The sequence below is a fragment of the Roseibium sp. QJM3NY_11 genome (assembly GCF_056173175.1).
The window spans coordinates 1,585,303-1,698,069 of the sequence record NZ_CM149660.1 but is presented as its reverse complement, the minus strand read 5'-3'; the positions used below and the strand labels follow the sequence as shown (position 1 = coordinate 1,698,069).

At 62.9% G+C, this 112,767-nt stretch carries 106 protein-coding genes (1 of these 106 only partly in view); 54 read left to right on the top strand and 52 right to left on the bottom strand.

The features are described from left to right. The first annotated feature begins 363 nt into the window (after positions 1 to 363). From AC0VX3_RS07740 to AC0VX3_RS07700, 9 genes are all read left to right on the top strand, one after another. Positions 364 to 1,044 (top strand): HAD family hydrolase, encoded by a 681-nt coding sequence (locus tag AC0VX3_RS07740; protein ID WP_342892729.1) that lies wholly within the window; start codon positions 364 to 366, stop codon positions 1,042 to 1,044. A gap of 140 nt (positions 1,045 to 1,184) precedes the next feature. Next, complete coding sequence (locus AC0VX3_RS07735; protein ID WP_475524216.1) at positions 1,185 to 2,795, top strand: EAL domain-containing protein; 1,611 nt, start codon at positions 1,185 to 1,187, stop codon at positions 2,793 to 2,795. A 122-nt stretch (positions 2,796 to 2,917) separates the two neighbouring features. Then, positions 2,918 to 3,874 (top strand): sugar-binding transcriptional regulator, encoded by a 957-nt coding sequence (locus AC0VX3_RS07730; protein WP_475524215.1) that lies wholly within the window; start codon positions 2,918 to 2,920, stop codon positions 3,872 to 3,874. 165 nt (positions 3,875 to 4,039) lie between these two features. Next, the gene (locus tag AC0VX3_RS07725) at positions 4,040 to 5,341 is read left to right on the top strand and encodes an ABC transporter substrate-binding protein (RefSeq protein ID WP_348150323.1); all 1,302 of its coding nucleotides are present in this window, start codon (positions 4,040 to 4,042) and stop codon (positions 5,339 to 5,341) included. Between the two features lie 119 nt (positions 5,342 to 5,460). Continuing rightward, entirely contained in the window at positions 5,461 to 6,327 is an 867-nt protein-coding gene (locus AC0VX3_RS07720) for a carbohydrate ABC transporter permease (protein WP_342892732.1), read from the top strand. A gap of 13 nt (positions 6,328 to 6,340) precedes the next feature. After that, positions 6,341 to 7,171 (top strand): carbohydrate ABC transporter permease, encoded by an 831-nt coding sequence (locus tag AC0VX3_RS07715; protein ID WP_342892733.1) that lies wholly within the window; start codon positions 6,341 to 6,343, stop codon positions 7,169 to 7,171. A gap of 14 nt (positions 7,172 to 7,185) precedes the next feature. After that, positions 7,186 to 8,190 (top strand): ABC transporter ATP-binding protein, encoded by a 1,005-nt coding sequence (locus AC0VX3_RS07710; protein WP_342892734.1) that lies wholly within the window; start codon positions 7,186 to 7,188, stop codon positions 8,188 to 8,190. Continuing rightward, complete coding sequence (locus tag AC0VX3_RS07705; protein WP_475524214.1) at positions 8,187 to 8,960, top strand: L-iditol 2-dehydrogenase; 774 nt, start codon at positions 8,187 to 8,189, stop codon at positions 8,958 to 8,960. Before AC0VX3_RS07710 ends, AC0VX3_RS07705 begins: the two co-directional genes overlap by 4 nt. A 3-nt stretch (positions 8,961 to 8,963) precedes the next feature. Next, on the top strand, positions 8,964 to 10,448 hold the full coding sequence (locus AC0VX3_RS07700) for a mannitol dehydrogenase family protein (protein WP_475524213.1): 1,485 nt from the start codon (positions 8,964 to 8,966) through the stop codon (positions 10,446 to 10,448). A gap of 50 nt (positions 10,449 to 10,498) precedes the next feature. On the opposite strand, the gene AC0VX3_RS07695 is transcribed toward AC0VX3_RS07700, so the two are convergent. After that, complete coding sequence (locus tag AC0VX3_RS07695) at positions 10,499 to 11,377, bottom strand: LysR family transcriptional regulator (RefSeq protein ID WP_342892737.1); 879 nt, start codon at positions 11,375 to 11,377, stop codon at positions 10,499 to 10,501. A gap of 114 nt (positions 11,378 to 11,491) precedes the next feature. Here AC0VX3_RS07695 and AC0VX3_RS07690 point away from each other — a divergent pair, with 114 nt between their 5' ends. The 7 genes from AC0VX3_RS07690 (at position 11,492) to AC0VX3_RS07660 (ending at position 17,999) form a co-directional block, all read left to right on the top strand. After that, complete coding sequence (locus AC0VX3_RS07690) at positions 11,492 to 12,319, top strand: putative hydro-lyase (RefSeq protein WP_475524212.1); 828 nt, start codon at positions 11,492 to 11,494, stop codon at positions 12,317 to 12,319. A 35-nt stretch (positions 12,320 to 12,354) separates the two neighbouring features. Further along, the gene (locus AC0VX3_RS07685) at positions 12,355 to 13,401 is read left to right on the top strand and encodes a TRAP transporter substrate-binding protein (protein ID WP_475524211.1); all 1,047 of its coding nucleotides are present in this window, start codon (positions 12,355 to 12,357) and stop codon (positions 13,399 to 13,401) included. Between the two features lie 11 nt (positions 13,402 to 13,412). Next, positions 13,413 to 13,946 (top strand): TRAP transporter small permease subunit, encoded by a 534-nt coding sequence (locus tag AC0VX3_RS07680; RefSeq protein WP_342892740.1) that lies wholly within the window; start codon positions 13,413 to 13,415, stop codon positions 13,944 to 13,946. Continuing rightward, positions 13,943 to 15,223 carry a TRAP transporter large permease gene (locus AC0VX3_RS07675; protein ID WP_475524210.1) on the top strand — a complete coding sequence of 427 codons (1,281 nt, stop codon included), beginning with the start codon at positions 13,943 to 13,945 and terminating at the stop codon, positions 15,221 to 15,223. Before AC0VX3_RS07680 ends, AC0VX3_RS07675 begins: the two co-directional genes overlap by 4 nt. 12 nt (positions 15,224 to 15,235) lie before the next feature. Next, positions 15,236 to 15,889 (top strand): DUF2848 domain-containing protein, encoded by a 654-nt coding sequence (locus tag AC0VX3_RS07670; RefSeq protein WP_475524209.1) that lies wholly within the window; start codon positions 15,236 to 15,238, stop codon positions 15,887 to 15,889. 86 nt (positions 15,890 to 15,975) lie between these two features. Next, positions 15,976 to 17,277, top strand: a complete 1,302-nt coding sequence (locus AC0VX3_RS07665) for an amidase family protein (protein WP_475524208.1) — start codon at positions 15,976 to 15,978, stop codon at positions 17,275 to 17,277. Between the two features lie 182 nt (positions 17,278 to 17,459). Continuing rightward, positions 17,460 to 17,999: a TlpA family protein disulfide reductase gene (locus AC0VX3_RS07660; protein ID WP_475524207.1), complete on the top strand. Its 540-nt coding sequence runs from the start codon at positions 17,460 to 17,462 to the stop codon at positions 17,997 to 17,999. Between the two features lie 60 nt (positions 18,000 to 18,059). Here the strand turns inward: AC0VX3_RS07660 and AC0VX3_RS07655 are convergent, their stop codons facing one another. From AC0VX3_RS07655 to AC0VX3_RS07640, 4 genes are read right to left on the bottom strand one after another with little or no spacing between them, the layout of a single operon-like run. Next, complete coding sequence (locus tag AC0VX3_RS07655; protein ID WP_475524206.1) at positions 18,060 to 18,887, bottom strand: heme ABC transporter ATP-binding protein; 828 nt, start codon at positions 18,885 to 18,887, stop codon at positions 18,060 to 18,062. An 11-nt stretch (positions 18,888 to 18,898) separates the two neighbouring features. After that, on the bottom strand, positions 18,899 to 20,032 hold the full coding sequence (locus AC0VX3_RS07650; RefSeq protein WP_348150354.1) for a FecCD family ABC transporter permease: 1,134 nt from the start codon (positions 20,030 to 20,032) through the stop codon (positions 18,899 to 18,901). Between the two features lie 7 nt (positions 20,033 to 20,039). Then, positions 20,040 to 20,936 (bottom strand): heme/hemin ABC transporter substrate-binding protein, encoded by an 897-nt coding sequence (locus AC0VX3_RS07645; RefSeq protein ID WP_475524205.1) that lies wholly within the window; start codon positions 20,934 to 20,936, stop codon positions 20,040 to 20,042. Beyond that, complete coding sequence (locus tag AC0VX3_RS07640) at positions 20,933 to 22,021, bottom strand: hemin-degrading factor (RefSeq protein ID WP_475524204.1); 1,089 nt, start codon at positions 22,019 to 22,021, stop codon at positions 20,933 to 20,935. Before AC0VX3_RS07640 ends, AC0VX3_RS07645 begins: the two co-directional genes overlap by 4 nt. Before the next feature lie 251 nt (positions 22,022 to 22,272). Between AC0VX3_RS07640 and AC0VX3_RS07635 the strand changes: the two genes are divergently transcribed. The 6 genes from AC0VX3_RS07635 to AC0VX3_RS07610 are packed head-to-tail and all read left to right on the top strand — an operon-like array spanning position 22,273 to position 27,515. Beyond that, the gene (locus tag AC0VX3_RS07635) at positions 22,273 to 24,381 is read left to right on the top strand and encodes a TonB-dependent receptor domain-containing protein (RefSeq protein WP_475524203.1); all 2,109 of its coding nucleotides are present in this window, start codon (positions 22,273 to 22,275) and stop codon (positions 24,379 to 24,381) included. Positions 24,382 to 24,438: 57 nt separating this feature from the next. Next, a complete protein-coding gene (locus AC0VX3_RS07630; RefSeq protein ID WP_475524202.1) occupies positions 24,439 to 24,876 on the top strand; it encodes a hypothetical protein in 438 nt (145 codons plus the stop codon). A 9-nt stretch (positions 24,877 to 24,885) separates the two neighbouring features. Continuing rightward, complete coding sequence (locus AC0VX3_RS07625; RefSeq protein WP_475524201.1) at positions 24,886 to 25,572, top strand: MotA/TolQ/ExbB proton channel family protein; 687 nt, start codon at positions 24,886 to 24,888, stop codon at positions 25,570 to 25,572. Continuing rightward, positions 25,562 to 25,948: an ExbD/TolR family protein gene (locus AC0VX3_RS07620; protein WP_475524200.1), complete on the top strand. Its 387-nt coding sequence runs from the start codon at positions 25,562 to 25,564 to the stop codon at positions 25,946 to 25,948. The genes AC0VX3_RS07625 and AC0VX3_RS07620 overlap by 11 nt, the downstream gene beginning before the upstream one ends. Then, positions 25,945 to 26,343: an ExbD/TolR family protein gene (locus AC0VX3_RS07615; protein ID WP_475524199.1), complete on the top strand. Its 399-nt coding sequence runs from the start codon at positions 25,945 to 25,947 to the stop codon at positions 26,341 to 26,343. The genes AC0VX3_RS07620 and AC0VX3_RS07615 overlap by 4 nt, the downstream gene beginning before the upstream one ends. Before the next feature lie 2 nt (positions 26,344 to 26,345). Further along, entirely contained in the window at positions 26,346 to 27,515 is a 1,170-nt protein-coding gene (locus tag AC0VX3_RS07610) for a TonB family protein (protein ID WP_475524198.1), read from the top strand. Between the two features lie 30 nt (positions 27,516 to 27,545). Here the strand turns inward: AC0VX3_RS07610 and AC0VX3_RS07605 are convergent, their stop codons facing one another. Genes AC0VX3_RS07605 through AC0VX3_RS07595 form a run of 3 tightly spaced genes read right to left on the bottom strand, consistent with a single transcriptional unit; the run spans position 27,546 to position 30,689 of the window. Beyond that, positions 27,546 to 28,613: an ABC transporter substrate-binding protein gene (locus AC0VX3_RS07605; RefSeq protein WP_475524197.1), complete on the bottom strand. Its 1,068-nt coding sequence runs from the start codon at positions 28,611 to 28,613 to the stop codon at positions 27,546 to 27,548. Beyond that, entirely contained in the window at positions 28,610 to 30,025 is a 1,416-nt protein-coding gene (locus AC0VX3_RS07600) for a sensor histidine kinase N-terminal domain-containing protein (RefSeq protein WP_475524196.1), read from the bottom strand. Before AC0VX3_RS07600 ends, AC0VX3_RS07605 begins: the two co-directional genes overlap by 4 nt. Beyond that, on the bottom strand, positions 30,018 to 30,689 hold the full coding sequence (locus tag AC0VX3_RS07595; protein ID WP_342892757.1) for a response regulator transcription factor: 672 nt from the start codon (positions 30,687 to 30,689) through the stop codon (positions 30,018 to 30,020). Before AC0VX3_RS07595 ends, AC0VX3_RS07600 begins: the two co-directional genes overlap by 8 nt. Positions 30,690 to 30,881: 192 nt before the next feature. On the opposite strand from AC0VX3_RS07595, the gene AC0VX3_RS07590 reads away from it, so the two are divergent. The 3 genes from AC0VX3_RS07590 to AC0VX3_RS07580 all read left to right on the top strand — a co-directional run bounded on the left by AC0VX3_RS07590 (position 30,882) and on the right by AC0VX3_RS07580 (position 34,129). Beyond that, positions 30,882 to 31,871: a Bug family tripartite tricarboxylate transporter substrate binding protein gene (locus AC0VX3_RS07590; protein WP_475524195.1), complete on the top strand. Its 990-nt coding sequence runs from the start codon at positions 30,882 to 30,884 to the stop codon at positions 31,869 to 31,871. Between the two features lie 272 nt (positions 31,872 to 32,143). Beyond that, positions 32,144 to 32,575, top strand: a complete 432-nt coding sequence (locus AC0VX3_RS07585; RefSeq protein ID WP_475524194.1) for a tripartite tricarboxylate transporter TctB family protein — start codon at positions 32,144 to 32,146, stop codon at positions 32,573 to 32,575. 12 nt (positions 32,576 to 32,587) lie between these two features. Beyond that, a complete protein-coding gene (locus AC0VX3_RS07580) occupies positions 32,588 to 34,129 on the top strand; it encodes a tripartite tricarboxylate transporter permease (protein WP_475524193.1) in 1,542 nt (513 codons plus the stop codon). Positions 34,130 to 34,637: 508 nt separating this feature from the next. Here AC0VX3_RS07580 and AC0VX3_RS07575 read toward each other — a convergent pair. After that, positions 34,638 to 35,732 carry a cyclic nucleotide-binding domain-containing protein gene (locus AC0VX3_RS07575; RefSeq protein ID WP_475524192.1) on the bottom strand — a complete coding sequence of 365 codons (1,095 nt, stop codon included), beginning with the start codon at positions 35,730 to 35,732 and terminating at the stop codon, positions 34,638 to 34,640. Between the two features lie 283 nt (positions 35,733 to 36,015). Here AC0VX3_RS07575 and AC0VX3_RS07570 point away from each other — a divergent pair, with 283 nt between their 5' ends. Next, entirely contained in the window at positions 36,016 to 37,548 is a 1,533-nt protein-coding gene (locus tag AC0VX3_RS07570) for a B12-binding domain-containing radical SAM protein (protein ID WP_475524191.1), read from the top strand. Positions 37,549 to 37,557: 9 nt separating this feature from the next. On the opposite strand, the gene AC0VX3_RS07565 is transcribed toward AC0VX3_RS07570, so the two are convergent. The 4 genes from AC0VX3_RS07565 to AC0VX3_RS07550 form a co-directional block, all read right to left on the bottom strand. Then, positions 37,558 to 38,589 carry a glycosyltransferase family 4 protein gene (locus AC0VX3_RS07565; protein ID WP_475524190.1) on the bottom strand — a complete coding sequence of 344 codons (1,032 nt, stop codon included), beginning with the start codon at positions 38,587 to 38,589 and terminating at the stop codon, positions 37,558 to 37,560. Beyond that, a complete protein-coding gene (locus AC0VX3_RS07560; RefSeq protein WP_475524189.1) occupies positions 38,586 to 39,305 on the bottom strand; it encodes a UDP-2,3-diacylglucosamine diphosphatase in 720 nt (239 codons plus the stop codon). Before AC0VX3_RS07560 ends, AC0VX3_RS07565 begins: the two co-directional genes overlap by 4 nt. A 502-nt stretch (positions 39,306 to 39,807) precedes the next feature. After that, complete coding sequence (locus AC0VX3_RS07555; protein WP_475524188.1) at positions 39,808 to 40,509, bottom strand: GntR family transcriptional regulator; 702 nt, start codon at positions 40,507 to 40,509, stop codon at positions 39,808 to 39,810. Between the two features lie 29 nt (positions 40,510 to 40,538). Then, positions 40,539 to 41,918, bottom strand: a complete 1,380-nt coding sequence (locus AC0VX3_RS07550; protein WP_475524187.1) for a formimidoylglutamate deiminase — start codon at positions 41,916 to 41,918, stop codon at positions 40,539 to 40,541. Between the two features lie 74 nt (positions 41,919 to 41,992). On the opposite strand from AC0VX3_RS07550, the gene hutI reads away from it, so the two are divergent. From hutI to AC0VX3_RS07500, 10 genes are all read left to right on the top strand, one after another. Continuing rightward, positions 41,993 to 43,204: an imidazolonepropionase gene (hutI, locus tag AC0VX3_RS07545; RefSeq protein ID WP_475524186.1), complete on the top strand. Its 1,212-nt coding sequence runs from the start codon at positions 41,993 to 41,995 to the stop codon at positions 43,202 to 43,204. Beyond that, on the top strand, positions 43,201 to 44,757 hold the full coding sequence (hutH, locus tag AC0VX3_RS07540) for a histidine ammonia-lyase (RefSeq protein WP_475524185.1): 1,557 nt from the start codon (positions 43,201 to 43,203) through the stop codon (positions 44,755 to 44,757). Before hutI ends, hutH begins: the two co-directional genes overlap by 4 nt. Continuing rightward, the gene (hutG, locus tag AC0VX3_RS07535; RefSeq protein WP_475524184.1) at positions 44,744 to 45,571 is read left to right on the top strand and encodes an N-formylglutamate deformylase; all 828 of its coding nucleotides are present in this window, start codon (positions 44,744 to 44,746) and stop codon (positions 45,569 to 45,571) included. The genes hutH and hutG overlap by 14 nt, the downstream gene beginning before the upstream one ends. Beyond that, the gene (hutU, locus tag AC0VX3_RS07530) at positions 45,564 to 47,237 is read left to right on the top strand and encodes a urocanate hydratase (protein ID WP_475524183.1); all 1,674 of its coding nucleotides are present in this window, start codon (positions 45,564 to 45,566) and stop codon (positions 47,235 to 47,237) included. The genes hutG and hutU overlap by 8 nt, the downstream gene beginning before the upstream one ends. Positions 47,238 to 47,287: 50 nt before the next feature. Then, positions 47,288 to 48,385 (top strand): TRAP transporter substrate-binding protein, encoded by a 1,098-nt coding sequence (locus tag AC0VX3_RS07525; RefSeq protein WP_348151344.1) that lies wholly within the window; start codon positions 47,288 to 47,290, stop codon positions 48,383 to 48,385. 449 nt (positions 48,386 to 48,834) lie between these two features. Continuing rightward, positions 48,835 to 49,338, top strand: a complete 504-nt coding sequence (locus AC0VX3_RS07520) for a TRAP transporter small permease subunit (protein ID WP_475524182.1) — start codon at positions 48,835 to 48,837, stop codon at positions 49,336 to 49,338. Beyond that, on the top strand, positions 49,335 to 50,885 hold the full coding sequence (locus AC0VX3_RS07515) for a TRAP transporter large permease (RefSeq protein ID WP_475524181.1): 1,551 nt from the start codon (positions 49,335 to 49,337) through the stop codon (positions 50,883 to 50,885). The genes AC0VX3_RS07520 and AC0VX3_RS07515 overlap by 4 nt, the downstream gene beginning before the upstream one ends. 137 nt (positions 50,886 to 51,022) lie before the next feature. Then, positions 51,023 to 51,730 (top strand): ABC transporter permease, encoded by a 708-nt coding sequence (locus tag AC0VX3_RS07510; protein WP_342892770.1) that lies wholly within the window; start codon positions 51,023 to 51,025, stop codon positions 51,728 to 51,730. Next, complete coding sequence (locus AC0VX3_RS07505) at positions 51,723 to 52,553, top strand: ATP-binding cassette domain-containing protein (protein WP_475524180.1); 831 nt, start codon at positions 51,723 to 51,725, stop codon at positions 52,551 to 52,553. Before AC0VX3_RS07510 ends, AC0VX3_RS07505 begins: the two co-directional genes overlap by 8 nt. Continuing rightward, complete coding sequence (locus AC0VX3_RS07500; protein WP_475524179.1) at positions 52,550 to 53,386, top strand: ABC transporter substrate-binding protein; 837 nt, start codon at positions 52,550 to 52,552, stop codon at positions 53,384 to 53,386. Before AC0VX3_RS07505 ends, AC0VX3_RS07500 begins: the two co-directional genes overlap by 4 nt. Before the next feature lie 440 nt (positions 53,387 to 53,826). On the opposite strand, the gene AC0VX3_RS07495 is transcribed toward AC0VX3_RS07500, so the two are convergent. The 9 genes from AC0VX3_RS07495 to AC0VX3_RS07455 form a co-directional block, all read right to left on the bottom strand. Next, the gene (locus AC0VX3_RS07495) at positions 53,827 to 53,955 is read right to left on the bottom strand and encodes a hypothetical protein (RefSeq protein WP_475524178.1); all 129 of its coding nucleotides are present in this window, start codon (positions 53,953 to 53,955) and stop codon (positions 53,827 to 53,829) included. Further along, the gene (locus AC0VX3_RS07490; RefSeq protein ID WP_475524177.1) at positions 53,952 to 55,352 is read right to left on the bottom strand and encodes a c-type cytochrome; all 1,401 of its coding nucleotides are present in this window, start codon (positions 55,350 to 55,352) and stop codon (positions 53,952 to 53,954) included. Before AC0VX3_RS07490 ends, AC0VX3_RS07495 begins: the two co-directional genes overlap by 4 nt. A 12-nt stretch (positions 55,353 to 55,364) precedes the next feature. Further along, complete coding sequence (locus AC0VX3_RS07485) at positions 55,365 to 56,552, bottom strand: formate dehydrogenase subunit gamma (protein WP_475524176.1); 1,188 nt, start codon at positions 56,550 to 56,552, stop codon at positions 55,365 to 55,367. 159 nt (positions 56,553 to 56,711) lie between these two features. Next, positions 56,712 to 57,305, bottom strand: a complete 594-nt coding sequence (fdh3B, locus tag AC0VX3_RS07480; RefSeq protein ID WP_148582751.1) for a formate dehydrogenase FDH3 subunit beta — start codon at positions 57,303 to 57,305, stop codon at positions 56,712 to 56,714. A 12-nt stretch (positions 57,306 to 57,317) separates the two neighbouring features. Further along, complete coding sequence (locus tag AC0VX3_RS07475; RefSeq protein WP_348152222.1) at positions 57,318 to 60,209, bottom strand: formate dehydrogenase subunit alpha; 2,892 nt, start codon at positions 60,207 to 60,209, stop codon at positions 57,318 to 57,320. Between the two features lie 111 nt (positions 60,210 to 60,320). Next, positions 60,321 to 60,521 (bottom strand): twin-arginine translocation pathway signal protein, encoded by a 201-nt coding sequence (locus AC0VX3_RS07470; RefSeq protein WP_342892776.1) that lies wholly within the window; start codon positions 60,519 to 60,521, stop codon positions 60,321 to 60,323. 55 nt (positions 60,522 to 60,576) lie between these two features. Then, on the bottom strand, positions 60,577 to 61,185 hold the full coding sequence (locus tag AC0VX3_RS07465) for a TorD/DmsD family molecular chaperone (RefSeq protein WP_348151366.1): 609 nt from the start codon (positions 61,183 to 61,185) through the stop codon (positions 60,577 to 60,579). An 82-nt stretch (positions 61,186 to 61,267) separates the two neighbouring features. Then, on the bottom strand, positions 61,268 to 62,026 hold the full coding sequence (locus tag AC0VX3_RS07460) for a DUF3306 domain-containing protein (protein WP_342892778.1): 759 nt from the start codon (positions 62,024 to 62,026) through the stop codon (positions 61,268 to 61,270). A gap of 37 nt (positions 62,027 to 62,063) precedes the next feature. Continuing rightward, the gene (locus AC0VX3_RS07455; RefSeq protein WP_342892779.1) at positions 62,064 to 62,609 is read right to left on the bottom strand and encodes a DUF3305 domain-containing protein; all 546 of its coding nucleotides are present in this window, start codon (positions 62,607 to 62,609) and stop codon (positions 62,064 to 62,066) included. A gap of 227 nt (positions 62,610 to 62,836) precedes the next feature. On the opposite strand from AC0VX3_RS07455, the gene AC0VX3_RS07450 reads away from it, so the two are divergent. Further along, the gene (locus AC0VX3_RS07450; RefSeq protein WP_475524175.1) at positions 62,837 to 64,801 is read left to right on the top strand and encodes a 4Fe-4S binding protein; all 1,965 of its coding nucleotides are present in this window, start codon (positions 62,837 to 62,839) and stop codon (positions 64,799 to 64,801) included. 17 nt (positions 64,802 to 64,818) lie between these two features. Here the strand turns inward: AC0VX3_RS07450 and AC0VX3_RS07445 are convergent, their stop codons facing one another. Then, the gene (locus tag AC0VX3_RS07445) at positions 64,819 to 65,595 is read right to left on the bottom strand and encodes a hypothetical protein (protein ID WP_475524174.1); all 777 of its coding nucleotides are present in this window, start codon (positions 65,593 to 65,595) and stop codon (positions 64,819 to 64,821) included. Between the two features lie 93 nt (positions 65,596 to 65,688). Here AC0VX3_RS07445 and AC0VX3_RS07440 point away from each other — a divergent pair, with 93 nt between their 5' ends. The 6 genes from AC0VX3_RS07440 (at position 65,689) to AC0VX3_RS07415 (ending at position 70,336) form a co-directional block, all read left to right on the top strand. After that, on the top strand, positions 65,689 to 65,877 hold the full coding sequence (locus AC0VX3_RS07440; protein ID WP_475524173.1) for a DUF6494 family protein: 189 nt from the start codon (positions 65,689 to 65,691) through the stop codon (positions 65,875 to 65,877). Positions 65,878 to 65,884: 7 nt separating this feature from the next. After that, positions 65,885 to 66,976: an Mrp/NBP35 family ATP-binding protein gene (locus AC0VX3_RS07435; protein ID WP_475524172.1), complete on the top strand. Its 1,092-nt coding sequence runs from the start codon at positions 65,885 to 65,887 to the stop codon at positions 66,974 to 66,976. Then, positions 66,973 to 67,674, top strand: a complete 702-nt coding sequence (locus AC0VX3_RS07430; RefSeq protein ID WP_475524171.1) for a biotin/lipoate--protein ligase family protein — start codon at positions 66,973 to 66,975, stop codon at positions 67,672 to 67,674. The genes AC0VX3_RS07435 and AC0VX3_RS07430 overlap by 4 nt, the downstream gene beginning before the upstream one ends. A gap of 4 nt (positions 67,675 to 67,678) precedes the next feature. Further along, positions 67,679 to 68,155, top strand: a complete 477-nt coding sequence (locus AC0VX3_RS07425; RefSeq protein ID WP_348151386.1) for a DUF6505 family protein — start codon at positions 67,679 to 67,681, stop codon at positions 68,153 to 68,155. A gap of 32 nt (positions 68,156 to 68,187) precedes the next feature. Then, a complete protein-coding gene (locus AC0VX3_RS07420; protein WP_475524170.1) occupies positions 68,188 to 68,670 on the top strand; it encodes a hypothetical protein in 483 nt (160 codons plus the stop codon). A 73-nt stretch (positions 68,671 to 68,743) separates the two neighbouring features. After that, the gene (locus AC0VX3_RS07415) at positions 68,744 to 70,336 is read left to right on the top strand and encodes a serine hydrolase domain-containing protein (RefSeq protein WP_475524169.1); all 1,593 of its coding nucleotides are present in this window, start codon (positions 68,744 to 68,746) and stop codon (positions 70,334 to 70,336) included. A gap of 122 nt (positions 70,337 to 70,458) precedes the next feature. Here AC0VX3_RS07415 and AC0VX3_RS07410 read toward each other — a convergent pair whose 3' ends face one another. Further along, positions 70,459 to 71,337 carry a PhzF family phenazine biosynthesis protein gene (locus AC0VX3_RS07410; protein ID WP_475524168.1) on the bottom strand — a complete coding sequence of 293 codons (879 nt, stop codon included), beginning with the start codon at positions 71,335 to 71,337 and terminating at the stop codon, positions 70,459 to 70,461. 225 nt (positions 71,338 to 71,562) lie between these two features. Between AC0VX3_RS07410 and AC0VX3_RS07405 the strand changes: the two genes are divergently transcribed. Beyond that, positions 71,563 to 72,075, top strand: coding sequence for a hypothetical protein (locus tag AC0VX3_RS07405; RefSeq protein ID WP_475524167.1), 513 nt, complete (start codon positions 71,563 to 71,565; stop codon positions 72,073 to 72,075). Between the two features lie 86 nt (positions 72,076 to 72,161). On the opposite strand, the gene AC0VX3_RS07400 is transcribed toward AC0VX3_RS07405, so the two are convergent. After that, positions 72,162 to 73,250 carry an alpha/beta hydrolase family protein gene (locus AC0VX3_RS07400; protein ID WP_475524166.1) on the bottom strand — a complete coding sequence of 363 codons (1,089 nt, stop codon included), beginning with the start codon at positions 73,248 to 73,250 and terminating at the stop codon, positions 72,162 to 72,164. Between the two features lie 135 nt (positions 73,251 to 73,385). Between AC0VX3_RS07400 and AC0VX3_RS07395 the strand changes: the two genes are divergently transcribed. After that, complete coding sequence (locus tag AC0VX3_RS07395; RefSeq protein ID WP_475524165.1) at positions 73,386 to 74,429, top strand: helix-turn-helix domain-containing protein; 1,044 nt, start codon at positions 73,386 to 73,388, stop codon at positions 74,427 to 74,429. A 77-nt stretch (positions 74,430 to 74,506) separates the two neighbouring features. Here AC0VX3_RS07395 and AC0VX3_RS07390 read toward each other — a convergent pair whose 3' ends face one another. The 7 genes from AC0VX3_RS07390 to AC0VX3_RS07360 all read right to left on the bottom strand — a co-directional run bounded on the left by AC0VX3_RS07390 (position 74,507) and on the right by AC0VX3_RS07360 (position 82,924). Next, a complete protein-coding gene (locus AC0VX3_RS07390; protein WP_475524164.1) occupies positions 74,507 to 75,670 on the bottom strand; it encodes an iron-containing alcohol dehydrogenase in 1,164 nt (387 codons plus the stop codon). Between the two features lie 307 nt (positions 75,671 to 75,977). Then, entirely contained in the window at positions 75,978 to 77,366 is a 1,389-nt protein-coding gene (locus AC0VX3_RS07385; protein ID WP_342892793.1) for an aldehyde dehydrogenase family protein, read from the bottom strand. Between the two features lie 220 nt (positions 77,367 to 77,586). Further along, complete coding sequence (locus AC0VX3_RS07380; protein ID WP_475524163.1) at positions 77,587 to 78,954, bottom strand: glutamine synthetase family protein; 1,368 nt, start codon at positions 78,952 to 78,954, stop codon at positions 77,587 to 77,589. An 86-nt stretch (positions 78,955 to 79,040) separates the two neighbouring features. Further along, on the bottom strand, positions 79,041 to 80,090 hold the full coding sequence (locus AC0VX3_RS07375) for a TRAP transporter substrate-binding protein (protein WP_475524162.1): 1,050 nt from the start codon (positions 80,088 to 80,090) through the stop codon (positions 79,041 to 79,043). Positions 80,091 to 80,209: 119 nt separating this feature from the next. Continuing rightward, on the bottom strand, positions 80,210 to 81,550 hold the full coding sequence (locus AC0VX3_RS07370) for a TRAP transporter large permease (RefSeq protein WP_475524161.1): 1,341 nt from the start codon (positions 81,548 to 81,550) through the stop codon (positions 80,210 to 80,212). Next, positions 81,550 to 82,146: a TRAP transporter small permease subunit gene (locus AC0VX3_RS07365; protein ID WP_342892797.1), complete on the bottom strand. Its 597-nt coding sequence runs from the start codon at positions 82,144 to 82,146 to the stop codon at positions 81,550 to 81,552. The genes AC0VX3_RS07370 and AC0VX3_RS07365 overlap by 1 nt, the downstream gene beginning before the upstream one ends. After that, positions 82,139 to 82,924 (bottom strand): N-formylglutamate amidohydrolase, encoded by a 786-nt coding sequence (locus AC0VX3_RS07360; RefSeq protein WP_342892798.1) that lies wholly within the window; start codon positions 82,922 to 82,924, stop codon positions 82,139 to 82,141. The genes AC0VX3_RS07365 and AC0VX3_RS07360 overlap by 8 nt, the downstream gene beginning before the upstream one ends. Positions 82,925 to 83,139: 215 nt before the next feature. Here AC0VX3_RS07360 and AC0VX3_RS07355 point away from each other — a divergent pair, with 215 nt between their 5' ends. The 8 genes from AC0VX3_RS07355 (at position 83,140) to AC0VX3_RS07320 (ending at position 90,925) form a co-directional block, all read left to right on the top strand. Continuing rightward, positions 83,140 to 84,009, top strand: a complete 870-nt coding sequence (locus tag AC0VX3_RS07355; protein WP_342892799.1) for a MurR/RpiR family transcriptional regulator — start codon at positions 83,140 to 83,142, stop codon at positions 84,007 to 84,009. 249 nt (positions 84,010 to 84,258) lie between these two features. After that, positions 84,259 to 84,762 carry an NUDIX domain-containing protein gene (locus AC0VX3_RS07350; RefSeq protein ID WP_475524160.1) on the top strand — a complete coding sequence of 168 codons (504 nt, stop codon included), beginning with the start codon at positions 84,259 to 84,261 and terminating at the stop codon, positions 84,760 to 84,762. A gap of 180 nt (positions 84,763 to 84,942) precedes the next feature. Continuing rightward, entirely contained in the window at positions 84,943 to 86,589 is a 1,647-nt protein-coding gene (locus tag AC0VX3_RS07345) for a phosphotransferase (RefSeq protein ID WP_475524159.1), read from the top strand. Next, entirely contained in the window at positions 86,582 to 87,484 is a 903-nt protein-coding gene (locus AC0VX3_RS07340; protein WP_475524158.1) for a GAK system ATP-grasp enzyme, read from the top strand. Before AC0VX3_RS07345 ends, AC0VX3_RS07340 begins: the two co-directional genes overlap by 8 nt. Next, positions 87,481 to 88,581 carry an HprK-related kinase B gene (locus AC0VX3_RS07335; RefSeq protein ID WP_475524157.1) on the top strand — a complete coding sequence of 367 codons (1,101 nt, stop codon included), beginning with the start codon at positions 87,481 to 87,483 and terminating at the stop codon, positions 88,579 to 88,581. The genes AC0VX3_RS07340 and AC0VX3_RS07335 overlap by 4 nt, the downstream gene beginning before the upstream one ends. Beyond that, positions 88,578 to 89,279, top strand: a complete 702-nt coding sequence (locus AC0VX3_RS07330) for a histidine phosphatase family protein (RefSeq protein ID WP_475524156.1) — start codon at positions 88,578 to 88,580, stop codon at positions 89,277 to 89,279. The genes AC0VX3_RS07335 and AC0VX3_RS07330 overlap by 4 nt, the downstream gene beginning before the upstream one ends. A 21-nt stretch (positions 89,280 to 89,300) precedes the next feature. Beyond that, entirely contained in the window at positions 89,301 to 90,653 is a 1,353-nt protein-coding gene (locus AC0VX3_RS07325) for a metallophosphoesterase family protein (protein WP_475524155.1), read from the top strand. Further along, positions 90,650 to 90,925 (top strand): amphi-Trp domain-containing protein, encoded by a 276-nt coding sequence (locus AC0VX3_RS07320; RefSeq protein WP_475524154.1) that lies wholly within the window; start codon positions 90,650 to 90,652, stop codon positions 90,923 to 90,925. The genes AC0VX3_RS07325 and AC0VX3_RS07320 overlap by 4 nt, the downstream gene beginning before the upstream one ends. Positions 90,926 to 90,937: 12 nt before the next feature. On the opposite strand, the gene hypE is transcribed toward AC0VX3_RS07320, so the two are convergent. The 20 genes from hypE to AC0VX3_RS07220 form a co-directional block, all read right to left on the bottom strand. Further along, entirely contained in the window at positions 90,938 to 91,975 is a 1,038-nt protein-coding gene (gene hypE / locus AC0VX3_RS07315; RefSeq protein WP_475524153.1) for a hydrogenase expression/formation protein HypE, read from the bottom strand. Continuing rightward, a complete protein-coding gene (gene hypD, locus AC0VX3_RS07310) occupies positions 91,972 to 93,099 on the bottom strand; it encodes a hydrogenase formation protein HypD (RefSeq protein WP_475524152.1) in 1,128 nt (375 codons plus the stop codon). Before hypD ends, hypE begins: the two co-directional genes overlap by 4 nt. Further along, positions 93,096 to 93,362 (bottom strand): HypC/HybG/HupF family hydrogenase formation chaperone, encoded by a 267-nt coding sequence (locus tag AC0VX3_RS07305; protein ID WP_475524151.1) that lies wholly within the window; start codon positions 93,360 to 93,362, stop codon positions 93,096 to 93,098. Before AC0VX3_RS07305 ends, hypD begins: the two co-directional genes overlap by 4 nt. Before the next feature lie 10 nt (positions 93,363 to 93,372). Further along, complete coding sequence (gene hypB / locus AC0VX3_RS07300; protein WP_475524150.1) at positions 93,373 to 94,200, bottom strand: hydrogenase nickel incorporation protein HypB; 828 nt, start codon at positions 94,198 to 94,200, stop codon at positions 93,373 to 93,375. Continuing rightward, positions 94,200 to 94,541, bottom strand: a complete 342-nt coding sequence (hypA, locus tag AC0VX3_RS07295; protein ID WP_475524149.1) for a hydrogenase maturation nickel metallochaperone HypA — start codon at positions 94,539 to 94,541, stop codon at positions 94,200 to 94,202. The genes hypB and hypA overlap by 1 nt, the downstream gene beginning before the upstream one ends. Next, a complete protein-coding gene (locus AC0VX3_RS07290; RefSeq protein WP_475524148.1) occupies positions 94,534 to 94,992 on the bottom strand; it encodes a hydrogenase maturation protease in 459 nt (152 codons plus the stop codon). Before AC0VX3_RS07290 ends, hypA begins: the two co-directional genes overlap by 8 nt. Positions 94,993 to 95,101: 109 nt before the next feature. Then, on the bottom strand, positions 95,102 to 96,544 hold the full coding sequence (locus tag AC0VX3_RS07285; RefSeq protein WP_475524147.1) for a Ni/Fe hydrogenase subunit alpha: 1,443 nt from the start codon (positions 96,542 to 96,544) through the stop codon (positions 95,102 to 95,104). 14 nt (positions 96,545 to 96,558) lie between these two features. Beyond that, positions 96,559 to 97,128 (bottom strand): NADH-quinone oxidoreductase subunit B family protein, encoded by a 570-nt coding sequence (locus tag AC0VX3_RS07280; protein ID WP_475524146.1) that lies wholly within the window; start codon positions 97,126 to 97,128, stop codon positions 96,559 to 96,561. Beyond that, the gene (locus AC0VX3_RS07275; RefSeq protein ID WP_342892815.1) at positions 97,125 to 97,853 is read right to left on the bottom strand and encodes a 2Fe-2S iron-sulfur cluster-binding protein; all 729 of its coding nucleotides are present in this window, start codon (positions 97,851 to 97,853) and stop codon (positions 97,125 to 97,127) included. The genes AC0VX3_RS07280 and AC0VX3_RS07275 overlap by 4 nt, the downstream gene beginning before the upstream one ends. Beyond that, positions 97,850 to 99,730: an NAD(P)H-dependent oxidoreductase subunit E gene (locus AC0VX3_RS07270; protein ID WP_475524145.1), complete on the bottom strand. Its 1,881-nt coding sequence runs from the start codon at positions 99,728 to 99,730 to the stop codon at positions 97,850 to 97,852. The genes AC0VX3_RS07275 and AC0VX3_RS07270 overlap by 4 nt, the downstream gene beginning before the upstream one ends. Positions 99,731 to 100,265: 535 nt before the next feature. Next, positions 100,266 to 100,553: a GIY-YIG nuclease family protein gene (locus AC0VX3_RS07265; RefSeq protein WP_475524144.1), complete on the bottom strand. Its 288-nt coding sequence runs from the start codon at positions 100,551 to 100,553 to the stop codon at positions 100,266 to 100,268. A gap of 273 nt (positions 100,554 to 100,826) precedes the next feature. Continuing rightward, complete coding sequence (hypF, locus tag AC0VX3_RS07260; protein WP_475524143.1) at positions 100,827 to 103,154, bottom strand: carbamoyltransferase HypF; 2,328 nt, start codon at positions 103,152 to 103,154, stop codon at positions 100,827 to 100,829. Between the two features lie 516 nt (positions 103,155 to 103,670). Further along, a complete protein-coding gene (locus AC0VX3_RS07255; RefSeq protein WP_475524142.1) occupies positions 103,671 to 104,828 on the bottom strand; it encodes a M56 family metallopeptidase in 1,158 nt (385 codons plus the stop codon). Then, positions 104,815 to 105,210 carry a BlaI/MecI/CopY family transcriptional regulator gene (locus AC0VX3_RS07250; RefSeq protein ID WP_342892819.1) on the bottom strand — a complete coding sequence of 132 codons (396 nt, stop codon included), beginning with the start codon at positions 105,208 to 105,210 and terminating at the stop codon, positions 104,815 to 104,817. Before AC0VX3_RS07250 ends, AC0VX3_RS07255 begins: the two co-directional genes overlap by 14 nt. A 169-nt stretch (positions 105,211 to 105,379) precedes the next feature. Then, the gene (locus AC0VX3_RS07245) at positions 105,380 to 105,658 is read right to left on the bottom strand and encodes a DUF2160 domain-containing protein (RefSeq protein ID WP_475524141.1); all 279 of its coding nucleotides are present in this window, start codon (positions 105,656 to 105,658) and stop codon (positions 105,380 to 105,382) included. After that, entirely contained in the window at positions 105,658 to 106,455 is a 798-nt protein-coding gene (locus AC0VX3_RS07240) for a carbohydrate ABC transporter permease (protein WP_342892821.1), read from the bottom strand. The genes AC0VX3_RS07245 and AC0VX3_RS07240 overlap by 1 nt, the downstream gene beginning before the upstream one ends. Positions 106,456 to 106,468: 13 nt before the next feature. After that, positions 106,469 to 107,335: a carbohydrate ABC transporter permease gene (locus AC0VX3_RS07235; RefSeq protein WP_475524140.1), complete on the bottom strand. Its 867-nt coding sequence runs from the start codon at positions 107,333 to 107,335 to the stop codon at positions 106,469 to 106,471. Then, positions 107,335 to 108,423, bottom strand: a complete 1,089-nt coding sequence (locus tag AC0VX3_RS07230) for an ABC transporter ATP-binding protein (protein ID WP_475524139.1) — start codon at positions 108,421 to 108,423, stop codon at positions 107,335 to 107,337. Before AC0VX3_RS07230 ends, AC0VX3_RS07235 begins: the two co-directional genes overlap by 1 nt. A 12-nt stretch (positions 108,424 to 108,435) precedes the next feature. Continuing rightward, complete coding sequence (locus AC0VX3_RS07225; protein WP_475524138.1) at positions 108,436 to 109,500, bottom strand: ABC transporter ATP-binding protein; 1,065 nt, start codon at positions 109,498 to 109,500, stop codon at positions 108,436 to 108,438. A gap of 219 nt (positions 109,501 to 109,719) precedes the next feature. Then, positions 109,720 to 111,459: an ABC transporter substrate-binding protein gene (locus tag AC0VX3_RS07220; protein WP_475524137.1), complete on the bottom strand. Its 1,740-nt coding sequence runs from the start codon at positions 111,457 to 111,459 to the stop codon at positions 109,720 to 109,722. 531 nt (positions 111,460 to 111,990) lie between these two features. Here AC0VX3_RS07220 and AC0VX3_RS07215 point away from each other — a divergent pair. Then, positions 111,991 to 112,767: the 5' portion of an NAD-dependent epimerase/dehydratase family protein gene (locus tag AC0VX3_RS07215; RefSeq protein WP_475524136.1), read on the top strand. The gene runs 279 nt beyond the window's last position; 777 of the gene's 1,056 nt are visible here — the first part of the coding sequence; the start codon lies at positions 111,991 to 111,993; its stop codon lies beyond the right edge, outside the window.

Below are 112,767 nucleotides of genomic sequence, written 5' to 3'. Positions count from 1 at the left end.
AGTTTTCCGCGGAACTGCTGCACTCTCACCAGAATTCTCCCAAGGATTTCAGACGATTGCTGGTACACTTGGCACCTGCATCAGACAGGCAGGCCTGTCCGCCAACACGAACACTCCAATAGGCTGATTCACCCGGACCGGCAAACCGGTGGATATCCGGACCTCAAGCCATGTCATCCAATCCACCCGGAACACCCGTCAAAGGCCACGACACCTTGTCTGTTCTTGTGGTCATGGTTTTTTTACAGTAAAGGGCACGACCGCAAGACACTCGGTGGGACGGCGCCGATCGTAGCCACTTGACCAGATGTCCGTGCCGCAAACCGGAAAAAGGCCCGATCAGGACCAGAAACGGAAACGCCAGTGCCCTCCGGAATAGACCTTGTCATTTTCGACTGCGACGGCGTGCTGATCGACAGCGAGGTCATCAGCGCACGCATGCTGGTCGCCGAACTCGCCCGGCGCGATGTCCACATCACCATGGATTATGTCGCGCACCATTTTCTGGGTCGCAGCTATCCGGTGGTGCTGCAGCAGATCCGCCTGGAATTCGGCGTCGACTTGCCGCCGGAATTCGAAATCGCCTACCGGGCAAACCTGTTGAAGGCCTTCGAAACCGAATTGAGACCGATCAGCGGCGTCCGCCGCGCGATCGAACAATTGCGGACCGACTATTGCCTCGCCACAAGCTCCAGCCCGCCCCGCCTTGCCAGGTCGCTTGAAATTACCGGCCTGACCGACCTGTTCGAAGGACGCGCCACGACAGCCTCCGAGGTCGAGCACGGCAAGCCTGCGCCGGACCTGTTCCTGCTCGTGGCCGAAAGACGCGGCGTGGCCCCGGACCGCTGCCTGGTGATCGAGGACAGCGAAAACGGCATCAAGGCGGGGCTGGCCGCCGGCATGCGGGTCTGGCGCTTCACCGGCGGCGCGCATCTCACTGCGCTTGCGGACGCGGAGAATGCGGCGGCAGGCGCCGCACGGACCTTCTCGTCCTTTGAAGATTTCTTCCGGATCGAGCCTGATTTGCAGTTGGCAGCGACCTGAAGACGCGCACCGGGCATGAGGCGATCCGCGTGTTTGCGGTACGGGCGCCCTGCGGGGAAATGACAACTGGATATTTTCTTACGCTACGTTAGCTTAAGTTGGATGCTCTAAATCCGGCCCGAACCGGAAGGTGTCCAAGGATGCGTCCCAAAACACAAAAACCTGCGTTTTTTCCCTTGGTCGTGGCGTTCACGGCATTCGGGATCGGCGCTATCGCAGCCTGGCTGATCGCAAGCCAACAGCTTCATACGGTTCTCACCGACCAGAAAGACTATGTTGTCAAAAGAATAAGCCTTGAATTCCAGCATCGCGACAAACTGTTCCGGGCCTTCGCCGGCACTGCGAGCCAGGAGTGCTCGGAAACTTTGCTGGCGGACTTTCGCCGCGCGCTTTTCGAACACGACGGCGTCCGCGACATTGCCGTCTTTGACGATGACACCGGCGAAATCAGATGCACGGCCCTCCTCGGAGAGTTGAGCCGGCCGGTGAAACTGTCACCCGAGACCGGCATGGCAACCCCGACGCCGGATATGTCCGTCTGGATAGATCCTGAAGGTCTCGATTATCCCGGCGTGAAGAAATTCATTCTTTTCCAGCACGGTCCGGTCGCCGTCATTGTCTATCCCACATGGCCAGGTGACCTGCCCCCCGGCCGCGCCTGGGAAGTGACCGCGACTGCACCGGACGGAAAGACCAAGGTCACGACCCTTGGACAGAGCGGGGTGTCCCTGGACTACCAGCGCACGCGCTGGAATCCTTTCACCGCGTTTCTCTACCTGCGTTCCTGCGAACTGGAAAGCGGCATCATCTGCCTTTACCTGCAGGCCGGGGTGGGCGAACTGATCGTCACCGAATGGCCGCTGCTGGTGACGGCCAATTTGTTCAACATTGCCTTGGCCGTCCTCGTTTTCCTTCAGATCCGAACCTACCTGATGAACCGCAATTCTGTCGCCAGCCGGGTCCGACGTGCAGTCCGCTCCGGTGGTTCTCAGTTCAGGTGTGTCTACCAGCCGATCATCGACTTGCGGTCCAGCCGGCTTTCCGGATGCGAGGTGCTCGCACGCTTCGAGGATGCGCACGGACTGCTGTCTCCCGCGGAGTTCATTCCGGAAATCGAACGCCAGCGCCTGACCTGGATCTTCACGGAAATCGTGCTCGCGCGCGCCCTGAAGGATCTGGAAAAGATCCTGGAAGCCCATCCGGAACTCGGCATTTCGGTGAATTTCTTTCCCGCCGACCTCGACGACGCCCATGTCGACAGGCTCTGCACAAGCAAGCCGCTTCGGCGTGCCGCCCTCCGCAAGCTTCGCCTGTGCTGTGAAATACTGGAAACAGGCATACTCGACCCGGATCGCATGCAGAAAGTCCATGGCTTCCTCGACCGGTGCGGTTTCCTGATCGCAATCGATGATTTCGGAACCGGCTACTCCAACATTGCCCAGGTCAGGAACGGCCACATCGACCTCATCAAGATCGATCGCTCCTTCGTTCAGGAGCTCGACAGGAAACTGCCCGCCATGCGGGGAAACCTTGTCGCCCCCATGATCGAGATCGCCCGTTCGATCAATGTCGATGTCGTCGCCGAAGGTATCGAAACGGAAGCCCAGTTGTCACAGATCATGGATCTGAAGGTGCGTTACGGCCAGGGATATTTCCTCTCGAAACCCCTTGAAATCGGCGACTTCCGGGAGTTCGTGCACGCGGACCTGAAAAACGCGCCCAGCACCGTCGTCAGGCTGAAAAAATCCTGACCCTGCAACCGCCCGGGAAAGAGAAATTTCGCTGGACGACTCGAGGCAAGCAACGCGAGCATTTGCATCTTTGACGGATTTCTTTCAGCTTGTGCCCCCATTGCGACGAGACTGAAGGCGACATGAAACAGAAGAACCCCGCAGAGGCCACACGTCTCGACGACGCCGCACGAGCCGGCTGGCTGTACTATGTGGCCGGAAACACGCAGGACGAAATCGCCCGCAAGCTCGGAGTCTCGCGGCAGTCGGCGCAGCGGCTCGTGTCGCTGGCCGTCAGCGAACGGCTCGTCAAGGTCCGGCTCGATCATCCCATCGCCCATTGCATGGAACTGAGCAGCCGGGTGAGCGACCGTTTCGGACTTCAATCCTGCGAAGTCGTGCCGAGCGATCCGGACGCGCCATCGTCGCCGATCGGCATTGCCCAGGCGGCCGCGGCCGAGATGGAGCGCCATTTCAGCTCCCGGCAGCCCCGGATCATAGCCTTCGGCACCGGACGGACCCTGCGCGCCTGCGTCGACCAGCTTCCCGCCATGGATTGTCCGCAACACCGGATCGTCTCGCTGCTGGGCAACATGATGTCGGACGGGTCCGCATCGGCCTACAACGTGATCATCCGGCTCGCGGACCGCGTCAATGCCCGCCATTATCCGATGCCCCTGCCCGTGTTCGCGCGCTCCCGCGAGGAATTGCACCTGCTGCACAATCAGGAAGCGGTTCACAATATTCTCGACCTGATCCGCCAGGCCGACGCAACCTTTGTCGGCATCGGCAACATGGGCCAGAGCGCTCCGCTTTCCATGGACGGCTTCGTCAGCCTCGACGAAATGAGGGCGCTGGAGAATGCCGGTGCGGTCGGCGAGATCACCAGTTGGGTCTATGACCGCAACGGGGACCTGATCGAGGGGCACACCAACGATCTGGTTGCAAGCGCCCCGCTCCTGCCGGCGGGCGACAAACCCGTCTACGGTGTGGCCGCCGGCAGCACCAAGGTACCAGGCATGCTGGGCGCCCTGAGAGGACGTTTGGTCAATTGCCTGATCACGAACGAGGCCACAGCTGAGCAATTGCTCAAGGAATGAGCTTTTTCCCACTTATTATAACATATTGATATTTATACTTATTTTGCACTGCAGCGATGAATGTTTGATCAGATTCATGATTCATCGCTTGACTCGAACACAGCTTCGTTGCGAATATTTGCTCGCAAGAATGGCAAATGCCCAATCTCGCTTGGGAGGATAAATATGACATTTCATACCCGTGCGCTCCTCGGCGCATGTGCGGTTGCAGCACTGTGTGTTCCAGCAACTGCAGACACGCTCACCATCGCGACCGTCAACAATGGCGACATGATCCGCATGCAGGGTCTGACCAAGGATTTCACCGACAAGACCGGCCACACCGTCGAGTGGGTCACGCTTGAGGAAAATGTCCTGCGCCAGCGTGTGACCCAGGACATCGCCGCCAAGGGCGGCCAGTTCGACATCATGACCATCGGCATGTACGAAACACCGATCTGGGGCAAGCAGGACTGGCTTGTCGCACTCGACGATCTGCCGGCAAGCTATGACACCGACGACATCCTGCCGGCCATGCGCGGCGGCCTGTCGGTCGATGGAACGCTCTATGCGGCGCCGTTCTACGGCGAAAGCTCCATGATCATGTATCGCACCGATCTGATGGAGAAGGCCGGGCTGGACATGCCCGACGCGCCGACCTGGGAATTCGTTGCCGACGCGGCTCGCAAGATGACCGACAAGGACAACGAGATCTACGGCATCTGCCTGCGCGGCAAGGCCGGCTGGGGCGAGAACATGGCGTTCCTGACCGCAACCGGCAATGCATTCGGCGCACGCTGGTTCGACGAGGACTGGAAACCCCAGTTCGACACGCCCCAGTGGAAGGAAACGCTCTCCTTCTACATCGACCTGATGAACGAAGCCGGCCCTCCGGGCGCTTCCACCAACGGCTTCAACGAAAACCTGTCGCTGTTCCAGCAGGGCAAATGCGGCATGTGGATCGACGCCACCGTGGCGGCCTCCTTCGTGACCAACCCGGATGACAGCACGGTCGCCGACAAGGTCGGCTTTGCCCTGGCACCGGACACGGGCCTCGGCAAGCGCGGCAACTGGCTCTGGGCATGGGCGCTCGCCATTCCGGCAGGCACCCAGAAGGAAGCCGCCGCCAAGCAGTTCATCGAGTGGGCGACGTCCAAGGAATACCTGGAACTCGTTGCCGCCAATGAAGGCTGGGCGAACGTTCCTCCCGGCACCCGGACCTCGCTTTACGAGAACCCGGAATACGCCAAGGTGCCGTTTGCGAAAATGACCCTGGACAGCATCAACTCCGCTGATCCGACCGATCCGACTGTCGACCCGGTGCCCTATATCGGCGTGCAGTTCGTCGCCATCCCGGAGTTTGCCGGCATTGCGACCCAGGTTGGCCAGGAATTCTCCGCGGCGCTCGCCGGCCAGCAGACGGTCGACGAAGCCCTCGCGAAGGCTCAGACCCTGACGGCCGAAGAAATGGAAGCCGCGGGTTACTAGGACTTCGCAACTTCAATTGAGGGGGCGGGACCCGTCCCGCCCCCTCTCTCTCTGTTCTTGAATTAAGACGTTTTCACCCATCAGTGACGGCAAGGCCCGTCGACAGATCAGGTGTGACCATGGCAACCCAGCATTCCCGTTCCGCCGCCCGCATCATGATGGCTCCCGCCGTCGTCCTGCTTCTTGGCTGGATGCTCATTCCACTGACGATGACCCTCTACTTCTCGTTCAAGAAATACCTGCCGCTGCGCGGTGGTGATCTTGGCTGGGTCGGGTTCGACAATTACGTCCGCTTTGTCTCCTCCAGCGCCTTCTGGCCGAGTGTCCAGACGACCCTCGTCATCGTCGGCGGCGTCCTCGTGATCACAGTCGTGCTCGGCGTCCTGCTCGCGGTCCTGCTGGACCAGCCGCTCTGGGGCCAGGGCATTGTCCGCATTCTCGTGATCGCGCCCTTCTTCGTGATGCCCACGGTCTCGGCGCTGGTGTGGAAGAACATGTTCATGGATCCCGTGAACGGTCTTTTCGCGCATCTTTGGAAATTCTTCGGTGCGCAGCCGGTGGAATGGCTCAGCGACGCCTCGCTGTTCTCGATCATTCTGATCGTGTCGTGGCAATGGCTGCCCTTCGCAACGCTGATCCTGCTGACGGCGATCCAGTCGCTCGACAGCGAGCAGCTCGAGGCCGCCGAAATGGACGGCGCCCCGCCGCTGTCCCGCTTCGCCTGGATCACCCTGCCGCATCTGTCCCGGGCCATCACGATCGTCGTGCTGATCCAGACGATCTTCCTGCTGGCGGTCTTCGCCGAAATCTTCGTGACCACACAGGGCTCGTTCGGCACACGGACGCTGACCTACCTGATCTTCCAGCGTGTCCTGGAAAGCCAGAATGTCGGTCTCGGTTCCGCGGGCGGTGTTTACGCCATCATTCTCGCCAACATTGTCGCGATCTTCCTGATGCGCATTGTCGGCAAAAATCTGGACTCGTGAGGAGGTAAAGACCATGGCCCGCGCAGTCACCAATCGCCGCAAGGCCGTCAACACGCTGATCGCGTGGAGCATCGGCCTGCTGATCTTCTTTCCCATACTCTGGACGATCCTGACCAGTTTCAAGACAGAGGCCCAGGCGATCAACGATCCGCCGCTGTTCCTGTTCTTCGACTGGACGCTCGAAAACTACTCCGTCGTCCAGGAACGCTCCGACTACATGCGCTTTCTCTGGAACTCGGTCATCATCGCCGGCGGATCGACGATCCTGGGCATCCTGATCGCGGTACCCGCCGCCTGGTCCATGGCGTTCGTGCCCTCCAAACGCACCAAGGACATCCTGCTGTGGATGCTGTCGACCAAGATGCTTCCGGCGGTCGGCGTTCTCTACCCGATCTATCTGCTGTTCATCCAGTTGGGTCTGCTCGACACCCGCGTCGGTCTCACACTGGTGCTGATGCTGATCAACCTGCCGATCATCGTCTGGATGCTCTACACCTACTTCAAGGAAATCCCGGGAGAAATTCTTGAAGCGGCCCGCATGGACGGCGCGTCCCTGAAGGAAGAGATCCTCTACATCCTCACGCCGATGGCGATACCCGGAATTGCGTCCACCTTGCTGCTCAACATCATCCTGGCCTGGAACGAAGCGTTCTGGACCTTGAACCTGACCGCGGCGAAAGCCGCCCCCCTCACCGCATTCATTGCCAGCTATTCCAGCCCGGAAGGTCTGTTCTACGCCAAGCTGAGCGCCGCCTCGACCATGGCGATCGCGCCCATCCTCATTCTCGGCTGGTTCAGCCAGAAACAGCTTGTGCGCGGCCTCACCTTCGGCGCGGTCAAATAGAGAGAGACAGAAAAATGGGTCAGATCACTCTCAACCAGATAACCAAGAGCTTCGGCGACGTTCAGGTGATCCCGCCGCTGGACCTTGAGATCAACGACGGTGAATTCGTGGTCTTTGTCGGCCCGTCGGGTTGCGGCAAGTCCACGCTCCTGCGCCTGATCGCGGGTCTGGAGGACGTCAGCAGCGGCGACATCACCATCGATGGCAGAAACGCCACCGAGGTGCCGCCGGCCAAACGCGGCCTTGCCATGGTGTTCCAGTCCTATGCGCTCTACCCGCACATGTCCGTGCGCAAGAACATCGCCTTTCCGCTGCGCATGGCGGGCCTCGACAAGGCGGCCCAGGACGCCAAGGTGGAAGCGGCGGCCAGCGTCCTCAACCTGACCGACTATCTCGACCGCCGGCCGGGTCAGCTTTCCGGCGGCCAGCGCCAGCGCGTCGCCATCGGCCGTGCCATCGTGCGTGAGCCCGCCGCCTTCCTGTTCGACGAACCGCTGTCGAACCTGGACGCGGCCCTGCGCGTCAACATGCGCCTGGAAATCTCCGAGCTGCACCAGACCCTCGAGACGACCATGATCTACGTGACCCACGATCAGGTCGAGGCCATGACCATGGCCGACAAGATCGTCGTGCTGCAGGCCGGTGTGATCGAACAGGTCGGCTCGCCTCTTGATCTCTATCACGCGCCCCGCAACAAGTTCGTCGCAGGTTTCATCGGCTCGCCCAAAATGAACTTCCTGATGGGGACCTATGCGGCCGACTACGGCGCCACCACGATCGGTGTCCGGCCGGAACACCTGACGGTCTCGTCGAGTGGCGGCAAATGGAGCGGCAAGGTCGGCGTTTCGGAGCATCTTGGGTCCGACACGTTCCTTTACGTCGACGTTGACGGTCTGGACGAGCCGATGACCGTGCGGTCTTCCGGCGAGGTCAATTTCCGCCATGGCGACACCGTTCACCTGACCCCGGACCCGGAAAAGATCCACCGGTTCGACGATCAGGACCTGAGGATCCCATGAAGCGTCTGGACGGAAAATCCGCGCTGATCACCGGTGCCGCCCGCGGCATCGGCAAGGCCTTCGCCGCGCGTTATGCCGCGGAAGGTGCCACGGTTGCCATCGCCGACATCAATCTTGCAGGCGCCGAGCAAGCGGCGGCCGAGATCGGATCGAACGCTTATGCCGTCGCGCTCGACGTGACCGACCAGGCGTCGATCGACGCGGCAATCGCCACCGTTGAACAGACCGCGGGCGGCCTCGACATCCTGATCAACAACGCCGCGCTGTTCGATCTGGCACCCACCGTCGAGATTTCGCGCGAGAGCTGGTCCAGGCTTTTCGACATCAATGTCGGCGGCACGCTGTTCATGCTGCAGGCGGCCGCGAAGTCCATGATCCGTCGTGGCCGGGGCGGCAGGATCATCAACATGGCCAGCCAGGCGGGCCGGCGCGGCGAAGCGCTGGTCGGCGTCTATTGCGCGACCAAGGCGGCCGTGATCAGCCTGACCCAGTCGGCCGGCCTCGACCTGATCCGGCACGGCATCAACGTGAATGCCATCTCTCCCGGCGTGGTTGACGGCGATCACTGGAACGGCGTCGACGCCCTGTTCGCCAGATACGAAGGCCTGCGGCCCGGTGAAAAGAAGGCGGCCGTCGGCGCGGCCGTTCCCTTCGGCCGCATGGGCACCGCCGATGACCTCACCGGCATGGCCGTTTTTCTGGCGTCCCCCGATGCCGACTATATCGTCGCGCAAACCTACAACGTCGATGGCGGCAACTGGACGAGCTGACCAATGACTCAAAAGCTGAAACTCACCGTGCTTCACAATCTACCTGACACTGTCAAGGCTCCGGCGTATGCGCGGACCGATCTCACGCCCGGCATCCTGCATATCGGCGTCGGCAACTTTCATCGGGCCCACCAGGCAATCTACCTCAGCAGGCTGTTCGATCGCGGAGAAGGCCTCGACTGGGCCATCGTCGGCGCCGGGCTCAAGCCCTATGACGAGACCATGCGTCAAAAGCTTGCCCCCCAGGACTGGCTGACGACCGTGGTCGAGCTCGATCCACAGGGGCTGAGCGCGCAGGTCTGCGGCGCGATGATCGATTTCATAGACGTTGATCCGGCGGCCGTGGTCGCCCGGCTGAGCGAAGCCGACATCCGCATCGTCTCGCTGACCATCACCGAGGGAGGGTACTTCGTCGATCCGAACACCGGCGGCTTCGACACCGCCCATCCGGAAATCCAGGCCGACCTTGCCAGGCCGGACGCGCCCGAAACCGTTTTTGGCGTTCTTGTTGCCGCGCTTTTGCGGCGCCGCGAACGTGGTGTCGCGCCGTTCACGGTGATGTCCTGCGACAACCTTCCCGAAAATGGCCACATGGCCAGACAGGCCGTCGCGGGCTTCGCCAGGGCCCTGTCCACCGAGACGGGCGCATGGGTCGCGGACCACGTCGCCTTTCCGAACGGCATGGTCGACTGCATCACCCCGGCAACCGGAGAGCGCGAGCGCGCACTGGTCAGGGACCGCTTCGGCCTCGAGGACGCGGCACCCGTCGTTTGCGAACCGTTCCGGCAATGGGTGCTGGAGGACAATTTCCCCGCCGGGCGCCCCGCGCTGGAAAAGGTTGGCGTCGAATTCGTCAAGGACGTCGCGCCCTACGAACTCATGAAACTGCGCATCCTGAACGGAGGCCACGCGGCCATTGCCTATACCGGCGCCCTGCTCGGACATCATTTCGTCCACGACGCCATGGCCGATCCGCTGATCCGGGCGTTCCTGAGGATGCTGGAGGAAGACGAAATCCTGCCGACCGTCCCGGAGATAGCGGGCGTCAGCTTTCCGGCCTATCTCGACACGGTGATGGAGCGTTTTTCCAATCCCGCGGTGGGAGACACCATTCCCCGCCTCTGTCTGGACGGATCGAACCGGCAGCCGAAATTCATCCTGCCGTCCATTCAGGACCGTCTGGACGCGGGCCTGCCCGTGACCGGCCTGGCATTCGAGACCGCATTGTGGTGCCGGTATTGCCTCGGCCAGGACGAGGCCGGCGGCACCCACGTGATCGAGGACGAAAACGCGGCTCTTCTGCAGGGCTGGGCAAGGGATGTCTATGAAGGTGGCACGGGCGCATTCGTGATGCCGGACCTGTTCGGCGGGCTCGGCACGAACGACGTTTTCCTGTCGGCCTTCCGCCACGCGGCCGAAAAGATCGCCGCCGAAGGTGTCGCCGGAGCGATGAACAGCTACCTGGACCGACGTTTCGAGGCAGCCTGAAGCCACCGTCCGGTGGACCATCATAACGTGCTGCGGGAAACACCCTTTCCTCACGCATTGATCGCTTCGTGATGCGCGACCGCGATCTGCTGGGCAACCCTGGCGGCGCGCGTGATCAGCTCATTGCGCGGTTCGCCGATATAGGTCGCCGTGAACCGCAGCGGCGTCGGCAGCCAGCCCGGATCGAAGGTGGCGATCCGTTCCTCCTCCACGAGCCGGCGCCCGAGTTCCTGCGGCAGAATGCCGACGGCGATCCCGGACGCCACCATTTCGAACCCTGTCGACAGGGAATTCGTCGGAAAGATCTGCGCCGCGATGCCATGACGGTCCCGAAGCTGCTGCATCAACTCCCGATAGGGACGGGAATTCCGGGTATAGGTAATGACCGGCGTCACGCTGAGATCCGGGTCGGGAAGGTCCACCGGACGGTACCAGGCGAGCTCGAAAGCCGGCAGATCCAGATTGTCGACATTGAATTCGGAGATCGGTCCCATCAGGATCGTCAGGTCCAGGGACCGGTCCAGCAGCATCTCCCTCAGATTGAGCGAGATATCGACCGAAACCTCGATCTTGAGGCGGGGAAAGTTGCGGTGCAGTTCTCGCAGGAACTCCGGCAGCCAGGTCTGCGCCACCGTCTCCGCCACACCCAGTCTCAGCAGGGAGCTGATGCTGTCTTCCGACATCACATCCCCCTTGATCCGTTCCAGGATGGCCATCACCTGATCGGCATGCTGCTTCAGCAGCACCCCTTTTCGGGTCAGCACGACACCGGTCGACACCCTGCTGAAGAGCGCGGTGCCAAGATAGGCCTCCAAACCGGAAATGCGTGCGGAAACAGCCGGTTGAGATATATGCATCTGTTCGGCGGCACGCCTGACGCCGCCCATTCGTGCAACTGCCAGGAACGTCCTGAGTTGTTCAAGCGTCATGAAAACAAACCTCTTTCAAGCGATCGAAATAATTGATCACTTTGGACAGAAATTGACGATTTGACTTGATATTAGATCCGCCCCAGCATTTTGCCACTCATATTCGAGGTGGACATGACGACAGCGCTTGCCGATTTTGCCCAATTGACAGAAATGACCCCGTCCGACGCGCGCCGGGCGATCCGGCTCGGCCGTTACAGCGGTCATACGGCGGGTCTTGCCGGCGGCAGGCTCCAGTGCAATCTGGCCATCGTCCCCGTCGAATACGCCGCCGATTTTCATGCCTTCTGCCGCAACAATCCCAATTCCTGTCCCCTGGCGGGTATCTCCGCTCCCGGCGAAGCGTCAATTGCGCGGCTCGGAGCCGATGTCGACATCCGCACCGATGCGGCCCGCTACAATGTCTACCGTTTCGGCAGACTGGAAAGACAGGTCACCGATCTTTCCGGCCTGTGGCAGGATGATCTCGTCGCCTTCGCGATCGGCTGCTCCTTCACCTTTGAAAATGCCCTGCGCCAGGCCGGCATCGCCATGCGCCACATCGACGAGAATGTCACGGTCCCGATGTACCGGACCACGCTCGAAACAGTGCCCAGCGGCCCGTTCGGCGGCGGCATGGTGGTCTCCATGCGACCGGTGCCCGAAGACCGGCTGCAGGACGTTCGACAGATCTGCGGCAACTACCCGCTCGCTCATGGCGCACCCGTTCATGCGGGGGACCCGCACGCCATCGGCATCTCCGATCTGAATGCTCCGGACTGGGGCGCGCCGGTCGAGGGCCGCAAGGGCGAAGTCCCCGTGTTCTGGGCCTGCGGTGTCACTCCGCAGGCCGCCATAATGACGGCGAAGCTGCCGCTGTCGATCACCCACGCCCCCGGTGCCATGCTCATCGCCGATGTCGACGAGCAGACGGACCCAATCTACCAACTTAACGATAACTAATTGAAATACATAATAAACAGAGGATGGAACTGAATATGAAAAGCTTGTTGAAACTGTCCACAGTCTCGATGATCGCACTCACAGCCGGCACGATTGCCCAGGCTGAAGAGCTTTCCGTCGTCGGAAGCTGGAGCGGCCTGCCGCTGCACAAGGAATATGAAGCTCCGTTCTGGACGGAAAAGCTTCCGGAAATCTCCGGCGGCGACCTGACCGCAACGCTCACCACCCACGACCAGATGGGCATCGGCGGCGGCGACGTGTTTCGCATGCTGTCCCAGGGCGTCTTTGATGTCGGCATGACCGTTGCCGACTACGCCGTGTCCGACAGCGTCGCGCTGGAAGCCCTGGACGTGCCGCTGATCGCACCTGACGCAGACACCGCGAAAAAGGCCGTCGATGCGGCAAGACCCATGGTCGACGACATCTACAAGGACATCTTCAACGCCAAGGTCCTCGGCATTGCCCCCTACCCGCCGCAAGTGGTTTTCTGCAATGCCGACATCGCCTCTCTGGATGACCTGAAGGGCAAGAAGGTTCGGGCCTCCGGACGCATGACCGCGAAGTTTCTCGAAGCGCTCGGCGCCGAAGGCGTCAATGTCGGCTTCGGCGAAGTCCCCGGTGCCCTGCAGCGCGGTGTCGTCGATTGCGCCATTACCGGTGCAGGCTCGGGCTACAATGCCGGCTGGTGGGAAGTCTCCACCCACCTGATGCCGATCCCGCTCGGCGGCTGGGACCCGGTCGTCACCGCGATCAATCTGGACAAGTGGAACGCACTCTCCGACGAGCAGAAGGCCACACTTGAAAAAGGCGTTCAGGAATACGTCGAGGCCCCCGCCTGGGAAAGCGCCCAGAACGCCCTGGAGAACGATATCGTCTGTTTGACCGGCAGCGGCGAATGTCCTTACGGTGACGCCAGAGATCTGGTGCTTGTCGAAGCCAGCGACGCGGATCTGGCGAAAGCCAGGGAAGTCCTGATCACCGAAGTTCTGCCGGACTGGGCGGAACGCGCGGGCGGCGACTGGGCCAAGCGCTGGAGCGATACGGTCGGTGAAGTCACCGGCGTCAAACTCGACACGAACTGAGGCCCCCTTCGATGATGTCCCTGGTATCCCTCATCCGGCGGTTGAACGACCGCCTCGCGATCGGTGTCGGCCTTGCGCTGATGGCCTGCGTCGCGTTCACCCTGGTGGAGATTGTCAGCCGCCGGCTGGGGGCTTCGCTCGGGGGCGTCGACGAGATCTCCGGCTACGTGATGGCCGTCACCACGAGCTGGGGCATAAGTTATGCCCTGACGGAGCAGGCGCATGTGCGCATCGACCTGCTCCGTCAGCGCCTCGTTCCCTTCGGGCGGGCGGTCTTCGACATCATTTCGCTCTTCTGCCTGGCGGCGACGGCCCTCGTGGTCGCCTGGCGTGGATGGGCCGTCGTGGAAAAAACGCTTTCCACCGGTGCGCGCGCCAACACGCCGCTTGAAACGCCGCTGCTGATCCCGCAGTCCCTGTGGTGGGCGGGCTGGGTCTGGTTCGCCGTTTCGGCCAGCCTCCTGCTGGTCTCCGTCCTGGTGAGATTCACGAAGGCCGACTACACGTCCGTTGACCGGATCGCCGGCGCGCGGGGGGAAGCATGATTGCCTTCACATCCTTCGGCCTGCTGGGGCTGCTGACCCTGTCGATTCCGGTCGGCATCGTCCTCTTCCTTCTGGCCTTCGGCATCGACACGTTCTTCAGCCCGTTTCCCCTGATGCGCGGGCTCGGTCAGGTGGTCTGGTCGTCCTCCAACAGCGCCACGCTCATTGCCATTCCACTGTTCGTGCTGCTGGGTGAAATCCTGGTGCGCAGCGGCGTCGCCCGGCGGACCTATGCCGCGCTGGAAAAATGGGTGGCCTGGATGCCGGGCGGCCTGATTCACGCCAACATCGCCACCTCGACCATGTTTTCCGCGACCTCCGGTTCGTCCGTCGCCACGGCGGCAACGGTCGCGACCGTTGCCATGCCGCAGGCGCAGGAACTCGGCTACAACCAGAAACTCTTCTCCGGCGCGATTGCCGCCGGCGGCACGCTCGGCATCATGATCCCGCCGTCGATCAACCTGATCGTCTACGGCTTCCTGACCGAAAGCTCGATCCCACGGCTCTTTCTTGCCGGGCTCATCCCGGGCCTGTTCCTGGCCGGCCTGTTCATGGCGATCACCGTCATACTGTGCGTCATCCGGCCCTCGCTCGGCGGTCCCCGGCGCTCGAGCACGGCAGCGGAAAAACTCTCCGGCCTTGCCGATCTTCTGCCCATTCTCGGCCTGTTTACCGCCATTGTCGGCACGATTTATGCCGGCTGGGCGACGCCGACGGAAGCAGCCGCCGTCGGCGTCGCCATCGCCCTCGTGATCGCCGCCCACCAGAAAGCGCTCAATCGGGAAATGCTGTTCGAAGCCCTTCGCGGGGCGGTAAAGACGTCCGCCATGATCATGCTCGTGGTCATCGGCGCCTATGTCCTCAATTTCGCCCTCACGGCCGCCGGCGTCAGCCGGGCGCTGCAGAACCTTCTGGGCGGACTGGGTCTCGGACCGCTCGAGACCCTGCTGGTGATCGTCCTGATCTACATCGTCCTCGGCTTCTTCATCGAAACCCTGTCGCTGATGGTCGCGACCATCCCGATCGTCGTGCCGATCATCGTCGAGCTCGGCTACGACAAGATCTGGTTCGGCATCCTGATGATCATCCTGGTGGAAATGGCGCTGATCACACCGCCGGTCGGCCTGAACCTCTACGTGGTTCAGGCGGCGCGAAAAACCGGAAGCTTCAGCGATGTCATGCTGGGCTGCATTCCCTATGCGCTGGCGATGCTGGCCATGGTCGGACTGCTGATCCTGCTGCCGCAACTGGCGCTCTTCCTGCCTTCAACACTCTGAGAAAGAACTCCCATGCAATTCAAAACCGCAACAGGAGTGCTTTCCTGCACTCCGGACCGGCTCATCGTAGCCGGCTGGACCGGCCGCGATCGGGCCGCGGTCGATCATCATATCGAGGAACTGGCGGCCATTGGCGTGCCCGCGCCGTCGTCCGTGCCGCTCTACTACCAGTGCGCGCCCGCGCTGCTGACACAGGAAGCCTCCATTCAGGTACTCGGTGACCAGTCCTCCGGCGAGGCGGAACCCTTTCTCCTGAAACAGGACGGCAGGATCTGGCTCGGGCTCGCCTCGGACCATACGGACCGGTCGCTGGAGACCTACTCGGTCGCATGGTCCAAACAGGCCTGCGCCAAACCCGTCGCCGACACGCTCTGGCTGTTCGAGGACGTCGCCGATCGCCTGGACAGTCTGACATTGCAATCCTGGATCCGCGAGAGCGACGGATGGGTGGCCTACCAGGAAGGCACGCTGGCCGCGATGCTGCCGCTGCAGAAGTTGATCGACAGTGCCGGTCTGCGGGACGGCACGGCCATGCTGTGCGGCACCCTTCCCGCCATCGGCGGGGTCCGGCCCTCCGCCGAAATCAGGATGAAACTGGAAGACCCGGGTTCAGGCCAGTCGATCTCTTTGAGCTACACCAGCACTTTTCTCGATATCGTTTCGTGATATCCATCGGGGCTGGCGCCCGGGCAGACCTGATGACGATGACAGGCCCGGGCCCTTTCCCTTGATGACTTTTTAAGGTCCTGTCCATGAGCACGCCGTTTCCCTGGTCCCCTGAAACCTTGCAGAACCGCCTTGATTCATTCTTTCAGGCGGCGACCGGCGACCCGGCAGCCGCGGATATTTTCATCAAGCTGCTCGAAGACGGCGCCCGGGCACAGGCAAGGCAGGCAGCAGGAGCAGGAGCAGGAGCAGGAGCAGGATCACCGCTGGCCGGCGCTCTCATCAGCGTCAAGGCACTGTTCGATGTTGCCGGTGAAGTCACCACGTCCGCCTCGAAGGTCTTGCGTGGTGACCTGCCAGCGGCGGCACACGCGCCCGCGATCGCCCGTCTCGATGCGGCCGGAGGCGTGTTCGTCGGATTGACCAACATGTCGGAATTCGCCTATTCCGGCCTCGGCCTCAACCCTCACCACGGCACCCCGCGAAATCCGGCCTGGCCCGGTTGCGCTCCCGGCGGCTCCACCAGCGGCGGCGCGGTTTCGGTCGCCCTCGGTCTTTGCGACGTGGCCATCGGCAGCGACACCGGCGGCTCGCTCCGCATTCCGGCGGCCTTCACCGGCATCACCGGGTTCAAGCCGACCCAGGCCTCCGTGCCCCTGACGGGCGGCAAACCGCTGTCGGACAGCCTCGACAGTTTCGGTCCGATGGCAAGATCCGTCGCCACCTGCGAACTCGCCTGGCAGGTCATGGCCGGCCGGCCGGCCGTGCCTTCGTCTCCCGCCGCGACCCGTCTGGTCATCCCGCGCAACTTCGGTTTCGACGAGATCGACGCCCAGGTCTCCAAAGGCTTCGAGGCGGTTGTCCGGCAGCTTCAGGATGCGGGTTTCGACGTGATCGAGAAGACCCTCGCCTCAATGGCCCTCTACCGGGACGTCCCGCCCTGGCACATGACATCGGTGGAATCGCGTGCCCATTACGAGGACCATTTCCAGGGGTCACCTGAAGACTTCGATCCCCGTGTCCATGCCCGCATGGCCCGCGCCGATGAAATAACCGCAATCGACTACCGCCAGACCCTCAACCGGCGTGCGGACTTCATCGCAGCGTTCCGCAAGGAACTGGGCGGCGACATGCTGCTGCTGCCGACCACCCCGATCCTGCCGCCGAACATCGACGATCTCGCCGATGACGACACCTTCAACCGCATGAACCTGCTGGCGCTGCGCAATCCGTCCCTGGCGAACATCGCCGACGCCTGCAGCCTCGCCCTGCCCTATTCTCACGACGGCAAGGTCCTGAGCGCAATGCTCGTTGCCACCGGCGGACAGGACGACGCCCTGCTTGCCTGCGGGAAGGCGGTTGAAAGCGCGCTTGCGGGGATTGATTGAATCGAGCTGCTGCCGGTTTGCACCGAAGGGCCCGCCTGAACCGGTCGACCTCCGTCTCGCGAATGTGAACCGGGTCCTCGTTGCAAAAGATCCGGTGCCGCTTACCTTTGCCACGAATGGAAGATGCGTTTCCAAAGCACTCCAAGGCACCCCAAGGCACCATCAAGCGCGGCAGTGACCATATGACGGGATTGACGAGACGGGACATTCTGGCCGGATCAGCCGCACTGGCACTGATGCCGTCGGCGGCAGTGGCATCAAGCCCTGACTTCCGGTCCCTCGGGCTTGCCCGACCGGCCTTCGAAATCGACCCCAAGCTCGACCTGACGGATCTTGAAGGGACGCGGCACAGGATCGGCGATTATCGCGGCAAGGTGCTGGCGGTGTCCTTCTGGGCGACCTGGTGTCCGCCCTGCCGCAGGGAAATGCCCGCTCTTGCACGGCTCGCCCGGGAGCTTGGCCGGGACGATTTCGCCGTTCTGGCGGTCAATGTCGGCGACCGGGAAGACAGGATCAGGGCGTTTCTCGACGAGATCGACGATGACGGCCTGACCGTCCTGATGGACACCGGCAAGACCATGCCCGGCATCTGGTACCTCAGGGGGCTTCCGGTCACCTACATCCTGAACGGTTCGGCCGAGGTGATCCTGGCCGCGGTCGGCGACCGGGTCTGGGATGCGCCGGAGATGGTGACGGCGCTGAAGGAACTGAACCGGCGCTGACATGCGGCGCAGCTCCGACGATGCGTCAGGCCCCTTGAGGCAACCAAGGTGGCAACCACGTCAGTCCGCCTCCACCGGAACGATCACGGGCCGTGCGCTGCCGCGCCGTTCCAGGATCTCCAGCGGGAAACCATAGGCCCGGGACAGAAGCTCCGGCTGCATCACCTCGTCGCGCGCGCCGAAAGCCAGCCGCGTGCCATCGCGCATCACCAGCGCCCGGTCCGCGAAGGCGGCGGTCAGGTTCAAATCGTGCATGACCGCGACAACGCCGCCGCCCCGCGCCGCATAATCGGCAGCAAGGCGCATGATCTGGTACTGATGCTTGATGTCGAGGCTGGAGACCGGCTCATCCAGAAACAGCCAGCGCGGCGGGCCGTCCGCGGGGACCGGGTCCCAGACCTGGCACAGGACCCGGGCCAGTTGAACCCGCTGCTGTTCGCCGCCGGACAGATCCTGATAGGTCCGGCCTTCAAAACCGGACAGGCCGACCCGGGCGAGGGCCTCGGCGATCCGCCGGGCGCGTTCCTGCCGGTTCCGGCGCCGGTCGATCAGACCGAGACCGACCACCTCGGATGCGGTCAGAGGAAAGGAGATCTGGCTGGCCTGCGGCAGCACCGCCCGCATGTCCGCCATGAATTCCGGAGCGAGACCGCCGACTTCCAGACCCGCAAGCGTGATCTGTCCGCAATAGGACATCTCGCCGGTCATGGCTTTCATCAGCGTTGTCTTGCCCGAGCCGCTCGGCCCGATGATCGCGAGCATTTCTCCGGTCGCAGCGTGAAACGACAGGTCTTTCACGATCGGGGTTTTTCCGGCGGACACGCTGACGCCGGAGACGGCAAGCCCGCTTGCCTGCGCCGCAGCAGTTACCTGGGTCTGGTGAAACATCTTTGCCTCCGTCACAGCCCGGTCAGGCCGCGTTTGCGCAGCAGGATCCAGAGGAAGAAAGGCGCTCCGGCAAAAGCCGTGATGATGCCGATCGGCATTTCGGCCGGCGCCACGATCGTCCGCGCCAGCGTGTCCGCCGCGATCAGCATGCAGGCGCCCAGAAGCGCGGAGGCCGGCAGCAGAAAGCGGTGGTCCGGACCGATGCTGAGCCGGAGCAGATGCGGCACCACGATGCCGACGAAGCCGATCCCGCCGCTGACGGCAACGGAGGCGCCGGTCGCGGCGGCAACCAGCAGGATGCTGATGTTCTTGAGCCGCTGGACCCGGACACCGAGATGGGCCGCAGCCGCCTCGCCGAGGGTCAGCGCATTCAGCCCCCGCGCCAGAAACGGCACGCTGGCCAGCATCACCAGAATGATCGGCGCCGCGGAAAGAAGCTTCTCCCCGTTCGCACCCGCGAGCGAACCCAGTCCCCAGAACTGCAGGTCCCGGAGCTCCTGGTCGTCGGCGACGTAAACCAGAAGGCCGGTCATCGCCCCCGTCAGCGCTCCCAGCGCGATACCGGCGAGGAGCAGCGTCGCGACCGAGGTGATGCCGCCGCGCGTGCCGATCCGGTAAAGCAGTAGCGTGGTGATCAGCCCGCCGAAAAACGCCGCGAACGGGATCGCATAGATGCCGAGGACGGCCATCACCGGCGCAAGGGCCGCATTGCCCAGAACAATGAACAGCGCCGCGCCCAGACCGGCACCGGCAGAGACCCCGACAATGCCCGGGTCTGCCAGCGGGTTGCGGAACAGGCCCTGCATCACCGCGCCGGACACCGCCAGCGCGGCACCGACCAGCCCGCCGAGAACGACACGTGGCAGGCGAATGTCCATCAGCACGACCCAGTCCCGGACGGAAACGCCATCCGGAACGCCTTCACCGGCGCCGAGCAGATGTCCTGGAACATGCGGCAGGATGCCCAGCACCGGGATGGCGATCGGTCCGGTCGCAAGGCTGGCGAGCATGACTGCCACCGTCACCACGACCAGGACAGCGATCACCGCCCGTGCGAGCGGTTCCCGGTTGCCGTCCCGCGCCTCGCGTCTGCCGAACCAGCTGCCGGAACGCGAAGCCCGCTCCGAAAGCGGCGTGTCACTCATGGCCCGGTCAGCTCCGGACACCGGAAAGCTCGACCGCCAGATCCCGGATGGCTGCTGCGGTGCGTGGACCGAAGCCGAGCAGATACTGGCCGCCCATCTTGACCAGCCTGTTGTTCAGGCCGGCGGGTGTCTGGCCGAGCGCGGGATGCTCAAACAGCGCTTCCGCGCTGGTCCCGTGATCTCCGGTCCTGTCCATCATCAGCACCACGTCCGGCGCGGCGCTGAGGATGGCCTCGTCGCTCAACTGCTTGTAGCCTGAGAAATCGGACACTGCGTTTTCCGCGCCCGCCAGTTTCAGGATGCCGTCGGCGGCCGTGTCGCTTCCCGACGCCAGAATGCGCCCGCCCTTGGTGGACAGGACGAACAGGACCCGGACGCCGGACGACTTGCCTTCCGCATCCTGCTGCGCAGCCGACAGATCGGCTTCCAGTTTTTCCGCGAGGGCCTCGGCCTTTTCAGGAACGCCCAGCACCGCGCCGACCTTGCGGACCTTGGCGACAATGCCTTCCGCCGTATAGGTTTCCGGGACATCGGCAACGGCCACGCCCGACTTTTTCAGCACGGCCACCGCTTCCGGTGGCCCGCTGCCCTCCAGCATGAGAACGAGGTCCGGGTCGACCGACAGGACACCTTCGGGCGACAGCGCGCGAATGTAACCGACATCGGGCAAGGCGTTTGCTTCCTCGGGGAAAATACTGGTCGTGTCCCGGGCGATGAGCCGGTCCTGTTCACCCAGCGCGAAAATCACTTCAGTGACGGAACCACCCACGGCGACCACCCGGGACGCCTGAGGCGGCCCGGCGTTGTCCGCAAGAGGCGCCCTGCCGGGCGTAAACACGGCTGCGACGGTCAAGGCCAGCGCGGCGGCGATACCGCAAATGCGGCTGGATGGCAACGCGTTCATTCTGCGGCTCCCAACTGAACGGACGGCTCGAGTTTCGGCAGTTTTTCCACCATGCCGCGCCAGTCGGAACGTTCCGAATTGCCCTCGCCGCGCACGCCGAAGAACTGGATGATCTGCTGGCCGTCGCTGTCGAAGGCTTCCACCGACGTGACATGGCCGACATCCGCCGGCTTGCGCACCGCCCAGACATGGCAGATCTGGTCGGTCCTCAGATGCAGATGGAACGTCGGGTCCATCACGTTGATCCACGGCCCCTTCTCCATGACGGTCTTGATCTCGCCGGAGTGGATCTGAATGCAGCCGCGGTTGCCGACAAAGCACATGATCGGAATGTCCTCGGACGTTGCCAGACGCAGCAACGTCGTCACGGAACTCCGGTCCAGGGACCATGCCCACGCATCGCCGGCCAATTCGTAGGCACTGACACGGTCAAGCTCCAGGTCTTTCAGCATCCCGTGAAACTGGTGCGGATCGGTCATGCGCTGCCAGCGGTCGCGCAACTCAGTCTCGGAACCTTCGGACGGCAGCTTGCGAGAAAACGGCTCGGCCTCACTGATGACGGGCAGCACGTCCGGGGTCTGATCGTCCAGAAGAAGCGCTTCCACCAGCCTGTCCCAGGCTGCCCGGTCGGTTTCCGGGCGGGCATGGATTTTCTGAACCGCGTCGCCGTGCGCGTCGAAGAACTGCAGCGAGCGGCGGACGTCCTTGCCGTCCTCCTTTTCGACTGCGAACCCATGCACCCAGACAGACGGGAACATGCGCGTGTCGATCTGGGCGCCCAGCATCAGGGCGGCCCTCTTTCCGTTCACGAACTTCTCGAACGGCCCGATCTTTTCATGCACGGCGCTTTCGTTGCGGGTCAGCGCCATCACCGTGCCAACGTCCTTCAACCCCGGAAACAGGACATCGAAGTCCGGCGCAATCCGGCGCGCGCCATGCCCGACCATACTGGCGACCAGCTCCGCTTCCGAGATATCGAGGATACGAGCGAGGTCCCGCTCCCGCATCTTCGGGTTCTGAGCCCGCGCCTGCCGGATTTCGGCAGCGCCCGGTCTGGTTACGGAGGAGATCGGATCGGCTTTCATGAGTCGTGCCCTTTTGGTGTTCATCCGCCCGCGCCGCCATCCATGCTCCCCGTTAACTCCATGAGATAACAAAGTTTTTTGAACGTTTCTAAAGTGGCAATTTCTTGCCGCGACAGCGAACTTATTCTTGACTCGTATACTCACCTTTCATTAGGACATCAATACCTGAGTCACTGGCTCATGTTATAAATGCTGTGGTGAGAGGCAGCGAAAAATAAGGACGCGAACAACGCGCACTCTTGGAGAATTTTATGGGGCTCACGAACATCGGCAACAGCCGCCTTATGGGTGGGGTTGCCCTCTGGATTTTGACGTTTAATCACGGGGCGGCCGCGCAGGACGTGCTGCCGGACGCAGCGGCGACCCCGCTGCAGCGGATCGTGGTCGGCGCGGGGATCGAAAAGGTCGCCATCGACACGCCCCAGGCTGTCACGGTGCTTGACCAGGAAGCCATCGACGATCTGCAGCCTCGCACGATTGGCGATATCTTCAGAGAAATTCCCGGCATCACGCCGATCGGCTCGAACTCGGTGCTGGGCGAAAGCCTCAACATTCGCGGTATCGGCGAAGCGCTGTCCGGGGACGAAACCCGGATCATCATCCAGGTCGACGGTGTCAACAAGTTCTTCGAACAGTACCGGATGGGATCGTTTTTCTCGGACCCGGAACTCTACAAACAGGTTGAGGTTCTGCGCGGCCCCGCCTCCTCGACCCTCTACGGATCGGGCGCCATGGGCGGTGTGGTCACCTTCACCACCAAGGACGCCAGCGACTTCCTCGATCCGGGCGACCTGATCGGCGGACGGCTCAAGACCTCCTGGGATTCCAACGGCAACGGCTGGCTGGGCAGTGCGATTGTCGCGGCGGAACCGGTCAAGAATCTGGAACTGCTCGGCGCACTCAACTACCGCCAGTCCCAGGACATGACCGACGGCCACGGCGACACGATTGACGACACCGACTTCTCGTCGATCAACGGTCTGGTCAAGGCGCGCTACACGTTCGGAGCAAACGAGGACCAGTCGGTCTTCGCAAGCTATCAGAACTGGTCGAGCGACGAGGACAACCAGAACTATGACCAGGTCGCCTGGGGCACGAGTTTCGGGGATGTCGACCGCACGGTCACCGACCAGACCGCCATCATCGGCTACGAGAATGCCTTCACCGGCAATGATCTGTTCGATGTGAAGGCACAGGTCAGTTGGTCTGACACACGGGTGGAACAGAACAACCAGGACGAGATCTGCCAGCAGTTCGCACCGCCCCCGGCGCCGCCGACCTGTTACTATCCGTTCGGCTACAATGCCGAATATTCCTACGAGACTTGGCAGGGCAAGGCCGACAACGTTTCGACCTTCCAGCTCAGCGATACGTGGATGGCCTATCTGACGACCGGTGTGGACGGACAGTTCCAGGAGCGCCGCAATCCACGCGACTTCGGCACTTATGTGCGCAGCGGCTCCGGGTCGCACCCGGAAGGCGACACCAAGAATGTCGGCACCTACGCCCAGGCGGAATTTGTCTGGAACGACCGCATCACCCTGATCCCGGGCATGCGCATCGACTATTCCAATGTGCATGTCGGCAGCTATGTCGACAGCACCGGCAGCACCGTCGATCTCAATGAGGACAAGACCAAGATCGGCTACTCGCCGAAACTGGCGGCCATGATCAAGATGTCCGACTGGTTTGGCGTGTTCGGCTCAGTCGCCCACACCGAGCGGCTGCCGTCCCTCGACGAGGTCTTTTCCAACTACACGGTCAACGCGATCGAAAAGGAACAGTCGAACAACTTCGAAGCCGGGATCACGATGTCGTTCGATGATCTGGTGAAGGACGGCGATGCCTTCCGCCTGAAGGGAACCGCCTTCCGCAACAACGTCACCAACTACTATGCCAGCTACTGGGATGGCACGTCGGTGGTTACGGAAGTCATTCCCAAGGCGCGCTACCAGGGACTGGAGCTTGAGGCGTCCTACTGGACATCCAGTGTCTACGGTTCGCTCGGAGCGTCCCTGATCCGGGGCGAGAATGCCAACACCGGCGGATACATGAACGCGGTTCCGGCCGACAACGCCTTCCTGAAGGTCGGATATGTGCACCGTCCCTGGAATCTGGATTTCGGCTGGAAAGGTGACTTTCACGCCGCCCAGGACCGGGTCGGCGACGACGAGGACAAGACCGCGGGCTATGTGCTGCATAACCTTTATGCATCGTGGAAGCCGACCGAAGGCCATTTCGCGGATAGCGAATTGCGTTTCAACGTCGACAACATCTTCGACAAGTCCTACCGCAGCCACCTCAGCAACGACGAAGGCGTCGGCCGCAGTTTCAAGCTGAGCTTCGCCAAGACGTTCTGACCACCAGGCCGCCGTCTGTCCCCGCGGGCGGCGGCCGTTTTCGAGGGAGAAACGCATATGAGAGTACCGGGATTCAATGCCGTTGCCACGCTTGCCTGCGCGGCCCTTTTTTCCCTCGCCGCCAGTTCGGCGATGGCGGAGACCGCCGCGCCAGGCATCTCGCTGGAACTCAACAAGGCGGAAGACACCGGTGGCGGCTGCCACCTTTCCTTTGTCATGAGCAACCTTACCGGCACGGCCCTCCCGGCCGCGGCCTACGAACTGGTTCTGTTCGACGACGCGGGCGTGATCAGCCAGATGTCGGTGTTCGATTTCGGGTCGCTGCCCGACGGCAAGACCGTCGTCCGCCAGTTCCAGCTTCCCGGCCTGCCCTGCACGAAGGCCGGCCGGCTTCTGATCAACGGTCCGGCGGGCTGCACCGAACCTGCATCCTCCGGCCATTGCACCGCCTCGCTCACCCTGTCCAGCCGGACAGGTCTTGACCTGACCCAATAGGAGCCGACCATGCTGTCCGAGATCCTTGCGCAAACCGCTTCCCTGCTCCAGGTCGGCGGCCCCGTCGTGACCGTCATCGCGGGTCTTTCCGTGATCGCCCTGGCCCTTGTCCTGGTGAAGGTCTTTGAATTTCTGTCCTGCGGCATCGGCACGGCGAAACGGGCCGGCGATGTCATCCGGCTTTGGCAGGCCGGTCGTCCCGGCGACGCCAGGCAGCGCATGCCCACGCCCAAGAGCGCCGCTGAAAAGGCCGTCGCCGTCACGCTTCAGCTGCTGGAAAGCCGTGTGCCCCGGCAAGACATCGAAGAGCGCGTGAGCGTCGAGGCCACGGGCAATCTGCACCATTTTTCCAAAGGCGTGCGTGCACTGGAGGCCATCGCCCAGATCGCCCCGCTGATCGGCTTGTTCGGAACGGTCCTGGGCATGATCGAGGCCTTCCAGGCCCTGCAATCCGCAGGCACCAACGTCGACCCCTCCGCCCTGGCGGGCGGCATCTGGGTCGCCCTGATGACCACCGCGGCGGGATTGGGCGTCGCCATGCCTGTCTCCCTGGTGGTCACCTGGCTCGAAGGCCGTCTGGAAGCGGAGCGGGTGGCGGTCGAGACGCTGACCTCGACCCTTCTCATGCAGCTGCCGGCCACCACCGAGGATGCCCCGCAACCGCTCGCGGGACAAAAGTTCGCCTATGCGCGTTGACCGTCCAGCCCGCAAGCAGAAGCCGATATCGCTGACGCCGCTGGTCGACGTCATCTTTCTATTGCTTCTGTTCTTCATGCTGTCCTCGACCTTCACCACTTTTGGTCAGCTCGATCTTGGTGCGCCCGCAGGCAGTGGCGGCACCGGCGCGGTTCCGAAAGCCATTCTGGTGCTCGAGGAAACCGGTCTTCGGCTGAACGGACGTGAAGTCGGCGAGGATCTGCTCATGAAGGAGGCGCAGTCCCTGCTGGACCGGGACGTCGACAGCCTCCTGCTTCTCGTGCGCGGCGCAACGACAACGCAGCAACTTGTTGCAATCATGAGCCGGCTGAAAAGTCTTCCGGACCTGAAGATCGTGGTGGCGAACGCACAATGATCCGCATGCCGAGAAAAGCCGAAAAGCGGCCGCTGGAATCGACGGTGTCCCTGATCAACATCGTCTTTCTGATGCTGATCTTCTTTCTTGTGGCAGGCCAGCTGGCGCCGCCGCAGGACCCGGAAGTAACGCTCTCGGAAGCACAGGCGCCGTCCCTGCCGCCGCCGGACGCGCTTTATGTGCGCAGCGACGGAAGCCTGTACTTCCGTGAACAGCCCGTCACGGCGGACGCCTATCTCGCCGAACGTCTCTTGCAGAACGACACCGGCGCCGACCGGATTGAACTGGCCGCGGACAAGGAGCTGGAGGCGGCGCAATTGCTTCGGCACGTCGCCGAGCTTTACCAGGCCGGCGCAAAACGCGTTGTCGTCGTTACCCGTACGATCTCCGAATGAACATGACCTCAAGACCCCTGATGATTGCCCTTGGCGTGTCGCTGGCCGTTCATCTGGCCGCGGTCGCGATGTCGCTTCAGCAGCGCCCGGAGTTGGAAGTCGAGGGCGCCGGCGAGGTCACCCATGCGGTCCTCGGACATTCGCCTTTCGACACCGTCCAGGCAGGCACCGTCGAGCAGACGGCCATCAGCGAACCGGTTGAGACCGAGCCCGTCGAAATCGAGCCGGTCGAAACCGCAAAGGCTGCCGAGGTCGTCCAACCTGACAAAAGCCTCCAGCCAGTGGATCCCCTCCCGCTTCCACAGGTCACACCACCTGTCCCGATTGAGACCATAAAACCCGTCCCCCAGGCAGCCGTACCTGCAGCGCTTGCCCTGTCCGCGACACCGGTCCGGACCTTCGCACTGCCTCAGGCCCAACGGCTGGACACCGTCACGCCGCCTGCGAGCGATGCGGTCCCGCCAGCGGAGCCCGACAGGACAATTGTCGAAGCCGTTCCCGCTCAGGCCCGCGAAGCGGTTGCCGCGACGGACGCCAGGCCCCTTGCCCCCGACCGGTCCGTACCCGAGACACCGGCGATCGCTGCAAAGCCCGTCGAGGCAAAACCGGTCGCGGCAGAGCCTGTCCGTCAGACCGTTGCCAGCCAGGCCCCGACCCGGGTGGTGCAGGCCGAAGCGGATCCGGTGCCGACGCCGCCGTCGAAGCCTCCGGCACCTCCCCGCAAGAAGGCCGAGAAAAAACCCGCGAAAAGCCCGTCCCGCACCGCGAAGAAACCGGATACCCGGAAAACGCCGGCACAGGTCAGCAGCCGTGGCGGCTCGGGCGGGTCGGCGGGCGTGACCGCGCAAAAGGGCGGATCGCAAAGAAAAGGCAAGAGCAAGTCGGCCGGCAATTCGGACGTCACCAACTACCCTGCCAAGGTCCATCGCAAGCTGGTGCGCGCCGTCCGCGCCCCCCGCGGCGGACGCAAGGCGCGCAGCCGGGCCGTGGTGCATTTCACCATCCGCAGGAACGGGGCCGTCGCCAACATCCGGCTGGCCCGCTCTTCCGGCTCCGGCCCGTTCGACCAGGCGGTCCTGAAGGCGGTTCAGCGCGCCGCGCCGTTCCCGCCGATCCCGGCTGCCGCGGGCAAGAGCAGCTGGTCCTTCACGCTGCCCGTGACGCTTCGTTAAGGCCCTTCCGGCCCGTTCCCGGAGCGTTGTTCAGGGACCTGGAAAAGTCGCACGCCAGCGGCGCAGGAAAGTTTCCCGGGTCAGCGCGTCGAGTGCCACCATCAGTGCCGGCGACAGGCCGATCGGGCGCAATGCCGTGGCACTCAGCGCCTCGCCCTCGTTGCCTTCTTCCGTCTCCAGGAGCGGACTGATCAGCAGCGTGTTCCTGAGCGCCAGCGTTCCCTCCGCCGACAGCAGGAAATCCAGAAATTGCGCAGCGGCCTGGGTATTGGCACCCTGCTTCGGGATCATCAGGGCCCGCGCCAGCACGAGGGTGTAATCGGAGGGCAGCACGATTCCGATCCGGCTGTCCCCGCGCTGGTACCCCTGGGCATAGGATCCCAGGACATTGTAGGCGATCAGGTATTTGCCTTCGGCAACGCCCCGGATGATGTCCACCGAACAGCAGGTCGAAACCGCCCCGGAGCGGCCGAAGGATTCCTGCAGGGCACCGAAGGTGGAGGCTTCCTGCGCATCGGCAAAGGCGAACAGGTAGCCGAGGCCGGACTGCTCGATGTCGTAGGTGGCCACCCGCCCGGCATAGGGGGTTCCGGCCGGCCTCAACAGGTCCAGCAGATCGAAGCGTGTTTGCGGGATATCCCGGTCCGGCACCAGGTCACGGTTATAGACCATCACCGCCGGCTCCCGGGTGATGCCCCACAGTTCATCGCGCCATCTGAGCGCGTCGGGCAGCCGTTCCGTCAGCCGCGAGGAATACGTCCAGGCGCAGGCCTCGTTGACCAGCTGCACCATCTGGTGCACGCCTGAACTGATGACGACATCGGCCCCCGCCACCCCTTCCCGGCAATTCCGGCGGCTCAGCCGGTAGAGTTCGTTCGAGCCCCATTGTTCGTAGCGCACCTGCAGTCCCGGACGGGTCGATACATACGTCTCGACGACCGGTCCGAAGACGGCGATATCCGTTGTCGAGCGCATGACCAGCACCTCGGCCGGAGTATCGGCGCCGAACAGCGCAACCATTTCCTGCCCTTGCGCACCCGGCGCGGACAGAACCAGGAGGGCGGCCGTCAGCACCGTTCTGAAACGCGTCAGGATCATGATGATCTTCCCGCGACAGCCCGGAAAACCAGCGATGCCTTGAACGTGCCGCCGGTGGTTTTGTCCAGCCTCAGCGAGCCGCCGAAAGACGAGGCCACAGAATGGGCAATGGCAAGGCCGAGACCGGAGCCCGCCTGCCTGGACAAGGTGCCCTTGTTGAACCGGGAGCCCAGGTCCGCGAGGGTTTCGTCATCCGGTCCCGCGCCGGCATCCTCCACCCACAGCGCTGCCCTGTCCCCGTCCTGACCGGCGCCGATCCGAACCGGTGCACACCCGTATTTGAGGGCGTTGTTGAGCAGGTTCTTCAGGGCCTCCTTCAGCGAGGGCGCGTCGGCCGGCACGATCACCGGCGTCTCGCCGATCTCAAGCTGAACATCGCAATCCGGGTTCAGCACCGCATGATCGCCTTCTTCCAGCACATCGAGGGCGATGTCGCGCAGATCCACCTGTTCCCTGCGCGCGCTGTCGCCGCGGTGAATGACCAGCGCCTGGCTCAGCATCTGATCGAGCAGGCGGCCAAGGCTTGCCGATCGGGACTGGATGCGCTCGACGATCCTTTCCTTGCGCGACAGGTCGGTTTCATCGGCAAACAGGTCCGCCTGGGCCCTGAGCGCCGCCACCGGCGTCCGGAGCTGGTGGGCCGTGTCTGAAATCAGGTGGCGCATGGAATTCATCTGCCGGTCGAGCCGCGCCATGAAGCCGTTGAGCGCGCTGATCATGACCTCGGTCTCCTTCGGCACCGCCGTGTCCAATGGGGTCAGGTCATGCGGATCGCGCGCCGACAGTCCGCCCGCGATGGTCTGGAGCGGGGTCATCACGGAGCGCACGACCACCACGGCCAGAAGAACCATGGCAAGACCGGATACGCCCAGCACGTAAAGCGCCTTGCGGGTGATGTCATAGGCCATGGCATTGCGGGCCCTCAGCGTCTGGCCGACGACCACCTTGATCGTGCCGTTGAGGGTGCGTTCGGCGAACCTGCGCGAGACCACCGCGAAGCGGGCGGGTTCGCCGAAGAAACTGCCGTCGAAGAAGCCCTCGCCCTGGCGCCCCGCCGCGCTGCGTCCGGCCCGCCCGGCCGGCAGCACAAGCTCGCTGTAACCGGTCAGCGTTTTACCGCCTGGTCCTATGATGCGGTAGCCGATACGGTCCTCCGGAGCGAGCGCGAGCAGTTCGAAGGCGGAGACCGGCAACTCGATTTCAGGCCGGCCATCCTGAACGCTGAGGGCCGAGGCGATGTCCGTTGCCGCACCGAGAAGCAACCGGTCATAGGCGGTTCTGGCGGCTTCCCGGCCATAGGCGAAAGCGGCGATCGACACGATCACGCCCCCCAGGACAAGCAGGATGGCGATCCCGAACGCGACCCGGGTCGTCAGCGACACGGTGGCCAGCCTGCGCAGAAGATCAGTCATCGGCCTCCAGCTTGTAACCAAGCCCTCTTTGCGTCTCGATCCGGACGGAACAACCGGTCAGCTTCTTGCGCAGGCGCGCGATATAGAGTTCCAGCGCATTCATGCCGACATCCGTGTCCTGAAAACTGAACACGCCCTCGAACAGCCGCTCCTTGCTGACCGTCTTGCCCCGGTTGCGGATCAGGATTTCCAGCAGCGAGAACTCTCGCCGGGTCAGGTTGACCGGACTGTCTTCCCTGCGCACGACCCGCGCCGGGGCGTTGAAGGTGAGGTTGCCGACGGTCAGTTCCTCGGCCTTGTCACTCAGCTCCCGCCGGTAGAGCGCCCGGATGCGCGCTTCCAGTTCGCGGTGATCGAAAGGTTTGACCAGATAGTCGTCCGCACCGGAATTGAGCGTCGAGACCCGGTCATCGACCGAAAACTCCGCCGTCAGCATCAGCACAGGGGTCCGGTCGCCCCGAGCCCGCAGGTCTTTCAAAAGATCGGTGCCCAGCCCGTCCGGAAGGTTGATGTCCAGAACGATCACATCGTAGCGCTGGACCTCCAGACAATCCCGGGCCGCTTCCAGCGTCTTGGCCGGATCGCAGGCAACGCCTGACCTTTCCAGCCGGATCATGATCGCTTCCGCCATGTCAAACGTGTCTTCAACAAGCAGCAAGCGCAAAGAATCTGTCCTCCCGTGCCAACCATTGCACCCGCCATTTGCAGCTTGCAAGCGCCTCGAGGCAGGTTGACAGGTTGGTGACAGGGTTTGCCGCTAGTCTTGCCTCACGTTCGTCGGGAGGACCCGCAACCGCGGCACGACGGATCACAAGGGCTGTTACAAAGCCTTGCTTTCATGTGGAGGAAACACATCATGACGTTCAATCCGACCCGCCTTCTTCTGGCGGCCGCTTTCCTTGGCGCGTCCGCATTCGGCGTCTCCGCCGCGGACTTCAAGCCGGAGAACCCGGAATGCATCGCACCGGCCAACCCGGGCGGCGGCTGGGACTTCACCTGCCGCCAGGTCGGCAAGTCGCTTCAGGACCAGAAACTGCTCGACACCACCATGCAGGTCGTCAATCTGGCCGGCGGCGGCGGCGGCGTTGCCTTTGCCGAAGTGGTCAACAAGCGCGCTGACGACAACGACCTGATCGTGGCAGCATCTTCCGCCACCGCGACCCGCCTTGCCCAGGGCGCCTATCCCGGCAACACCATGGACCAGGTGCGCTGGCTGGCCGCCATTGGCGCCGACTACGGCGTCATCGCCGTCGCAGCCGACAGCCCGGTCAACACGCTTCCCGAACTGCTCGACCAGATCAAGGCCGATCCCAGCTCCGTCTCCATCGCCGGCGGCTCCGCCGTGGGTGGCTGGGACCACCTGAAGGTCCTGATCGCGGCCAATGCCTACGGCATCGACGACGTGCGCTCCGTCAAGTACATCGCCTTTGACGGCGGCGGCGAGGCCGTCACCCAGCTTCTCGCCGGGTCCGTCCAGGCCTTCACCGGAGACATTTCCGAAGCAAAGGGATTTGTCGACAGCGGTGACGTCAAGGTGATCGCGGTGCTGTCGCCGGAGCGCCTGCCGGGTGAATTCTCCGAGTTCCCGACCGCCAAGGAACAGGGCATCGACGCCATCGGCGCGAACTGGCGTGGTTTCTACGCGCCGGGCAACATGTCCGACGACGCCTACGATGCCTGGGTCGGCATGATCTCCGAACTTTATGCCAGCGAAAAATGGAAAGGCGTCATGGCCGCCAACGGCCTGGCTCCGCTTGACCTTCAGGGAGAAGAGTTCCAGCAGTTCGTCGCCGGTTCGGTCCAGCAGATCCAGGACATCTCCAAAGAGATCGGCATCATAAAATAACATCGGCCCCATTGATCCCGACCCGGGGGCGCGGCTTCCGTGCCCCCGGCCTTGATGATCGAAACCCTGTCGTGATCGTCATCCCGTCCAGGCAATGCGCGAGCCGGAACCTGGGAGCCACGCTTATCTGCGCTCTTCCCCGGTCCCGAAATTTCGCGGCGCTCCCTTCTGGATGACGAATGAGCGTTTCGCGAAATCTTGATTCACCAGATTAGCATTTTCAGTTTCGCGCCCCTTTTTCGCCGGCAGCCGCCGCATTCAGGAAGGTACCCATGAGCGACCGCATTTTTGGGCTGGTCGGGCTTCTCCTCGCACTTGGATATGCCTGGGCCGCTGTCAACATCGAGGAAAGTTTCCTGTCCGACGCCGTCGGACCGAAAGCCTTTCCCCTGATCATCGCCACAATTCTCGCACTGTCGTCCCTGGTCATCATCATCCGCCCGGACAAGGCACCCGAGTGGCCGTCCTTCATGCGCTTCATGGAAGTGGGCGCCGCCGTAGCGGTAATGATCCTCTACGCGATACTCCTTCCCGAACTCGGGTTCGTGATCGCGACCGCGCTGGCGGCGGCCTATCTCACCTGGCGTCTCGGCACCCGGCCCCTGTCATCCGTCCTGTCGGGCTGCCTGACATCCCTCGGCATCTACGCGGTGTTCCACCTGGTTCTTGGCCTGTCCCTGGCCAAGGGGCCCCTCGGCTTTTAACGGAGCGTTCCCATGGAAACCCTGTCTTCTCTGGCCGACGGCTTCGTCATTGCCCTGACCTGGCAGAACCTGCTGCTGGCCCTGCTCGGCTGCTTTCTCGGCACCATGATGGGCGCCCTGCCCGGCCTTGGCCCGTCCAACGGCGTCGCCATCCTGATCCCGCTGGCCTTTACGCTTGGGCTCGGCGCAACCCCGTCGCTGATCCTGCTGACCTCGGTCTATTACGGCGCCATGTACGGCGGCCGGATCTCCTCGATCCTTCTGAACATTCCCGGCGACGAACCGGCGATGATGACCTGTCTCGACGGCTATCCGATGGCCAAGGCGGGGCGCGCGGGCGAGGCGCTGGCACTCTCCGGGATCGCCTCCTTCGTCGGCGCCTTTCTGGCCACCTGGGGCCTGATCCTGCTGGCACCGCAACTGGTCAAGATCGCGCTGCTGTTCGGCCCGGCCGAATATTTCGCCCTGTTCACCCTCGCCTTCGCCACCCTTGGCGGCGTCGCCGCGAGCAACCAGGCCAAGACCGCCTTTGCGGCGGCCCTCGGCATCGGTCTTGCCACCGTCGGTGTCGACACCCAGACCGGCGTGCCACGCTTCACCTTTGGCGAGGTCCATCTTTATGACGGCATCGACTTCCTGGTCGCGATTGTCGGTCTGTTCGCCCTCTCGGAAGTGTTCCTGTTCCTGGAACACCGGCACGGTTCGGCCGATGCCGACGCCAAAAAGGTCTCCGTCGGCCGCATGATGCCGAGCTTCGCGCTGCTGAAGTCCTGCACACCGACCATGCTGCGCACCAGTGTGCTCGGGTTCGTCGCCGGCGTTCTGCCGGGCGCCGGCGCCTCGCTCGGCTCGTTCATCTCCTATACGATGGAAAAGAAGCTGGTCGACAAGGACGGCACCTTCGGCACCGGCGATCCGCGTGGCGTCGCCGCGCCCGAAGCCGGCAACAACGCCGCCGCCGGCGGTGCCCTGGTGCCGATGCTCGCACTCGGGGTGCCCGGTTCGGGCACCACCGCAGTGCTGCTGGCCGTGCTGCTGGCCCTCAACATCACCCCCGGCCCGCTGCTCTTCACCCAGCAGCCGGACGTTGTCTGGGGCCTGATCGCGGCGCTGTTCATTGCCAACTTCATGCTGCTGCTCATGAACATCCCGATGATCGGTCTGTTCACAAGGGTGCTGCTGATCCCGCCGCGCCTCCTGATGCCGATCGTCGCCATGGTCAGCTTCGTCGGCATCTACGGCATTTCCGGCTCGTCCTTCGACCTGCTGGTGATGATCGGCTTCGGCGTCATGGGCTGGGTCTTGCGCAAGCTCGACGTGCCACTGGTGCCGGTCATTCTGGGCACGCTGCTCGGCAACAACATGGAAAACAACCTGCGCCGGGCGATCACCATCGACAACGGCGACTGGTGGACGCTCGTGGACAGTCCCCTGTCCATCGGCCTGTGGACCCTCGCCCTCATCGGCTTCCTCCTGCCCGTCGTCTTCGGCCGGGTGCTGAAGGCACGCATGCGCCGCATGAAGAAGAACGAGGAAGGATCACTGGTGGATTGAGCACCGTTGCTGGTAACTCCAAAATCGAAACGCCCTTTCCCGTTGGAGAGGGCGTTTTTGAGTCAACGTAGAGGCCTGGCCTTGGTTGAATTGAACGGGCCAGTGGCACGAAGTTTGGGATCCATGACTGCTTTGCGGTCTTTCCTGCCGTTCGACCCGGATTGCCTGGTCGGCGCTAACGGTCCATTTCTGGGGGGCATCACACTGCCAGGTGTCGCGGCGCAGAATCCAAATAGCGGACATCAGTATCTGTCGGAGAAATTCGATCATTGGAGAGGTGACTGCTTGGGAGTCTGAAGCCCTTGAAACTCGATGAGTCATCACGCTCTCGTTCGACTGATGATTTTGCTGTGACCCAGTGGCTTTTCCGTGCCTCTATATTAACGCCCAACAAATCCTGTCCGCGCTACTTGAAGTGCGATTTCTGCCGTGTCTGGCCTAACTCTTGTCCGCACCGTTGCAATTCGCGGAGCATTTGGAATTAGCGAGCACCTGTCTGACTGCACAACTAGATTGCTACCATCATTGCAGCAAGAACACCGAGCCAAAAGTGCAGGAGGATAACGCCTGCCAAGTTGTTCTGGCGCAGATAGATATACCCAAAAACAATACTCGCGAAAAATGTGATCACCACGGCATCAACACCGAAAGTCAGATGCAGGGACGCAAAAATCGTACTGGTGAGCAGAACGGAACGATGGCCTTTTGTGTCTGCCAGGAATTTCTGGAACAATCCCTGAAGCAAGCCACGGGAACCGATTTCCTGCATCACGGTATGAACGAAATATTGCACCAGGAACAAAGTATCGACTTTGACGCCAGCGGCGTCGGGGGCCTGATCGGCCTTGAAGAAAAGCAAGTAAATCAGCGCAGGAACGGACAACGCCAGACAGACGACAAACGACTCTCCAACCGACCGGAACAGCCCCTCGCGACGTAAACCGAGCTGACTTGGCGGGATTTTCATCGCCTTGATTATGATGAGGCAGGGGACCGCGAACAGCAGCACCGTCTGCCAGGAAAAGCCGGGATCGTAGACATCTTTCACGTAACGCTCGGCCACGAGATAAAAGAGAGATGTCGAAATGAGATACAGTGCGATGGTGAATACCAGAAAGTAACCAAACTGGTTCTGCAACGACTTGGTTGCAAGTTGCTCGCGAAGTGCAGACAGCATGTCATCGCTCAGACTGCGAGCACGCTTCACGACGACACTTGCAAGCGCCGCTTTCAATTCTCCGGTAACAGCTGCCCCGTCACTGAGAGCGTACAGCCCTTTCTCTGATATTTTCACAAGTGCGCAGGGTGTTTGGGCAAAAACCGATGCCGCACGTGGCGCTCCGTCCAAAAATGCCAGTTCACCAAGACATTCGCCGGCAGAAACTGTGCTCAGCGGTATGATTTCCCCTCCTGGACCTGTTCGAATCACACGTGCTTGCCCTTCCACAAGGAGAAACAAGTCGGACGTTTTCTCGCCTTCCTGAACAATCGGCTCGTCCTCGGCAAAACGGACAAACTCGGACACGGAAACGATACGCTGAAGTACGGCATCGTCCAAATGCGAGAACGCTTCGTGTTCCCTTAAATAATCGATCATTTCCATGGAAAATCTATCGGTGAAATGTTGGAAATCGTTTCAATTGCAGGTTTTTGTCTGATATTCGTCTAACGCTTAGACATTCATAAAGCACTACCAGCTAACAAATCGATTACATGACGTTAAACAAGTGAGTATTGGATTACAGTGCTTGAAGGCTGCGACTGATCGCACATGGTAGGTTGAATGACATCAGCGCCATGCCTTGTCGCCAGTTGAATAATACCAAGCAAGTGGACCGGTTCAAACATCACTGAAATACTGAAGACTGGCCAAGTTATTTGGAGGCATGATGCCAACTGGTCGAAAGCAACGTATTCTTATTGTAAATGCATATTTTGATCCTTGGAGGTCTGCATCACCGACGCGCTTGTTCGTTCCCCGCGCAATGGCCCCATATTATTTGGCAGGATATTTCGATCGTGATCATTGTGACGTCCGGGTCTGGGATGAGATGTATCATGGAGCGCTTCTAAAACGCTCTGTGTTCGAATGGCCGGATATCGTGGTTTTCACAGGGCTGACCGCCGCTTTTGACCGAGCGCGCCAGTTAGCTGCCTATTGTCGGCATTTTAGTCCCCGGGTTGTCTCCATTATTGGTGGGCCGATTGCTCGCGCTCTACCGGGGATCTGCAATGAGGTCTTTGATTACACATGTCAGGGGGATGTGGACGAGATCGGGGGGATAATCGAGAGCGTTTTGGGTCCCAGATACCGCGCCGACCACACGGCACCAAGGTTTGATCTGACGGCACCTGCTATGGGTGTTGGATATCTGGAGACGACAAAAAACTGCAATTTTGCCTGTTCTTTCTGCTCACTGTCCGGCGAGGGACGGGCGTATACCGCCCACTCCAAGGAATCGATCGAGAACCAGCTCGACGCTATGGGCAGAGCCATCGCTGTTATGGTGCTGGACAACAATTTTTACGGCAACAACCGGAACACCTTTGAGGCACGGCTCCGATTAATCGGCGACCGTTGGCGCCAGGGTCAATTTCGCGGGTGGGGCGCACTTGTAACAGGAGATTTCTTCAAACGGCGAGAAAATCTCAAGCTCATGGCTGAGAATGGCTGCAAGGGAATTTTTTCAGGCGTTGAAAATCTCGACCCAAAAGTCCTGAAGACCTTCAACAAGAAGCAGAGCCTCTCCTCGGACCCGAAATCACTGACCGAAGCTTGCGCCGAACACGGCATCTCTTTTGACTATGGCATGATTGTCGACTTTGGGCAGCAAACCACAACCGAGGTTGAAACCCAGATATCCGGTATCCTGTCAGACAGAACTATTCCCTTGCCCAGCCTTTTATCCCTAACGATTCCGATCGTCGGCACACCCTATTTTGACGAAGCAGCGCACGCTGGCCGATTGATGCCGAATGTACTTTTGAGCGACATGGATGGCCAGAAACTGGTCGAGTGGCCCAAGGAACCGTTGGACAAAGTTGTTCCTTTCTTGCGGGATTTGCTGCAGTTCCGCGGGCGTAAATTGGCACTCACGCGTCATTCATTCGGGCACGCATGGCATTGGCGTAAACACTACGAGTGGGAGCAAACTGTCCTGGCGGCGGCGCGGCCCCTGCACCGTTTCTACAGCAATCTGGGTTTCGGTAGTCCGCGGCAGATGTATCAAGCTTTCAAGGAGCCGACGTTGACGTACAACGCCGCCACTGACAAATTGCGAAGTGCATATCGGCCGGCATTCCGACTGCCTGCTCACTTCGCCAGGGACTTCGAACCACTCTCCGTTACTGACGCAAAAGGCATCTTGAGCGATCAATTTTTGGAGGCCCGGACTGGATCGACGTCGCTGGCCAGCTAGCACTGGTGGTTACCCCGAAGCCATGGCGTGGGCCTGATTTGCTGCTGTCATGTTTTCGACGAACCTATCGGTGCAGGCAGCCCAGCTTTGTTCGAGCGCCGCTGCGCGGCAAAGATCGCTCGGAATGTCGAGCGCTTCCAGACACGCTTTGCGCAAGTCGTTGGAAAGAACACCTGCGCTGCTGTCTCCAATGACATCAATTGGTCCCATGACCGGGTACGCGGCGACAGGAACACCGCAGGCGAGGGCTTCCAAGAGAACCAGCCCGAAGGTGTCGGTCTTGGAGGGAAAAACAAAGACGTCGGCACTGGAGTAATGCCGGGCCAGATCTTCACCGGTTTTTGTCCCGGTAAAATAGACATCTGGATACTTTTTGCGAAGACTATCCAGTTGTGGTCCCTCACCGATAACCACTTTGCTCCCGGGAAGGTCCAGATCGAGAAATGCCTTGATGTTTTTCTCCACCGACACACGTCCGACATTTATGAATATCGGACGTGGGAGTTCCGCTGGCAGCACGGAGCCGTCGTGCGGGTGGAATAAATCCGTATCAACGCCACGTGACCAACGCATCAGATTTTGGAACTTCCGTTGTCTCAAACTTTCTTCCAGTTCGGAAGTTGCCACCATGCAGCTGGTGCCGGAGTTATGAAAGCGTCTGAACCAGGCATAAAATGGGGCTTTTGGTAGTGGCATCCTCGCCGTGACATACTCCGGAAATCGCGTGTGATAGCTGGTTGAAAAAGGTCGCCCATCCTTCCGCGCCGCAGCGGCAGCCAGTAAGCCGAGCGGCCCTTCTGTCGCAATATGGATGTGCTCGCAGTCGTGCTCGCGGATAATATTCCGGACGGTACCCTTGGTTGTAAGGGCGAGTCGAATTTCCGGATATGTCGGACAAGGTAATGTCTTGAAGCCTTGCGGGCTGAGATACTCAACACGCACACCGCGCCGGATCAATTCACGCGCAGTGTGCTCTATGGTGCGAACGACGCCGTTGATTTGCGGACGCCAAGCATCCGTAACAAAAAGAACTGATTTCATGCAGCAACTACACGCTCTTTATCAAGGTCCGTTGACAGATCGAATTTGTCTGCCTCGTTCCAACGAATGATTTCAAGTGTGCCGTCAAACCGCTCGCCAATTGCTGTACAGCTCTCGACCCAGTCTCCTGTATTGAGATAATGGATGCCATTCATGTCACGGTCGGCCGCATGATGTATATGTCCGCAAATAACTCCGTGGAGCTGTCGTTGCTTGATGTCGGAGGCAACAGCTGCTTCAAACTGACCAATGATACTGACAAATTGTTTCACATGCTTTTTTGCAAAAGCCCCCAATGACCAGTACTTCATCCCAAAGGATCGGCGTGCAAGGTTCAGCCAAGTGTTCAGCGCCAAAGCCGTAACATAAAATCGGTCGCCGAGGAATGCGAGCCACTTCGCGTTCTGAATGACAACGTCGTACTGGTCACCGTGAATGACCAGATAGCGGCGGCCATCTGCGGTGACATACTGAGTGTCGTCGACGATTTCGATACAGCCAAATCGGTGGTTTGGAGACTGTCTTAAAAACTCATCGTGATTGCCCGGCAGATAGATGATTTTCGTGCCATTTCTTCCACGCGCCAGCAAAACGTCGAAAACCGCCTGATGGCTTTCTGGCCAGTATTTCTTTTTCCGAAGCCGCCACCCGTCAATGATGTCACCAACCAGATAGATCGTTTCCGCATTGTGGTGCTGCAGGAAATCAAGAAGCAAGTCAGCCTGGCATCCGCGTGTTCCTAGGTGAATATCAGACAGAAACAATGTCCTCAATTCCCTAGTCTGGCTGTCGCTGGGTGTTGTTTTCTGGCGAATGGCGTTAGCCCCTGAAACGGATTAAAAACAAAGTATTTTCCGGAATTCCACTGCGCGCAACCCAAGTTCAGAATTATGAATATGCCATTATCGCGCAAACAGGATTTTCCTTTTCCAAGGGACTTCCGGGGGAACAGGTTTGTTCTGATGGTCTGTTACAACTCTCGAGCAGATTTTCGGAGACCTCGAATTCTCAAGACAAGTGTTCGAAAACTGTGCGCATTGTGATCCCCCCTCCTTGAAGCGGACCAAAGTTAAGGGCAAGTCCACTTGCGGATTGTCCATTGCGTACACGTAGCGAAAGTCGGCTTTCAGCCAAATCGAGACACCGCTGCTTTCGGCCCCGTTCCGGACATCCCCTCCAAGCGCAGCCTTGATACGCCCCCCGCCACCATTCTCCGCTTCAAATCTCCGTACGCATCCTGTACCCCGGCGCGAAGATCAGGCGCACGTGGGTGATCGGTAGGTCGCCGGCCCAGGTGATACGTTCCATGGCAAACAGCGCGGCGCCGGTGGCAACGTCCAGCTTCTGCGACAGGGTCTTGTCCGCATTGACGGCGAAAAAGGAGATGTCGCCGTGGCTGTAGGGGGCGTTGTGGACCAGCCATTCGTTGGCGCTGACATCCTCGAAGGTTCTGTCCCGCGCCTCCGGAGCGGCCTCCAGGTTGATGTAGCGCTCCTCGTAGGCGTAGGGCCGCTCGTCGGAAAAATGCAGCGTCTTCAGGAACAGGACATCCGATCCGAGCGTCACCTGAAAGGCGCCGTGCAGCATCGGCGGCAGCGGGCGCAGGTCCCGCTCCAGCAGGCTGTGCCGGTAGCTGCGCCCGAGGGCCTCGACTTCCTCGCGCAGGATCGGGATGGTCAGCGTCGCCCGCTGCGGCGGATTGAGCGCAACCCGCGTTCCAGCCCTTCGCTTGCGCACCACGAGACCGCTGTCCGCCAGATCCCTGAGCGCCCGGTTGACCGTGGTCCGGGCGCAGCCGAATTCCTCGGCAAGATCCGCTTCGTAGGGGATCTGCGCGCCCGGCTGCCAGACGCGGTCGTGAATGCGCCTGAGAAGTTCGGCGCGGATGCCGGTCCAGGAATTTGTCTCCGTCAGCGTCACGTGTCGAACCGTCCAGTCTCGGTCATTGATCAGAGCCGGCCGCGCAGGGAAGCCATGGTGGTTCTGTAGCGGGCCCGGATGGCGTTGCCTTTTACATGGTTTCCGCGTGAAACAACATGCCGGCCGGCGGACCAAACGTCCGACACCATGCGGTCGTCGCCGGCGAAGATCCAGGCATCGAGGATTTCGTCCCCGTCCCGGCCCTCAAGGTCGATGGCGGTGCCGTCGAGCGCCACGAGGTCGGCATATCGCCCTTCCCGGATGGCGCCCGACAGGCGGCCCGCCGCCTGCGCGCCGCCCCGGGTGACGCCGTCGAAGAGAACCCGCCCGGTGGATTTTTCCCTGGTTGCGACCGAAGCCCGGCAGGTGTCGCGCAGGCGCTGGGAGTATTCCAGCGTCCTGAGTTCCTCCGAAAGTGCGATCCGGATGTTGGAATCCGAGCCGACCCCGAAGCGGCCGCCATGGCCCAGATAGGCGACACCGTCGAAGATGCCGTCGCCGAGGCTGGATTCGGTGATCGGGCACAGGCCCGCGACGGCACCGGTCTTCGCCAGCCCTTCGGTCTCCGCCGGTGTCATCTGGGTGCAATGGATCAGGCACCAGCTCTCGCCGACATCATGGTGGGCGAGCAGCCAGTCGACCGGGCGCTGCCCCGTTGCCGCCAGAACCTCCTCGACTTCCGGGATCTGCTCGGCCAGATGCATGTGCAGCGGCGCGCCGGCCGCCAGCGCGATGGCGCTTTCCAGGCCGTCCCCGTCAACGGCGCGCAATGAATGCGGGGCAACGCCGATCACCGTATCGCCGGGCAGAGACTTGACTGCCCGGGCCGCCTGCTCATGCAGTTTCGCAAAGCGGTCGATATCATTGCCGAAGCGGATCTGGCCCGCCGCGAGCGGGCGCCCGTCGCAGCCGCCGAACTGGTAGTGCACCGGCAGATGGGTCAGGCCGATGCCGGTCTCCGCCGCCGCCGCGACGATGCGTTCGGACATTTCGGCAAGATTGCCGTAAGGCGTTCCGTCCGGCTGGTGGTGCAGATAGTGGAATTCGCCGACGGCCGCATAGCCGGCCTCCAGCATTTCCATCTGGACGAAGGCGGCGATCGCCTCAACGTCCTCGGGAGTGAGCGCATCCAGAAAGCGGAACATGATCTGGCGCCAGGTCCAGAAACTGTCGCGCGGCTCGGATCCGCGCCGCTCGCTCATGCCGGCCATGGCCCGCTGAAAGGCGTGGCTGTGGAGATTGACCGGCGCCGGCAGCAGGATGCCTACCCGCTCGCCTTGTGCGGCGGCTCCCTTGTCAACCCGGGAGATCTTGCCGTCGGCTCTGAAGGTCACCGCGACATTGTCCGACCAGCCGTCCGGCAGCAGCGCCTTGTCCGCAAATACCGTTGCACCGGAAACCGTCGACATGCCGCTTTTTCCTCCGTTGACACCTTAATATGTGCATGCATATTATCTTATAACGCAATCTAATCAAGCCGGAGATGGCTGTGTCCCGACGCCTCCTCACCAACGCAAGACTGGCCACGCTGACCGCCAACGGAGCGGCCTATGGCCTGATTGACGATGGCGCGCTGGTGATCGACGGCGACCGGATCGCCTGGGCCGGCACGGCGAACGAACTGCCCGCGGGCTACGCCTCGCTCGCCTGCGAGGATCTGGGTGGCCGCCTCGTCACCCCCGGCCTGATCGATTGCCACACCCATGTTGTGTTTGGCGGCAACCGGGCCCGTGAATTCGAAATGCGCCTCGAGGGCGCCAGTTACGAAGAGGTCGCCCGCGCCGGCGGCGGCATCGTCTCCACGGTTAAGGTGACCCGCGCCGCGAGCGAGGACGAATTGCTCGCCTCCGCCCTTGCCCGCGTCGATGCCCTGATTGCCGAGGGCGTCACCACCATCGAGATCAAGTCCGGCTACGGCCTCGACCGGGACACCGAACTCCGGATGCTGCGCGTCGCCCGCAGGATCGGCCGGGAACGCCGCATACACGTGAAGACAACCTTCCTCGGCGCCCATGCGGTTCCCGCCGAGTACAAGGGCCGGTCCAGCGCCTATCTGGACGAGGTCTGCCTGCCGGCGCTGGAAGCCGCTCACGCGGAAGGCCTCGTCGATGCGGTCGACGGTTTCTGCGAGGGCATTGCATTTTCACGCGATGAGATCGCCCGGGTCTTCGACAAGGCCCGGGGCCTCGGCCTGCCGGTGAAGCTGCACGCAGAGCAGCTCTCCGATCTCGGCGGGACCGCCCTGGCCGCCTCCTTTGGCGCTCTCTCCGCGGACCATCTGGAATATCTGGACGAAGCGGGTGTGAAGGCGATGGCAAAAAGCGGTTCCGTCGCCGTTCTGCTGCCCGGCGCGTTCTACACCCTGCGCGAGACGCAATATCCGCCGCTGGAGCTTTTGCGCCAACATAAAGTCCCGGTCGCGCTGGCCACCGACTGCAATCCCGGCTCGTCGCCGCTCGCCTCCCTGCTGCTGACCATGAACATGGGCTGCACCCTGTTCCGCATGACGCCGGAAGAGGCGCTTGCCGGCGTCACCCGCGAAGCCGCCAGGGCACTCGGCCTTGGCGACCACGGCACGCTGGAAGCCGGAAAACGGGCGGATCTCGTCATCTGGAACGTCGACCATCCGGCGGAACTCTCCTACCGGATCGGGTTCAATTCCCTGGAAAAACGCATTTTCGGAGGCTCGGAATGAGCGCCCTCACCTTGAGCCCCGGCACCGCCACCCTGGCCGACCTGGAGCGGCTTTACCGGGAACAACTGCCCGTTCAGATCGACCGCGCCGCGAAAGACGCAATCGATCTCGCCGCCGAACGGGTGGCCGTTGCCGCCGGCGGCGATGAAGCGGTCTACGGCGTCAACACGGGCTTCGGCAAGCTCGCCAGCGTCAAGATCGAAGCCGGAGACACGGCCACGCTCCAGCGCAATCTGATCCTGTCCCATTGCTGCGGTGTCGGCGAGGCTCTCGATGCCACCACCACCCGCCTGATGATGGCGCTGAAACTGCTGTCACTCGGCCGCGGTGCCTCGGGTGTCCGCTTCGACGTGCTGAGGCTGATCGAGGACTGCCTTCTCAAAGGCGTCACACCGGTGATCCCGGCGCAGGGCTCGGTCGGCGCCTCCGGCGACCTGGCCCCGCTCGCCCATATGGCCGCCGTGCTGATCGGCGAAGGTGAGGCGGAAATCGCCGGTGTCCGCATGCCGGGTGGCACCGCGCTGGCCCAGGCGGGCCTGACCCCGGTCGTGCTGGGCCCCAAGGAAGGCCTTGGCCTTATCAACGGCACCCAGTTCTCCACCGCCTGCGCCCTCACCGCCCTGTTCGACGCGTGGCGGCTGGCGGAGGCGACTTTGGTCACCGCGAGCCTTTCCACCGACGCCATAATGGGCTCGACCGCGCCGCTGCTTGCCGAAATTCACGCGCTGCGCGGCCATCGCGGCCAGATCGAGGTCGCACGCGCCATGCGCGCGATCATGGACGGGTCGGAAATCCGCGAAAGCCACCGCGATGGCGACAGCCGTGTTCAGGACCCTTACTGCATCCGCTGTCAGCCGCAGGTGGCCGGCGCCTGTATCGATCTGCTGCGCATGGCCGGCCGCACCCTTGAGATCGAGGCCAACGCTGCCACCGACAATCCGCTGGTGCTGATCGATGCCGACCGGATCGTTTCAGGCGGCAATTTCCATGCAGAGCCAGTGGCCTTCGCCGCCGACCAGATCGCGCTCGCGGTGGCCGAACTCGGCGCCATCTCCCAGCGCCGCGTCGCGCTGATGGTCGACCCGACGCTGTCCTTCGACCTGCCGCCGTTTCTGGCCCGGAACCCGGGTCTGAATTCCGGCATGATGATCGCCGAGGTCACCACCGCCGCGCTGATGAGCGAGAACAAACATCTCGCCAATCCGTGTTCGACGGATTCCACCCCGACCAGCGCCAATCAGGAAGACCACGTTTCCATGGCCGCCCACGGCGCCCGCCGCCTCGCCCGGATGAACGCAAATCTCTCGCAGATCCTCGGGGTCGAACTGCTGTGTGCCGCCGAGGGCGTCGAGCATCGGGCCCCGCTGAAGACCAGCATCGCGTTGCAGAAAGCTCTCGCCAGACTGAGGACAGACGTGCCGCCACTGACCGAGGACCGCTACATGGCTCCCGATCTGGACACGGCGGCAGACCTGATCCGCACGCGCGTGCTGGTGGCGGCGGTCTCCGCGAACGACATGATCGCTCTGGGAGACGTCCATGCAACCGGTTGAAGTTTCAAGAGGGGACGGCCCGGTGGTTCTCGGCGTCCCGCACGCGGGCACTTTTGTTCCCGATGACATCAAGACCCGCCTCAATGAAACGGGCCGGAAGCTCGCCGACACCGACTGGCACGTCGACCGGCTCTACGCGGGCCTTCTGCCCGGCGCGACCATGGTGAAGGCCAACTTCCACCGTTATGTGATCGATGCCAACCGCGATCCGGAAGGCGTCTCGCTCTATCCCGGCCAGAACACCACGACCCTGTGCCCGACCACCGATTTCGACGGCCGCCCTCTCTATGAGGACGGACAGGAACCGGATCCCGCCAAGATCGACGCCCGCCGCGTTTCCTGGCATGCGCCTTATCACGCGGCGCTCGCCGCCGAGCTGGAGCGGGTGCGCGCCAAACACGGTATCGCCATCCTCTACGATTGCCACTCGATCCGGTCACAAGTGCCGTTCCTGTTCGAAGGCACCCTGCCCGACTTCAACACCGGCACCAACAACGGCGCCACCTGCGCACCGGAAATCGAGACTGCCGTCGTCGGCCGGACAGGTGCCGCGGAAGGTTACACGTCCGTCCTGAACGGCCGCTTCAAGGGCGGCTGGACCACCCGACACTACGGAAGGCCCGGCGAAGGTCTTCACGCCATCCAGATGGAGCTGGCGCAGAAGACCCACCTGGCATCGGAAGACGTGCCCTTCGCCTACGACCCGGCCAGCGCCGACCGGCTGCGCGTGCATCTGAAGAACATTCTGTGCGCACTGGAGAGCCTCGCGCCGTCTCTGGCAAACAAGACCATTCAGGGAGCGACCCATGACTGACCGCCGCCACAATGCGCGCGACGTGTTTCCACCCACCGGCACCGAGCTCAATACGAAGTCGTGGCTGACGGAAGCCCCCTTGCGCATGCTGATGAACAACCTGCATCCCGATGTCGCGGAAAACCCGCATGAGCTGGTGGTCTATGGCGGCATCGGCCGGGCGGCCCGGACCTGGGAGGATTTCGACCGCATCGTTGCCAGCCTGAAGAGCCTGGAAGACAACGAGACCCTGCTGGTCCAGTCCGGCAAGCCGGTCGGCGTGTTCCGCACCCACAAGGACGCCCCGCGCGTGCTGATCGCCAATTCCAATCTGGTACCCAATTGGGCCAACTGGGACCATTTTCACGAACTCGACAAGAAGGGCCTGGCCATGTACGGCCAGATGACCGCCGGTTCGTGGATCTATATCGGCACCCAGGGCATCGTTCAGGGCACCTATGAAACCTTCATGGAAGCCGGCCGACAGCATTACAACGGCAACCTGAAGGGCCGCTGGATACTGACCGGCGGTCTCGGCGGCATGGGCGGCGCCCAGCCTCTCGCCGCCGTGATGGCGGGCGCCTGCTGCCTCGCCGTCGAATGCGACGAAAAGAGCGCCGATTTCCGCCTGCGCACACGGTATGTCGACGAGAAGACCCATTCCCTCGACGAAGCGCTGGAGATGATCGGCCGCTGGACCAGGGCCGGCGAAGCCAAGTCCGTCGCCCTGATCGGCAACGCCGCCGATGTCTTCCCCGAACTGGTCAAACGCGGCGTGAAGCCGGACATCGTCACCGACCAGACCTCCGCCCACGATCCGCTCAACGGCTACCTGCCGCAGGGCTGGACCGTCGCCGAGTGGCGCGCGAGGGCCGAGACCGAGCCGAAAGCGGTCGAGAAGGCCGCCCGTGCCTCGATGAAGGTGCATGTGGCCGCCATGGTCGATTTCTGGAACGCCGGCGTGCCGACCCTCGACTACGGCAACAACATCCGCCAGATGGCGCTGGAAGAAGGCCTGGAAAATGCCTTCGCCTTTCCCGGCTTCGTGCCGGCCTATATCCGGCCGCTGTTCTGCCGCGGCATCGGCCCGTTCCGCTGGTGCGCGCTCTCCGGCGATCCGGAGGACATCTACAGGACCGATGCCAAGGTCAAGGAGCTGATCCCGGACGATCCGCATCTGCACACCTGGCTCGACATGGCGCGGGAGCGCATTTCCTTTCAAGGGTTGCCGGCGCGCATCTGCTGGGTCGGCCTCGGCCAGCGCCACCGGCTCGGCCTCGCCTTCAACGAGATGGTCCGCACCGGCGAATTGAAGGCCCCGGTCGTCATCGGCCGCGATCATCTGGACAGCGGCTCGGTCGCCTCGCCCAACCGCGAGACCGAAGCCATGCAGGACGGTTCCGACGCCGTGTCCGACTGGCCGCTGCTGAATGCCCTGCTGAACACCGCCTCCGGCGCGACCTGGGTGTCGCTGCATCATGGCGGCGGTGTCGGCATGGGCTTCTCCCAGCATTCCGGCATGGTGATCTGCTGTGATGGCACCGAAGACGCCGACCGGCGTATCGAACGGGTGCTTTGGAACGACCCGGCCACGGGCGTGATGCGTCACGCCGATGCCGGCTACGAGATCGCGCTTGACTGCGCGAAAGAACAGGGGCTCAACCTGCCGGGAATTCTGGGAAAATAAATCCACGGCGGGACGCTCCGGGCATAAACCTATGAACGAGGGGTAATACCATGAAAAGACGTGATTTTCTGAAAGCAGGCGCAACCGGCACGGCCGCTGTTGCCGCCTCCACGCTGGCGGCTCCGGCCATTGCCCAGGACGTGCGCCAGTGGCGCATGGTCACCGCCTGGCCGAAGAACCTGCCCGGCCCGGGCGTTGCCGCCCAGATGCTGGCAGACCGCATCACCGCGCTCTCCGGCGGCCGCATCGAGGTCAAGCTGTTCGCCGCCGGCGAGATCGTGCCGGGCAACGGCGTGTTCGACGCCGTCGGCCAGGGCACGGCCGAACTCTACCACGCGGTCCCGGCTTACTGGGGTTCCAAGTCCAAGGGCATCCTTCTGTTCGGCTCGCAGCCCTTCGGCCTGACGGCCCCCGAACAGGCCGGCTGGCTGATCCATGGCGGCGGCCAGGCGCTCTATGACGAGATCTACGGCCGCTTCAACCTGAAACCGTTCCTGTGCGGCAACTCCGGACCGCAATGGGCCGGCTGGTTCCGCAACGAGATCAACAGCGTCGACGATCTGAAGGGCCTGAAGTTCCGCTCCACCGGTCTGGCCTCCGAAATGTGCTCCAAGCTCGGCATGGCGGTTCAGGCCATGAGCGGCCCGGCCATGTTCCAGGCGCTGCAGTCCGGCGCCCTGGATGCGGGCGAGTTCATCGGCCCGTGGACGGACAGCGCGCTCGGCTACTACCAGATCGCCAAGAACTACTACTGGCCGGGTGTCGGCGAGCCGTCTTCGGCGGAAGAATGCGCCGTCAACCTGGAGGCCTACAACGACCTTCCCGACGACCTCAAGGAAGCCGTCCAGCGTGCCTGCGCCAGCCTCTACAACGATGTCCTGACCGAGTACAACACCCGGCACGCCCAGGCCCTGACCCAACTGGTCAACGATCATGGCGTGATGGTGCGCAAGCTCCCGGACGAGGTGATCCTGGCCATGGGCAACGCCGCCGGCGAAGTGATCGCGGATCTCAGAGCCAGCGACGATGAACTTGTCGTGCGCATCACCGAAAGCTTCCTGGCCTACCGCAAGCTGATGCGCGACTACATGCCCTACGCCGACAACGGCCAGATGAACGCCCGCGTCATGGATTACAGCTACGACTGACGGGCTGCGGTCTCACATCGGGGAAGCGACCAAATCTTCCCCGATGTGAAGTCACCTCATCACCACTGACCTCATCCTGAGGAGGACCGCCAGGTCCGTCTCGAAGGATCGGCACCTTGCTCGGGAACAAGCGGCCGCTCCTTCGGGACAGCGCTGGCGCGCTTCCTCGGGATGAGGTTGAGTGTGGGGCGATCCCTCTGAAATGACGGAAACAGTTGAGAGGTCCGGACAGACCGAAAGACCGCGAGGCTTCTGCACTTGTCATCCCCCCCACGGACGGGAACTCTGGTAACCACCGGTCTCGGAACGGGTATCCGAAAAGTCGCGGCGAACTGGATCCCGGATCTCCGCTACGCTCCGTCCAGGATGACAAACAAGGGCGGTCTTGATCCGAATTGCTCTCTCGCCGATCAGGATCGGGGCAACACAGACAAGCAGGACGAACTGCAATGGAAAAACTGGCGGGCGCGCTGGAGCGCGTCAATTCAGGCATCGGCAATTTGCTGTGCTGGGCGGCGCTCGCGATGCTGCTGTTGCAGTTCGCGATCGTGCTGCTGCGCTATGTCTTCGGCTACAGCTACATCTTCCTCGATGAAGGCGTGCTCTATTTCCACGCGGCGATCTTCATGCTCGGTGCCGGCTACACGTTCCTGGTCAATGCCCATGTCCGCGTCGACATCTTCTATGCCAGGGCCAGCGACCGCCTGCAGGCCCGGATCGACCTGTTCGGCCATCTGTTCCTGCTGACGCCGGCGCTGCTTCTGCTGATCTGGTTCTCCTGGCCCACGGTGCGCGGCAGCTGGGCGATCCTGGAAGGACCGATTTCCGTCGGCGGCATTCCCGCATCGTTCCTGCTGAAGAGCCTCATTCCGGCCTATTGCGTCCTGTTGCTGATCCAGGGCGCCGCCGCCTTCCTGCGCGACCTTGAAAAGCTGAAGAGGACCCGCGCATGAGCCTGCCCCTCGACCTGATCATGTTCGGCGCGCTGATCGTCTTCATCCTGCTCGGCTATCCGGTCGCCTTCACCATTGCCGGTGTCGCCACCGGCTTTGCCCTTCTCGGCTGGATGCTCGGCGACTTCAACATCCAGCTCATGGGTGCCATGGGCCAGCGCTTCTTTGGGGTTCTGACCAACCCGGTGCTGACGGCAATCCCCCTGTTCGTGCTGATGGGCATCATCCTGGAAAAGAGCCGCATCGCCGAGGACCTGCTGGAAACCATGGGGCGGTTGTTCGGCAAGATGAACGGCGGGCTCGGTGTGTCCGTCGTGCTGGTCGGTGCGCTGCTGGCCGCCTCGACCGGCATTGTCGGCGCGACCGTGGTCGCCATGGGGCTGATTGCGCTGCCGACCATGCTGCGCAACGGCTACGACCCGAAACTCGCCTCCGGACTGGTCTGCACCGCCGGCACGCTCGGCCAGATCATACCGCCCTCGACGCTTCTGATCATCCTTGCCGACGTCATGTCCAACGCCTTCCAGCAGGCGCAATACGCGCAAGGCAAGTTCACCATCGAGACCATCTCGGTGGGCCAGACCTTCGCCGCCGCCATGGTGCCGGGGCTGCTGCTGGTGGCGGTCTATTGCGTCTATATTCTCGTCCGCGCCCGCCTTTTCCCGGCCGACGCTCCAGCGATGAAGGAGCAGGTCAACCCACCTTCCGGCGCAGAGATCGCGGGTGCGATCGTCCCGCCGATCCTGCTGATCGTTGCCGTGCTCGGCTCGATCCTCGGCGGCATCGCTTCCCCCAACGAAGCCGCCTCCGTCGGCGCCATTGGAGCGATCCTGCTGGCAGGGCGCAGGCTCGGCGTCTCCACGAAGCTGATCGTGGCGGCAACCGCCGCCCTGCTCGTCCTGGCCGTTGCCGCCTCCCTGCTGCCGGTGCGCCTGCAGCGCTCGGACATCACGCCTGGCGGTTATCTGCTTGCGGCTGTCTACGCCGGCCTCGGCCTGTTCGCGATCGGCGTGGTCCTGCGCATCCTGGTGGCCGCATTCTCTGACGGCCTGCTCAAGGCGTCGCTGCTGTCGACGCTGACGGTCACCTCGATGATCTTCGCCACCATCCTGATGGCGAGTTTCTTCTCGCTGGTCTTTGTCGGTCTCGGCGGCGAGGACCGGGTCCACGCGATCCTCGGTGAAATGCCGGGCGGTGCCACGGGCGCGCTGATCTTCGCCATGCTGTTCGTGTTTCTGCTCGGCTTCTTTCTGGATTTTGTCGAGATCTCGGTGATCCTGCTGCCGGTCCTGATCCCGCCGCTGATCCTGATGGGCATCGACCCGGTCTGGCTGACGGTGCTGATCGCCATCAACCTGCAGACCTCGTTCCTGACCCCGCCCTTCGGCTTCTCGCTGTTCTACCTGCGCGGCGCCGCGCCGAAGGAAATCACCACGGGACAGATCTACCGCGGCGTGGTGCCCTTCATCGCACTTCAGATTGTTGCGGTCGCGATCCTGTGGCTGTTTCCGGTCATCGCAACGTGGCTGCCCCGCTGGCTGTATTAGAGCATCCCGTCTGTTCGAACCGGTTTTCGGCCACGCCTTTCGAAGGCGTGGTCTTTTTTTGCGCTTCCCCACGATTGCGAATTGGATTCTGGTGCATTTTACGTTATTTTTTCCCGTAAAAGGGAGAAGCAACAAGGATGGACAGTTTCTGGGGGGCTATTGGCGGAGCCTTCGGCCTGGTTTTCGCGCTTGATCCGGACCTGATGGAGATCATCGGACTGTCGATGCGCGTGACGCTGACCGCCGTCCTGTTCGCCTGCGTGATCGGCCTGCCATTGGGAGCCGCCGTCGGCACCTTCCGGTTTCCCGGACGCTCCGTTGTTGCCGTCAGTCTCAATGCGCTGATGGGCCTGCCTCCTGTGGTGGTCGGCCTGCTGGTCTATCTGCTGCTGTCAGCCTCGGGCCCGCTCGCCCCCCTGCGCCTGCTCTATACGCCGACCGCCATGATCATCGCCCAGATGGTCCTGGTAACACCGATCGTGGCGGCGCTTACACGGCAGGTGATAGAAGATCTGAACCTTGAATATTCCGAACAGTTCGCGTCCATGGGTGTTGGCCCCATCGACCGCATGGGCGCGATGCTATGGGATGCCCGCTACAGTCTGTTGACGGTCGCACTGGCCGGATTCGGGCGGGCGGTCGCGGAAGTCGGCGCGGTCATCATCGTCGGCGGAAACATCAATCACGTCACCCGCGTGATGACCACCACGATTGCGCTGGAAACCTCCAAGGGCAATCTCCAGCTGGCGCTGGCGCTTGGCGTCATTCTGCTGATGATCGCCTTTGCCGTGAATGCCGGCGTGATGGCGTTGCGCGCGTCCGCCGTGAGGGCCGCCTATGCGTGAGTTTGCGTTCACTCCGGCGCCCGGTCTGCCGTCCTTCGACAGGAACGCGGCGCGAGGCCCTCTTCTCGAAGTCCGTGACCTGACCTACTCCGCCGGTGGCGAACAGCTCCTGAAAGCCGTGAACCTGACCATCCGCCCGGGCTCCCGCACCCTGCTCATGGGTCCGAACGGCGCCGGAAAGAGCCTGCTTCTGCGCCTGATGCACGGCCTGCTGCAGCCCGATGACGGCGCCATCCTGTGGCAGGGCGCCCGGTTGTCTCCCGCGGCACGAAGCGCCCAGGCCATGGTCTTTCAAAGGCCTGTGCTGCTGCGCCGCTCCGTCCTGGCCAACCTCAGGTTCGCGCTGTCCGTACGCGGCCTGCGCGGCCGGGAGCGCAACGACAGGATCGCCTCGGCCCTTGAGGCCGCCGGCCTTGCCCATCTGGCCGGACGGCCCGCCCGGGTTCTGTCCGGCGGCGAACAGCAGCGGCTGTCCCTGGTGCGCGCCCTGGCCTGCGAACCCGACCTTCTCTTTCTGGACGAGCCCACCGCCAATCTCGACCCGGCCTCGACCGCGGCGATCGAAAAGCTCGTTCTGGAAGCCAACCGGCAGGGTGTCACCATCGTTCTGGTGACCCATGACGCCGGACAGGCGAAACGGCTCGGACAACATGTGGTCTTCCTGCAGGACGGCGAAGTTGCCGAGGCCGGGCCGGTCGGAGAAGTCCTCAACGCACCGCGCAGCGAACCCGTCCGCGCCTGGCGGGAAGGCCGTATCTATCTTGGCCCCAACACAAGATCCATGAACAGAAACACTGACGACTTTCCTGGGAGATCACAATGATCAAAAGAGTATTCCTGGCGCTTGCCGCCACACTGATTGCCGGCGCGCTCGCCGGCCCGGCCGCGTTCGCGGACGACAGGTTCATCGTCGTCCAGTCGACGACCTCGACCCAGAATTCCGGCCTGTTCGACGACCTGCTGCCGAAATTCCAGGACAAGACCGGCATTGAGGTCAGGGTCGTTGCCGTCGGCACCGGCCAGGCCATCAAGAATGCCGCCAATGGCGACGGCGACGTCCTGTTCGTGCATTCCAAGCCGTCGGAGGAAAAATTCGTTGCCGACGGCCTCGGGGTGTCCCGCGCGGACGTGATGTACAACGACTTCGTCATTGTCGGCCCGGCAGACGATCCCGCAGGCGTTGCCGGCTCCCGCGACGTGGTCTCTGCGATGCAGGCAATTGCAGGCTCCGGAGCCCCCTTCGCCTCGCGCGGCGACGACAGCGGCACCCACAAGGCCGAGCTGCGCCTGTGGGCAGCGGCGGGCGTCGATCCGGACGCGGCCTCCGGCGGCTGGTACCGCGAAACCGGGTCCGGCATGGGTGCGACCCTCAACACCGGCACGGGCATGGGCGCCTATGTCATGACCGATCGCGCCACCTGGATCGCCTTCGGCAACAAGGGCGACTACCAGATCGCGGTGGAAGGCGATGCCAGAATGTTCAACCAGTATGGTGTCATCCTGGTGAACCCGGACGCCCATCCGCATGTAAAGGCGGACATGGGTCAGGAATTCGTCGACTGGCTGCTGTCAAAGGACGGCCAGCAGGCGATCGCAGACTACAAGGTCGATGGCCAGCAGTTGTTCTTCCCCAATGCCAACAAGGGCTCGAGCTGAGCCGGCAGACCGCATCGCCCGCGGCTCCTGTCGGTCCGGCCCCGGGGACGTTGGTCCCCGTGTCCGGAGGCCCCGGCGCGCGCTGCGCCTGGGCGTGAGTGTCTGTCTCATCCAGCGTTGTGATGGGCCAGGCTTCCCGGAGTTCTGTTGGGACATGAGAGGCCATGCTGCTTGCGCCTGTCTCCCCCTTGCGGGGGAGATGTCCGCGAAGCGGACAGAGGGGGGGCAGCGCTGCCGTAAAGTGCTGAAACCCTGAGTGCGCCGAGAGGGGGGATACCCCCCTCTGTCTCCTGGCGGAGACATCTCCCCCGCAAGGGGGGAGAGAGACAACAAGCCGTCTTGCCGACGTTTCGACGGTGGTCCCGCTCACCCGCAGACGCGTGGGACAAGTCCTCCACTGACGGGATAGATTCAGGGACTGCCCACCCTGAACACCGCCCTCACTTCCCCAGTCTTACCGAGGAGCTGCTGGTCTGGTCGGCGCTGGAAAAGCCCATGTGCTTCAGCGCCTGGTTGGAACCTATGGCAATCACGATGATGGCTGCAAAGGCCAGAAGCATCGCTTTCATTGAGTCTCTCCTTTGGTCGCCTCTGTGGCGCTTGCCGTTTTCAGGTAGTCGATCAGATCGTCCCGGTCCCTCTGCGCGACGATCCGCTGCATCGGCATTTTGGAGCCCGGGATGTAATGGTCCGGCCCATCCAGGAACAGCCGGTCGATGGTCTCCGCCGACCAGACGATATCAGATCCCAGCAGGGTTTCGGAATAGGGATAAGCCGGCAGCGTGCCGGCGCGGCGGCCGAACACGTTGTGAAGCGTCGGGCCGGCCTTGCGACCGCCGTCCGCGCTCAGGGCATGGCAGATCGAGCATTTGCGCGCGAATTGCCGTTCCCCGTTGGACATGTCCTCGGGTCTTTTGAGAAACTGCGGTGTGTCGGTCGTCATCGGGTCGAAGCCTGCAAGATCCGTCAGGGGCCAGGAATAGACAATGTTCTCGATGCCGCCTGCATGCAGCACGGCGCCGTCCCTGGAAAAGGCCAGCGCCCAGATCGGCCCCTTCAGAGCGGCCCGGAAGTCCGTCTCGATCGACCAGGTCTGCGTGTTCAGCACGGTGATGTAGCCATGACCGTCGCCGGTCGCCAGCCGGGTGCCGTCCGGGCTGACGGCAAGGGCCAGGATCGGGCGGCGTTCGAACGCGAATTCGTGCAGGCGTGTGCCGGTTTCAATATCGACGATCCGGGTCACCCCGTCCTGGGACCCGTAGGCCAGCCAGGTTTCCGGGTCGCCCCGGCCTTCGCCGGCCCCGCCGCCGACGGTCAGGACGTTGATGCCGAACCCGTTGCGGTCGAGAATACGCAAGGCGGCTTTTTTCTCGAGATCCCAGAGCCTGACCGATCCGTCGACGGAGCCCGAATAGAGCCGCTTGCCGTCCCTTGAAAAGGCGGCCGCATTGACCCCAGCCGTGTGCCCGCTCAGGAACTCCGGCGCTCCGCCGTTCACGGGCCACAGCCCCAGCCGCGCGTCCCAGCTCGCGCTGGCGATCAGGTCCCGGCCCGGCGACACCGCAAGCCCCGCCACCTTGGCGGTATGTCCCTTGAGGCGCACTGCAGCACCGCCCGGCAGATCCCACAGGAGCAGATCATTGTCGTCCCCCGCCGACACGATCCGGTTTTCGTCCACGAACCGGACCACCTTGACCGCCGCCGCATGGCCTTCCAGCCAGCGCGGGCTGCGGCCGGTCCACAGACCGACCGAATTGTCGAAACTGGCCGTCGCCACCGCACCGCTGTCCAATGATACGTCGATGTCCATGACCGGTCCGCCATGACCCTTGAGGGTCTGGAAATCGGCGGCACCGGCCGGTGCCGAAAAACCGGTCATCACGGCCGTCAAGACGGCGACCAACCACCGGTTGGCGGCCCCGGTACCAGACTGGACATACTGGCCCGGTCTTGTTGAAAGGGACATCACCGGCGGATCCTATTCCGCCGGAACCGCGTCTTTGGTGTCCGCCTGCCGTTCGGCGGCCTCGGCAGCCTCGACCTCTTCGACCCACAGGCCATGGTGCTCCCTGGCCCATTGCAGCTCGACCTCGCCGGAATTCATGGCATCGAAAGCACCTTCCATGCCGACCGAGCCGATATAGATATGCGCCAGGATCATCGCCATCATCAGGAAGGCGACGATGGCATGCCAGAGCTGGGCGTATTGCATCTCTTCATGCGGGGCCATGGCGGTCGGCAGCGGCCCGAATCCGAACAGTTGCGGCAGTCCGAGCGCGTTCATTTTCTCGAAGGTCGCCGCGAACATCGGCATTTCGAACGGGAACAGCAACGACAGGCCGGACACGGACACCGAGACGCCGAGCACGAGTACGCCCCAGAAGATCATCTTCTGGCCGAAGTTGAATTTTCGGGCCGGCGGATGCACGCCCTTCTTCAGAAGACCGCCGCCGACGGCGATCCACTTCAGGTCCGTCCTGTTCGGAATGTTGTGCGCCACCCACATGACGAACACCATGATCAGGCCCAGCATGAACGCCCAGGCGACGTTGTTGTGGATCCACTTGGAGAAATGCGCCATCGGCGCGAAGGCGTCCCTGCCGATCAGCGGAATGATCGCGAAGCGGCCGAACAGGGTCAGCAGGCCGGTCAGGGCAAGAAGTACGAAGGACCCGGCCAGAAGCCAGTGACCGAACCGCTCGACCGCCTTGAAACGGGTGATCGTCCGGCCTGTTTTTTCACCGTCGATCCGGATGCGTCCGCGCAGGAGATAAAACAGCAGCAGCACCACCACAGTCGCGGCCAGAAGCCAGGCGCCGTAGGTCGCCAGCGGTCCCTTGCGCCAGGCCAGCCAGCGCATGCCACCATCCTGCATCAGGACGGTGGCCTCCTCGCCACCGGACGACACGGTGATATCGGCGGAACCGTAGCGCAGCGCACGCCACAGATCCGGATCTGAGGCGCCGCCCAGCGTGCCGAGCTGGGACGACATCGCGGCGGCCGAATTCGGGTCGCCCGTGTTGCCGCTTCGGAACGTGGAATCGACCTTCTCGCCCTTCTGGCGCTTCAGGATATCCTCAAGCGTCTGGGCACCACCTGTCGCGGATCTGTCCGGTGCCGGGTCCTGAGCAAAGCCCTGAGTCAGGAACGCAAGAAGAACAATCATTGCCAACGCCAAGCGTGTCATCGCCGAAACCTCTTTTGAATGTCGCCGGAGTCGCACGGGGCGGCATTTCTGCCGCCCCGTGCGCGCATGTATTACGATTGATCGAAGCCCCGTGCGTGCGGCCCGCTTGAATGGGCCGCTGCGCCAGCGCTCTTTTGATCAACCGCCCTTCTGACCATAGGCGGTGCCCCAGCCCCAGGCGCCCGAGCCGAAGCCGCGGGCCACCACGCGCTCGCGGTAGATGGCCGACACCACGTCGCCATCGCCTGCCAGCAGGGCCTTGGTGGAACACATTTCCGCGCACAGCGGCAGCTTGCCTTCGGCAATACGGTTGCGGCCGTATTTGGCAAACTCGGCGGTGGAGTTGTTCTCCTCCGGGCCACCTGCACAGAAGGTGCACTTGTCCATCTTGCCGCGCGATCCGAAATTGCCCGCCTGCGGGAATTGCGGTGCGCCGAAAGGACAGGCGTAGAAGCAGTAGCCGCAGCCGATGCACAGGTCCTTGGAATGCAGGACCACGCCTTCTTCCGACTGGTAGAAACAGTCGACCGGACACACCGCCATGCAGGGCGCGTCCGAGCAGTGCATGCAGGCGACCGAGATCGACCGTTCGCCGGGTTTGCCATCGTTGATGGTCACCACCCGGCGGCGGTTGATGCCCCACGGCACCTCGTGTTCGTTCTTGCAGGCCGTGACGCAGGCATTGCACTCAATGCAGCGTTCGGCGTCACAAAGGAACTTTGACCTTGCCATTGTATATCCTCCTTACGCTGCCGAGATCTTGCAGAGAGTGGCTTTGGTCTCCTGCATCTGGGTCACCGAATCGTAGCCGTAGGTCTGCGCCGTGTTGGTGCTTTCCCCCAGGACATACGGATCGGCGCCCTTGGGGTATTTCGACCGTTGATCCTCGCCCTGGTAATGGCCGCCGAAGTGGAACGGCATGAAGGCAACGCCCTCGCCGACACGTTCGGTCACCATGGCCATGACCTTGACCTTGCCGCCTTCCGGACCTTCGACCCAGACCTGAGCACCGTCACGCACCCCGAGATTGTTGGCATCCCTGGGATTAATCTCGACGAACATGTCCTGCTGAAGTTCCGCAAGCCACGGGTTCGACCGGGTTTCGTCACCACCGCCTTCATATTCGACCAGGCGCCCGGACGTCAGGATGATCGGATAGTCCTTCGAGAAGTCCTGCTTCTGGATCGAGGCATAAAGCGTCGGCAGACGGTAGAACTTCCGGTCCTCGTAGGTTGGATAATCCGCCACCAGGTCCCGCCGGTTGGTGTAGAGCGGCTCGCGGTGCAGCGGCACCGGATCCGGGAAGGTCCACACGACCGCACGGGCCTTGGCATTGCCGAAGGGCGCGCAGCCATGCTTGATGGCCACCCGCTGGATTCCGCCGGACAGGTCGGTCTTCCAGTTGGTCTTGGGTCCCGCAACCGCTTCGATGGCAGCGCGTTCCTCGTCCGTCAGGTCACCGTCCCATCCCAGATCCATCAGCATCTGCATGGTGAATTCGGGATAGCCGTCCTGAATTTCCGCGCCGGGATTGGAAACCCCTTCCGCGAGCAGGTTGTCGCCGTCCCGCTCCACGCCGAAACGGGCGCGGAAGCACAGGCCGCCTTCGGCCACCGGCAGGGACATGTCGTAGAGGTTGGGCGTTCCCGGATGTTTCATCTCCGGAGTGCCCCAGCACGGCCACGGCATGCCGTAGTACTCGCCGTCGTTCGGGCCGCCGACCGCCTGAAGCGTCGTCCGGTCGAACGTGTGCTGGTTGGTCATGTGCGACTTGATCCGCTCCGGAGACTGGCCCGTATAGCCGATGGTCCAGAGGCCGCGATTGAACTCGCGGGTGATGTCCTCGACATTCGGAGTTTCCGGATCTTCCATCTCGATGTTGCGGAAGAGACGGTCGCCAAAGCCGAACTTATTCGCGAACTTGGCGATGATCACATGATCCGGCAGGCTCTCGAACAGGGGCTCCACCACCTTGTCGCGCCACTGCAGCGAGCGGTTCGACGCGGTCACGGACCCACGGGTCTCGAACTGGGTACATGCCGGCAGCAGGTAGACACCGTCGGTGCGGTCATTGAGAACGGCGGAAACCGTCGGATACGGGTCGATGACGACCAGCGTGTCCAGTTTTTCCATTGCCGTCTTCATTTCCGTCATGCGGGTCTGGGAGTTCGGGGCATGGCCCCAGAGCACCATGGCCCGCACCTTGTCCGGGTTGTCGGTGTTGGCCGGATCTTCCAGCACACCGTCAATCCAGCGGCTGACCGGGATACCGGTCAGGTTCATGAGGTTCTTGTCCTTGCCGTCCGCACCCTTGACGGTCTGGAACTGGCCTTTCAGCCAGTCGAAATCCTCTTCCCAGACGCGCGACCAGTGGCCCCAGGCACCGGCCGAAAGACCGTAGTAGCCCGGCAGCGTATGACTGAGGACACCGAGATCCGTCGCGCCCTGAACGTTGTCGTGGCCGCGGAAGATGTTGGTGCCGCCGCCGGCGGTGCCCATGTTGCCCAGCGCCAGCTGCAGGATGCAGTAGGCGCGGGTGTTGTTGTTGCCGTTGGTGTGCTGGGTACCGCCCATGCACCAGATCACAGTGCCCGGCCGGTTGTTGGCAAGCTGCCGCGCGACGCGCTTGAGCTGGCTGGCCGGCGTTCCGGTAACCCGCTCGACCTCGTCGGGCGTCCACTTGGCGACTTCCTCGCGGATCTGGTCCATGCCCCACACGCGGGTGCGGATGAACTCCTTGTCCTCCCAGCCGTTCTCGAAGATGTGCCACAGGATGCCCCAGACCAGGGCAACGTCCGAACCCGGACGGAAGCGCACATATTCGTCGGCATGGGCCGCCGTGCGGGTGAAGCGCGGATCGCAGACGATCAGTGGCGCGTTGTTCTGTTCCTTGGCGCGCAGCACATGCAGCAGAGAAACCGGATGGGCCTCCGCAGGATTGCCGCCGATGATGAAGATCGCCTTGGAATTATGGATGTCGTTGTAGCTGTTGGTCATGGCGCCGTAGCCCCATGTGTTGGCTACGCCGGCAACCGTCGTGGAGTGGCAGATGCGGGCCTGGTGGTCGACGTTGTTCGTCCCCCAGTAAGCCGCAAACTTGCGGAACAGGTAGGCCTGTTCGTTGCTGTGCTTGGCGGAGCCTAGCCAGTAGACGCTGTCCGGTCCGCTCTCTTCGCGGATCGTCATCATCTGGTCGCCGATCTCGTTGATCGCCTGGTCCCAGCTGATGCGCTTCCACTCGCCGCCTTCCTTTTTCATCGGATATTTAAGGCGGCGCTCGCCATGGGCGTGCTCGCGCACCGAAGCGCCCTTGGCGCAATGGGCCCCGAGGTTGAATGGGCTGTCCCATCCCGGCTCCTGGCCGACCCAGACCCCGTTGGAGACTTCCGCGATCACGGTGCAGCCGACGGAACAGTGGGTACAGACGGATTTCACCAGGTCGACGGCGTTTCCGGCCGCCTGGGCCTGGGCCCTGGTCACGGACCCGCCTGTCGCGGTGATGGCGGCCAGGCCGCCTGCGGCGAGGCCGGAACCCTTGAGGAAGGTCCGGCGGTCTACCGATTTGTGTGCAGCGTCTCTAAGGATACTTGCACCCTGGGGGCGTCGCGCAACCCCATTGGTCTTTTTCCTAAGCATCATTCCCTACCTTGCTGGTATCGAAATCGATACGGCTGGGTTGGATTTGTTCAGTGAACCGGCCAGCGGGCGTCACGCAACCATAGGCCGGGGGCTGTTTCAGGGTCCGGTCTAGAACCGGGCGCTGTCGAAATAGGCGCGGGTATGCGCCGTGTCCTGCATCTTGTCCGAAGACAGGTCAGGGGCAGCAGCTTCAGCGGTTCCGCCGGCGGCTGTTGCGGCCACGGCGACAGGCGCCGAAAGGGCGGCCAGCTTCAGGAAGTCCCGGCGGCCAGTGCCTTTGTCAGGCTCCGCCTGTTCGGGTCGTTTCATGGATGCATCCTCCTCTCAATGTGGCGGTCCTGCCGCCAGAACGTCTGACGTCAAACTATGCGGGCAGCATGGCGAAGGCCTCGGCCTCGATCTCCATGAAGTGCCGCCCGAGCGTACCGACCGCTCCGTAGAAAACGGAACTCTTGCTGGCTTCCAGATCCGTGAAGAAGTGAATCGCCCAGGGGTCGACATGAGCCTCGAAAAAGTCCCTTTGCCCGGACACCGGTGTCACCGAGCCGAAGCGGCCGGTGATCATGCCGCCCATCATCTCCATCAGTGACGCGATGTTGTCTTCGGGCTCGCGCTTGCCTTCCGCGCGGCCAATGCCGCGGCGGGCCATGTCGGCCCGCAGGTTCGCAAGCGGTTTTTCGTTGAGAAATCCCGTGAGGTAATGGCTGGCGTAGGGCAGCAGTTCGCCGCGGCCGAGTCCGATGAAGAGCCCGTTGAATTCCCGCTCCGCCGTCTCGGGTGCGGTCACCGTCGCAATTTTCGCCAGGACATTCAGCGCATTGCCGAGAGGCGTGTCGTCGCCCTTGAGCTGAGCGACCTGTTCGAGAAGCGTGCGGTCTGCCGGCCCCGCGAGAAGCACACCCAGAAAGTCATAGAAATCCGCCCGGGCACGATCTTCCGGATCGATCACATATTCCTTGACCACTGCGGTCATCCGCGAATTTCCTCTCTCACGTACGGTCCAGGTCGCCCGACCTGCCTGCCGTCTGCGCTTCGATTATTCTTGACTTTTAGCCTCAAGAATAGTCAAACCTCATACGACGCCTTGCATTTCGAGGTTCTTCCTGCATTTCTTCTGGTGAAGAACCTTGCACGACATCTGGACGCACGCCTTCGGGATCAGATTGAACGACCTCGACACCTTGCGTCAATTGAAAAGATGTTTTTCCATTTTGACAATAATCATTGTGCAATGCGTCATTTTCTTCGCCGTGCAACTCGACATCCCTCTCCGCAGAGACCACACCTTCGCGGGGAAGAGCGCCCTCTTCATCGACTTCGCCAGAGTCGGCGTCCCGGCCGGAAGACGAAGGCGCGGAGCGGGACGCCATCTGCGCCTCGAATGCCCTCTTCTTTTCCTCCGCTTCTGCAGCCGCGGCGACCTTGTCGAACATGCCCTTGCCGACCTGATAGACCGTTTGCATGTTGGGAATGACGGTCGCCGCATCCGTGAAGTCGTCGGCGTAATCGACCAGCCCGTCCAGATTGGCAAGAACCGGATTGAGCGTCCAGAGCCTGCGCAGTGCCCGCCGGCGCAGCGCCTCCGGCACCGCCGTCCTCATGAATCCGGAAAAGTCGTCCTGTGCGCTGAGCGTGTCCGGGTCGGGCAGACCGAGTTCCTCGAGGATTTCCGGTTCCGGTTTCTGTTCCAGCTCCGCGTGCTGTTCCGCCAGCACCCGCTCGGCCTTTTCGGCCTGCTCGGCTTCCTCGGCGGCGCGAACGGCGGTCTTCCGTCTCGTCCAGAAATCCGGTCCGCCGCCATTGCTCCCGCTCATTGCCCATTGCTCCCGCTCATTGCCCATGCACTTCCGCTCATTGCAACGTGTCCTTCAACTTGCGTCCGGGTGCCCGGTAGACATCGCTCAACTGGCGGATCCGCGGATCGCCGACGCCGTCCTCCTCCAGATCGATCCTGGTCTTGTCGCGCTTGCGCTTGATGAAGATCTCGTCCTCATGGTGCAGTTCGACGAAGTCGCGCACCCAGGCGATCAGGCCCGGTGGCATCGGGATCTTCTCGACCTGCACTTCACTGGAATCCGCGTAATCCTGGCCTTCGTAGGCCGATGCGGTGACCAGCATGACCTCAAGCGGCATTTCACGCTCGACTTCGTCCGCCGGCCGCATCACGACATAGACGGAGGGCACCTTGTCGGACAGGGCCGTCAGATAGGCCTCGGTATCCGCCCGGTGCAGTTCCAGCCCCACCGTCGCGGCGTGATACTCGACCGCCTCGCCTTCCTCGCGCAGCATGACCCAATTCGCGGGCCCGGCCCCGGGCAGAACCGACACTGGCCGCCAGGACCATTTCTGCCATTTCGTGACGCCGGGCAACCGCCTGACAACAACACCGACAGGCATTGACCGCGTGCGTTCCTTGTTCACAGGCGCATTCCTCTCCCTGCCGGCTAAACCGGCTTTTCAACACGTTACACCAATGCTGTCGCACAACGCATAAATTTCAAGCCCGGCTGAAGTCGCGCTTGACGGGCCGGACGAGACACCTTTGTTATGGGGACCGGATTGTGTGATACGCCGAATTCGAATCGGGGCGCACTGTCCGGTGCGGGGGAGAGGACGCGCGAGCCATGCCAGACACAAAGCTGCTGCTTTGCGACTGCCTGAAAAGTCAGTCGCTGAACGTGGAAGCCATTGAGAAAACAACCGGAATTCCTTGCTCCAAGGTCTACACGGAGCTGTGCCGGAAGGAAGCGGCGAGCGCTGCGGAAGCACTCGAAGCCGGCCCCGTGGTGATTGCGTGCCAGCAGGAACGGGACGCCTTTCAGGAACTCGCGGAAGAGCTCGGCGTCGCCGACCCCATCTTTGTCAACGTCCGCGACCGCGCGGGATGGACGGCTGATTCGGTCTCCACCGCCCCCAAGATGGCGGCCCTGATCGCCGACGCCCTTTTGCCGGAACCCGGCGCCCGGGTTGTCGACGTGATCTCGGCCGGCACCTGTCTCATTCTCGGTGATCCGGAAACCGCCCTCGACGCGGCAGCGATGCTTTGCGACAGCCTGAGCGTGACCGTCCTGATGGCGCCCGATGCCGAGCCGCCCGTATCGGACGACAGGCGATATGACGTGGTCCGCGGCCGGATCAGGTCCGCCACCGGCGCCCTTGGCAGGTTCAAACTGTCCTTCGACGCCCTGCAGGAGCGTCTTCCCGGCGGCCGGGGCGCATTCGCCTGGACCGAGCCGCGCAATGGCGCAAGGACCGACTGCGACATCCTTCTGGATCTGCGCCGCGAACCGGCGCTGCTTCCAGCCGCCGACAAGCGTGAGGGTTATCTGCGCGCCGACCCCGGCAACAGCCAGGCCCGGACCCGGGTCATTCTTCAAGCCTCGCAGATGGTCGGCACGTTCGAAAAACCGATCCACATCCGGCTGGACGAACAGCTCTGTGCCCATTCGCGGGCGCGCAAGACCGGCTGCACCCGCTGCCTCGACCTGTGCCCCACGGGCGCGATCACGCCTGCGGGCGATCATGTTGCCGTCGACACGATGGTCTGCGCCGGCTGCGGCAGTTGCTCGGCGGCCTGCCCGTCCGGCGCCATTTCCTATGACGCACCGCCGGTATCGCACACATTCAATCGTCTGCAGACACTGGCAGCGACGTGGCGCAAGCTCAGCGAAACACCGCCGCGCCTTCTGGTGCACGGGCCGGGCCACGGCGCGGAGATGATCCGGCTCGGCGCGCGCTTCGGCCGCGGCCTGCCCGCCAACGTCATCCCGATGGAAATGACCGGGCTGGCCGGCTTCGGCCATGCCGAGGCGCTCGGGGCTCTGGGCTGCGGGTTTGCCTCGGTGACGATACTCGTCTCGCCGGAAACGGAACAGGACGGCCTGCCGTTCCAGGCAGAACTGACCAATGCCATTTCCGGCGGCACCCGGATCGAACTCATCGAACCGTCCGACCCGGACCAGCTCGAGGAGGCCCTTTACGCAAAGGCTCCGTCGGCGCCTTTGGAACAGCCGATCCTGCCCCTCGGCTCGCGCCGTCAGATCGCGCGGCTCGCCGCGAAGGCGCTCGCTCCGGACGCGGCCGTCATCAACCTGCCCGCCGGCGCGCCCTATGGGTCCGTGTCCCTGGACAAGGACGCCTGCACCCTGTGCCTGTCCTGCGTGTCGCTCTGCCCTTCCGGCGCGCTGAAGGAGAACCCGGACAGTCCGCAACTGCGGTTCCAGGAAGATGCCTGCCTGCAATGCGGCATCTGCACGACGATCTGCCCGGAAAACGCGCTCTCGCTGGATCCGCGCCTCAATCTGGGCGACGACGCCTTGCGGCCCCGTGTACTCAAGGAAGAAGAACCGTTTCACTGCGTCGAATGCGCCAAGCCCTTCGGCGTGCGCTCAACGGTCGAGCGGCTGACGGAAAAGCTTGCCGGCCGGCATTCCATGTTCCAGGATAACAAGGCCGTCCGCCTGATCCAGATGTGCGACGACTGCCGGGTGAATGCGGTCTATCATTCCGAAAACAATCCCTTCGCCGGAGGCGAACGTCCGCGCGTGCGCACCACGGACGACTACATCAGCAAGCGGCGCGACCATTGAACCGGACATTCAAGCGATCACTGGTACTGGATGGGGGCACCGAGATCCGCCGGCGGGATCCTGGAAACATACGCCAGAATGGCCTCGAGCTCTTCCAGTGTCAGCTCCAGCGGTACCATGGGCGGCGGCCGGGTGATGTCGAACGGTTCGGTGACACCGTCGATCATGGTGAAGGACGGATGCGGGTTGAGCGCGAAAAACGCCTCGAAGCGGTATTGCCAGTCGGAAAAGGCGCGCATGACGGCAAAGGAAGGCGAGGAGCCGATGGTCGACATCCGCGTAGCCTCGTTGACCATGTGGCAGCGCCCGCAATGCAGCACCGACAGCTTTTCGCCTTCGACCGCGTCACCGGACAGAACCACGGCCTCCGGCGCCTGCTGCCGGGCGGCCGCCGCGCTGAAAAGCGCCTTGCCGCCGGGCCGGTAAGCGGAGATCGTGTTGCGGCCGACCTTGCCGGTGATCCAGTCCTCGAACCGCGCCAGATGGGCATTGTCCGCGTCCAGGATCTCGAACGTCCATGTCTGGTCGAGGCCGGAAAAGACCGCACGGCCGGTGCCACCCGCAACAAACCGCGCATCGGCCGCCGCGTCCTCCCCGACCAGTTCTATCCGGACCTGGGTTTTCAGCGAGAATCGTGGCAACAGATGTTTCATGAACCCGCTCGCGACCAGGGTTTGCGGCGCGCTCAGGCGGAACGACTTGCCCGCGGCCCCGGCAGGCGCCAGCCCGAAGGCAGCCGCAATCAGGCCCGGCACCAGGCTCAGCAGGCAGATAACAACCAGACGGCAGCCCACGCGCTCCTCCCTCACGTTGCTGGCATATGCCGCGAGGGTAGGTGCCGAAGGCCCCAAACGTCAATGCACCGGCAATTGCCACAGGAGGATAAGATGAGCGATGATTTCAACATGTCCATGCGCAAGTTCCTGAAACAGGTGGGTGTCACCTCGCAGCAGGCCATCGAGAACGCGGTGCGCGAGGCTGCACCGACAGACGGCAGGACCTTCGAGGTCAAAGCCGTCGTCACCATCGAGGAACTCGGGCTGGAACATGTCGTGACCGGCAAGATCGAAGGGTAGGCAGGACGTGTCGCTGACGCGCGAGAGTGTACTGGAAACACTGAAATCCGTCGTCGATCCGGCGACCGACGAATCCGTCGTGGCATCCGGCATGATGCGGGCGCTGCAGGTGAATGACGGCGCCATCCGTTTCGTGCTGGAGATCGACGGTGCCCGCGCAACCGAAATGGAGGCGCTGGCCGCGGAGGCCGAGGAAAGGCTGAAGGCGCTGGAGGGCTGCGACAGCGTTCAGGTGGTCCTGACCGCCCATGCCGAGCAGCCGGCGCCGCAGGCAAAGCCCGCCGAGCCGCAACCCATCAAGCCCCGACCCGCCCCGCCCGGCACCTCCGGCCCGCAAAAGGTGCCCGGGATTGACCGGGTCCTGGCCATTGCCTCGGGCAAGGGCGGCGTCGGCAAGTCGACGGTGGCCGCCAATCTCGCCTGCGCGCTTGCCGCCGAGGGCCGCAAGGTCGGTCTGCTGGACGCGGATGTCTACGGCCCCTCCCAGCCGAAGATGCTCGGTGTCAGCGGCCGCCCGACCTCCCCGGACGGGCAGATGATCCTGCCGCTGCGCAATCACGGCGTCACCGTCATTTCCATCGGCCTGATGACCTCCGGCGACGAGGCCGTGGTCTGGCGCGGGCCGATGCTGATGGGCGCGCTGCAACAGATGATGGCCCAGGTGCAATGGGGCAAGCTGGATGTGCTCATCGTCGATCTGCCGCCCGGCACCGGCGACGTGCAGATGACGCTCGGCCAGAAGTTTATCGTCGACGGGGCGATCATCGTCTCCACGCCCCAGGACGTGGCGCTGCTGGACGCGCGCAAGGGCATCAGCATGTTCCAGCAGATGCAGGTGCCGATCATCGGCATGATCGAGAACATGTCGACCCATGTCTGCTCCAACTGCGGCCACGAGGAACATGTGTTCGGCCATGGCGGCGTGGCAGAGGAAGCGGAAAAACTGGGTGTCCCCCTGCTGGCGGAGGTGCCGCTGCATCTGAACATCCGTCTTTCGGGCGACAGCGGCACGCCGATCGCGATCCAGTCCCCCGACGCGCCGGAGGCCAGTGTCTTCCGCCAGATTGCCCGGGACCTGGTGGCGGGAGGCAACGCATGAGCGCGCTCCAGTTCCCGCCGCTGTTCACGGGAGAACCGCTGAAAGGCCCGGCCGACCCGTTCGACCGGGCTATTGCCCTCGCCATCTCGGGCACCGACGCGGGCACTGTCGTCTATAATCTGTCCGGTCCGCAACTGAAGGCCAGCGTCATCTTCGCCCCCGAAAAACCTCTGGAAGAGGCCATGGCCGCCCTGCCCGTCTGCGGCCTTGGTCTTCAGGCGGCGCTCGGGGCGCTCGCCCCGCCGGAAGTCGCCGTCCATCTGGATTGGGACGGCGGCATCAGGGTCAACGGCGCGGCCTGCGGCAGATTGCGCGCGAAGGCTTCCACCGCGATACCGCAAGTGGAACCGGACTGGCTGGTCATCGGGCTCGAACTGGACATGGAGAGCTCGAAGGACAATCCCGGCGCCGATCCGGACCGGACCTTCCTGTCGGAGGAAGGCTGCGCGGACATCTCGGCGGGGCAGCTTCTGGAAGCCTGGGTGCGACACAGCCTTTACTGGATCAACCGCTGGCTCGACGAGGGACCGAGGCCCGTCCACGACACCTGGCGCGCGCTGGCGCGTGACATGGGCGAACCGATCGGGATCGACGGCACCAGGGGCACCTTTGTCGGTGTCGACGAGAACTTCGGCATGCTGCTGAGACAGAACGACAACACCACCTTGATCCCGCTCTCGACCCGCCTGGAGGCATGATCGCATGAAACTCGCCCGCGCCATTCACCTGGACGACAGCGACCGCAATGTTTTCTTTTCACCAGCCCGCACCGGCGAATGGTGCCTCTCCGGCGGCTTCGAGTTCTCCGACTGGACCGACGCCGATCTGACCGGCAAGGCCCGGCAGGCCTTCGCCAACGGCTGGCTGGGTCTGGAAACCTTCGGCCGGGTGACCTTCGTGGCCGTGACGCCGATCGAGCAGGCGGAATTTTCAAGCCTGGCCGGCGCTCTGGCGCAGCATTTCGTCGACATCTACGGCGCCCCCTCTGTCGAGGCCGCACGGAGTGTGGCCGAGGAAGAACTGCGCTACATGGCCGAGCTTTGCGAAGAGCATCCGGAGAACACTTTGATCGCGGTTCAGCGGGATCTGAGCGAGGATGGCGTCAGGGAGAGTTTCAGGACAATCGCGGCACCGGAAGCCGAACTGGACATGGTCGCCGTGCATGGGGATATGGATTAGGCTGTCGGCAAGTGATTCCGGGAACGCGCGAAATGGTGAGACGGCTGCTCATATCATGGTTTTTGGGCCTGCTGTCCGCGGGCATGGTCTTCCTGCCGATGAGGCAGTTCCTGGCAACCTCCCCTGAATATTTCACGCTTTCCAGGCTGGTCGATGAGCCCGGCGTCTTTCTCGAAGTAATTGTCGGTTCGCTGATGCTGGCTTTCACCGTCGGACTTGTGATCAGCCTGCCCCTGTTGCTGATCGCGGCCGGCATCGCCTTTGTTTTCAATGGCTGGATCACGCGCTTCCCGTTGGTCTTCGCTGGTCTCGCCCCGCTCGTCGCCGCCGTCATCGTGGCCATGACCGACACTTTCCTGGGTGACAACCTGTGGGCAAGAACCCATCCTTTCTGGGAAAAATTCCAGGTGATCTTCTTGTCCTGGGACACCTGGATCTTCACCCTGCCGGTCGCTGTCGCGGCATCTTACTATTGCATCAGGGCTTCCCGCAGCCCCCTGACAGCCGAAAAATGAACGTGAATTCCGCCGACTTCCGTGCTGAAACCGATGTCGCCGGAACGATAAGCTGAAAAGGAACACGGAGCACATGACCTTTAAGACTTACGCCGGAGACGCCGGTGTCCTGTCCCGCCGGCTTTTTCTGGGCGTGGCCACCGCGGCCCTGGGCGCATATCCCCTCACCGCCTTTGCCCAGGACCTGTCGCCCGCCGAAACGCCGGGCGTCCCTGTGCCTCCTGGGCAGATCGACATGGCTGTCGGCGAGCTCGACCGGATCGTCACGGAGCTCATGATCCGCAGCAAGATCCCGGGTGCTGCGGTCGCGGTGGTCCATGAGGGACGCACGGTCTACGCCAAGGGGTTCGGGGAGCGGAAGATCGGCTTGCCGGAGCCCGTGACCCCGGACACGGTGTTCCAGCTCGCCTCCCTGTCGAAGCCGGTCGGGGCAAGCGTGGTTGCGCGGCAGGTGACGCTGGAGCGGGTCTCCTGGGAGAGCCGGATGAAGGATCTCCTGCCCTGGTTCGAGCTTGCCGATCCCGCACGCAGCAAGGTGCTGACCGTGGCCGACCTCTACAGCCACCGCTCGGGACTCCCCGCGCACGCCGGCGACGACCTCGAGGACCTCGGCTTCAACCGCCAGACCATTCTGGAACGGCTGCGTCTGCTGCCGCTGTCGCCTTTCCGCATAACCCATGCCTACACCAATTTCGGCATGACCGCCGCGGCCGAAGCGGTCGCCCGGTCGGCCGGGACCGACTGGGCAAGCCTTTCCGAAGAGGCGATCTACCGTCCCCTCGGCATGGCTTCGACCAGTTCCCGCTTCAAGGATTACATGGCCGCCGCCAACAGGGCGGTGCCGCATGCACGTTCAGGTGACGGCTTCTCGCCGCTGTTCCAGCGCGAACCGGACGCCCAGTCTCCCGCCGGCGGCGTCAGCTCCACTGTCAACGATCTCGCCATCTGGATGAAGATGATCCTGGCGGACGGCCACCATGAGGGCAGCGAATGGCTTTCCCCGGCCGCGCTGCTGCCGGCTGTCAGCCCGCAGAGTGTCTCCAGTCCGCCGCGAAACCTGGACTCCCGCCCAGGCTTTTACGGCTACGGCTTCAACGTCGGCACCGACCCCTCCGGGCGGACCAGGCTCAGCCATTCCGGCGCCTTTGTGCTGGGGGCCGGCACCTGCTTCACGCTCATTCCCTCGCTTGATCTCGGTATCGTGGTCCTGACCAATGCCGCCCCGGTCGGCGCAGCCGAATCCATCGCCGCCAGCTTTACCGATCTTGCCCAGTTCGGCCACGAGACCCGGGACTGGTATGCCGGTTACAGCAGGATCTTTGCCGGGTTCTTCGAAAAGCGTGGCCGCACCGTCGGCATGACCCCGCCGGAAAACGCCGCTCCGCCGCCCGCCGCAAACCGGGCCGTCGGCGTTTACACGCACCCCTATTTCGGCCGTATCGAGATCGGTACAAGTCCGCGCGGGCTGACCCTCGCAGCCGGGCCGAAACCGATGGAGTTTCCTCTCCTGCCCTTCGACGGCCCGGTGATGGTGTTCGATTTCGTCACGGAAAACGCTCCCTCCGGCTCCCGCTCGACGATAACCTTCGGCGGACCGGCCGGCCCTGCCGAAACCGTGGAGATTGAACTCTTCGGCGAAGAACCGGCGACTTTCACCCGGGGTTAGAAACGATCCGTGTTCACAACGGCCAAGCGGCCTGTCGTCAAGACAGGCCTCTTCCCGGGGTGCCGCTTCCGCGGCCCCTAAAGGAGTGGGCGGCGCACCCGGGACCCGCAACCATGTGCCGGTTAGACAACAACCTCCCCGGTCATCCGCAAAGCCGCGTAACCGCCGACCGATACGCCGGTGATTTCACCCTCAAGCGTATTCAGAACCGTCCGCACGATGCTGAGCCGGCCCAGTTCGGCCCCCTGTTCGGCAACCAGCACCGCCTGGCCACCCGCACCGGGCAGAAGACTGTGCGACCGGAAGAGTGTGCAGGCGAGTGCGGCGCTGGTGGTGTCCCCGGCTGTTTCCCCGAAACCGGCGGCACCTCTCCGGAAAGCACGCAGGCGGATCTTCATCTTGCCAAGCCCGGAAAAGGCGGGCCACCACACGCCGATCCCGTCGACGGACCGCGCCCGGCAATAGCCGTCCAGGGCCGAGGTCTCCGGATGGATCGCCGCAAGGGCCTCCGGATCGGCCAGTCGCACGAAGATCAGCCGATGCCCCAATGATGCGGCCGACACCTTCACGACGGCGCTTGCCGTCACTCCCAGAAGCGATGCCAGCTCCGCGCTGCCCGGCGCGCTCGTGGAGAAGTCCGGCAGCGGCTGGCGGAGGGCGATGGACCCTTCCGGCGCCACGTCCACCGCGATCTCCCCCGACACCGTTTCCAGTACAAAGGCTCCAGGTCCGATCCGGCCATCATCCCTGAGGGCGCTGAACACGGCCACGGCGCCGTGGCCGCACATGTCGATTTCCGAGAACGGAGACTGGAATTTTGTCTGGACCCTGTCACCAGCCACCTGGCGCACGAACCCGGTCACCGGCGCGCCCAGATCGGCGGCAATCCGCCGGCGTGCCGCCGGCCAGAGCGGCGTGTCCTCGAACACCACGGCGCCCATGGCGCCACCGGTCTCGTCGGCGGCAAACGCCGCATAGAGGCGAACAGGTAAAGTCTCCATTATGGAACTCACAGACAGATTCATTGCCGCGCATCCGAGCACGCAACAGAATGTGGGGCAACATCGGGGCTGTATTTTCCCGGGGACCGTGGACGCCGCACAACAGGTAAAATCGCCCTCACAAACTCGTCAGGAAAACGGGGATCCATTTTATTTTAAAGTGATCGCGGTCGAACCCAAATATCGGCTGTTGCCAGTATCACTCCCTCGACAGGAGACATCCTCATGAATACGCCCCCTTCCGCAGCCCCATCGGCGCACAGCGTGCCGACCCTCAATTTCAACACCCTCGGCCTGATGTTCGTTTCGGGCTTCTTTGCCACCATCGCCTTCGACCTCTGGGGCCAGGTGCTCAGCCCCGCTCTCGGGTTCGCCACCCTGTCCCCGCACGGGCTCGCGCGCAGTCTGCTCGGCAGCCTCGGCCTGCCCGCCAGTGATTTTGCCGGCTATTTCGTCCACTTCTACCTTGTCGGCCTGATCGGTTATCCCGTCGGCTGGATGTTCATTTTCGCGCCGCTGTGGCAGCGCATCGTCGGCGGCACACACTGGCTACTGCCCGCCGCGATTTACGGGTTCGGCCTGTGGGTCTTCGCCATCGGCGGCATCACGGCTGTTGCCGGCCTGCCGTTCTTTCTGGGTTTCAGTGGCATCACCTGGGTCGCATTGGTCGGACACGTGCTCTATGGCATCGTCCTGGTCGCCTGTCTCGAACTGATCGCGCGCCGGACCAGCGGCTGAAAGCCCTGACAACCCGGAACGGCACGTCGGGACCCCCGCCCGCAGCATCTGCGGGCGGGGGTCCGTCTCCATGCGTAGTCCGGTCTTCAGTCCCCGGCCCCAAGCATCCGCTGGAAAGCGTCCGTCACGTTCCGTTCCAGCTCCTCGTGGAGCTCGATACGCGTCCGGTCGCTGCCATCCGTACACAGCGTGTCGGTCTCGCCGATCAACTGCATGAATTCATGGCGGTCGTCCGCGCAGACCGGCAGGAAGCTGAAATGCACCGCGTCCCTGATCCAGCTGTGGGTGGCCTGCGGCACCAGTCCGGCCAGCTTGTCCGCCTTCACCGACACCGGGACCGTCTCCGGATCACCCAGGTTGATGAAATGCAGGGAACTGCGGATACCGGCAAGGCTTGCCTCGTCGAAAGCCAGGGCCAGAGACGGATCGACGAGGACGGTGGCTCTGATACGCGGATCGAGATTGGATTGTTCGAACCGCGCCCTGTCGACCGAGCGCAGGTCCAGTTTGGCAACCTCGATGGCTTCCCGGTTCCGGTAGCCCCTGCCGCCGGCGAACCACACGCAATCCGCCATGTCCAGATAGGTCTCGCAATAGCGGGCATAGGCTTCGAGGTCCGCACGGGCACCTGCAAGCTCCAGCGCCGCCGCTCCTCCGAGCGAGTACCCGAGAACCCCGATCCTGTCCGCCGCGATCACCTTGCCCCAGTCGGGATCGGCCAGCAGCGCCGAGATCACGTTTGAAAGATCATCGGTGCGCTGCCACAGTTTCGGCGTGTCTTCCGGAGTGGAGTCCCCGCTTGTGGTGCCCGGGTGATCGGGGCCTGCGACGATGAACCCCTTGCCGGCAAGCTTCCCGGCCAGCCAGGCCATCTTGTGAATGGATGCACCTGACCCGTGCGAGAAGACGATCAACGGATAAGTGCCCGGCCTCATCGGGGCGTCCGCGAACGCGTCCGTTCCCTCAAAAATCCTGTCCGCGCCGACCGGCACGACTTCGCCGGAGGCGGCGGCAGGATACCAGACCGTCACATCCAGATCCCGGTCCCGCGCGGGCGAGGTGACCTTTATATCCCTGACGCCGGCACCTTTGCTCGCACCTGGATCTCCGGCATGGGATTGAACGCTCAGTCCGGCAATCAGAAGCAGCGACCCTAAAATGACCTTGATTTTCATGATGTCTCCCGCAAGTGGTGGTGATGAGCGGACACTTTTGCTAACCGTTCCACAAAGGGCGTCCTGAATCGCGATCCAGTCTTCCCCAAACGCGATCGGGGACGTGCCGCTCACCAGCGTTTCGGATCCATCGTCTTGATCTTCGTCCCCCTGCCCTTCGTCTTCGCCCTGCTGCTGTCGCTGCTGTTCGCCTATCTGCTGCGCAGCAACGGCACCCTGTCGACGACGCCGTTCCTGATGCTGATCGGCCTGTGCGCGCTCCAGTCGACTGTCATCGGGCTGCGCTGGGGCTACGGCATCGCCGAGCTGCGCTTTGTCCTTCCCGTCCTGGCTGTCGCACTGCCCCCGCTCATCTACGAGTGTTTCCGGGGTCTGGCGGATGAAGCCCAAACAAGCCGTCTCCGGCTTGCCGCAGCACCGCTCGCCGCGTTTTTCATTGTCATCCTGTTTCTTGTTCAGCCGATCCTGATCGACATTGCGATCATCGCGCTCTTCATCGCATATGCCCTGGCGCTCCTGAAACTGGCCCTTGCCGGCCCGGACGGTCTCGACCTGGCCCGGCTTGAAAGCGCGGGATCGGCCTACCGGGCCATGATCCTGGCCGCCGCCTGTCTGTTTCTGTCGGCGTTGTTCGATATCCTGATCCTGCTGGACTTCCAGTGGGCCAGCGGAGACAACGCGGTGATCCTCGTCGGCAACGCCAACCTGTTCACCTTGCTTCTGATCGGAGTTGCGGCTTCCGTGGCCGCCCGCAGCCACAGCGGCCAGGAACGCGAAGCCGGTTTGCGCGGCGCACCGGCAACAGCGCAGCCCGTCTCCACCGCCGAAGACGCCGACATTTTCGGGCGCATCGACGCGCTGATGCGGCAGGAGAAGCTGTACCGGGACGAAAATCTGAACCTTTCGAGGCTGGCGCGGCGCGCCGGACTGCCCGCGCGCCAGGTCTCCGGCGCCATCAATCGCACGACCGGTGGCAACGTCTCCCGCTACGTGAACGCCTTCCGGATCGGCGAAGTCTGCCGGATACTGAGTGAGGGGAATTCCACCATCACGGCGGCCATGTACGAGGCCGGTTTTGCCACCAAATCGAACTTCAACAAGGAGTTCCAGCGCGTTACCGGCCAGAGCCCGGACGCGTGGCGGAAATCGGCGCGGGAGCCGAACGGCTCCTCACCCTGACGCCGAGGTTCGGACAATGAAAATCCCGGCTCAGGCAGTGCCTGGCCGGGACTGATCATGGGCACATGGTGCGGCGGTCAGACCGTACCGCTTTGCGCCTTGTCGAAGATTTCCAGCGCGCCGTCCTTTGTCAGCGGAACCGGATTGCCGCCTGCGGTCGGATCGACGATGGCCATTTCCGCGATCAGGTCGCGTTTGCCGTCATCGACCTTCAGACCCGCAAGCGTATGCGGCACGTCCAGGTCTTCGCGCAGCTTCAGAACGGTATCCAGAACGCCCTGATAACCGCCGGAAATGCCCAGGAACCCGGCAAGGCGCTCGAACTTCTGCTCGATGGCCGGCCTGTTGAATTGCAGCACATAGGGCATGAAGACGGCGTTGGTCATGCCGTGATGGGTATCGTAAAGCGCGCCGACCGGGTGGGACAGCGAATGGATCGCGCCAAGGCCCTTCTGAAACGCGACGGCCCCCATGGCGGCTGCGCTCATCAGATGGCCACGTGCCTCCAGGTCCGCGCCGTCGGCAACCACTTTCGGCAGGTTTTCCAGCACCAGGCGGATGCCTTCCAGCGCGATGCCTTCGGACATCGGATGGTACATCGGCGCGGAGTAAGCCTCCAGGCAATGGGCGAGCGCGTCCATGCCGGTGCCGACCGTGATGAAGCGCGGCATGCCGACCGTCAGTTCCGGATCGCAGATGACCGTGGCGGGCAGCATCTTCGGATGAAAGATCACCTTCTTGGTGTGGGTCGCCTCATTGGTGACGACGCCCGCACGGCCGACTTCCGAGCCTGTGCCTGCCGTGGTCGGCACGGCAACGATCGGCGCGATGCCGTCCGGGTCCGCACGGGTCCACCAGTCGCCGATGTCCTCGAAATCCCAGATCGACCGGCTCTGGCCGGACATGAAGGCGATCAGCTTGCCCGCATCGAGGCCCGAACCGCCGCCGAAGGCAATCACCCCGTCATGGGCGCCTGCCTTGAAGGCGGCAACGCCGGCTGAAATGTTGCTGTCGACCGGGTTCGGCTTGACGTCGGAAAAGACGGCCGCCTTGAGGCCCGCCGCTTTCAGGGCGGCAATTGCCTCGGCCACCATCGGCAGGCCCGCAAGGCCCGGATCGGTGACCAGAAGCGGATTGGCCATGCCGGCAGCCTTGACCGCGTCGGGCAACTCACCGATGCGACCCGCACCGAAACGAATGGCGGTCGGATAGGACCAGTTGACGGAAGGAAGTGCGCTCATGTGTGTCTCGTGGGTTTGAAGCTCTGGTTCTATTGCTATTGCCGCAATTTCGTTGCAGCGGCTGTCTTTTTTAGCGTCACCACTTGCTCCCCTCTCCCCCCTTGCGGGGGAGATGTCCGCATCGCGGATAGAGGGGGGTGATCGGCAGTGCGTCATTGCCCGGTGCCGAGTTTGCCGAGAGCCTGGCCCCCCTCTCTGTCTCCAGAAGGAGACATCTCCCCCGCACAGGGGGAGAGGGGGGAGCAAGATCAAAAGTTTCAGCGAACAGTTCGCACCATCAGTTAAACTCGCTCAAGTAGCCTTCGCCTCAATGCTCCACGCGGAAGTGGAAGGATTTCGGCCGGGTCAGGTTGTGGAAGCCGATCTCGGAAAGGGCAGCGCCCTTGCCGGTGTCCTTGACCCCGGTCCAGACCAGCGCCGGATCGAGATAGTCGCAGCGGTTCATGAAGACGGTCCCGGTCTCGACCTTGTCGCCGATATCCGCGGCAGCTTGCACGTCCTCGGTCCAGATCGACGCGGTCAGGCCGTAGGGGCTGTCGTTCATGAACTGCAGCGCTTCCTCGTCGTCCTTGACCTTCATGATGCCGACCACCGGACCGAAGCTCTCCTCGCGCATCACCGACATCTGATGATTGACGTCGGTCAGCACCTGCGGCGCGAGATACGGCGTACCGTCCTTGTCCGCCTCGAATGTCGAGACATCGATATGCGCCTTCGCTCCCTTGCGCAGGGCTTCCCGGGTCTGTTCGCGCACCCAGGCGGCGAAACGGGACTGGGCCATCGGACCGAGCGTCGTGGCTTCGTCCAGCGGATTGCCGAGCTTGTACTGACTGGTCAGGTCGACAAAGCCGTCGACGAACCGGTCGAATTGGCTTTCATGGACATAGATCCTCTCGATGCCGCAGCAGCACTGTCCGGCATTGAAGAAGGCCCCGTCGACGAGGTTCTCGATCGCGTAGTCCAGATCGGCATCGGCGCGGACATAGGCCGGATCCTTGCCGCCGAGCTCCAGTCCAAGCGTTGCAAACGTGCCGGCCAGTGCCTTTTCGATGGCCCGGCCGCCGCCGACCGAACCGGTGAAGTTGACATGGTCGATGGCCCCCGAGCCAAGCAGCTTCTCGGTGCCGGCGTGGGTCAGGACAATGTTCTGGAACACCCCTTTCGGCAGGCCTGCGATCTCGAATGCCCTGGCGAGGCGTTCGCCGACCAAAAGGGTCTGCGCGGCATGTTTGAGCACCACCACATTGCCCGACATCAGCGCCGGCATGATGGTGTTGATCGCGGTCATGAACGGGTAGTTCCACGGCGCGATCACCATGACGATGCCGAGCGGCACCCGTCGCAGATAGCGCTTGAAGCCCGGCTTGTCGGTGCGCTCGATGTCCGCCAGCGCGTCGGCTGCGGTCTTTGCGCAATATTCCGTGCGCTCGATGGTGCCGCCGAGTTCGCCGCCGTAACGCACCGGCCGGCCCATCTGCCAGGCCAGTTCCGTCACCACCTCGTCATTCATGGCCTTGAGGGCTTCGAGCGCCTTTTCACAATAGGCCACCCGCTCGGCGACACCGAGCGCTGCCCATCCGGGCTGGGCCTTGCGCGCCACCGAGACCACCTTGTCGACCGACGCCTCGTCGAGCGCCGGCCGTTCGGCATAGACCGATCCGTCGATCGGCGAGATCAGCTTGATCACATCAGACATTTTGAACCTTTCATAACCGCATCTTCCCGTGCGGTTTCAGACAAAGTGGTTGGCTCTTGGTAGCAGTCCCGCCCCCCGGCATCTTTCATCCTGAGGAAGCGCGCCAGCGCTGTCTCGAAGGATGCGCCGCTCGTTCCGAGTGTGCCGCCCCTCCTTCGAGACGGGCCTTGCAACCCTCCTCAGGGTGAGGCTGATCGGAGTGGCGTCCTTCCAATTTTCCTTACGCCCGCTCGAAGCCGCGCGCAATTTCATAGTCGGTCACCGCCCGGTCGAATTCCTCGATCTCCCATTCCGCGGCGCGCGCGTAGTGGTCGATCACCTGATCGGAGAAGACCTCGCGCAGGAATTTCGACTTGCGCAGGGTCTCACGCGCTTCGCGCAGGGACTGCGGGACTTCGCGGGCGCGCCTGGCCTCGTAGACATCGCCGGCGGCCGGCGGGTCGAGCGGAAGTTTCTCTTCGATGCCCTTCAGACCCGCAGCGATCTGAACCGCGAGCGCCAGATAGGGATTGAGATCCGAGCCGCCGATACGGCATTCGATCCGCAGTCCCTTCGTGCCCGCGCCGCACAGGCGGAACCCGGCGGTGCGGTTGTCGACGGACCAGACGGTCTTGGTCGGCGCGAAGGTGCCCTTCTGGAACCGCTTGTAGCTGTTGATATAGGGCGCCAGGAAATAGGTGTAGTCCGGCGCATACTTGATCAGTCCGGCGACGTAGTGGCACATCGTGTCCGACATGCCCAGTTCGGCCTTGTCGTCGCAAAAGACATTGTTGCCGTCCTTGTCGAACAGGGACTGGTGCACATGCGAGGACGAGCCGACCTTGTCGTGGCGCCACTTGGCCAGGAAAGACGCCGAACGCCCCTTGGCCCAGGCGATTTCCTTGACAGCTTGCTTGGCAATGGTGTGGTACTCGGCCGTATCCAGCGCCGGCGCGTATTTGATGTTGAGTTCTTCCTGCCCGGCCTCGGCCTCGCCCTTGGTGTTCTCGACCGGAATGCCCGCAGCATAAAGATCGTTGCGCACCGGGCGCATGATGTCCTCTTCCTTGGTCGTCTGCAGGATGTGATAATCCTCGTTGTAGCCCGAGATCGGCTCCAGGTCGCGGAAGCCGCCCTTGCGCATGTCGTCGTAGCTCTTCTCGAACAGGAAGAATTCGAGTTCCGTCGCCATGATCGGCGTCAGGCCGCGTTCGGCCAGCCGGGCCACCTGGGCCTTCAGCATGGCGCGCGGCGAATGCGGCACATCCGCGTGGGTGTCATGATCCTGCACGTCGCATATCACCATGGCCGTGCCGTCCAGCCACGGCACCAGCCGCAACGTGGCCAGATCCGGTTTCATGACATAATCGCCGTAGCCACCCGACCAGCTCGTCGCCGCGTAGCCCTCGACGGTGTACATCTCCAGATCCGTCGCCAGCAGATAATTGCAGCAATGGGTCTCGTTGAAGGCGCTGTCGACAAAATGCCGGGCATGAAACCGCTTGCCCATCAGCCGGCCCTGCATGTCGACGATACAGGCGAGCACCGTATCGATCTCTCCGGTGGAAACGAGCGACTTCAGCGCGTCGAAAGTCAGGTTGCCAGGCATTGATGCGTGTCCGTTTCAGGCGGTTTTGATGTCGTTGGAAATGTCCCGGTCCGCAGGGAAGCCCTGCGGACCGGGACCGGTTCGGATCAGGTGTAGCGGTAGGGCCGTCCAGCCTTCTGCATGTCCTGATTGTACTTCTTGAAGATCTCCACGACCTTCGCCTTGACCGGCGATTCCGCGGCGATTTCGTCCCAGAACGCCATCGCGGCGGCTTCAACGGTCGCCCACTCCTCGTCCGGAATGGTGGTCAGCTCCATCTTGGTGCCCTCGACACGCAGATTGGCTTCACCGCCCCAGTACCACCACTGGCGATAATAGTGCGATGCGTCCATGGCGAGCTGAAGCATGGTCTTCAGGTGGTCCGGAAGTTCGTTCCAGCGTTCCTGATTGGCGAAGAACGACCCCGCCCATGCGCCCGAGATGTTGTTGGTCAGGAAGTAGTTGGTCACGTCCGCCCAGCCGACGGTGTAGTCTTCCGTGATGCCCGACCAGGCGATGCCGTCGAGTTCACCGGTCTGCACGGCAACCTCGATGTCTTCCCACGGCAGGGTGACGGGCACCACACCGAACTGGGACATGAACCGGCCCGCTGTCGGGAAGGTGAAGACGCGTTTGCCTTCCAGGTCCTTGAGCGAGCGGATCGGGTCCTTGGTCGCGAAGTGGCACGGATCCCAGGAACCGGCGGAAATATGCTTCACGCCGACCTTGGCGTATTCCTCTTCCCAGATTTCCTTCAGGCCGTACTGGTTGAACAGAACCGGCACGTCGAGAGAATAGCGGGACGCGAACGGGAAGTAGCCGCCGAACACGGTGACGTCGGTCGGCGACGCCATGCTGTCGTCGTCCGACTGCACAGCATCGATGGTGCCCTGCTGCATGGCGCGGAACAATTCACCCGTCGGCACCAGCTGGTCGGCGGTGTAGAGCTCGATCACCATCTCGCCGTTGGCGGCCTTGTTGAAGGCATCGATATGCGGCTTGATCACATGCTCGGCAAGCGCCGGACCGGCATAGGTCTGCAGGCGCCATTTGATCTGCGACTGGCCATGAACGGCCGGGGCGGCAAGGGTTGTCGCTCCGGCGGCTGCGGCAGTGCCGAGACCGGCTTTTTTCAGAAAATCACGTCTGTTCGTCATCTCAAGTTCCCCTTTGTTCCAGTTTCATCACAAGCGGTGCGGCCGTTTTCCGGCTCTCGATACTCCCGCGGTCCAACTCCGTTTCACCCGGATGTTGTTCTTGTCCCCCCAGTTCGCGCCTATCTGCCGTACACCAGGTCCGGCAGCCAGAGCGCGATCTGCGGAAAAACCATCACGAGAACCAGCGCCAGGATCATCACCAGCACGAACGGCGTGATCGAGCCGTAGATGTCGCGCATGGTGATGTCCTTGGGCGCCATTGCCCGCATCAGAAAGAGATTGTAGCCGAACGGCGGCGTCATGTAGGCGATCTGCGTGGTGATCGTGTAGAGCACGCCGTACCAGATCAGCACGTCGACCCGGGGCATGCCCAGATCGAGCGAGCCGACCAGCGGCACATAGAGCGGCGCGACAATCACCAGCATCGCCGTGTCGTCGAGAAAGGTTCCCATCACCAGGAAGGACAGCTGCATCAGGATGAGGATCATCCACGGCGACAGGCCGAGCTGCTCCGTGAACAGGTTCTCGATCGCCTTGACGGCGCCAAGCCCGTCGAACACCGCGCCAAACCCCAGCGCGGCCAGAATGATCCACATGAACATGCAGGAGATGCCGAGCGTGTTCTTCAGGCAGAGGGTCAGGATGTCCAGGGTCATGCGGCGCTTGACGACCGCCGCCAGCAGTGCCGTCAGCGCGCCGATCGCCGACGCCTCCACCAGGCTGGTATAGCCCATCACGAACGGCACCATCATGGCCGCGAAGATCACGATCGGGAGAATGCCGGCGAGCAGCAGCTTGTATCTGTCCTCGCCGGAGGCCGCGCGCTCTTCCGGCGACAGCGCCGGCCCGAGTTCCGGCTGGATCCGGCAGCGTACCGCGATATAGACCACGAACATGGCAGCCATCATCAGACCCGGCAGGATCCCGGCAAGCCAGAGCTGGCCGACCGGCGCCCGGGCGATCATCGCATAGAGCACCAGCACCACGGAGGGCGGCACCAGGATGCCGAGCGAGGACCCGGCCTGGATCACCCCCGTGACCATGCGCTTGTCGTATTTTCGCTTGAGGAGTTCCGGCAGCGCTATGGTCGCGCCGATGGCCATGCCGGCGACCGACAGGCCGTTCATGGCCGAAATCAGCACCATCAGGAGGATGGTGCCAATGGCGAGGCCCCCGTTGAGCGGGCCCATCCAGACATGGAACATCTTGTAGAGATCGTCGGCGATCTTGGTTTCCGACAGGATGTAGCCCATGAAGATGAACATCGGCAGCGTCAGCAGCGGATACCACTTCATCAGCTTCATCGCCGACGAGAACGGGATGTCGCCACCGCCCGTGCCCCACAGGCACAGCGCGGCGATGGCAGCGATACCGCCAATGGCGCCGAAGACGCGCTGACCTGTCAGCAGCATCAGCATCATGGAGGAAAACATCAGGAGCGCGATCAGCTCATAGGACATCAGAGCGTCACTCCCTTGATCCGGGCGATGTCTTTCAAAAGCTCCGAAACGGTCTGCAGCAGCATCAGGAAGAACCCGAAAACCATCACGAATTTCACCGGCCACAGATACGGCCGCCAGGCGGTCGGACTGCGCTCGATATAGCCGAGCTTTTCGCCGGCCGCTTCCGGTCCGCCGGTCACGAAGGTGACAACAAGGTCCCACCAGAACCCGATCGAGTCCTTGCCGAAGTAGCCGAGCGAATAGGCGGTCGAATTGAGCGCGCCATAGAGCAGCACACACAGATAGAAGATCAGCAGAAGAACGGTAAAGGCATCGAACCAGGCCTTTTTCTCAATGCTCCATTCCGCGTAGAACAGGTCCATGCGCACATTGGAGCCGAGCTGGATCGAGTAGGGCCCGCCCAGCACATAATAGGCGACCATGGCGAACTGGGCGACTTCGAGCGTCCACAGGGACGGGTTGAAGAACGTCTTGGACACGGACGACCACAGCAGGATGGCGGCCATCACGAAGACGCCCCACATGATCATCTTGCCGAGGCCCCGGTTGAAGCCGTCGACGATCCGGACATAGAGGCAAGCCGCCTTAAGCACGGACACCTCCCGAAACGCTCTGCGCCGCGCGCGCCAGAACAGGGCCGAGCAACGCGCTCCAGCGGGCTTCCTCTTCGGGCGTGCTGATTTCGTCGTTGCGGATCTCGATCATCAGGCAGGGCAATTGCCGGTACTCGCCGTGGCGGCGGATCGTGTAATAGACGCCGTCCGCCGGCGAATAGGGTTCGTTGTCGCCGACGGTCAGATCGCCCCTTGCGGCAAGATCCGCCAGCACCGGATCGGCCAGCCGGCGGTCGTTTTCATAGATCAGGCCGATTTCCCAGGGACGCGCCTTGCCCTTGTAGACTGGCGTGAAGGAATGGATCGACACGACCGCGGTCGGCAGGCCCTTGTCCTTGCGCTGATCGAGCAGCTTGTCGATCGTCTGGTGAAACGGCCTGTGCGCCAGATTGAGCCGGAAGGTCTTCTCGTCCGCCGGCAGATCCCGGTTGCCGGCGATCGCCGTGGTCTCGCTGAGACACGGAATGAGATCGGCACGGCTTTCCTCGCGGTTGCAGTCGATGATCAGCCGCGACACGGTGCTGTGAACCAGCGGCGCATCCAGCGCCTTCGACAGTCCAGCCGCAACCCCGAGCGCGCCCGGGTCCCAGGCGATATGGGCACTCTTGTCGGCTTCGGTGATGTTCAGGCTGGTGTCATAGGGCGGCGGCAGGAAGTTGGATGCGTGGTCGCAGACAAGCACGAAAGGACCGGTGCCGTCCGCGTTTTCAACCGCGACAGCCCGTGCTGATCCTCCCGTGCGGGGGTCTGTTACCATATCCTGCTCCCTGGAATTCCGTCTCCGGCCATTTGTAACGTTTGTTACAGGATTGCCGACTTTGCCAAGTTCTGTAATATTTGATACGCAGATTGCATCGGCTGTCAAATGAAAATCAGCCGAACAGACCAGGCTGTAGTGACAAATTAACGAGTGTCATCGTTGGGATCAGGATCGTTAATTTGTCACTACAGCCTAGAAACAGGCCGGTGCCCATGGAACGCCCACTTCTGGAAGATATCCGAGACCGTCTGGACGAATTCACCGCCACGGAAAAGAAAGCCGCGCACGCGCTGATGGCGAACTACCCGATGCAGGGTCTGGGCACCGTCGCGCAATTCGCCGAGGCCGCCGGGGTCAGTTCGCCGACGATCCTGCGCTTTGTCGGACGGCTCGGTTTTCCCGGTTTCGCGGAATTCCAGAAGAAGCTGCGCGGGGAACTGGAAAACCAGCTCAATTCGCCGCTCGCGCGCAGCGCCAACATGGTCGGCGCGCCGGATCGCGACCCCCATGTCGATCAGCTCCTGGAGAACGTGCGCGAGACCTTCGCCCATCTGCCAAAGGGCGAACTCACCGGACTGATCAGACTTCTCGCCGACGAACGCAAGACCATCCATCTGATCGGCGGCCGGTTCACGGACGGGCTGGCGCGCTACATGGCCGCCCACCTCAGGATCGTGCGGCCCAATGTCAACCATGTGGCCGGCCAGCAGGGCAACTGGCTCGACCAGCTCCTCGGCATCGGACCGAAGGACGTCGTCGTCGTCTTCGATATCCGCCGCTACCAGGGCGAGATCATCCAGTTCGCCGAAGCGGCCGCCAATCAGGGCGCCACGGTGGCCCTGGTCACCGACAGCTGGATGTCCCCGGTCGGCCGGATCGCCAGTTATGTCCTGCCCGCACGCGTCGCCGTGCCCTCCCCCTGGGATTCCTCGCTGGCGCTGATGGCGATCGCCGAAGTGCTGATCGCCGGCGTCACCCGTGAAAACCAGAGCCGCGCCCAGGAACGCATGCGCGCCCTGGAAAAGCTGCGCAATGACATCGACCCCTCGACCGAGGGGCGGACCATCGGGCCGGATATCTGAGCGAAAGTCATGGACCCGGTTTTGCCTATTCTGCCGCGCTGCGCTCCGCCGTCCCGGTCCTGAGCCGGGACGGCGCCAAGGGTACGACGTGGGTGCGGCTCTTCTTCGCTGCAAACCTCCGATATTGTCCAAGCGAGACCTCGTCTTCAGCCGGCTATTCATTGGCTGGACACCGACGACTCACCTATACTCGAAAACCGGGCGCACCCACCACCGCGACGCCTTTTAGGTCATGTGCCCCCGCCGGGAATGGAGCTAAGTGCAATTCCGACACGAGACCCTGCTGCGCACGGGGCGTTCCGTCCCTTCATCCGGTCCACGCCTCGCGCGTTCATCCTGCGCGCAGACCGCCTGCTGGTTCAGGAAAAGCGCCATCCGGAGAAGGGGCTTTACTACACGCTGCCGGGCGGCAAGCAGGATCCCGGAGAGACCCTCCACGAATGCCTGAAACGCGAATGCCGGGAGGAGATCGGCGCTGACGTGACGATTGATGACCTCCTTCATGTCGCGGAGGTCTATAGGGTCAAATCCGGCGGCATCGAGCGACAGCATCAACTGGATTTTGTCTTCGGGTGCAGCGTTCCAGACGACTATACGCCGGTCCTGGGCAACCATCCGGACCCGCACCAGGTCGCAACGCGCTGGATCACGACTGAATCTTCTCAACAGTTGCGTCCGGCCTATGTCACAAAACTGTTTCCACTTGGCTGTACGCGGATGCCCGAAGTCTATCTCGGACCCCATGATGACTAGAGCTTTGACCCGCCATATTAAATCTCTTGATGAGGTTGACCTGCTCAGTCGGCGAGGCGCTGTGCGCGACGCGATCGGGTGCATCGGGCAAATGCGGCATCTGGCCCATTTTGCAGGTTCGCCTCACCCCTGCAAAATGTGCCTGAACCGAAAACCATCGCTCCGGTCAAAAGGTTGAACATGGCTGGTCAACGCTCTCACGTGCCGAAATCCATCCGGGAGAACCTCCATTTCCTATGCGCGGAGATCGATGGCCAGCTGACACAGCTCGAGACCTTCTTCAAGGCGCCGACAGCCGCGACCGCGCGCCGGATCATGGACCGGGCCGGCTATGCCCACAATCTGAAGACGCGGATCCTGGCGGCCTGCGTCCGCCAGATGACGGACGCGAAAAAGGACAACCGCAAGCATCTGACCCTGCGCAGCCTGGAATTTGTCGCCAACGACCTGCAGCGCCTGTCCAGCCTGGCCCGGCAATCGCTGCATCATGTAGAGAAGATCGAGGACTTCGCGACGCTCGTGCCCGATCGCTACCCGGCCATCGTCAAGCGGGTCCGTCAGGGCGTTGCCCGGATCGGGCAGGCCCTTGTCGGCAGCGACAGCGAAAAGGCGATCGAGATCGGCCAGATTCAGGACAAGGTCGAGGCCGACTACCGCAAGCTGTTCAAGCTCTACACAAGAGAGATGCGCAATCCCGACGCACGGCCTGCCGACATCGCCAACAGCCTGCTGGTCGCCAGCGAAATTCAGCGCATGGGCAACTCGCTGAAAGCGATCAGCGAAGCGCTGATTTCAGCCAATATCGGCCAGGCCGTCAATTTCGAGCGCTACTTCGCCCTGCGGGGTCTGATGTCGGATCTGGAAGGCCCCGGCGGCGACCTGACCGTGGAGACCATCGCCGAAACCCGGTCGGGCAGCTCGATTTCCGCCATCCGGGACAGGAAGACCGAAACGGTCGCCGCCGTGTTCAAGGATGGCGAGAAGAGCAAGGTGAAGGAAGAGCGCGAGGGCGTGAAGAGCTGGCACTCGATTTATCCCGGCCTTGCTCCGAAAATCCTGTCCTACCAGAAACGCAACCAGTCCGCCGCGCTCCTGATCGAACACCTGCCCGGCCTGACGTTCGAGCACATCGTCCTGAACGAGACCGACGCCATGTGCGACACGGCACTAACGCGCCTGTCCGCGACGCTGAAGGACATCTGGAAACAGACCAGGACCCAGGAGCCGGCGGAAGCGGCGAGCATGCAGCAGCTTGCCAGGCGGCTTGGTGAAGTGCGCCGGGTGCATCCTGAGTTCAGGGACAGGAAGGTCCGTTTTGCCGGCGAAGTGCTGCCCTCGCTGGACAGGCTCGTCGAGGAGGCCGCGGTCCGCGAAGCGGCCGTCCCGGCACCGTTCTCGGTCTATATTCACGGCGACTTCAACGTCGACAACATCATCTTTGATCCCGGCGAGGACCGGATCCATTTCATCGATCTGCACCGCTCGCGCTACATGGACTACGTGCAGGACGTGTCCGTCTTCATGGTGTCGAACTACCGGCTTCAGGTGCTTGATCATGAAACCCGCAGGCGCATCATGCACGTGTCCCAGGCCTTCTATAAATCCACCCGGGCCTTCGCGCGCAAACAGGGCGACGACACCTTCGAATTCCGCCTGGCCCTGGGTCTTGCCCGCTCCTTCGCCAGTTCCACCCGTTTCATTTTCGACAAATCCCATGCCCGGCGCATGTGGCTGCGGGGCCGTTACCTCATTGAACAGGTCCTTGCCTGCCCACCCGGCGGCGAAGCCCGTTTCCGGCTTCAGATGAAGGAGCTCTTCGTTGACTGATCTGAAAATCGGCGTGATCGGCATTCCCGGAAAATGGTCGACCGAAATCCTTGCCGACGCCCTCGAGGCGGAAACCGGCTACCGCCGCGTGATCGACATGGCCAACGTCGCGCTCGACCTGGAAACGCGGACCCTGATGGCGGAGGACACCGACCTGTGCGGCCTCGATGGCCTGGTGATCAAGAAGATCAGCCAGGACTACAGCCCGGCCACCCTCGACCGACTGGAACTGCTGCGCGTGGCGGAAGCCGCCGGTGTCCGCATTTTCTCCGGCACCCGGTCCATTCTCGGTCTGGTCAACCGGCTGAGCTGCACGGTCACGCTGGCCAATGCCGGCATTCCGATGCCCGCCACCTGTGTCACCGAGAGCGTCGACCAGGCCCTCGCCGCGGTTCAGCGGTTCGGCAGCGCGGTGTTCAAGCCGCTGTTCTCCACCAAGGCGCGCGGCATGACCCTGATGGATGCCACCGGGGATGCCGCTGAGAGTGCAACGGTGCTCAGGGACAGGATCACGGCCTTCAAGGCGGACAATCCTGTCATGTATCTGCAGAAGAAGGTCAACCTCTCCGGGCGCGATCTCGGCATGGTGTTTCTGGGCGGGGCGTATCTGGGCACATACGCCCGCGTGGCCCAGACGGACAGCTGGAACACCACGATCCTGCATGGCGGCAAATACGAACCGTTCGAGCCGGATGACGCGCTGATTGATCTTGCCCGGCGCGCCCAGGCCCCGTTCGACCTCGATTTCACCACCGTCGATGTTGGCCTGACCGACACCGGCCCGATCGTCTTCGAAGTCTCCGCATTCGGCGGCTTCAAGGGTGCATTGGAAGGCGCATCGATCGACGCCGCCCCGCTTTATGCCAGACACGTGATCGAGAAGGTGCGCCCATGACCGACATCACCGTTCAGGACGTCGTCGACGCTCTTGCCCCGGAGCGGAAAACCCGGACATGCGATCCGGTCTTCCTGACCGTCGGCGGTTTCGTGATCGAGGTCCGCTGCACGTCCGAAGCATTGCTGGCCGAACTGCTGCGCTATTTTCAGCACGTGATTTCCGCCCCCGGCGACCCACACATGACCGTCCATGTTCTGGGCACCGCGGAACTGCCGTTCAAGGTGGACTACGCCGACTGGACCAGGGAACCCGGCAAGTCCGGCCGCAAGGACGCCATCTGCGACCTTGAGAACGGCCGCCTGGTGCTGAAGGTGCGCACCGGGATCCAGTTCGTGCAGGCACCGGGATGGTCGATCGCTTTCGGCCCCACCGGGGACCATCCCAACCAGGTCATCAATTTCGTCAACACCCAGATCCTCAACCACTTTCAAAGACAGGGCTGGTCCGCCTGCCACGCGGCGGCGGTCCGCACGGCGGACAGGGGTCTCGCCATTTCCGGCCTGTCCGGCGGCGGCAAGTCCACCACCATGCTGCGCCTGATGGAAATTGCCGGCACGAAATATGTCACCAACGACCGCCTGCTCGTGCGCAATGCGGGCAACCGCACGGATGCGCTCGGCATTCCGAAGCTGCCGCGCATCAATCCGGGCACGATCGTCAACAATGCCCGCCTGAGCGGCCTCCTCGATGAGGAACGCGAGGAAGAGCTGCGCAACATGGAACCGGACGAACTCTGGCACGTTGAAGAGAAATACGACCTGTTCATCGACGACATCTACGGACCCGGCCGGATTGCCCATGACGCACAACTGACCGATTTCTGGGTGCTGAACTGGTCCCGGGACAGCACCGCGCCCACCCAGGTGAAGGAGACCGAGTTGAACAGCCGGCCCGATCTTCTGTCCGCGATCGTGAAAAGTCCGGGACCGTTCTTCCAGGCGGCGGACGGCGCGTTCTGGACCGACCGGTCGCAGTTGGACACCGACGCCTATCTGGACGCCTTGTCCGGCGTAAGGGTGTGGGAGGTCACGGGACACATCGATTTCGACGCCTTGTTCGATGCAGGTGCGGACCTGCTGGGACAGACGTCGTGACTGATCGTTTCGCGATCCTCGTGCGCCACGCGGACTACCTCCAGAAGCCGGAGACACCGAGCGCGCTGCAGCCGTACGCTCTTTCCGGGCAAGGCCGGGAACAGGCGCGGAAGGCGGGCGCCGAACTGTCGGCGCTCGCAGCGGATCACGGCTGGCAAGTCTCTCCGGAAGTCTTCTGTTCCCGCCAGCAAAGGGCCTGGCAGACTGCCACGCTTCTGGCTCAGGTGTTCTCGGAAAAGACCGGCGCGCGGCTGCGTGTCACGGAGGATGCGGCGCTCGCCGAACGCAGCGTCGGCGCGTTCGCCAACCTGACCGTCGCGGAGATCGAGCAGGTTCTCGCCGAGGACCCGCGTATGGCGCCGCCGCCGCAGGACTGGAAGGCCAACAGCCACTACACGCTGCCGGTCGAGGGAGCGGAAAGCCTGATGGATGCGGGCCGGCGGGTGGCCACGTTCCTGCGCGACAGGATCTCGTCGCTCGCGTCGGACCCCCGCGCGAACGCACAGGTTTACGTCGGTCACGGTGCCGCATTCCGCCATGCCGCCCATGACCTCGGCGTGCTCGGCTTCGACGACATCCGCAAGCTCAGCATGCACCACGCCAGACCGGTGGTGCTGAAATTCAGCCCCGTGACGGGCTGGTCGCATTTTGGCGGTGCCTGGAAAGAGCGCCGCCCCCTGGAAACCGCATTGGACTGACCGGAACAAGCCGAGAGAGCCATGATGACCCACATGCCCCTGTCCCCGCTGCTGCCGCCGATCGCCCGGGACGATGCGATCGATCTCGGTCTGCCGCAGAGCTGCGTTCCCTGGCCGCTCGACAAGCCCGTGCAGCGGCATACCAGCGCCGGACGGGTGCCTGATCTTGTCGGCAGCCTTGCCCGGGCGAACGATCTCGGTCCCTGGGACTGGCCTGACAAGCCGGTGGTCTTCATATCCGACCTGCACGCCGATGCCGAAAGCCTGCTGCGGTCCCTCGTGGCGGCCAGCGCAATCCGGCGCACCGGTGACGGCCTAACGGAATTCGAACTCACCGCGTTCGGCCGTGCCTCCCAGATCATCATCGGAGGGGATTGTCTCGACAAGGGCCCGAGCAATCTCGACCTGCTCGACAGCCTCGCCTGGCTGATGAAGTCCGGCGCGGATGTGGTTCTGCTCGCGGGCAACCATGATCTCAGGCTCTATCTGGGCCTGGAGGCCCTGACCGTGAAACGCGGCGCGCTCAACGCCCACATGTTCGTGCGCATGGGCAAGAAGGTCATGCCGCTCCTGCGCGAGGTTTTCGATCGGCATGTCGATCCGGACGCCCCGCTGGACGGCATCCCCGACGAGGCCACCTGCCGCAAGCTGATGATACCGGGCAAGAAGTGGACCCGCGCGTTTCCAAAGGCCGCCGCACGCAGCATGAACGACGCGGCAATCGCCAAGGAAATGGCGCGGCTGAAGAAGAAGACCGACAGGTTCGCCGTTCATGCTGCCGAAGCGGGCCTGACGATGCGCCAGCTCTATGCCGCCGCCCTCAAATGCCGGGACCTGTTCGTCGAACCGGACGGCCGCTACGCCTGGTTCTTCCGGACCATGAAGGCCGTCCACCAGAGCGGCTCGCTGCTGTTCGTCCATGCGGGCATCGACGACCAGATGGCCGCGCAGATTTCCAGGAAAGGCGTTGCCCATGTCAACCGGCGCTTCCGAAAGGAAAGCCGGGAGGACCCGTTCGAATTCTATTGCGGAACCGTGGCGAACCTGATGCGCACCAAATACCGGGATGTCGATCACCCGCTTACCGAAACCGGCGTGGACGACCTGCATCTGGCCGGCATCAAGCTGCTGGTCCAGGGCCACGTCAACCAGCATGACGGCCAGCAGCTGAAATCCAAGCACGGACTGCTGCACCTGGAAGCGGACGTCACCCTTGACCGCCACTCCAGAAGCACCGAAGGTCTGGAAGGCATCGGCACGGGCGCGACGATCATCCATCCGCACGGCACCATTTTGGGCATCAGCCGCGATTATCCGCATGCCAAGCTGTTCAACCCGGAAAAGATCCTTCAACAACATGGATTGTCGCGATGATGGAACGCAAGGGCCGTTTCCGGCACCAGTCCCTCCAGGACAAGAAGTCCGTCCAGAAGCTGCTGGACGCCGTCAAGCGCGGTATCGCCAAGGGCGAAGTGCACTTCGGCGACGACACCGGCGAAATCACCCTTGAGCCGAAGGGCCTGATGACATTGCGCGTCACCGCCACCTCCGAGGACGACCAGTCCCGCCTCGACCTGCGCCTGACCTGGACCAACGACAGCGCCGACAACAGGGACAGCGGCAAGCTGAAGGTCAAGGGCGGCTAGGCACCGGTCCCCTCAGCAGATCCGCGGCAGTTGTTCGCCCGACAGCCAGTCGACCACGCGGGCGCCACCGAAAGCCGTCTGCATGATCACCATCCGGTCGGCGTCCTCGACGACCGTGCCGATCCTTGCAGCCCCTTGCCCGAGCGGATGCGCGCGCATGATCTGCAGCAGCCTGTCCGCATCCGCCGCCTCGCAGATGCAGATCAGCTTGCCTTCGTTTGCGACATAGAGCGGGTCGAGCCCGAGGAGCTCGCAGGCGCCCTCCACATCCGGACCAACCGGGATGGCCTCTTCCTGAAGAACGATGCCGACGCCGGAGGCATGGGCGATCTCGTTGAGTGCAGTGGCCAGCCCGCCCCGGGTCGGGTCGCGCAGGACGGCAATACCCGGCACGGCGGCGATCATCTCCGCAACCAGTCCGTGGAGCGCCGCGCTGTCGGACCGGATCTCGGTCTCGAAATCCAGGTTTTCCCGTTTTGACAGGATGGCGACACCATGATCGCCGATGGAGCCGGACACCAGCACCGCCTGGCCGGGCCGGGCCGCTGCCGGGGAAATCAGGACACCTTCCGGCAGCACGCCGATCCCGGCCGTGGTGATGAAAACCCCGTCGCCCTTGCCTTTTTCAACCACCTTGGTGTCCCCGGAGACAACCGGAACGTCTGCCTCACGCGCGGCCCGGGCCATCGAGATCACGATCCGTTCCAGGTCGGCGAGCGGGTAGCCCTCTTCCAGAATGAAGCTCGCGGTCAGCGACAACGGCCGCGCGCCGGCCATGGCGATGTCGTTCAAGGTGCCATGGACCGACAGGGAGCCGATGTCACCGCCGGGAAAGAACAGCGGCGAGATCACATGAGCGTCGGTGGACATCACCAGCCGTCCCGGCGGCGCGTCGAACACCGCCGCGTCGTGCCCCTGGTCCAGGATCGGATTTGTCAGATGCCGGTGAAAAAGGTCCGCGATCAAGGTCGTCATGGCCCGGCCGCCGCCGCCATGAGTCATGTCGACAGACCCGGTGCGGTATGCCAGCGGTGCATCCACGCTGTTCATGCGACCGCCCGCTTGCGCCCGTAGGTCCAGTAGGCCGCGCAGGCGCCTTCCGACGACACCATGCAGGCCCCCACCGGAGTGTCCGGCGTGCAGGTCGTGCCGAACAGCTTGCACTCGGTCGGTTTCTTCACTCCGCGCAGCACAGCCGGGCAGTCGCAGGACTTGACCTCCCGCGACTCCTTCGGGCTGACGGCGAAGCGTTTTTCCGCATCAAAGCCGGCAAAGCGCGCGCGGATCCGCAGGGCGCTGTCTGGCACGTAGCCAAGCCCGCGCCATTCGAAGGTCCGGCGCAGTTCCAGAACCTGGTCGACCAGGGCCTGGGCCTTGCGGTTGCCCTCCTGGGTGACCACACGGGTGTACTGGTTTTCCACCTCGTGCCGGCCCTCATTGATCTGGCGGATCAGCATCAGGGTCGACTGCAGAACGTCGAGCGGTTCGAACCCGGCAATGACCACGGGTTTCCCGAAGTCGCGCGCCGCCGGTAGATAGGGCGCCCAGCCGATCACGGAACTGACATGGGACGGTCCCAGAAAGCCGTCGATCCGAACCGGGATCTCTCCCGGCTCCGAGGGCGCCTCGACGATATGCGCGATGGCCGGCGGCGTCAGCACGTGATTGCAGAAGACGGAAAAGTTGGTCAGCCCCTCGGCCTCGGCCTGCAGGATGGCAACCGCCGTCGGCGGCGTCGTCGTTTCAAAACCAATGGCGAAGAACACGACCTGACGATGCGGATTGTTCCGGGCAATCCTCAGCGCGTCCTGGGTCGAATAGACCATGCGGACATCCGCCCCATTGGCCTTCGCCTTGATCAGGCTCTTCTGCTTTGTGCCCGGCACCCGCATCATGTCGCCATAGGTGGTCAGGATCACGTTGTCCTTCAGCGCCAGCTCGATCGCATCGTCGAGCCGCCGCACCGGCAGCACGCAGACCGGACAGCCCGGCCCGTGCACATAAGTGACATTCGCCGGCACCAGGTCCTGAACGCCATAGCGGAAAATCGCATGGGTGTGGCCGCCGCAGAATTCCATCAGGTGGTAGTGCCGGCCCGGATCGGCCTCGCGGGCGATGGCCCCGGCCAGTTTTTGCGCCAGTTGGCCGTCGCGGAATTCCCGGATGTATTTCATGTTCCCGCCTCCGCGGTCTCACCGGTCATCTCTTCCAGCTCCTCGGCCAGAACTCCCGCCTCGGCCATCAGTTGAAGCGTGCGTTCAGCCTCCTCCACGCTGAGCTTGTGCAACGCGTAGCCGACGTGGACGAGGACGTAATCGCCGACTGTCACGTCATCGAGCAGGGCCGTCGAGACCGGCTTCCGGATACCTTCCAGGGCAACGGTCGCCATGTCGTCGCTGTCGATGGAAACGACCCGGGCGGGGATGGCAAGGCACATGTCGAAACTCCTATTCGGCGGCAATTTCTTGCGGCCCGCCGGCCGGCATGGTCCGGGCCGCGTCCAGCCAGGCCAGCCAGCCGTCCATACCTTCGCCGGTGCGCGCTGACAATTGCAGCACCTGGATCTTGCGGTTGCTGCGCCGCGCGTTCGCGACCGCCGCGGCGACACTGAAATCGACATGCGGCAGCAGGTCGGTCTTGGTGAGGATCATCAGATCGGCCCTGGCGAAGATATCCGGATATTTCAGCGGCTTGTCCTCGCCTTCCGTCACCGACAGGATCACCACCTTGCAGGCTTCACCGAGATCGAAGCCGGCCGGGCAGACAAGGTTGCCGACATTCTCGATGAACAGAACGCTTTCCCTTTCAAGCGGCAGCTTTTCCAGCGCATGGCCGACCATATGCGCATCGAGATGACAGCCCTTGCCGGTGTTGATCTGGAGGGCGGGGGCACCGGTTTCCCGAATGCGGTCGGCATCGTTCGAAGTCTGCTGATCGCCCTCGATCACGGCGGCGGGGATCCTGCCCGCAAGCTGTTTCAGCGTCTCCACCAGCAGCATCGTCTTGCCGGAGCCCGGACTGGACACAAGGTTCAGCGCCAGAACGCCTTTACCGGCGAGCAACGCCCGGTTCCGGTCGGCGTAAAACCTGTTCTTGTCCAGAATATCGGCTTCCAGCCGGATCAACCGCGACTGGCTCATGCCCGCGACCGAGACACCCGCCGCACCGTCACCGAAGTGGACGTGGCCTTCTCCGTGGTCGTGGTCGTGACCATGACCGTGACCCAGGTCATGCTTGTGGTCATGGCTTTCGCCGCAGCCGCATAGAGTACACATCACACCACCTCCAGTTCGCGGATCTTCAGCTCTTCGCCGCTGACAACCTGCAGTGCTTCGGAGCCGCATTCCGGGCAGGTATCGAACCGCTCTTTCACCGGCACCGTCCTGAAACAGGACAGGCAGAGAGCCTCTGCCGGCGACCGTGAGATTTCTAGCGCGGCTCCCTCGGCGAGCGAGCCCTTCATGACCACGTCGAAGCCGAACCGCAGAGCTTCCGGTTCCACGCAGGACAAGGGACCGATATCGACGGACACCCGTTTCACCCTTGTGAAGCTGTCCCTGGCGGCCTGGTCCTTGAGGATATCGAGAATGCTCTCGCACAGCGACATTTCATGCATGAGCGGCGTCCTTTCCGCGAACATTCGCGTCCAGCCACGCCAGAAAAAACGCTTCCGCCTCGGCGAGATTTGCCGCCGCCCTTTCCGAGAGCCCTTCTTTCACCTCACCATAGTCATAGCCGGAAATCCCGAGCACGAAGGCGCGCGGGCGTGCCCCGTAGAGTGTCTCGCACAGCGCCAGCACCGTTTCCGGCACCAGAGAGTGACTGCCGAGCACTTCTGGCGCGCCCGGTGAAATCTCGCGAAAGGAATAGCCGCCGGCCCCGCCGATTTCCGCATCCGCGAACACGACGAGATCATGGGTCGAAATGGCCAGCGCATGTTCGGCGACGAGCTGGTAGTCGGTGTCGATCTCAACCCCCGCCAGACCGCGCGCGGCCATGCCGTCCGAAAACGCCGGGCCAAGCCCGTCATCCCCGCGCCCAGGATTGCCGTAACCGATCAAAAGCATGGTTCGGGCCTCGCACAATCTTCGACCACAGCGCCGTCCCGGCCCTGAGCCGGGACCTTCGCCCGGACCGGGGCTCCGGGGTCGGGGCGGCTGAGGGTCGTGGTCGCCCTCACACGCATTGCGTCCGGCTGTCGACCAGCGCTCCGCCGGCGTCGAACAGCTCCACCTGAAGCGGCATCTGGCCCAGCGCATGGGTGGCGCAGGACAGGCACGGGTCGTAGGCACGGATCGCCACCTCGACATGGTTGAGCATGCCTTCGGTGATCTGCTCCCTGCCGCTCAGATGTTTGACCGCGACATCCTTCACGGCCCGGTTCATGCCCTCGTTGTTGTGGGTGGTCGAGACGATCAGGTTGCAGTAGGTCACCTGATCGTGCTCATCGACCTTGTAGTGGTGAATGAGGTTGCCGCGCGGTGCCTCGATCACGCCGATGCCCTCCTCGCGCCGCTCGCCCGTGGCGATCAGGTCGGTGCCCTGAAGATCGGGATCATGCAGAAGCTCGCGCATCTTCTCCACACAATGCAGCACCTCGATCATGCGGGCCCAGTGATTGGCCAGGGTCGAATTGTTCGGCGTGCCGCAGGTGACCGCCTTCAGCTCCTTGAGCGCGGCATCGGCCAGCGGCGTGTCGATGAAACTCGCCGTGTTCATGCGCGCCAGCGGCCCGACCCGGTACCAGCCGTTTTCCGGCCCAAGCTCGCGGATGAACGGGAACTTCATGTAGGACCAGGAGCGCACGTCCTCGACGATCAGCTCGTGATATTTCGTGTAGGGCACTTGATCGAACAGGACCTCGCCGGTGGACGTGAGTGCCCGCAGCGTGCCGTGATAAAGGTCCAGCGCGCCGTCGCTCTCGCGCACGATCGACATGTAGCTGGACGGAAAGGAACCGAATTCGGCGACCAGGTCCTCATGCTCCAGCGTGTAGTCGCGCGCGAGCTTGACCGCATCCTGCGCCCACCCGGTCATTTCATCTATCGAGGCGAGGAAGTGATCACGGCGCTCCACGGGCAGGTTGCGATTGATGCCGCCTGGAATGGCGCCGGTGCCATGGACCTTCTTGCCCGCTGTCGCCTCGATGATTTCCTGACCGAATTTGCGCATCAGGATCGCGCGTTTCCCGAGTTCCGGCTTTTCCTTGATCACTTCGAAGATGTTGCGCTTTTCCGCCGGCGCACCGAAGCCGAACAACAGGTCCGGCGCCGCCAGATGGAAAAAATGCAGCACATGGGACTGCATCACCTGGCCGTAATGCATCAGCCGGCGCATCTTTTCCGCCGTCGGCGTGAGCTGGTCGACCCCGGCGATCATGTCCATCGCCTTGGCCGCTGCCAGATGATGGCTGACCGGGCAGATGCCGCACAGCCGCTGCACGATCACCGGCACTTCCCACATGAGCCGGCCCCGGATGAACCGCTCGAAGCCGCGGAACTCGACGATATGCAGCCGTGCCTCGTCGACCTCGTTGTTCTCGTCGAGGTGAATGGTCACCTTGCCATGGCCCTCCACACGGGTAACAGGCGAGATCTCGATCAGTCTGGGTTCGCTCATGTCAGCCTCGCGCCTCAGTCGAATTTGATCATTTCGCGCTCGAAGCCCCGGAACTTCCCGGTCAGCAGCTTGGAGAGCGTATCGAAAATGATGTCGCCGCCCGGCGCGCAGCCCGGGATCTGGTAGTCGATCCTGACCACGTCCGAACACGGATAGACCTCGTCCAGCAACAATGGCAGGGCCGGGTCATTGGGCACGTTGTGGGTCGTGTTGCGGATGTATTTGCCGGTGATATAGGCTTCATCCAGGCACTCCCTGAGCGGCGCGTCCGAATGCATGATCGCGTTGCGCATCGCCGGCAGGCCGCCCATGATGGCGCATTGGCCCAAAGCGATCAGCACGTCGCAATTGCGCCGGAAGTCCTGCAGCACATGCACGTTCTCCTCGTTGCAGCAGCCACCCTCGATGAGGCCGATATCGCAGCGCGTGGTGAAGCGCTTCTTGTCGGTCAGCGGCGACCGGTCGACATCCACGAGCTGCATCAGGTCGATCAGCCGCTCGTCGATGTCGAGGATCGCCATGTGACAACCGAAGCAACCGGCCAGGGACGCGGTTGCGATACGGGCCTTGGGAAGCGTGCTCATTTGCGCTTCTCCTCGATCTCGTGACCGATCAGACCCTTGTCGAACTCCCGCTCGCCGATCGGAGTAACGAAGCCGACCCGCTTGCGGATGATGCAGCCGACCGGACAGACCTCCGATGAAATCGCGTGATCCGTAACCTCCGCATCCGTGTCGGCGAGATTCTCTCCATTGACCGCGACGCGCCGGTGAATGCCGCGTCCGACATAGCCGAAGATGCCCTTGCCATCGACATCCTGGGAGGCGCGGATGCAGCGCCCGCAACTGATGCAGCGGTTGGTGTCCAGCGCGATGTCCGGATGCGAGGCATCCAGCGGCCGGCACGGTTCCAGATAGGGAAACCGTGTGGTCTCGGTCATGTCGAGGCGGTAGGCCATGGCCTGCAATTCGCAATTGCCGCTCGCCTCGCAGATCGGGCACAGGTGATTGCCCTCGTGGAACAGCATTTCGACCAGGTCCCGGCGCATCTTGGTGAGACCGGGGGTCTCGTTCTCAACCGCCTGGCCCGGTGCCGCCGGCTGGGTGCAAGCGGCAACGCTGCGCCCGCCCGCCTTCACGGTGCAGACCCGGCAGCTCCCCTGATGGCGCAATCCCTCGTGGTCGCACAGACGCGGAATATAGACCCCGGCCTCGTCGGCGGCTTCCATGATCGTTTCACCCGCATAGGCGGTGACCTCGACCCCGTCGATGGTGAAGGAGAAGCCGGTCTCTTTGCGCGTGCCGCTCATTGGGTAAAATCCCTGTCGAAAATATAGGACCGGCGCTTGGCGATCTTGCGCGCGCCGTCAATGGCCGACTGGATGTCGAAACTGTCCCGGATGCCGTCCTTGTTCGGCTTGGTCATGGCCGAATAGACCAGCGGAAAGTTCTGCAGGGTCGACAGGATCGGATTGGGCGACGTCATGCCCAGGCCGCAGCGGCTGGTCTCGATGATCGTGCCGGAAAGGTCCTTCAGGTAGTCGATGTCTTCCGGATTGGCGAGTCCCTTGCGGAACTTCGCGATCGCCTTCTGCAGGAAGACGTTGCCGACACGGCACGGCGTGCAGTAGCCGCAGCTCTCATGCACAAAGAAGGACATGTAGTATTCGACGATTTCCAGGATGTTGCGCTGGCCGTTGAAGACGATGATCGCGCCGCCTGTGGCCAGATCGTCGAAGGTGAGCCTGCGGTCGAAACTGTCTCTTGCGATCATCGCCCCGCTCGGGCCGCCGACCTGCACGGCTGCCGCATCACCGCCCCCGGCCATGTCGAGGACCTCCCGCACACTGTGCCCGTAGGCAAGCTCGTAGATGCCGGGGTTGAGGCAGTCGCCGCAAATGGAAAACAGCTTGGTGCCGTGAGACCCCTCCGTACCCATGGCATGGAACCACGCCGCGCCCTTGTCGACAATGCGCGCGGCGTGGCAGAAGGTTTCCACGTTGTTGACCACCGTCGGGTGACCGAGATAACCCCGGTTGACCGGAAACGGCGGGCGCGTCTTGGGTTCGCCCGGCAGGCCTTCGCAGGAACTGATGAGCGCGCCTTCCTCGCCGCAGATATAGGCCCCGGCACCGAGTTGCAGGCGAATGTCGAAATCAAACCCCTTGACACCTAGAATGCCCTTGCCGAGCAGGCCGCGCCGCCGGCGCTCCTCGAGCACCTGCTCCAGCAGGTCCCGCAGATAGACATATTCGCCGCGCAGATAAAGGATGCCGTCGCTTGCCCCGACCGCCCTGGCGGCGATGGTCATGCCCTCGATCAGGAGGTTAGGCCGTTCCGTCAGGAGCACACGGTCCTTGAACGTTCCTGGCTCGCCTTCATCCGCATTGCAGATCACGAACCGTTTTTCCGCGCGCTCGGCTGCTGCGAACCGCCATTTGCGGCCGGTGGTGAAACCGGCGCCGCCGCAGCCGCGCAACCCGCTGTCCTCGATGGCCGAGACGATCAGGGCGGGCGTCATCCGCACCGCCTTTTCCAGTCCCGCCTCTGCCGGCACAGGTCCGAGCAGCACCTCGCCGGCGTGCCGGATGTTATTGTCGACCATGCGGCTTGCCTGCTCATGCGGCGTCAGGGTGTCGAACCGCGCGCTGACAAGCTGCTCCGGCCCGGTTCCGGCCTTGAGGGCCTCGGCCGCAGACCGGGCCGTTTCCGGGGTCAACCGTGTCAGGACCACGTCGTTCACCATCGCGGCGGGGGCCTGGTCGCACATGCCGATGCAAGGCGTGTATTCCAGCGAGAAGGCACCGTCGGCGGAGGTCTCGCCGATCCGGATGCCCAGCACCTCTTCGAAGACCGCCGCGACCTGGTCCACCCCGGCAAACCGGTCGACGATGTCGTCGCACAGGCGGATGATGACCCGGCCTTTCGGCGTCAGCGACAGGAACGAATAGAAGCTCGCGACACCTTCCACCTCGATGCGGGTCAGGCCGGTTTCCTCGGCAACCATGTCCATGATCGACGGCGCGATGCAGCGGTAGCGATCCTGAACCTCCCGGAGAATATCGAGCATCCGGTGCCTGTCATTGCCGAAGGCAGCACAGATTGCCGCGATCTCCTCGGCCGGAGGCGCCGCGACCGGACAGGCCGTCGTGCTCACACCGCTGGTCTCCCTGCAGCCGTCCTCCATTGCCTCTCCCTCTCAGCCTGCGGGACCGCATCGCTCCGGTTCCCAAATCGATTTGACCATCGACCCTGGTGGCTTTCCATCATGCAGCCGGTTCAGGACACACCTGTGAAAAAGCCCGATGCCCCGCAGGCTCCCAGAGTTGCGGCATGCCGTCCTTGAGCCATGTCAACATGCCTGAAATCAACGCAGACGCCAGGAACTGAAAGCTTCGGCACGCCCTCCCCCTTCCCTGATCAAGTCAGGGATGACTGCGGAGTGAACTGGCACCGCTGCATCCTCTCCCTCGGCAGTCATCCCCGGCAAGCGCAGCGCGACCGGGGATCCAATCGTTTCCAGAGCGGGTCGGGCGGAGTGCTGTCTCTGCGGTACAGACTATTCCAGCTTCCACAACCCAGTGGTGAGGTGGAATGGATGCCCGATCAAGTCGGGGATGACCGCGGAGTGAAATGACACTGCGGCGTGCCTTCCTCCCGCAGTCATCTTCGGCAAACGCAGCGCAACCGGAAAGCCGATCCAACCATCCGTGACCCGACTGTTATCGGTTCAGATCCTGATACAGGTCCCTCCAATCAGGATTGAACGCCTCGATCGCCTGTACCTTCCACTCACGTGACCAGCGCTTCAACCGCTTCTCGCGGGCGATTGCCGCGTCGGGTGTGTCGAAGGTTTCATAGTAAACCAGCAAGGTGACATCGTAACGCCGGGTGAACCGGCTCCCGGTCTTTTCCTTGTGTTGAAAGACCCGTCGAACCAGATCGTTGGTTACACCGGTATAAAGTGTCCCTCGGCGACGGCTGGCAAGAATGTAGACGAAAAACGCCATACCGTTTTGTGACGTGGATTGGATCCCTGATCAAGTCAGGGATGACTGCGGAGTGAAATGGCACCGCTGCATCCTCTCCCCCGGCAGTCATCCCCGGCAAGCGCAGCGCGACCGGGGATCCAATCGTTTCCAGAGCGGGTCAGGCGGAATGCTGTCTCTGCGGTACAGACTATTCCAGCTTCCACAACCCAGTGGTGAGGTGGAATGGATCCCCGATCAAGTCGGGGATGACCGCGGAGTGAAATGACACTGCGGCGTGCCTTCCTCCCGCAGTCATCTTCGGGCGCGCTGCATCGCCGCAATCACGGCCTGCCCCAGCGCCAGGCCGCCATCATTGGCGGGAATCCTGGTGTGATTGAGGACCCTGAAGCCATCCGAAGTCAGCCTTGCCGTCACACCGTCGCGCAAAAGGACGTTCTGGAAGACACCTCCGGAGAGCGCGACAGTGTCCGACGCCGCCGCCCCCGCACCGGCAAGCGCACTTGCCAGGGCGTCGATCAGCCCGAGGTGGAACCGGGCTGAAATCTGCGCCGCCGGTAGGCCGCCGCGCAGATCCGCGATCAGCGCTCGCCAGAACGGTTCGAGGCCCGTTTCGGTGGCACCGGAGCTGGAGAGAGCGAGCGGGTATCCCTCTCCCGCGTCCGGCAGACGGCGGGCAAGGTTTTCCAGTCGCATCGCCGCCTCGCCCTCGAAACTCTGCCGGTCGAAGCTGATGCCGGTTGCAGCGGCAACCGCGTCGAACAGCCGTCCTGCAGAAGAGGACATCGGGGCGTTGACACCCCGTTGGATCATTTGTTCAAGGACCGCCGCCTGCTTTTCCTCCAGAGCCGCAACCAGCCCCGTTCCGTCAAGATGTGCGCGATAGGCGGGCCCGAAGACTGCGTGCAGATGGGCGACAAGATTGCGCCAGGGTTCGCGGATCGCGGCCGCGCCGCCCGGCAGCGGCACGGGCGGAAGATGCGCGACCCGGTCGGCATGGCTCAGGCCGCCTGCCAGCACCTCGCCGCCCCAGATCGTGCCATCCGTGCCCCAGCCCAGTCCGTCGAGCACCATGGCAAAACACCTGCCTGCGGCCGAAAGCCCATGACCCTGTTCTGCCAGACAGGCCGCCATATGGGCATGATGATGCTGAACCGGCACCAGCGCCGCCCCATAGCGGCGGGCGAGCTGCGCGCCATGCCCCGCCGACAAAAATTGCGGATGACAGTCGACCGCAATCAGCTCGGGCCGGAACTGATGCAGATCGAGATAAAAGTCGATGAGACGCTTGTAGTCGGCGAAGGTCGGCGCGTTTTGCAGGTCTCCGATGTGCTGGGACAGGATGGCATTTGCACCGTCCAGAAGACAGAATGTGGATTTGAGCTCACCGCCCATGGCAAGGACCTTCGGAGCGGTCTCGAAGGAGGCATCCAGACGGACCGGCGCCGGCGCAAGACCGCGTGCCCGCCGCAGCACCGCCGGCCCGGCACGGTCCAGCCGCACGACGCTGTCGTCCAGCCGGTTGACGACCTCGCGGTCATGCATCAGGAACCCGTCGACGATCCCGGAAAGATTTCTTCGCGCCGCCGCATTGTCTGTCTCCTGCGGGTTATCCGAGAGATTTCCGGACGTCAGCACGATCGGTCCATCGAGCTCTGCCATCAGCAGGTGATGCAGCGGCGTGTTGGGCAGCATGAAGCCGAGCCGGTCAAACGCACCGGCGACACCGTCCGCCAGCACCTCGCCGGATTTTTCCAGCAGCACGATGGCAGCAGCCGGACTCGCGAGCAGCTCGCTTTCCGCGCCGATGACGCGGGCAAACCGGCGGATCTGGCCGAGATCCCGCGCCATCAGGGCCAGCGGCTTGCCGGGACGCTGCTTGCGCCGGCGCAGCTCCGCGACCGCCGCCGCATTGTTTGCATGCACCGCGATCTGAAACCCGCCCAGCCCCTTCACGGCGAGGATGACACCGGCTTTCAACCGCTCCGCTGCATGCAGAACCGGGTCGCCGGGCAGTTCCCCTCCGCCTGCCTCCTCGAACCACAGGCGCGGGCCGCAGACTGGACAGGCAACCGGCTGGGCATGAAAACGCCTGTCCGCCGGATCGTCATATTCCGCCCGGCAGGCCGCGCACATCCCGAACATCGCCATCGACGTTGACGCCCGGTCGTAGGGAATGTGCCGCAGGATCGACAGCCGCGGTCCGCAGTGCGTGCAATTGGTGAAAGGGTAGCGGTAACGCCGGTCCGCGGGATTTCGTATGTCCGCCAGGCATTCCGGACACGTCGCGGCATCCGGCACGACCCCGGTCCTGATCGTGCCCTCACGACTTTCCAGGATGCGGAAAGTTTGCGGGTCAACGTTATCCGCCGCGTCGGCGACATCGATCGCGTCTATTCGGGCAAGGACTGGCTTCCGGCTCCGAAGCTTGTCGAGAAGAGAGGCAAGTTTTTCCGGCGACCCGTGGACCTCGATCAGGACACCGGCGCCGTCATTGAACACATGTCCGGAAAGATCGAGTTCCGCTGCAAGCTGCCAGACAAACGGCCGGAAGCCGACACCCTGGACAAGCCCGCTGACGCGAATGAATTTACCTGTCCTGATCGTGCCGGCCCCTGTCATGCGTCGTTCAAGTTCACTGGTATCTGCATGGATTGAATGACAAACGAACGGCAACGTCCAATCCAAAAAGGATTGTTGCTCCCTTATACCAACCTCAACAAACAAGAACCCATCTGATGGCACTGTTCCTGTTTGCCGGCCGGGCGCGTTGCGCAGGACGGCCTGGTTGGCCGTTCAAGCGGTGCAACGCCGTCCGGCGGGCCGGAACAGGCCACCGAAGGCCGTGTCTGGAGACAGTTCCGCGGCGTCGAAGGTCTTGGACGATAACCCATATCACCCTGCGACCTGCTTCTTGCTGAACAGTCTCCAGACACGGTCAGATGGGTTCTTATTTGTTGAAGTTGATATTACATGCTGGCGTCGGCGAGGTTCAAGGCAGGAAGGTTCACGCGCTGTCCCGGCCTCGAGCCGGGACCAACACGGAAAGACCCCGGCTCAAGGCCGGGGAGGCCAGGTTTCAGAACGTCCGGAAGACCCATCCGGGCGCCGAAGCGCCCGGACAGGATGACAGCAGTGTCACCGCAGGGGTTGCTGGCCGAAGCTGTTGATGGTCTCCAGCCGTTCCAGATTGACGATGGCCGAAAGCATCAGCCGGTCCTGGCTCCAGTCCGCGGGTTTCTGGATCGCCAAAGCGGTCAGGAAGATGACGGCAATCATCGGCAGAACGGCAAGCAGCGTCATGCCCCGGTGCGGACGGATCCTGTTTGTCTCCAGCAAAGCTTCCACGCGCCGGCGCAGTTTCTGTCCCGGTGAGCGGCGCAACAGCCGGTCCTGCACTTCGAGCAGCGCAACGGCGGCGATGCCGTTCGACCGGTCCCCGCCTGTCTGATGGCCGCGTTTTCGCAGCCCCGCCTGGGCGGCGCGCAGCAGGCACATGCAGTAGGACCTCAGGTCCACATGCGCCTTTTCCGCGACCCTTTGATCGCAGGCAAGTTCGCGCAGGCGTTCCACCTCGGATTTCCAGACATAGAAGAACGGGTTCCAGAAGAACAACGGGCGCAGCAGTTCCAGACCGATCTCCCAGGCGACATCCCCCTGGCGAAGGTGCTGCAGCTCGTGTTTCACCACAAGCTTCAGGTCCTCCGGTTCTCCCAGAAGATCCGACGGGATGACCACATAGTGGTTCAACAGACCGCGCGCGGAAAACGGCACCAGGGCGTGGTCCGACAGCAGCAGCCGGACGCGTCCGTTGCGCCGCCAGTCATGGCACGTGGCCAGCATCCGGTAGAGGCGGACAAAGCTGGTGACCAGTTTGACGCTGAACCAGGCGAACCCGGCCAACAGTCCCAGAGCGAGGCCCGTTCCGACCCCCGGCGCCAGGGTCAGGACGCTTTCGCTCAGCCGCGCCCGAAACCCGAGCAGCGCCTGAAAATCCTCTGCCGGGATGGCAATGCCGCCGCGCAGGTATTGCGACACGGCATAGTCGGCCAGATTGACCGACAGGATCGCCGGAACCATCTGCTGTGACAGCATGTGCTGATAGGCGGCGGCAGCGATCGGCGACAGAAGTATGATGGCAAACAGCCCGTTCAGGAGGCCAAGCTGGACCGGGAAGTCGAGCTTGTTTCCGAAACGGGCCATCATCAGCTTGGCGCTTACCCACACCAGCGTGGCGATGGCAAGCGTGATGTTCAGATCGATGTAAACATCGAAGACCTGGCTAACTGGCGTCATCTGTCCTCCTCCTGTCCAGCAACGCTCTAATTTCCTCCAGATCGTCTCCCGAAAGCTCGTATTCGTCGACAAGACGGGCCACCAGCGACGCCGGTGTTCCGTCAAACAGCTTGTCCGACAGGTTTCGGATAGAACGGGACTGGTAGGTATCGCGGGTCAGCCGAGGGCTATAAATGAATGTCTTGCCTTCTTTCCGGCTGTCAACAAAGCCCTTCTCATCCAGAATCCGCATGATGGTGGCACAAGAGGTGTAAGCAAGTTTGCGCTCGGGTGGCAGCGTCGCCAGTATGTCCCGAACGGAGCCTTCACCGAGTTTCCAGAGTTCGGTCATGAACTCCAGTTCGACTTCGGTCAAAAACTCGTTGCTCTTCCGCTTTCTCATTACAGGTCTGTGCTCATTTCGGATTGGTTGGGGCTTACACCGTCCATTGTTGCACCATCGTACCGGGAATTACTATTGTTTTAGTCAGTGAACGGGGTCGCATCCTGATGACCGCCGTCGTTGCAGATGGGAAGACCGGCGGGTGCATTCGCCCCCCCGGGCTCCGGTGTCACACCTTCCAGAAACAGAACGCCCCCCAGCCCACGCTCAGGACCAGCGGCCACCACAGCGGGTTGCCCATCAGACCGAGCCACGCCAGGAAGATATAGGCCGCGCCGAGCAGAGTGATGAACAGGCGGTCGCCACGCGTTGTGGTCAGCCCCAGGACACCCCGGCGGGGATGACCACCGGGAAACCTGAGTTCAACAGCGATCAGAACCCCTATCGAGGAAAAGATGCCGACGAACAGAAGCGCCGTCGGCCAGGTCCAGGCCATCCAGCTCAGCATCACACCCTCCCCAGGGCAAAGCCCTTGGCAATGTAGTTGCGGACGAAATAGATGACGATCGCGCCGGGAATGATGGTCAAGGTCCCGGCTGCCGCCAGAAGGCCCAGCTCATAGCCGGCCGACGACGCGGTCCGGGTCATCACGGCGGCGATGGGTTTGGCGGCGACCGCCGTCAGTGTCTTGGCGAGCAGCAGTTCCACCCAGGAGAACATGAAGCAGAAGAACGCGGCCACACCCACGCCCGACTTGATCGCCGGCAGGAAGATCGTCGTGAAGAAGCGCGGGAAGGAATAGCCGTCCACATAGGCGGTCTCGTCCAGTTCCTTCGGCACACCGCTCATGAAGCCTTCCAGGATCCACACCGCCAGCGGCACATTGAACAGGCAATGCGCCAGCGCGACGGCCAGATGGGTGTCGAACAGGCCGACCGCCGAATAGAGCTGGAAGAACGGCAGCGCGAACACGGCCGCCGGGGCCATGCGGTTGGTCAGCAGCCAGAAGAACAGGTGCTTGTCGCCTATGAAGGAATAGCGCGAGAAGGCATAGGCCGCCGGCAGCGCGACCAGGACCGAAATCACCGTGTTCAAGGTCACGTAGAAGATCGAGTTGATATAGCCCCAGTACCAGGTCGGGTCCGTGAAGATCTCGATGTAGTTGGCCAGCGTCCAGGTCTGCGGGAACAGGGTGAACCCGGCCAGGATCTCGTTGGTGGTCTTGAAACTCATCGCGACGAGCCAGTAGATCGGCAGCATCAGGAAGAGGATGTAAAGTGCGGGCACCAGGCTCTTGACGCGCATGACGGTTCTCTCCCTAAGCCTTGTTGTCGTTCATCGTCATCAGCGTATAGAACAGCCAGGAGGCCAGCAGCGTGATGGCGAAATAGATGAGGGACATGGCGGCTGCCGGTCCGAGGTCGAACTGACCCAGGGCGATCTTCACCAGATCGATCGACAGCAGCGTGGTTGAATTGCCCGGCCCGCCGCCGGTCAGCACGAACGGTTCGGTGTAGATGTTGAAGCTGTCCATGAAGCGCAGCAGCACGGCGATGGTCAGCACCGTCTTCATCTTCGGCAACTGGATGAAACGGAACACGGCCCAGTTGGAGGCCCCGTCGATTTCCGCGGCCTGGTAGTAGGCGTTCGGAATCGACACCAGGCCGGCATAGGCCAGCAGCACCACCAGCGAGGTCCAGTGCCAGACATCCATGACGATGATCGTCACCCAGGCCGCCACCGGATCCTGGGTCATGTCGTAGGAAATGCCCAGCGTGTGGTTCATGAAATAGCCCAGCAGACCGATATCCGGCAGGGTGAAGATGTTCCACATGGCGCCGACCACGTTCCAGGGGATCAGCATCGGCAATGCCATGGTGATCAGGCAGAACGGCACCCAGAACCCTTGCCGGGGCATGGCGAGCGCGATGGCGACGCCGAGCGGAACCTCGATGATCAGGATCATCACCGTGAAAAAGAGCTGCCGGCCGAGCGCGGCATGGAACCGCTCGGAACGCAGGATCTGTTCAAACCAGCCAAGGCCTTCCCAGAAGAACAGGTTGTCGCCGAAGGTTTCCTGGACGGAGTAGTTCACCACGGTCATCATCGGAATGAGCGCGTTGAAGGCGACCAGCAGAAGAACCGGCAGGACGAACAGCCAGGCCCGTTGATTTTGTTTCTTCATCAGGCACCCCCTCCCGGTGTGCTTGCCAGCCAGCCGTCCATGTAGAGCCGGGTCTGGGAGCGTTTGAATTCAAGCGTGACGGCATCGCCCGCGTTCGGAGCCTCGCCTTCCAGGATTGCATGCACGCGCTGATCGAATGCGATCGCCTCGACCACCTTGTGGCGGCCGACATCGGACACCTTCCTGACGGTGGCGGGGACCCCCGGGCCGTTGCCGGAGATCGAAACGAATTCCGGCCGGATGCCGACTTCGGCCCTGCCCTCGACTGCCTTTGCGAGCGGGCCTTCGAGATCCAGTTCCTTGTCGCCGAAAAAGGCGACCCCGCCCCTGACGTCACATGGCAGCACGTTCATGCCCGGCGAGCCGATGAAATGGCCCACAAAAGTGTGCGCGGGACGCTCGAACAGGTCGACCGGCGTGCCGATCTGGACCACTTCCCCATCCTGCATCACGACGACCTGATCGGCGAATGTGAGCGCCTCGGTCTGGTCGTGGGTGACGTAGATCATGGTCGCCTTGACCCGCTGGTGCAGCTCCTTCAGCTTGGAGCGCAGTTTCCATTTCAGGTGCGGATCGATCACGGTCAGCGGCTCGTCGAACATCACCACATTGACGTCCTCGCGCACCAGGCCGCGCCCCATGGAGATCTTCTGCTTGTTGTCCGGGGACAGGTTCGCCGCCCGGGTCTTCAGCATGTCGGAAACTTCCAGCATCTCGGCGATGGCCATCACCCGCTGCCGGACGATGTCCTCGTCCCGGCCGCGATTGCGCAGCGGAAACGCCAGATTGTCGTAGACCGTCATGGTGTCGTAGATGACCGGGAACTGGAACACCTGCGCGATGTTGCGCCTGGCCGGCGGCAGCGCGGTCACATCCTGGTCGTCGAACAGGATCCTGCCTTCGGAGGGCACCAGCAGGCCGGAGATGATGTTGAGCAGCGTGGACTTGCCGCAGCCGGACGGCCCCAGCAGCGCGTAGGCGCCGCCGTCTTCCCAGGTCAGATCGATCTTCTTGAGGGCATAGTCGTCATCGCCTCGCGGGTCCGGGCGGTAGCTGTGACGCAGATTGGAGAGCTTGATTTGTGCCATGGTTTTGTCTCCTCAGGCCGCCAGTTCGCCGTTGGGTGCAAAGAAGAAACAGTGGCTCGGATCCAGATAGAAACTGTGGGTCTCGCCGACGAGGTAGGGGTGCACGCCCGGTGACAGCGACACCCAGGACTGACCCTGCATGTCGAAATGGGCGCTGCTTTCCGATCCGCTGAGTTCTGTCACCAGCACATGGCCCTCGAGCCGCACACTGTGACGGGCGCTTTCCACCGGCATCACGTGATGCGGCCGGATTGCAATCGTATAGGCGCCGTCGCGCAGGTTCGCGGCGGCTCCGGTCAGGGTCCAGCGAACATCCTCGTTGAGAACGAGCGTCTCGCCCGTCTTGGTCACCGGCGCGGTGTTGATCGGCGGGTTGGAGAACACCCTGGCCGCATCAAGGTCTTTCGGGTTGCGGTAGATCTCGGCAGTCGGTCCGAACTGGACCACGTTGCCGTCGTTCATCAGCGCCGTGCGTCCGCCCAGCAGAAGCGCCTCTTCGGGCTCCGACGTCGCGTAGACGACAACCGCGCCACGGCCGGCGAACAATTCGGGCAACTGGTCGCGCAATTCCTCGCGCAGCTTGTAGTCGAGATTGGCAAGCGGCTCGTCCAGGAAAACCGCATCGCTTTCCTTGACGATGGCGCGGGCAAGCGCTGTGCGCTGCTGCTGACCGCCGGACAATTCGTGCGGCTTGCGGTCCAGAAACGGCTTCAGCTTCAGGATATCGGCAGCCTCTTCCACGCGGCCTTCGATCTCCGACCTGGCAACGCCGCCGATTTTCAGCGGCGAGGCGATGTTGTCGAACACCGACATGTGCGGATAGTTGACGAAGAACTGGTGCACCAGACTGATGTTGCGTTTCTGCGCCGACAGGCGTGACACGTCCTTGCCGTTCAGGAGGATCTGCCCGGAGGCCAGGCTGTCGAGACCGGCCATCAGCTTGATCAGCGAGGTCTTTCCCGAGCCGGTTTCCCCGAGCAGAACGTTGAACTGGCCGGTTTCCAGCGTCAGACTCGTTTCCTTGACATGGGTAATGCCGGACACGCGTTTGCTGACGTTTTTGAGTTCTAGTGACATCTGTTTCTCGTCCGCGTCCGGCTGGGCCGTGAGCGCACCCTGGTGCGGTCCCGGCCTGTCTCTTTCGGATCGGTAAGGGACCGGGGACGTGCCCCGGTCCGGTTTTGCGGGTCATGGGGCCAGCGCCGCGCGGGGTCATGCGACCTTGCGAGGCTCTGCTGTGTTGAGATCGATCAGCTTGCGGACACCCGGTCACCCGGGTGTCCGCCGGTCCGAGGCTTAGTTTTTCGCCCAGCGGGCAACAAGCTCGTCATAGTTGACGGTCTCGCCCTGGGGCTTCTCGTTGTCGAGCTTGGCCTTCGGAGCACCCGGCTTGTCGAGCCACTCCTGCGGGTCCGATTCCTCGTTCAGACGCGGACCGCAGCCGCCGTAGACGTTGGCGCGTTCGTCGGCCTGCTGCATGCGGGCCATGACGATGTCCATTTCTTCCGCCAGACGGTCCATGGCTTCCTGCGGCGTGAACGCGCCGGAGTTCACGTCACCGATCTGCTGCCACCAGATCTGGGCCAGCTTCGGATAGTCCGGAACGTTGACGCCGGTCGGGGACCAGGCCACCCGGTCCGGGGACCGGTAGAACTCGACCAGACCGCCGAGTTTCGGAGCGCGTTCGGAGAACGACTCGTGGTTGACCGTGCTGTCGCGGATGAAGGTCAGACCGACATGGCTCTTCTTGGTGTCGACCGTCTTGGAGACGACGAACTGGGCGTAGAGCCAGGCGGCTTTCGCGCGGTCTTCCGGGGTGGATTTCAGGATGGTCCAGGATCCAACGTCCTGATAACCGACCTTCTGGCCTTCTTCCCAGTAGGGACCGTGCGGGCTCGGCGCCATGCGCCACAGCGGCGTGCCCTCGTCATCCACGGTGTTGTTGCCTTCGGACTTCGGCTTCACCATGTCCGCCGTGAAGGCGGTGTACCAGAAGATCTGCTGGGCGACATTGCCCTGGCTGAGGGCCGGCAGGGACTGGTAGAAGTCGAAGCTGGCGGCACCGGGAGGTGCGAAGTTGCGCAGCCACTCGTCCCACTTGCGGATCGCGTAGACCGCGGCCGGACCGTTGGCGGCACCGCCACGGGAGACGGATGCACCCACCGGGTTGCACGTGTCCGCTTCCATGCGGATGCCCCATTCGTCGACCGGGATGCCGTTCGGCTCGCCCTTGTCGCCGGCACCGGCCATGGACAGCCAGGCATCGGTCATGCGCCAGCCGAGATCCGGTGCACGCTTGCCGTAGTCCATGTGACCGAAGATCGGCACGCCGTCGACTTCCTTCACGTCGTTGGTGAAGAATTCGGCGATGTCCTCATAGGCCGACCAGTTGACCGGAACGCCCAGGTCATAGCCGTATTTGTCCTTGAAGGCCGTCTTCAGGTCTTCCCGGTCGAACCAGTCCTTGCGGAACCAGTAGAGGTTCGCGAACTGCTGGTCGGGCAGCTGGTAGAGATCGCCATCCGGACCTGTCGTGAACTGGGTGCCCATGAAGTCGTCCAGGTCGAGACCCGGGTTGGTGACGTCCTTGGCAGCTCCGCCCATCCAGTCGGTCAGATTGTAGGCCAGCTGAAGGCGCGAATGGGTGCCGATCAGATCGCTGTCGTTGACATAGGCGTCATAGAGATTGCGCCCTGTCTGCATCTGGGTCTGGACGGCCTGAACCACTTCACCCTCACCGAGGATCTGGTGGTTGACCTTGATTCCGGTGATTTCCTCGAACGCCTTGGCCAGCACTTCCGACTCGTAGGAATGTGTCGGAATGCCTTCGGACAGGACGTTGACTTCCATGCCGGAGAACGGTTCTGCCGCCTTGATGAACCACTGCATTTCCGCAAGCTGATCATCTTTCGACAGAACGGACGGCTGGAATTCCTGGTCGATCCATTTCTGGGCCGCGGCTTCGTCGGCCAAAGCGGACCCTGCCCCCGCAAGCACAGCACCTGCTGCAACTGCGGAGAGTAGATACTTACGCATCTGTATCTCCTCCCATGAGATAATTTTCGCCGTGATTACCCGGCTGACCCTAGGAAGTCACACGGTTGCCATCATGTCAAACTAATTTTTTAGTAGATTATTGAATCTGCATGAAACATGTATAAGTGGTTGTAATATATAAAATTATTCCGCAATAGCCACGACGCGAAGCCAGCTTCCGACTGTCCCGATCCTGCGTTGGAAGGATCACAGTGTGGCATAAATTTGACACCTGAGGTAGCCCGAAATCCGGTTTCGGTTCTTTCAGTTCTTCTGAATCTGCCCCCGTTCAAGTTTCGTTTGCAGTGCAAAATGAAAAAAATCCACAAATCTCGCGGTGCAACACAAACCTGTCTTCGACATGGCACCGTGGTCTGCCGCCCGTCTCCCGCAGGACGCCGGGCGCCAGACCCGCGCGCAACACCAGCAGCAGCCCCGCCAGGGCATGTTGACGGAGGACCGGCACACCTTGACTGTGGAACGGAGGCCGGAAATATCCGGCAAAAACCACAACGGGAACGGGGTCTGACCATGGATGTTTCAACCGACGGACCGGTGCTTGTGACCGGCGCCACGGGCTATGTCGCCGGCTGGCTGGTCAAGGACCTGCTCGAAGCCGGCGTCACCGTGCACGCCGCCGTCCGCGACCCCGGGGCTGCCGCAAAGCTGGAGCACCTCGTCCGGATTGCCGACAAAGCCCCCGGCAACATCAGGTTCTTCGAGACCGACCTGTTGCAGCCCGGGTCCTATACGGAAGCCATGGCCGGCTGCTCGGTGGTGTTTCACACCGCCTCCCCCTTCGCCATCAGCGTTCGTGACCCGCGCCGGGAGCTGATAGATCCCGCCTTGACGGGCACACGCAACGTGCTTGAAAGCGCGGCGGCGACGGCAAGCGTCACGCGCGTTGTGGTGACCAGCTCCTGCGCGGCGATCTACACCGATGCGATCGATTGCGCGCGGGCACCGGGCGGCGTGCTGACCGAGGATATCTGGAACTCGACGGCATCCCTTTCCTATCAGCCCTACAGCTATTCCAAGACACTCGCCGAAAAGGAAGCCTGGAAGATCGCCGACGCGCAGGACCGCTTCAGGCTCGTCACCATCAACCCCTCCCTCGTCATCGGCCCCGCGCTGTCAAGCAAGCCGACCTCCGAGAGCTTTCGGATCGTGCGCCAGATGGGGGACGGCACCCTGAGGCAGGGCGCGCCGAAGCTCGGCCTTGGCGTGGTAGACGTGCGCGATGTCGCCAGCGCGCACCTGGCCGCCGCCTTCAGGGAGGACGCCGAAGGCCGGCATATCGTCTCCGGT

What these genes read in the sequence shown, in the direction of transcription:
- AC0VX3_RS07670 (WP_475524209.1), top strand. Translation starts at nt 15,236, where the DNA reads ATGCAATTCAAAACCGCAACAGGAGTGCTTTCCTGCACTCCGGACCGG.
- AC0VX3_RS07230 (WP_475524139.1), bottom strand. Translation starts at nt 108,423, where the DNA reads ATGGCACAAATCAAGCTCTCCAATCTGCGTCACAGCTACCGCCCGGAC.
- AC0VX3_RS07280 (WP_475524146.1), bottom strand. Translation starts at nt 97,128, where the DNA reads ATGAGCACGCTTCCCAAGGCCCGTATCGCAACCGCGTCCCTGGCCGGT.
- AC0VX3_RS07450 (WP_475524175.1), top strand. Translation starts at nt 62,837, where the DNA reads ATGCCAGACACAAAGCTGCTGCTTTGCGACTGCCTGAAAAGTCAGTCG.
- AC0VX3_RS07685 (WP_475524211.1), top strand. Translation starts at nt 12,355, where the DNA reads ATGAAAAGCTTGTTGAAACTGTCCACAGTCTCGATGATCGCACTCACA.
- AC0VX3_RS07605 (WP_475524197.1), bottom strand. Translation starts at nt 28,613, where the DNA reads ATGATCCTGACGCGTTTCAGAACGGTGCTGACGGCCGCCCTCCTGGTT.
- AC0VX3_RS07500 (WP_475524179.1), top strand. Translation starts at nt 52,550, where the DNA reads ATGATCAAAAGAGTATTCCTGGCGCTTGCCGCCACACTGATTGCCGGC.
- AC0VX3_RS07705 (WP_475524214.1), top strand. Translation starts at nt 8,187, where the DNA reads ATGAAGCGTCTGGACGGAAAATCCGCGCTGATCACCGGTGCCGCCCGC.
- hutG (WP_475524184.1), top strand. Translation starts at nt 44,744, where the DNA reads ATGCAACCGGTTGAAGTTTCAAGAGGGGACGGCCCGGTGGTTCTCGGC.
- AC0VX3_RS07440 (WP_475524173.1), top strand. Translation starts at nt 65,689, where the DNA reads ATGAGCGATGATTTCAACATGTCCATGCGCAAGTTCCTGAAACAGGTG.
- AC0VX3_RS07375 (WP_475524162.1), bottom strand. Translation starts at nt 80,090, where the DNA reads ATGACGAACAGACGTGATTTTCTGAAAAAAGCCGGTCTCGGCACTGCC.
- AC0VX3_RS07590 (WP_475524195.1), top strand. Translation starts at nt 30,882, where the DNA reads ATGACGTTCAATCCGACCCGCCTTCTTCTGGCGGCCGCTTTCCTTGGC.
- AC0VX3_RS07335 (WP_475524157.1), top strand. Translation starts at nt 87,481, where the DNA reads ATGACCGACATCACCGTTCAGGACGTCGTCGACGCTCTTGCCCCGGAG.
- AC0VX3_RS07220 (WP_475524137.1), bottom strand. Translation starts at nt 111,459, where the DNA reads ATGCGTAAGTATCTACTCTCCGCAGTTGCAGCAGGTGCTGTGCTTGCG.
- AC0VX3_RS07575 (WP_475524192.1), bottom strand. Translation starts at nt 35,732, where the DNA reads ATGGAAATGATCGATTATTTAAGGGAACACGAAGCGTTCTCGCATTTG.
- AC0VX3_RS07720 (WP_342892732.1), top strand. Translation starts at nt 5,461, where the DNA reads ATGGCAACCCAGCATTCCCGTTCCGCCGCCCGCATCATGATGGCTCCC.
- hypD (WP_475524152.1), bottom strand. Translation starts at nt 93,099, where the DNA reads ATGAAATACATCCGGGAATTCCGCGACGGCCAACTGGCGCAAAAACTG.
- AC0VX3_RS07385 (WP_342892793.1), bottom strand. Translation starts at nt 77,366, where the DNA reads ATGTCTGATGTGATCAAGCTGATCTCGCCGATCGACGGATCGGTCTAT.
- AC0VX3_RS07515 (WP_475524181.1), top strand. Translation starts at nt 49,335, where the DNA reads ATGAGCCTGCCCCTCGACCTGATCATGTTCGGCGCGCTGATCGTCTTC.
- AC0VX3_RS07600 (WP_475524196.1), bottom strand. Translation starts at nt 30,025, where the DNA reads ATGACTGATCTTCTGCGCAGGCTGGCCACCGTGTCGCTGACGACCCGG.
- AC0VX3_RS07415 (WP_475524169.1), top strand. Translation starts at nt 68,744, where the DNA reads ATGACCTTTAAGACTTACGCCGGAGACGCCGGTGTCCTGTCCCGCCGG.
- AC0VX3_RS07510 (WP_342892770.1), top strand. Translation starts at nt 51,023, where the DNA reads ATGGACAGTTTCTGGGGGGCTATTGGCGGAGCCTTCGGCCTGGTTTTC.
- AC0VX3_RS07250 (WP_342892819.1), bottom strand. Translation starts at nt 105,210, where the DNA reads ATGAGAAAGCGGAAGAGCAACGAGTTTTTGACCGAAGTCGAACTGGAG.
- AC0VX3_RS07460 (WP_342892778.1), bottom strand. Translation starts at nt 62,026, where the DNA reads ATGAGCGGGAGCAATGGCGGCGGACCGGATTTCTGGACGAGACGGAAG.
- AC0VX3_RS07730 (WP_475524215.1), top strand. Translation starts at nt 2,918, where the DNA reads ATGAAACAGAAGAACCCCGCAGAGGCCACACGTCTCGACGACGCCGCA.
- hutH (WP_475524185.1), top strand. Translation starts at nt 43,201, where the DNA reads ATGAGCGCCCTCACCTTGAGCCCCGGCACCGCCACCCTGGCCGACCTG.
- AC0VX3_RS07400 (WP_475524166.1), bottom strand. Translation starts at nt 73,250, where the DNA reads ATGAAAATCAAGGTCATTTTAGGGTCGCTGCTTCTGATTGCCGGACTG.
- AC0VX3_RS07675 (WP_475524210.1), top strand. Translation starts at nt 13,943, where the DNA reads ATGATTGCCTTCACATCCTTCGGCCTGCTGGGGCTGCTGACCCTGTCG.
- AC0VX3_RS07345 (WP_475524159.1), top strand. Translation starts at nt 84,943, where the DNA reads ATGGCTGGTCAACGCTCTCACGTGCCGAAATCCATCCGGGAGAACCTC.
- AC0VX3_RS07285 (WP_475524147.1), bottom strand. Translation starts at nt 96,544, where the DNA reads ATGAGCGAACCCAGACTGATCGAGATCTCGCCTGTTACCCGTGTGGAG.
- AC0VX3_RS07725 (WP_348150323.1), top strand. Translation starts at nt 4,040, where the DNA reads ATGACATTTCATACCCGTGCGCTCCTCGGCGCATGTGCGGTTGCAGCA.
- AC0VX3_RS07690 (WP_475524212.1), top strand. Translation starts at nt 11,492, where the DNA reads ATGACGACAGCGCTTGCCGATTTTGCCCAATTGACAGAAATGACCCCG.
- AC0VX3_RS07655 (WP_475524206.1), bottom strand. Translation starts at nt 18,887, where the DNA reads ATGTTTCACCAGACCCAGGTAACTGCTGCGGCGCAGGCAAGCGGGCTT.
- AC0VX3_RS07430 (WP_475524171.1), top strand. Translation starts at nt 66,973, where the DNA reads ATGAGCGCGCTCCAGTTCCCGCCGCTGTTCACGGGAGAACCGCTGAAA.
- AC0VX3_RS07320 (WP_475524154.1), top strand. Translation starts at nt 90,650, where the DNA reads ATGATGGAACGCAAGGGCCGTTTCCGGCACCAGTCCCTCCAGGACAAG.
- AC0VX3_RS07680 (WP_342892740.1), top strand. Translation starts at nt 13,413, where the DNA reads ATGATGTCCCTGGTATCCCTCATCCGGCGGTTGAACGACCGCCTCGCG.
- AC0VX3_RS07525 (WP_348151344.1), top strand. Translation starts at nt 47,288, where the DNA reads ATGAAAAGACGTGATTTTCTGAAAGCAGGCGCAACCGGCACGGCCGCT.
- AC0VX3_RS07410 (WP_475524168.1), bottom strand. Translation starts at nt 71,337, where the DNA reads ATGGAGACTTTACCTGTTCGCCTCTATGCGGCGTTTGCCGCCGACGAG.
- AC0VX3_RS07465 (WP_348151366.1), bottom strand. Translation starts at nt 61,185, where the DNA reads ATGACCGCAGTGGTCAAGGAATATGTGATCGATCCGGAAGATCGTGCC.
- AC0VX3_RS07420 (WP_475524170.1), top strand. Translation starts at nt 68,188, where the DNA reads ATGGTGAGACGGCTGCTCATATCATGGTTTTTGGGCCTGCTGTCCGCG.
- AC0VX3_RS07650 (WP_348150354.1), bottom strand. Translation starts at nt 20,032, where the DNA reads ATGAGTGACACGCCGCTTTCGGAGCGGGCTTCGCGTTCCGGCAGCTGG.
- AC0VX3_RS07635 (WP_475524203.1), top strand. Translation starts at nt 22,273, where the DNA reads ATGGGGCTCACGAACATCGGCAACAGCCGCCTTATGGGTGGGGTTGCC.
- AC0VX3_RS07665 (WP_475524208.1), top strand. Translation starts at nt 15,976, where the DNA reads ATGAGCACGCCGTTTCCCTGGTCCCCTGAAACCTTGCAGAACCGCCTT.
- AC0VX3_RS07485 (WP_475524176.1), bottom strand. Translation starts at nt 56,552, where the DNA reads ATGATTGTTCTTCTTGCGTTCCTGACTCAGGGCTTTGCTCAGGACCCG.
- AC0VX3_RS07630 (WP_475524202.1), top strand. Translation starts at nt 24,439, where the DNA reads ATGAGAGTACCGGGATTCAATGCCGTTGCCACGCTTGCCTGCGCGGCC.
- AC0VX3_RS07240 (WP_342892821.1), bottom strand. Translation starts at nt 106,455, where the DNA reads ATGCGCGTCAAGAGCCTGGTGCCCGCACTTTACATCCTCTTCCTGATG.
- hutU (WP_475524183.1), top strand. Translation starts at nt 45,564, where the DNA reads ATGACTGACCGCCGCCACAATGCGCGCGACGTGTTTCCACCCACCGGC.
- AC0VX3_RS07735 (WP_475524216.1), top strand. Translation starts at nt 1,185, where the DNA reads ATGCGTCCCAAAACACAAAAACCTGCGTTTTTTCCCTTGGTCGTGGCG.
- AC0VX3_RS07325 (WP_475524155.1), top strand. Translation starts at nt 89,301, where the DNA reads ATGATGACCCACATGCCCCTGTCCCCGCTGCTGCCGCCGATCGCCCGG.
- AC0VX3_RS07360 (WP_342892798.1), bottom strand. Translation starts at nt 82,924, where the DNA reads ATGGTAACAGACCCCCGCACGGGAGGATCAGCACGGGCTGTCGCGGTT.
- AC0VX3_RS07615 (WP_475524199.1), top strand. Translation starts at nt 25,945, where the DNA reads ATGATCCGCATGCCGAGAAAAGCCGAAAAGCGGCCGCTGGAATCGACG.
- AC0VX3_RS07305 (WP_475524151.1), bottom strand. Translation starts at nt 93,362, where the DNA reads ATGTGCCTTGCCATCCCCGCCCGGGTCGTTTCCATCGACAGCGACGAC.
- AC0VX3_RS07265 (WP_475524144.1), bottom strand. Translation starts at nt 100,553, where the DNA reads ATGGCGTTTTTCGTCTACATTCTTGCCAGCCGTCGCCGAGGGACACTT.
- AC0VX3_RS07235 (WP_475524140.1), bottom strand. Translation starts at nt 107,335, where the DNA reads ATGAAGAAACAAAATCAACGGGCCTGGCTGTTCGTCCTGCCGGTTCTT.
- AC0VX3_RS07570 (WP_475524191.1), top strand. Translation starts at nt 36,016, where the DNA reads ATGATGCCAACTGGTCGAAAGCAACGTATTCTTATTGTAAATGCATAT.
- AC0VX3_RS07255 (WP_475524142.1), bottom strand. Translation starts at nt 104,828, where the DNA reads ATGACGCCAGTTAGCCAGGTCTTCGATGTTTACATCGATCTGAACATC.
- AC0VX3_RS07490 (WP_475524177.1), bottom strand. Translation starts at nt 55,352, where the DNA reads ATGTCCCTTTCAACAAGACCGGGCCAGTATGTCCAGTCTGGTACCGGG.
- AC0VX3_RS07520 (WP_475524182.1), top strand. Translation starts at nt 48,835, where the DNA reads ATGGAAAAACTGGCGGGCGCGCTGGAGCGCGTCAATTCAGGCATCGGC.
- AC0VX3_RS07475 (WP_348152222.1), bottom strand. Translation starts at nt 60,209, where the DNA reads ATGCTTAGGAAAAAGACCAATGGGGTTGCGCGACGCCCCCAGGGTGCA.
- AC0VX3_RS07645 (WP_475524205.1), bottom strand. Translation starts at nt 20,936, where the DNA reads ATGAACGCGTTGCCATCCAGCCGCATTTGCGGTATCGCCGCCGCGCTG.
- AC0VX3_RS07710 (WP_342892734.1), top strand. Translation starts at nt 7,186, where the DNA reads ATGGGTCAGATCACTCTCAACCAGATAACCAAGAGCTTCGGCGACGTT.
- AC0VX3_RS07505 (WP_475524180.1), top strand. Translation starts at nt 51,723, where the DNA reads ATGCGTGAGTTTGCGTTCACTCCGGCGCCCGGTCTGCCGTCCTTCGAC.
- AC0VX3_RS07660 (WP_475524207.1), top strand. Translation starts at nt 17,460, where the DNA reads ATGACGGGATTGACGAGACGGGACATTCTGGCCGGATCAGCCGCACTG.
- AC0VX3_RS07355 (WP_342892799.1), top strand. Translation starts at nt 83,140, where the DNA reads ATGGAACGCCCACTTCTGGAAGATATCCGAGACCGTCTGGACGAATTC.
- AC0VX3_RS07245 (WP_475524141.1), bottom strand. Translation starts at nt 105,658, where the DNA reads ATGCTGAGCTGGATGGCCTGGACCTGGCCGACGGCGCTTCTGTTCGTC.
- AC0VX3_RS07715 (WP_342892733.1), top strand. Translation starts at nt 6,341, where the DNA reads ATGGCCCGCGCAGTCACCAATCGCCGCAAGGCCGTCAACACGCTGATC.
- AC0VX3_RS07270 (WP_475524145.1), bottom strand. Translation starts at nt 99,730, where the DNA reads ATGGAGGACGGCTGCAGGGAGACCAGCGGTGTGAGCACGACGGCCTGT.
- AC0VX3_RS07370 (WP_475524161.1), bottom strand. Translation starts at nt 81,550, where the DNA reads ATGTCCTATGAGCTGATCGCGCTCCTGATGTTTTCCTCCATGATGCTG.
- hypF (WP_475524143.1), bottom strand. Translation starts at nt 103,154, where the DNA reads ATGACAGGGGCCGGCACGATCAGGACAGGTAAATTCATTCGCGTCAGC.
- fdh3B (WP_148582751.1), bottom strand. Translation starts at nt 57,305, where the DNA reads ATGGCAAGGTCAAAGTTCCTTTGTGACGCCGAACGCTGCATTGAGTGC.
- AC0VX3_RS07275 (WP_342892815.1), bottom strand. Translation starts at nt 97,853, where the DNA reads ATGAGCGGCACGCGCAAAGAGACCGGCTTCTCCTTCACCATCGACGGG.
- AC0VX3_RS07625 (WP_475524201.1), top strand. Translation starts at nt 24,886, where the DNA reads ATGCTGTCCGAGATCCTTGCGCAAACCGCTTCCCTGCTCCAGGTCGGC.
- AC0VX3_RS07610 (WP_475524198.1), top strand. Translation starts at nt 26,346, where the DNA reads ATGACCTCAAGACCCCTGATGATTGCCCTTGGCGTGTCGCTGGCCGTT.
- AC0VX3_RS07390 (WP_475524164.1), bottom strand. Translation starts at nt 75,670, where the DNA reads ATGAGCGCACTTCCTTCCGTCAACTGGTCCTATCCGACCGCCATTCGT.
- AC0VX3_RS07640 (WP_475524204.1), bottom strand. Translation starts at nt 22,021, where the DNA reads ATGAAAGCCGATCCGATCTCCTCCGTAACCAGACCGGGCGCTGCCGAA.
- hypE (WP_475524153.1), bottom strand. Translation starts at nt 91,975, where the DNA reads ATGAACAGCGTGGATGCACCGCTGGCATACCGCACCGGGTCTGTCGAC.
- AC0VX3_RS07425 (WP_348151386.1), top strand. Translation starts at nt 67,679, where the DNA reads ATGAAACTCGCCCGCGCCATTCACCTGGACGACAGCGACCGCAATGTT.
- AC0VX3_RS07620 (WP_475524200.1), top strand. Translation starts at nt 25,562, where the DNA reads ATGCGCGTTGACCGTCCAGCCCGCAAGCAGAAGCCGATATCGCTGACG.
- AC0VX3_RS07225 (WP_475524138.1), bottom strand. Translation starts at nt 109,500, where the DNA reads ATGTCACTAGAACTCAAAAACGTCAGCAAACGCGTGTCCGGCATTACC.
- AC0VX3_RS07470 (WP_342892776.1), bottom strand. Translation starts at nt 60,521, where the DNA reads ATGAAACGACCCGAACAGGCGGAGCCTGACAAAGGCACTGGCCGCCGG.
- AC0VX3_RS07495 (WP_475524178.1), bottom strand. Translation starts at nt 53,955, where the DNA reads ATGAAAGCGATGCTTCTGGCCTTTGCAGCCATCATCGTGATTGCCATA.
- hypB (WP_475524150.1), bottom strand. Translation starts at nt 94,200, where the DNA reads ATGTGTACTCTATGCGGCTGCGGCGAAAGCCATGACCACAAGCATGAC.
- hutI (WP_475524186.1), top strand. Translation starts at nt 41,993, where the DNA reads ATGGCTGTGTCCCGACGCCTCCTCACCAACGCAAGACTGGCCACGCTG.
- AC0VX3_RS07695 (WP_342892737.1), bottom strand. Translation starts at nt 11,377, where the DNA reads ATGACGCTTGAACAACTCAGGACGTTCCTGGCAGTTGCACGAATGGGC.
- AC0VX3_RS07380 (WP_475524163.1), bottom strand. Translation starts at nt 78,954, where the DNA reads ATGCCTGGCAACCTGACTTTCGACGCGCTGAAGTCGCTCGTTTCCACC.
- AC0VX3_RS07565 (WP_475524190.1), bottom strand. Translation starts at nt 38,589, where the DNA reads ATGAAATCAGTTCTTTTTGTTACGGATGCTTGGCGTCCGCAAATCAAC.
- AC0VX3_RS07405 (WP_475524167.1), top strand. Translation starts at nt 71,563, where the DNA reads ATGAATACGCCCCCTTCCGCAGCCCCATCGGCGCACAGCGTGCCGACC.
- AC0VX3_RS07350 (WP_475524160.1), top strand. Translation starts at nt 84,259, where the DNA reads ATGGAGCTAAGTGCAATTCCGACACGAGACCCTGCTGCGCACGGGGCG.
- AC0VX3_RS07580 (WP_475524193.1), top strand. Translation starts at nt 32,588, where the DNA reads ATGGAAACCCTGTCTTCTCTGGCCGACGGCTTCGTCATTGCCCTGACC.
- AC0VX3_RS07290 (WP_475524148.1), bottom strand. Translation starts at nt 94,992, where the DNA reads ATGCTTTTGATCGGTTACGGCAATCCTGGGCGCGGGGATGACGGGCTT.
- AC0VX3_RS07455 (WP_342892779.1), bottom strand. Translation starts at nt 62,609, where the DNA reads ATGCCTGTCGGTGTTGTTGTCAGGCGGTTGCCCGGCGTCACGAAATGG.
- hypA (WP_475524149.1), bottom strand. Translation starts at nt 94,541, where the DNA reads ATGCATGAAATGTCGCTGTGCGAGAGCATTCTCGATATCCTCAAGGAC.
- AC0VX3_RS07700 (WP_475524213.1), top strand. Translation starts at nt 8,964, where the DNA reads ATGACTCAAAAGCTGAAACTCACCGTGCTTCACAATCTACCTGACACT.
- AC0VX3_RS07550 (WP_475524187.1), bottom strand. Translation starts at nt 41,918, where the DNA reads ATGTCGACGGTTTCCGGTGCAACGGTATTTGCGGACAAGGCGCTGCTG.
- AC0VX3_RS07585 (WP_475524194.1), top strand. Translation starts at nt 32,144, where the DNA reads ATGAGCGACCGCATTTTTGGGCTGGTCGGGCTTCTCCTCGCACTTGGA.